At 36.5% G+C, this 115,343-nt stretch carries 108 protein-coding genes (2 of these 108 only partly in view); 52 read left to right on the top strand and 56 right to left on the bottom strand.

Annotation, left to right across the window (positions count from 1 at the left end; genetic code table 11):
• The 4 genes from AC2A07_RS04385 to AC2A07_RS04370 all read right to left on the bottom strand — a co-directional run.
• Nucleotides 1–485, bottom strand: the 5' portion of a protein-coding gene (locus tag AC2A07_RS04385; protein ID WP_484049377.1) for a helix-turn-helix domain-containing protein. Its footprint begins 274 nt before the window's first position; 485 of the gene's 759 nt are visible here — the first part of the coding sequence; it begins with the start codon at nt 483–485; its stop codon lies off the left edge, out of view.
• Between the two features lie 108 nt (nt 486–593).
• Nucleotides 594–1,463 (bottom strand): NmrA family NAD(P)-binding protein, encoded by an 870-nt coding sequence (locus tag AC2A07_RS04380; protein ID WP_484049376.1) that lies wholly within the window; start codon nt 1,461–1,463, stop codon nt 594–596.
• A gap of 68 nt (nt 1,464–1,531) precedes the next feature.
• Nucleotides 1,532–2,092, bottom strand: coding sequence for a Crp/Fnr family transcriptional regulator (locus AC2A07_RS04375; protein ID WP_484049375.1), 561 nt, complete (start codon nt 2,090–2,092; stop codon nt 1,532–1,534).
• 178 nt (nt 2,093–2,270) lie between these two features.
• Nucleotides 2,271–2,723, bottom strand: a complete 453-nt coding sequence (locus AC2A07_RS04370; RefSeq protein ID WP_484049374.1) for a helix-turn-helix transcriptional regulator — start codon at nt 2,721–2,723, stop codon at nt 2,271–2,273.
• A gap of 383 nt (nt 2,724–3,106) precedes the next feature.
• Here AC2A07_RS04370 and AC2A07_RS04365 point away from each other — a divergent pair, with 383 nt between their 5' ends.
• Together AC2A07_RS04365 and AC2A07_RS04360 are read left to right on the top strand one after the other, a co-directional pair.
• Nucleotides 3,107–3,409 (top strand): hypothetical protein, encoded by a 303-nt coding sequence (locus tag AC2A07_RS04365; RefSeq protein ID WP_314499724.1) that lies wholly within the window; start codon nt 3,107–3,109, stop codon nt 3,407–3,409.
• Between the two features lie 25 nt (nt 3,410–3,434).
• Nucleotides 3,435–4,214: a GLPGLI family protein gene (locus AC2A07_RS04360; protein ID WP_484049373.1), complete on the top strand. Its 780-nt coding sequence runs from the start codon at nt 3,435–3,437 to the stop codon at nt 4,212–4,214.
• Between the two features lie 228 nt (nt 4,215–4,442).
• Here AC2A07_RS04360 and AC2A07_RS04355 read toward each other — a convergent pair whose 3' ends face one another.
• The 11 genes from AC2A07_RS04355 to AC2A07_RS04305 form a co-directional block, all read right to left on the bottom strand.
• A complete protein-coding gene (locus AC2A07_RS04355) occupies nt 4,443–6,473 on the bottom strand; it encodes an LVIVD repeat-containing protein (RefSeq protein WP_484049372.1) in 2,031 nt (676 codons plus the stop codon).
• Between the two features lie 59 nt (nt 6,474–6,532).
• Nucleotides 6,533–7,840 (bottom strand): glycosyltransferase family 2 protein, encoded by a 1,308-nt coding sequence (locus AC2A07_RS04350; protein ID WP_484049371.1) that lies wholly within the window; start codon nt 7,838–7,840, stop codon nt 6,533–6,535.
• Complete coding sequence (locus tag AC2A07_RS04345; protein WP_484049370.1) at nt 7,833–8,810, bottom strand: TackOD1 domain-containing metal-binding protein; 978 nt, start codon at nt 8,808–8,810, stop codon at nt 7,833–7,835. The genes AC2A07_RS04350 and AC2A07_RS04345 overlap by 8 nt, the downstream gene beginning before the upstream one ends.
• A 2-nt stretch (nt 8,811–8,812) precedes the next feature.
• A complete protein-coding gene (locus AC2A07_RS04340) occupies nt 8,813–9,856 on the bottom strand; it encodes an HlyD family secretion protein (RefSeq protein ID WP_484049369.1) in 1,044 nt (347 codons plus the stop codon).
• Nucleotides 9,856–11,886 (bottom strand): TolC family protein, encoded by a 2,031-nt coding sequence (locus tag AC2A07_RS04335; RefSeq protein WP_484049368.1) that lies wholly within the window; start codon nt 11,884–11,886, stop codon nt 9,856–9,858. The genes AC2A07_RS04340 and AC2A07_RS04335 overlap by 1 nt, the downstream gene beginning before the upstream one ends.
• Before the next feature lie 831 nt (nt 11,887–12,717).
• Nucleotides 12,718–13,455 (bottom strand): SDR family oxidoreductase, encoded by a 738-nt coding sequence (locus AC2A07_RS04330; protein WP_484049367.1) that lies wholly within the window; start codon nt 13,453–13,455, stop codon nt 12,718–12,720.
• A gap of 79 nt (nt 13,456–13,534) precedes the next feature.
• Nucleotides 13,535–14,104, bottom strand: coding sequence for a Crp/Fnr family transcriptional regulator (locus AC2A07_RS04325; RefSeq protein ID WP_484049366.1), 570 nt, complete (start codon nt 14,102–14,104; stop codon nt 13,535–13,537).
• A gap of 111 nt (nt 14,105–14,215) precedes the next feature.
• The gene (locus AC2A07_RS04320; RefSeq protein ID WP_484049365.1) at nt 14,216–14,953 is read right to left on the bottom strand and encodes an SDR family oxidoreductase; all 738 of its coding nucleotides are present in this window, start codon (nt 14,951–14,953) and stop codon (nt 14,216–14,218) included.
• A 174-nt stretch (nt 14,954–15,127) separates the two neighbouring features.
• Nucleotides 15,128–15,700 (bottom strand): Crp/Fnr family transcriptional regulator, encoded by a 573-nt coding sequence (locus AC2A07_RS04315; RefSeq protein WP_484049364.1) that lies wholly within the window; start codon nt 15,698–15,700, stop codon nt 15,128–15,130.
• A gap of 143 nt (nt 15,701–15,843) precedes the next feature.
• Nucleotides 15,844–16,656 (bottom strand): DUF2314 domain-containing protein, encoded by an 813-nt coding sequence (locus tag AC2A07_RS04310; protein ID WP_484049363.1) that lies wholly within the window; start codon nt 16,654–16,656, stop codon nt 15,844–15,846.
• A gap of 294 nt (nt 16,657–16,950) precedes the next feature.
• Nucleotides 16,951–17,379, bottom strand: coding sequence for a DUF4268 domain-containing protein (locus AC2A07_RS04305; RefSeq protein ID WP_484049362.1), 429 nt, complete (start codon nt 17,377–17,379; stop codon nt 16,951–16,953).
• Between the two features lie 140 nt (nt 17,380–17,519).
• Between AC2A07_RS04305 and AC2A07_RS04300 the strand changes: the two genes are divergently transcribed.
• The 3 genes from AC2A07_RS04300 (at nt 17,520) to AC2A07_RS04290 (ending at nt 19,364) form a co-directional block, all read left to right on the top strand.
• The gene (locus AC2A07_RS04300) at nt 17,520–17,927 is read left to right on the top strand and encodes an Rrf2 family transcriptional regulator (RefSeq protein WP_314496509.1); all 408 of its coding nucleotides are present in this window, start codon (nt 17,520–17,522) and stop codon (nt 17,925–17,927) included.
• A gap of 177 nt (nt 17,928–18,104) precedes the next feature.
• Nucleotides 18,105–18,989 carry a sulfite exporter TauE/SafE family protein gene (locus tag AC2A07_RS04295; protein WP_484049361.1) on the top strand — a complete coding sequence of 295 codons (885 nt, stop codon included), beginning with the start codon at nt 18,105–18,107 and terminating at the stop codon, nt 18,987–18,989.
• A gap of 84 nt (nt 18,990–19,073) precedes the next feature.
• On the top strand, nt 19,074–19,364 hold the full coding sequence (locus AC2A07_RS04290) for a putative quinol monooxygenase (protein WP_484049360.1): 291 nt from the start codon (nt 19,074–19,076) through the stop codon (nt 19,362–19,364).
• Between the two features lie 147 nt (nt 19,365–19,511).
• Here the strand turns inward: AC2A07_RS04290 and AC2A07_RS04285 are convergent, their stop codons facing one another.
• A complete protein-coding gene (locus AC2A07_RS04285) occupies nt 19,512–20,813 on the bottom strand; it encodes a T9SS type A sorting domain-containing protein (RefSeq protein ID WP_484049359.1) in 1,302 nt (433 codons plus the stop codon).
• A gap of 201 nt (nt 20,814–21,014) precedes the next feature.
• Complete coding sequence (locus AC2A07_RS04280) at nt 21,015–21,806, bottom strand: T9SS-dependent choice-of-anchor J family protein (protein ID WP_314496498.1); 792 nt, start codon at nt 21,804–21,806, stop codon at nt 21,015–21,017.
• 263 nt (nt 21,807–22,069) lie between these two features.
• Here AC2A07_RS04280 and AC2A07_RS04275 point away from each other — a divergent pair, with 263 nt between their 5' ends.
• The 9 genes from AC2A07_RS04275 (at nt 22,070) to AC2A07_RS04235 (ending at nt 31,701) form a co-directional block, all read left to right on the top strand.
• A complete protein-coding gene (locus AC2A07_RS04275; RefSeq protein ID WP_484049358.1) occupies nt 22,070–24,205 on the top strand; it encodes a TonB-dependent receptor plug domain-containing protein in 2,136 nt (711 codons plus the stop codon).
• Between the two features lie 11 nt (nt 24,206–24,216).
• Nucleotides 24,217–25,302 (top strand): HmuY family protein, encoded by a 1,086-nt coding sequence (locus AC2A07_RS04270; RefSeq protein WP_484049357.1) that lies wholly within the window; start codon nt 24,217–24,219, stop codon nt 25,300–25,302.
• 23 nt (nt 25,303–25,325) lie between these two features.
• Nucleotides 25,326–26,204, top strand: coding sequence for a heme/hemin ABC transporter substrate-binding protein (locus tag AC2A07_RS04265; RefSeq protein WP_314496488.1), 879 nt, complete (start codon nt 25,326–25,328; stop codon nt 26,202–26,204).
• Entirely contained in the window at nt 26,188–27,228 is a 1,041-nt protein-coding gene (locus AC2A07_RS04260; protein WP_314496486.1) for an iron chelate uptake ABC transporter family permease subunit, read from the top strand. Before AC2A07_RS04265 ends, AC2A07_RS04260 begins: the two co-directional genes overlap by 17 nt.
• Nucleotides 27,228–28,001: a heme ABC transporter ATP-binding protein gene (locus AC2A07_RS04255; protein WP_314496483.1), complete on the top strand. Its 774-nt coding sequence runs from the start codon at nt 27,228–27,230 to the stop codon at nt 27,999–28,001. Before AC2A07_RS04260 ends, AC2A07_RS04255 begins: the two co-directional genes overlap by 1 nt.
• Entirely contained in the window at nt 28,002–28,652 is a 651-nt protein-coding gene (locus AC2A07_RS04250; RefSeq protein ID WP_484049356.1) for a class I SAM-dependent methyltransferase, read from the top strand.
• 4 nt (nt 28,653–28,656) lie between these two features.
• Nucleotides 28,657–29,685, top strand: coding sequence for a hemin-degrading factor (locus AC2A07_RS04245; RefSeq protein WP_484049355.1), 1,029 nt, complete (start codon nt 28,657–28,659; stop codon nt 29,683–29,685).
• 240 nt (nt 29,686–29,925) lie between these two features.
• The gene (locus AC2A07_RS04240; RefSeq protein ID WP_484049354.1) at nt 29,926–30,798 is read left to right on the top strand and encodes a ChaN family lipoprotein; all 873 of its coding nucleotides are present in this window, start codon (nt 29,926–29,928) and stop codon (nt 30,796–30,798) included.
• 273 nt (nt 30,799–31,071) lie between these two features.
• Nucleotides 31,072–31,701 (top strand): peptide deformylase, encoded by a 630-nt coding sequence (locus AC2A07_RS04235; RefSeq protein WP_484049353.1) that lies wholly within the window; start codon nt 31,072–31,074, stop codon nt 31,699–31,701.
• 40 nt (nt 31,702–31,741) lie between these two features.
• Here AC2A07_RS04235 and AC2A07_RS04230 read toward each other — a convergent pair whose 3' ends face one another.
• The 15 genes from AC2A07_RS04230 to AC2A07_RS04160 form a co-directional block, all read right to left on the bottom strand.
• On the bottom strand, nt 31,742–33,127 hold the full coding sequence (locus tag AC2A07_RS04230) for a serine hydrolase domain-containing protein (RefSeq protein WP_484049352.1): 1,386 nt from the start codon (nt 33,125–33,127) through the stop codon (nt 31,742–31,744).
• 160 nt (nt 33,128–33,287) lie between these two features.
• Nucleotides 33,288–33,710, bottom strand: coding sequence for an Ohr family peroxiredoxin (locus AC2A07_RS04225; protein WP_314496468.1), 423 nt, complete (start codon nt 33,708–33,710; stop codon nt 33,288–33,290).
• Nucleotides 33,707–34,144 (bottom strand): MarR family winged helix-turn-helix transcriptional regulator, encoded by a 438-nt coding sequence (locus AC2A07_RS04220; RefSeq protein ID WP_484049351.1) that lies wholly within the window; start codon nt 34,142–34,144, stop codon nt 33,707–33,709. Before AC2A07_RS04220 ends, AC2A07_RS04225 begins: the two co-directional genes overlap by 4 nt.
• A 29-nt stretch (nt 34,145–34,173) precedes the next feature.
• Nucleotides 34,174–34,806 (bottom strand): NAD(P)H-dependent oxidoreductase, encoded by a 633-nt coding sequence (locus AC2A07_RS04215; protein ID WP_484049350.1) that lies wholly within the window; start codon nt 34,804–34,806, stop codon nt 34,174–34,176.
• 608 nt (nt 34,807–35,414) lie between these two features.
• Nucleotides 35,415–36,143, bottom strand: coding sequence for a lipoyl(octanoyl) transferase LipB (gene lipB / locus AC2A07_RS04210; RefSeq protein WP_484049349.1), 729 nt, complete (start codon nt 36,141–36,143; stop codon nt 35,415–35,417).
• 31 nt (nt 36,144–36,174) lie between these two features.
• Nucleotides 36,175–36,939, bottom strand: coding sequence for a tryptophan synthase subunit alpha (trpA, locus tag AC2A07_RS04205; protein WP_314496456.1), 765 nt, complete (start codon nt 36,937–36,939; stop codon nt 36,175–36,177).
• A gap of 50 nt (nt 36,940–36,989) precedes the next feature.
• A complete protein-coding gene (gene trpB / locus AC2A07_RS04200) occupies nt 36,990–38,198 on the bottom strand; it encodes a tryptophan synthase subunit beta (protein ID WP_314496454.1) in 1,209 nt (402 codons plus the stop codon).
• Nucleotides 38,191–38,664 carry an OsmC family protein gene (locus AC2A07_RS04195; protein WP_484049348.1) on the bottom strand — a complete coding sequence of 158 codons (474 nt, stop codon included), beginning with the start codon at nt 38,662–38,664 and terminating at the stop codon, nt 38,191–38,193. Before AC2A07_RS04195 ends, trpB begins: the two co-directional genes overlap by 8 nt.
• A gap of 33 nt (nt 38,665–38,697) precedes the next feature.
• Nucleotides 38,698–39,414, bottom strand: coding sequence for a phosphoribosylanthranilate isomerase (locus AC2A07_RS04190; protein WP_484049347.1), 717 nt, complete (start codon nt 39,412–39,414; stop codon nt 38,698–38,700).
• Between the two features lie 175 nt (nt 39,415–39,589).
• Nucleotides 39,590–40,369 carry an indole-3-glycerol phosphate synthase TrpC gene (gene trpC / locus AC2A07_RS04185; RefSeq protein WP_484049346.1) on the bottom strand — a complete coding sequence of 260 codons (780 nt, stop codon included), beginning with the start codon at nt 40,367–40,369 and terminating at the stop codon, nt 39,590–39,592.
• Nucleotides 40,370–40,515: 146 nt separating this feature from the next.
• Entirely contained in the window at nt 40,516–41,505 is a 990-nt protein-coding gene (gene trpD / locus AC2A07_RS04180) for an anthranilate phosphoribosyltransferase (RefSeq protein ID WP_314496442.1), read from the bottom strand.
• A gap of 6 nt (nt 41,506–41,511) precedes the next feature.
• On the bottom strand, nt 41,512–42,150 hold the full coding sequence (locus AC2A07_RS04175) for a hypothetical protein (RefSeq protein WP_314496440.1): 639 nt from the start codon (nt 42,148–42,150) through the stop codon (nt 41,512–41,514).
• A 49-nt stretch (nt 42,151–42,199) separates the two neighbouring features.
• Nucleotides 42,200–42,814 carry a glutamine amidotransferase-related protein gene (locus AC2A07_RS04170; RefSeq protein WP_314496438.1) on the bottom strand — a complete coding sequence of 205 codons (615 nt, stop codon included), beginning with the start codon at nt 42,812–42,814 and terminating at the stop codon, nt 42,200–42,202.
• Nucleotides 42,815–42,864: 50 nt separating this feature from the next.
• Nucleotides 42,865–44,289: a chorismate-binding protein gene (locus tag AC2A07_RS04165; protein ID WP_314496435.1), complete on the bottom strand. Its 1,425-nt coding sequence runs from the start codon at nt 44,287–44,289 to the stop codon at nt 42,865–42,867.
• A 223-nt stretch (nt 44,290–44,512) separates the two neighbouring features.
• Nucleotides 44,513–45,196: a hypothetical protein gene (locus AC2A07_RS04160; RefSeq protein WP_484049345.1), complete on the bottom strand. Its 684-nt coding sequence runs from the start codon at nt 45,194–45,196 to the stop codon at nt 44,513–44,515.
• Between the two features lie 145 nt (nt 45,197–45,341).
• On the opposite strand from AC2A07_RS04160, the gene AC2A07_RS04155 reads away from it, so the two are divergent.
• From AC2A07_RS04155 to AC2A07_RS04135, 5 genes are all read left to right on the top strand, one after another.
• A complete protein-coding gene (locus AC2A07_RS04155; RefSeq protein ID WP_314496430.1) occupies nt 45,342–45,554 on the top strand; it encodes a hypothetical protein in 213 nt (70 codons plus the stop codon).
• Nucleotides 45,554–45,916, top strand: a complete 363-nt coding sequence (locus AC2A07_RS04150) for a c-type cytochrome (RefSeq protein WP_484049344.1) — start codon at nt 45,554–45,556, stop codon at nt 45,914–45,916. The genes AC2A07_RS04155 and AC2A07_RS04150 overlap by 1 nt, the downstream gene beginning before the upstream one ends.
• Before the next feature lie 3 nt (nt 45,917–45,919).
• A complete protein-coding gene (gene rlmF, locus AC2A07_RS04145; protein ID WP_314496427.1) occupies nt 45,920–46,825 on the top strand; it encodes a 23S rRNA (adenine(1618)-N(6))-methyltransferase RlmF in 906 nt (301 codons plus the stop codon).
• A gap of 212 nt (nt 46,826–47,037) precedes the next feature.
• Nucleotides 47,038–48,738: a lysine--tRNA ligase gene (gene lysS / locus AC2A07_RS04140; RefSeq protein ID WP_484049343.1), complete on the top strand. Its 1,701-nt coding sequence runs from the start codon at nt 47,038–47,040 to the stop codon at nt 48,736–48,738.
• Between the two features lie 209 nt (nt 48,739–48,947).
• Nucleotides 48,948–49,727 carry an OmpA family protein gene (locus AC2A07_RS04135; protein WP_484049342.1) on the top strand — a complete coding sequence of 260 codons (780 nt, stop codon included), beginning with the start codon at nt 48,948–48,950 and terminating at the stop codon, nt 49,725–49,727.
• A 94-nt stretch (nt 49,728–49,821) separates the two neighbouring features.
• On the opposite strand, the gene AC2A07_RS04130 is transcribed toward AC2A07_RS04135, so the two are convergent.
• Nucleotides 49,822–50,829, bottom strand: coding sequence for a cytochrome d ubiquinol oxidase subunit II (locus AC2A07_RS04130; protein ID WP_484049341.1), 1,008 nt, complete (start codon nt 50,827–50,829; stop codon nt 49,822–49,824).
• On the bottom strand, nt 50,826–52,175 hold the full coding sequence (locus AC2A07_RS04125) for a cytochrome ubiquinol oxidase subunit I (protein ID WP_484049340.1): 1,350 nt from the start codon (nt 52,173–52,175) through the stop codon (nt 50,826–50,828). The genes AC2A07_RS04130 and AC2A07_RS04125 overlap by 4 nt, the downstream gene beginning before the upstream one ends.
• 231 nt (nt 52,176–52,406) lie before the next feature.
• On the opposite strand from AC2A07_RS04125, the gene gyrB reads away from it, so the two are divergent.
• The 5 genes from gyrB (at nt 52,407) to AC2A07_RS04100 (ending at nt 60,116) form a co-directional block, all read left to right on the top strand.
• Nucleotides 52,407–54,341, top strand: coding sequence for a DNA topoisomerase (ATP-hydrolyzing) subunit B (gyrB, locus tag AC2A07_RS04120; RefSeq protein ID WP_314496413.1), 1,935 nt, complete (start codon nt 52,407–52,409; stop codon nt 54,339–54,341).
• 140 nt (nt 54,342–54,481) lie between these two features.
• Complete coding sequence (locus tag AC2A07_RS04115; protein ID WP_484049339.1) at nt 54,482–56,377, top strand: DUF3857 domain-containing protein; 1,896 nt, start codon at nt 54,482–54,484, stop codon at nt 56,375–56,377.
• Nucleotide 56,378: 1 nt separating this feature from the next.
• Nucleotides 56,379–58,316 (top strand): transglutaminase domain-containing protein, encoded by a 1,938-nt coding sequence (locus AC2A07_RS04110; RefSeq protein WP_484049338.1) that lies wholly within the window; start codon nt 56,379–56,381, stop codon nt 58,314–58,316.
• A 79-nt stretch (nt 58,317–58,395) separates the two neighbouring features.
• The gene (locus tag AC2A07_RS04105; RefSeq protein ID WP_484049337.1) at nt 58,396–59,220 is read left to right on the top strand and encodes a DUF3298 and DUF4163 domain-containing protein; all 825 of its coding nucleotides are present in this window, start codon (nt 58,396–58,398) and stop codon (nt 59,218–59,220) included.
• 5 nt (nt 59,221–59,225) lie between these two features.
• Nucleotides 59,226–60,116: a diacylglycerol/lipid kinase family protein gene (locus tag AC2A07_RS04100; RefSeq protein ID WP_484049336.1), complete on the top strand. Its 891-nt coding sequence runs from the start codon at nt 59,226–59,228 to the stop codon at nt 60,114–60,116.
• Between the two features lie 363 nt (nt 60,117–60,479).
• On the opposite strand, the gene AC2A07_RS04095 is transcribed toward AC2A07_RS04100, so the two are convergent.
• Nucleotides 60,480–61,760, bottom strand: coding sequence for a dicarboxylate/amino acid:cation symporter (locus AC2A07_RS04095; protein WP_484049335.1), 1,281 nt, complete (start codon nt 61,758–61,760; stop codon nt 60,480–60,482).
• Between the two features lie 183 nt (nt 61,761–61,943).
• Entirely contained in the window at nt 61,944–63,629 is a 1,686-nt protein-coding gene (ggt, locus tag AC2A07_RS04090; RefSeq protein ID WP_484049334.1) for a gamma-glutamyltransferase, read from the bottom strand.
• A 98-nt stretch (nt 63,630–63,727) separates the two neighbouring features.
• Between ggt and AC2A07_RS04085 the strand changes: the two genes are divergently transcribed.
• Together AC2A07_RS04085 and AC2A07_RS04080 are read left to right on the top strand one after the other, a co-directional pair.
• Nucleotides 63,728–64,690, top strand: coding sequence for an NAD-dependent epimerase/dehydratase family protein (locus AC2A07_RS04085; protein ID WP_484049333.1), 963 nt, complete (start codon nt 63,728–63,730; stop codon nt 64,688–64,690).
• An 85-nt stretch (nt 64,691–64,775) separates the two neighbouring features.
• Nucleotides 64,776–65,528: a polysaccharide deacetylase family protein gene (locus AC2A07_RS04080; RefSeq protein ID WP_484049332.1), complete on the top strand. Its 753-nt coding sequence runs from the start codon at nt 64,776–64,778 to the stop codon at nt 65,526–65,528.
• Between the two features lie 83 nt (nt 65,529–65,611).
• On the opposite strand, the gene AC2A07_RS04075 is transcribed toward AC2A07_RS04080, so the two are convergent.
• Both AC2A07_RS04075 and AC2A07_RS04070 read right to left on the bottom strand, forming a co-directional pair.
• On the bottom strand, nt 65,612–66,817 hold the full coding sequence (locus AC2A07_RS04075; protein ID WP_484049331.1) for a metallophosphoesterase: 1,206 nt from the start codon (nt 66,815–66,817) through the stop codon (nt 65,612–65,614).
• Between the two features lie 70 nt (nt 66,818–66,887).
• The gene (locus AC2A07_RS04070) at nt 66,888–67,955 is read right to left on the bottom strand and encodes a ketoacyl-ACP synthase III (protein ID WP_314496387.1); all 1,068 of its coding nucleotides are present in this window, start codon (nt 67,953–67,955) and stop codon (nt 66,888–66,890) included.
• 100 nt (nt 67,956–68,055) lie between these two features.
• Here AC2A07_RS04070 and AC2A07_RS04065 point away from each other — a divergent pair, with 100 nt between their 5' ends.
• The 7 genes from AC2A07_RS04065 (at nt 68,056) to AC2A07_RS04035 (ending at nt 73,043) form a co-directional block, all read left to right on the top strand.
• Nucleotides 68,056–68,625, top strand: coding sequence for a hypothetical protein (locus AC2A07_RS04065; RefSeq protein ID WP_484049330.1), 570 nt, complete (start codon nt 68,056–68,058; stop codon nt 68,623–68,625).
• Nucleotides 68,622–69,353 (top strand): bifunctional demethylmenaquinone methyltransferase/2-methoxy-6-polyprenyl-1,4-benzoquinol methylase UbiE, encoded by a 732-nt coding sequence (gene ubiE / locus AC2A07_RS04060; protein WP_484049329.1) that lies wholly within the window; start codon nt 68,622–68,624, stop codon nt 69,351–69,353. Before AC2A07_RS04065 ends, ubiE begins: the two co-directional genes overlap by 4 nt.
• Nucleotides 69,354–69,356: 3 nt before the next feature.
• Nucleotides 69,357–70,139 (top strand): type IX secretion/gliding motility protein PorT/SprT, encoded by a 783-nt coding sequence (gene porT, locus AC2A07_RS04055; RefSeq protein WP_484049328.1) that lies wholly within the window; start codon nt 69,357–69,359, stop codon nt 70,137–70,139.
• 138 nt (nt 70,140–70,277) lie between these two features.
• Entirely contained in the window at nt 70,278–70,580 is a 303-nt protein-coding gene (locus AC2A07_RS04050) for a hypothetical protein (RefSeq protein ID WP_484049327.1), read from the top strand.
• Complete coding sequence (locus AC2A07_RS04045) at nt 70,580–70,867, top strand: cell division protein ZapA (RefSeq protein ID WP_314496373.1); 288 nt, start codon at nt 70,580–70,582, stop codon at nt 70,865–70,867. Before AC2A07_RS04050 ends, AC2A07_RS04045 begins: the two co-directional genes overlap by 1 nt.
• 221 nt (nt 70,868–71,088) lie before the next feature.
• The gene (gene rny, locus AC2A07_RS04040) at nt 71,089–72,657 is read left to right on the top strand and encodes a ribonuclease Y (protein WP_484049326.1); all 1,569 of its coding nucleotides are present in this window, start codon (nt 71,089–71,091) and stop codon (nt 72,655–72,657) included.
• Nucleotides 72,658–72,845: 188 nt separating this feature from the next.
• The gene (locus AC2A07_RS04035; protein ID WP_314496368.1) at nt 72,846–73,043 is read left to right on the top strand and encodes a hypothetical protein; all 198 of its coding nucleotides are present in this window, start codon (nt 72,846–72,848) and stop codon (nt 73,041–73,043) included.
• A gap of 66 nt (nt 73,044–73,109) precedes the next feature.
• Here AC2A07_RS04035 and AC2A07_RS04030 read toward each other — a convergent pair whose 3' ends face one another.
• Both AC2A07_RS04030 and AC2A07_RS04025 read right to left on the bottom strand, forming a co-directional pair.
• A complete protein-coding gene (locus AC2A07_RS04030) occupies nt 73,110–73,985 on the bottom strand; it encodes a sugar phosphate isomerase/epimerase family protein (protein WP_484049325.1) in 876 nt (291 codons plus the stop codon).
• Nucleotides 73,986–73,994: 9 nt separating this feature from the next.
• Nucleotides 73,995–74,462 (bottom strand): acyl-CoA thioesterase, encoded by a 468-nt coding sequence (locus AC2A07_RS04025; protein WP_484049324.1) that lies wholly within the window; start codon nt 74,460–74,462, stop codon nt 73,995–73,997.
• A gap of 140 nt (nt 74,463–74,602) precedes the next feature.
• Between AC2A07_RS04025 and AC2A07_RS04020 the strand changes: the two genes are divergently transcribed.
• Nucleotides 74,603–74,959: an arsenate reductase family protein gene (locus AC2A07_RS04020; protein WP_129534108.1), complete on the top strand. Its 357-nt coding sequence runs from the start codon at nt 74,603–74,605 to the stop codon at nt 74,957–74,959.
• Between the two features lie 118 nt (nt 74,960–75,077).
• On the opposite strand, the gene gcvT is transcribed toward AC2A07_RS04020, so the two are convergent.
• From gcvT to idi, 3 genes are all read right to left on the bottom strand, one after another.
• The gene (gene gcvT / locus AC2A07_RS04015) at nt 75,078–76,154 is read right to left on the bottom strand and encodes a glycine cleavage system aminomethyltransferase GcvT (RefSeq protein WP_484049323.1); all 1,077 of its coding nucleotides are present in this window, start codon (nt 76,152–76,154) and stop codon (nt 75,078–75,080) included.
• A 70-nt stretch (nt 76,155–76,224) separates the two neighbouring features.
• Complete coding sequence (locus tag AC2A07_RS04010; protein ID WP_314496355.1) at nt 76,225–76,701, bottom strand: hypothetical protein; 477 nt, start codon at nt 76,699–76,701, stop codon at nt 76,225–76,227.
• 8 nt (nt 76,702–76,709) lie between these two features.
• Nucleotides 76,710–77,219, bottom strand: coding sequence for an isopentenyl-diphosphate Delta-isomerase (gene idi, locus AC2A07_RS04005; RefSeq protein WP_484049322.1), 510 nt, complete (start codon nt 77,217–77,219; stop codon nt 76,710–76,712).
• A 239-nt stretch (nt 77,220–77,458) separates the two neighbouring features.
• On the opposite strand from idi, the gene AC2A07_RS04000 reads away from it, so the two are divergent.
• Nucleotides 77,459–77,860 (top strand): LNS2 domain-containing protein, encoded by a 402-nt coding sequence (locus AC2A07_RS04000; protein ID WP_484049321.1) that lies wholly within the window; start codon nt 77,459–77,461, stop codon nt 77,858–77,860.
• A gap of 144 nt (nt 77,861–78,004) precedes the next feature.
• Nucleotides 78,005–78,964, top strand: a complete 960-nt coding sequence (locus AC2A07_RS03995; protein WP_484049320.1) for an NAD(P)-dependent oxidoreductase — start codon at nt 78,005–78,007, stop codon at nt 78,962–78,964.
• Nucleotides 78,965–79,020: 56 nt separating this feature from the next.
• Here AC2A07_RS03995 and mscL read toward each other — a convergent pair whose 3' ends face one another.
• Complete coding sequence (mscL, locus tag AC2A07_RS03990) at nt 79,021–79,413, bottom strand: large conductance mechanosensitive channel protein MscL (protein ID WP_484049319.1); 393 nt, start codon at nt 79,411–79,413, stop codon at nt 79,021–79,023.
• A gap of 133 nt (nt 79,414–79,546) precedes the next feature.
• On the opposite strand from mscL, the gene AC2A07_RS03985 reads away from it, so the two are divergent.
• Nucleotides 79,547–81,064, top strand: coding sequence for an NAD(P)H-hydrate dehydratase (locus AC2A07_RS03985; RefSeq protein ID WP_484049318.1), 1,518 nt, complete (start codon nt 79,547–79,549; stop codon nt 81,062–81,064).
• Nucleotides 81,065–81,092: 28 nt separating this feature from the next.
• Here AC2A07_RS03985 and lgt read toward each other — a convergent pair whose 3' ends face one another.
• Entirely contained in the window at nt 81,093–81,938 is an 846-nt protein-coding gene (gene lgt / locus AC2A07_RS03980) for a prolipoprotein diacylglyceryl transferase (RefSeq protein WP_484049401.1), read from the bottom strand.
• Nucleotides 81,939–82,382: 444 nt separating this feature from the next.
• On the bottom strand, nt 82,383–82,637 hold the full coding sequence (gene yidD, locus AC2A07_RS03975) for a membrane protein insertion efficiency factor YidD (protein ID WP_484049317.1): 255 nt from the start codon (nt 82,635–82,637) through the stop codon (nt 82,383–82,385).
• A gap of 190 nt (nt 82,638–82,827) precedes the next feature.
• Here yidD and AC2A07_RS03970 point away from each other — a divergent pair, with 190 nt between their 5' ends.
• Complete coding sequence (locus AC2A07_RS03970) at nt 82,828–84,105, top strand: replication-associated recombination protein A (RefSeq protein ID WP_484049316.1); 1,278 nt, start codon at nt 82,828–82,830, stop codon at nt 84,103–84,105.
• Between the two features lie 50 nt (nt 84,106–84,155).
• Here AC2A07_RS03970 and AC2A07_RS03965 read toward each other — a convergent pair whose 3' ends face one another.
• From AC2A07_RS03965 to AC2A07_RS03955, 3 genes are all read right to left on the bottom strand, one after another.
• A complete protein-coding gene (locus AC2A07_RS03965) occupies nt 84,156–84,593 on the bottom strand; it encodes a hypothetical protein (protein ID WP_484049315.1) in 438 nt (145 codons plus the stop codon).
• A 178-nt stretch (nt 84,594–84,771) separates the two neighbouring features.
• The gene (locus tag AC2A07_RS03960; protein WP_484049314.1) at nt 84,772–86,979 is read right to left on the bottom strand and encodes a DUF2339 domain-containing protein; all 2,208 of its coding nucleotides are present in this window, start codon (nt 86,977–86,979) and stop codon (nt 84,772–84,774) included.
• 70 nt (nt 86,980–87,049) lie between these two features.
• The gene (locus tag AC2A07_RS03955) at nt 87,050–87,481 is read right to left on the bottom strand and encodes an acyl-CoA thioesterase (RefSeq protein WP_484049400.1); all 432 of its coding nucleotides are present in this window, start codon (nt 87,479–87,481) and stop codon (nt 87,050–87,052) included.
• A gap of 134 nt (nt 87,482–87,615) precedes the next feature.
• On the opposite strand from AC2A07_RS03955, the gene dnaA reads away from it, so the two are divergent.
• The 4 genes from dnaA (at nt 87,616) to AC2A07_RS03935 (ending at nt 90,990) form a co-directional block, all read left to right on the top strand.
• The gene (gene dnaA / locus AC2A07_RS03950) at nt 87,616–89,070 is read left to right on the top strand and encodes a chromosomal replication initiator protein DnaA (protein ID WP_484049313.1); all 1,455 of its coding nucleotides are present in this window, start codon (nt 87,616–87,618) and stop codon (nt 89,068–89,070) included.
• 115 nt (nt 89,071–89,185) lie between these two features.
• Complete coding sequence (locus AC2A07_RS03945) at nt 89,186–89,656, top strand: low molecular weight protein-tyrosine-phosphatase (protein WP_484049312.1); 471 nt, start codon at nt 89,186–89,188, stop codon at nt 89,654–89,656.
• Between the two features lie 47 nt (nt 89,657–89,703).
• Entirely contained in the window at nt 89,704–90,402 is a 699-nt protein-coding gene (locus AC2A07_RS03940; protein ID WP_484049311.1) for an SAM-dependent methyltransferase, read from the top strand.
• Between the two features lie 210 nt (nt 90,403–90,612).
• On the top strand, nt 90,613–90,990 hold the full coding sequence (locus AC2A07_RS03935; protein WP_484049310.1) for a hypothetical protein: 378 nt from the start codon (nt 90,613–90,615) through the stop codon (nt 90,988–90,990).
• A gap of 67 nt (nt 90,991–91,057) precedes the next feature.
• Here the strand turns inward: AC2A07_RS03935 and AC2A07_RS03930 are convergent, their stop codons facing one another.
• Nucleotides 91,058–91,954, bottom strand: a complete 897-nt coding sequence (locus AC2A07_RS03930; RefSeq protein WP_484049309.1) for a DUF4349 domain-containing protein — start codon at nt 91,952–91,954, stop codon at nt 91,058–91,060.
• Nucleotides 91,955–92,089: 135 nt separating this feature from the next.
• On the opposite strand from AC2A07_RS03930, the gene AC2A07_RS03925 reads away from it, so the two are divergent.
• Nucleotides 92,090–93,157: a DUF2891 domain-containing protein gene (locus tag AC2A07_RS03925; RefSeq protein ID WP_484049308.1), complete on the top strand. Its 1,068-nt coding sequence runs from the start codon at nt 92,090–92,092 to the stop codon at nt 93,155–93,157.
• A gap of 595 nt (nt 93,158–93,752) precedes the next feature.
• Here the strand turns inward: AC2A07_RS03925 and AC2A07_RS03920 are convergent.
• Nucleotides 93,753–94,226: an Mpo1 family 2-hydroxy fatty acid dioxygenase gene (locus AC2A07_RS03920; RefSeq protein ID WP_484049307.1), complete on the bottom strand. Its 474-nt coding sequence runs from the start codon at nt 94,224–94,226 to the stop codon at nt 93,753–93,755.
• Nucleotides 94,227–94,296: 70 nt separating this feature from the next.
• On the opposite strand from AC2A07_RS03920, the gene AC2A07_RS03915 reads away from it, so the two are divergent.
• From AC2A07_RS03915 to AC2A07_RS03900, 4 genes are all read left to right on the top strand, one after another.
• Complete coding sequence (locus AC2A07_RS03915) at nt 94,297–95,142, top strand: helix-turn-helix domain-containing protein (protein WP_484049306.1); 846 nt, start codon at nt 94,297–94,299, stop codon at nt 95,140–95,142.
• Between the two features lie 87 nt (nt 95,143–95,229).
• Complete coding sequence (locus AC2A07_RS03910; protein WP_484049305.1) at nt 95,230–96,540, top strand: TolC family protein; 1,311 nt, start codon at nt 95,230–95,232, stop codon at nt 96,538–96,540.
• 536 nt (nt 96,541–97,076) lie between these two features.
• Complete coding sequence (locus AC2A07_RS03905) at nt 97,077–98,204, top strand: HlyD family secretion protein (RefSeq protein ID WP_484049304.1); 1,128 nt, start codon at nt 97,077–97,079, stop codon at nt 98,202–98,204.
• Between the two features lie 247 nt (nt 98,205–98,451).
• On the top strand, nt 98,452–100,044 hold the full coding sequence (locus AC2A07_RS03900) for an MFS transporter (protein ID WP_484049303.1): 1,593 nt from the start codon (nt 98,452–98,454) through the stop codon (nt 100,042–100,044).
• A gap of 206 nt (nt 100,045–100,250) precedes the next feature.
• Here the strand turns inward: AC2A07_RS03900 and AC2A07_RS03895 are convergent, their stop codons facing one another.
• The 3 genes from AC2A07_RS03895 to AC2A07_RS03885 form a co-directional block, all read right to left on the bottom strand.
• Complete coding sequence (locus AC2A07_RS03895; RefSeq protein WP_484049302.1) at nt 100,251–101,705, bottom strand: sigma 54-interacting transcriptional regulator; 1,455 nt, start codon at nt 101,703–101,705, stop codon at nt 100,251–100,253.
• A 400-nt stretch (nt 101,706–102,105) separates the two neighbouring features.
• Nucleotides 102,106–103,248 carry a vWA domain-containing protein gene (locus AC2A07_RS03890; RefSeq protein ID WP_484049301.1) on the bottom strand — a complete coding sequence of 381 codons (1,143 nt, stop codon included), beginning with the start codon at nt 103,246–103,248 and terminating at the stop codon, nt 102,106–102,108.
• A gap of 127 nt (nt 103,249–103,375) precedes the next feature.
• Complete coding sequence (locus AC2A07_RS03885; protein ID WP_484049300.1) at nt 103,376–104,449, bottom strand: hypothetical protein; 1,074 nt, start codon at nt 104,447–104,449, stop codon at nt 103,376–103,378.
• Nucleotides 104,450–104,536: 87 nt separating this feature from the next.
• Between AC2A07_RS03885 and AC2A07_RS03880 the strand changes: the two genes are divergently transcribed.
• Entirely contained in the window at nt 104,537–105,241 is a 705-nt protein-coding gene (locus AC2A07_RS03880) for a class I SAM-dependent methyltransferase (protein WP_484049399.1), read from the top strand.
• A 155-nt stretch (nt 105,242–105,396) separates the two neighbouring features.
• Here AC2A07_RS03880 and AC2A07_RS03875 read toward each other — a convergent pair whose 3' ends face one another.
• Nucleotides 105,397–106,053: a hypothetical protein gene (locus AC2A07_RS03875; protein ID WP_484049299.1), complete on the bottom strand. Its 657-nt coding sequence runs from the start codon at nt 106,051–106,053 to the stop codon at nt 105,397–105,399.
• Nucleotides 106,054–106,110: 57 nt separating this feature from the next.
• Nucleotides 106,111–108,144 carry a methionine--tRNA ligase gene (gene metG, locus AC2A07_RS03870; protein WP_484049298.1) on the bottom strand — a complete coding sequence of 678 codons (2,034 nt, stop codon included), beginning with the start codon at nt 108,142–108,144 and terminating at the stop codon, nt 106,111–106,113.
• Between the two features lie 329 nt (nt 108,145–108,473).
• Here metG and AC2A07_RS03865 point away from each other — a divergent pair, with 329 nt between their 5' ends.
• The 4 genes from AC2A07_RS03865 to AC2A07_RS03850 all read left to right on the top strand — a co-directional run.
• Nucleotides 108,474–111,209, top strand: coding sequence for a SusC/RagA family TonB-linked outer membrane protein (locus AC2A07_RS03865; RefSeq protein ID WP_484049297.1), 2,736 nt, complete (start codon nt 108,474–108,476; stop codon nt 111,207–111,209).
• A gap of 14 nt (nt 111,210–111,223) precedes the next feature.
• The gene (locus AC2A07_RS03860; RefSeq protein WP_484049296.1) at nt 111,224–112,855 is read left to right on the top strand and encodes a RagB/SusD family nutrient uptake outer membrane protein; all 1,632 of its coding nucleotides are present in this window, start codon (nt 111,224–111,226) and stop codon (nt 112,853–112,855) included.
• A gap of 18 nt (nt 112,856–112,873) precedes the next feature.
• Nucleotides 112,874–113,908 carry a SusE domain-containing protein gene (locus AC2A07_RS03855; protein WP_484049295.1) on the top strand — a complete coding sequence of 345 codons (1,035 nt, stop codon included), beginning with the start codon at nt 112,874–112,876 and terminating at the stop codon, nt 113,906–113,908.
• Between the two features lie 71 nt (nt 113,909–113,979).
• A protein-coding gene (locus tag AC2A07_RS03850) for a glycoside hydrolase family 97 protein (protein ID WP_484049294.1) crosses the window boundary here: on the top strand, nt 113,980–115,343 show its 5' portion. The gene runs 796 nt beyond the window's last position; 1,364 of the gene's 2,160 nt are visible here — the first part of the coding sequence; it begins with the start codon at nt 113,980–113,982; its stop codon lies beyond the right edge, outside the window.

Genomic DNA, 115,343 nt, shown 5'->3' with positions numbered 1-115,343 from the left:
TTGATGGTTACAGAGCCGTGCATAGCGTAAATCAGGTCAAATAATTTCTTTTTGCGCGGATCAATCTCTTTGATACACAGAGATTTTATTTTTTGGGTTGCCTTATCACAGAAGCTTTCAAAATCATTGAGATCGTCAGGATTAAAATCCCAGAAATCATCCGGTAACACTTTTCCTTTATCAACAAGATCCGAAATACGGTCATGACAGATATATTCTACTGCAAGAGGTTTGAAGCTCACTGCAAATCTCAGGCTTTTTGCCGGTATGATACCTTCCTGATGATAGTGGGTACCCAAACCCAGAAGCACGATTCTGAAAGATTCAGTATCTGACCGTATGAGAAATAAATCGATGCGTCCGTCCGGCAGCCCGATGGTCTGCTTATCATTTTCCGATTGATTATGGAGCATCCAGAAGCTTTCCACAAAATCTGAAATAGATTCATCAGGTTTTGCTTTTCGGTAGTGAAGGTCATCGGTCATCTTTTTTAAAATCAATATTCAGACCTGAAATATAATTTTTATTTCTGAATAATCAACAGATGAAATAGTATTGCGGGTTATTAAAAAGCGAAAATTTCTTTTCGGTAATCAGTCTGTTTCAGTAAATGTTTCGGTAAGATAGGCTTTTAAAGAAGTCGGTTTCCTTCCTAATAATTTTTCTAAATCTGAAACCTCAATATTGTACTCATCATTTTTGATGATTGCTGCAAGCAGAGTTGAAAATCCAATATCTCCCTCGGCCACTCCATATTCTCTGAGCCTGATCTCATATTTTTTTGGATTTATGTCGTAGTATGTCACTTCCTTTCCTGAAATTTCTGTCAGAATATCCGCAATCTCAGTAAACGAAAAAGAAGGAACTGCACCCAGAATGTAGGTTAAATTGCCGTGATTTTCTGAGGCTAAAACCCGGGCAATAGCCTCACCCATTTCCTCTCTTGATCCAAACAGGACTTTGCCTTTTCCTGCAGGGAAGCAGATTCCGGTTTTTACAGCTTCGTACCCAATAAAATAAGGGATCGTTTCCGTATAAAGTGCATTCCGGAAAATAGTGTACGTCAACCCGCTTTGGATAATGTAATTTTCCGTAGTGATGTAGGAATCTGTGAGAGGACCCAATTGTGTTTTTTTTACATTTTTATTGAGTGCACCACTGGTATAATAAATATGTTTTATCCCTGCTTTTCTGGCCGCATCAATAACGTTGATATGTTCCTGAAGAGCATTTGGCCCGTTGCTGGTGATCAGCAGTAATTTGTGAATGTTCTGTAATGCCTGATCCAGTGAATCTTTGTCTGCGTAATCTCCGATGCAGGTCTGTACTCCTTTAAAATTCAGTGCTTTTACTGATTTTTCGTTTCTGACGAATGCGGTAATTTCGTTGGATGGTAAAATTTTTAAAAGATGGGTGATGACTGCAGTTCCTAAATTTCCTGCTGCTCCTGTAATTAGTATCATAATTCTGTATTATGATGCAAAGAAAAAGGTAATCTTCCTGTCTTTTTTTGACAAAAGTCAAAACTATTTTACTTTTTTCGTATCCTGCTGAGGGTCTCCTGAGTGATTCCCAGGTAAGAGGCAATATGTCCCAAAGTGACTCTCATGACCGCATCGGGCTGATTTTCAATTAATGTATGATAGCGTTTTTCTGCAGTTTCAGTCTGCAGTGATTTTATGCGGTCTTCTAAGATTTTACAGTATTCTTCAGCCATCTTTCTTCCAATAGTATTCATTTCGTTGTACTTTCGATACAGATAATTGAGATCATGAGCTGAAATATAGTAATAAACTGACGGTTCAAGAAACTGAATATTTTCTGATGACGGCTGATCATAAAAAAGAGGCAGTATAGCTCCCAGAATAATATTCTCAAATCCAAACCAGGAATTGACTTCACGGTCATCAATATAATAGTAGGAACCTACAAGCCCTTTTTCAATAATAAATAAACTCGAGACAATCTGTCCCTGCTTCAGAAAATAATCTCCTTTTGAACTGGTCTTGCTTTTGATCAGTCTGTTGAGTTCATATTCAATTTCGGAAGTAATATTCCCATACTCCTTTAGTTTTTGGATAAGCGGATTCATGGTGTTATAGAAATTTCTACCGAAAATAAAACATCAATTTCAAAAATTTGTTCAAAGATATAAAGACAGGTGAAAAGAGAAACCCGAAAGTTTCTCTTAATTTTATGATCCACTGTTCTGAATTTTGGATTGATAGATAACTTAATAATTGCCGAATCTTCCAGTGCTGATAAAATTTCTATTTATCCTTAATAATATTATCCAGCCTGTCAATCATGTCTTTCTGCTGTGCAATGATACGCTCATACAACTCAACAACTTTATCAATAGGGTTAAATGAACATTTTATATTTTCAGCAGTATTTCCTACTATTGATTCATCTCCAACTATTGAATCATAATCGTCTGCAATTACTGAATCATCTCCAATGATCGAATCTTCGTTGAAGGTATTTGAAATAATATTCATGGCATGTTCTTCATTAAAATTCTGAATAGCTTCCACAGGGATTTTCAGGACTTCAGAGATTTTCTGAAGCAGGGAATCGTTAATGATTTCTTTATGTTCGAGCAGGGATACTTTCTTTTGGTTCCAGTCATCACCCAGGTCAAACGCTAAAGCTTCCTGTTTGATCCCCAGCATTTCCCTGAATCTCTTGATATTGCGCCCCTGATGTACTTTTTGTTCCATGTGTTTTATTTTTCTGAGTGGTAAAGATACAGTCTAATTGCTGTACGAAGGGTAAAGTTAAAAATTATCAGGTAAAAATCCTAATGCAGCCGGAATTTGATAAAAATTATCATTACCAACGCTAAACGTACATTTTTGCAGAGCAGGGTCTAAAGAAAAAGGCACAGGTTTTTCATCTTAAATAAAGATTTAAATGGTGTTTAGATCAATTTCTTTTTTAATAATATATCACGTTTAGAGGCACAAAAAAAAATATTTATTTACCTTACGAAAACCAGTAATCTCACATCTTTTTTTTGGAGTAACTATGTAAAAGCAAGATGTTAAAAGACTGATCAACTTATAATATCTTTTTATAACTACAAACTTAAATATTTTAAAAAATGAAAAAATTATTGGTTTTAGCGGCATTTACTGTAACAGTTTTGGCAAGTGCGAAAAACGCTGAAGAAAAAAAAGAGACAGTACCTGCAGAAAAAGATGCGGCAGCGAAAGGGCATTGCCAGGCAGTAGGCATGTATGTGTGGTGTACTGACGAAATGGTTTCTGATACTATGTGTTGGGGATCAGGAACAGGAACAGATTCTTACGAACAGGCGGTCGCGGATCAAATCCGTAATGCTCAGCTGTTAACTGAGTTTACCTGTGGCGCAGGAGTTGGAACAGGTCGTGGAGCTGGTAATTAAATAAATCAAAAAAATGAGGGTTTACATGATGTTTTTTATATCTGTAAGTAATTTTCTGTTTTCTCAATCAGGCATTTTCAATTCTGAATATGAAGTTATTTATTCAATTAGAATGTTATCAGATACTTTACAACCGGAAAATGTAATGCAGGAAAATAGCTCTCTGTTGATCAGCAACAACAGATCTTTATTTAAAAGCACTAAAAAAGCAATAAGTGATTCGGTTGCTATGGCAATAGGGAAAAAAAGTTTTGGAAGTCCGGTTGATGGAAAAGTTATATTAGACATGAGAAATGTTCCTGCTGTGAATTTCAAATCAGAAGTTTTTTTAGATGGCGGAAAACAGACTGTTTATAAAGAATTATTAAAAAACAGGTTTGCTTATCCCCTGGAAGATACTGTCATGTGGAAAATAGAAGTAGAGACAAAAACGGTTGCAGCTTATTTATGCAGAAAAGCAACCGGAAGGTATAAAAACAGAAATTATACAGCCTGGTTCGCCGAAAAGATTGCAATTCCTGACGGACCTTATGTTTTTAAAGGTTTGCCGGGGTTAGTTCTGGAAGTTTATGATACAAATAATTATATGACTTTTTCTATGGTCAGTTTTAAAAAAGTAAGTAAACCGATAATTTTGATTAAAGATTCAATTAAAACAGATTTTTTAACTTTTACTAAGGCCAGAAGAAATTATTTGGATAATCCTTCCGGAACTTTCACCAATCAGACAGGTATTTCCCTTAATCCAGCCGTTGCCTCAAGGGTTAATGCAAATTCAAATCGTTTTAATAATTATATTGATTAATACCAAATTCAAAAATTTGATGTACCAATAATCAGGTGCATCTCTTTTGCAGATATATTTTAGAGGCTTTAACCTGAAATTAATAATCCGTCTCAAAGTTGAATATCAGGATATAAATTTTTATTTTGAAATTTTTAAAATCTCTGCATAAAAAAAGGCTGTCCTTTTTCGGACAGCCTTTCTTCATATATTAATCATTCACAGGATGTCCCTGCAATCTGAATAAGATTAGTTGATTTTAATAATATTAAGACCTGCTTTGCCTGTAGCAACATAGGCTAAATTATTGTTTATATAAATGTAATTGGCAGACCCGTTAAGCTTAAAGTATCCTACTACATTGAATGTGTTTTTATTAAGAACAATCACACCGTCAGTACCGTTGGCAAGGTACAGGTAACAGTTGTTGATTGCCACGGCATTCGTAAGACCGGTCTGGCTGAATACATTCTGGCTGCTGATCTGGAATGATCTCGGTACAAAAGTACTGGTCAGCTGACCGTTGCTCAGTTTAATTTTTGCAACCCCTTTGTCACTTAATGCAAGGTATGCATATTCATCATCTAAAGTAATCGCATTTTTACCGTCTGTAACCGTCTGTGTAAGGGTAGGGTAGTTATACGTCTGTGCACTCAGGCCATCCGCATTGGCTATTCTCAGAGAAGCACCGGTACTTCCTGTCGTAAAGTATACCTGGTAACTGGCATTATGCGCCACGAATTTAGATTTTTCTCCGGTAGCGGATAAAGTGCTGCTCACCGTAAAATTAGTACTTGGGTCAAGTTTGAAAAGTCCCCCGCCTGTAGCACCTGTTACGGCATACAGAGCATTATTGTAAAAATAAGAATTCTTCGCTGTAGAACTTGGAAGTTTATACGTCATGAACTGTGACAGGTCCTGGGTATTAAATACGTTGTTGATAAGAGGGCTCACCACTAATTTGGCACCGTTCTTATCACCTCCTGTAGCATAAAGCTTATTATTGGCAACATCTACATGATTAAACTCAATATTATTAAATAAAGCCTGGCTGACCATTGAAGGAGTATTGTAGTCGGCTACATTAATAATTCTCAGAGCACCCTGGGTGATTGCAGAAGAAGTTGCATCGTTGCTGTGGTAAGACACATAGGCAAAACCATTGTTTACACTTACTCCTGTAGCACTGAGCGTACTGTTATTAAGAACAGGGCTTACGACATTGGCTACCAGAGAAAACTGCAGCTGGCTGTCTGTACATGGAGAGGTTCCTTTCTGTGGTGTACATTCCCCTGCAGCAATATATGTATTACCGTTTAGAGTTACCTGATTGTTGATTCTGTTATTGCTCTGTAAGATAGAATATGAAGTATTGGTAAAGTTCATATCGATCAGACCTGTTACGGCAGGAGAAGCGTTGATATTGCTGAAAGAAGAGTTTACAAAATCAATTCTTGCAAAGCTGCTCCCTGAGTTACTTATTTTTCCGTCGATTGATACACTTCCGCCGGTAATCTCTGTATATGACTGTGGCTGAAGGTTAAGGATTCCCGAACCGTTAATATGAAATCCTTTTGCAAAAGTAAGGTATGCTGAATTGTTAAGCTGCGAGTTGATGTAGTTGTACTGCTGCTCAAAAACCATTTTACAGTAGTTATTCACCGTAGAACCTCCATTCAGGCTGATGTCTTTTGTGAATTTTATGTTATTGTAGTTATTGATCAGACCGTCTACAGAAGACGTTGTATAATCTACGATACCGTAGTTCTCCAATCTTCCGCCTGAATTAAGATGGAAATTCGCAGAAGAAACTATTTTTCCGTTGTTTCCTACTTCAACACGTCCGCCGTTCGGTACATTGGTCCAGTTTGAACCGCCCAGGGTACCTAAGATGATAATTTTTCCGGCAGAGTTAAAATTAAATCCTCCTGTAAAAGTAGTACCTTCGGGAATGTAATAGGTTTCCCCGTTGTTGATATTGTACCAGTTGCCTCCCGTGGCAGCGATTGCTCCGGATAGATTGGGAGTGTAGACAACCGTCTTCTGGGTAGAAGCAGATGATTTCTGACCTGCCCCTCCGAACTGTACAAACTGGATCGGGTTGTTTTTGAGCTCGATCTCTTTACTCAGGGCAGTTCCGCCGTACTGCAGCGTGATGTCGCTGTTGGAGATCGACTGTAGGTTTTCTGTTTCTTCAGAAGTTAATGGATTTTCAGATGAACATCCTGTAGAAGCAACAAGCAGAATTAATCCTGCGATAGCTGATAATTTTTTAATCATGGAGATTAGTATTGTTGGTATTGTTTATTGTATTGACGTATTGGGAAATGGTGTAGGAATCAAGCATCAAATTCATCTGCTTTCCTGGAGGTCTTTTGAGGATTCCAGGGGTCTTTATAAGAGTCATAAAAAAAGAGTTCGTCAAAATAGGCAATCGTTCGCACGGTCCGCATAAAGTAACCCATGTATAACGGATAGAGTGGCACGTAGATGATTTTTGACATAAACTTTTTCTTGTCTTTAACGATTATTAAACATGTTAAAAACTGCATCAAATAGAGGCACAAATATAGTAAATATTTTACTGGTAACCAAAATATTAGGAACTCAGGATATTCAATTATTATTCGCAGCATATAAAACATCCAGGTGATGTCTAAAACGAGTCCGAAGAATACATTTTCAAAGAATGAAAAAAAATTTGAAAGCCTGAAATTTTTGTTGGGAATCCATATATCACGGTGTTTACGGAGCCGAAACCGCACCAGTGACCGGGACCATCGCAGTCTCTGTTTCGCCAGCTTCCCCCATTCTGTCGGGACATGCGTATTGCAGACTGCACGGGCTTCAAATTTTATTTTGTAGCCGATCTTCCTGATCTTCACCGTCAGATCTCCGTCGAGACCCGGACCGACATCCCATCCGCCGACCCGCTCCAGGATTTTTCTCGGAAATACGCCAAATGCCCCGGATATGATTTTATAAATTCCGATTTCTGACAGGACGATTCTGGAGATACTGATCGACTGCTGATATTCAAGGTACTGCATGGTAGAAGTCAGTGAATCCCGGTCATTTCTTACCATCAGGTTTCCGCCGACACCACCCACATCTTTATACTTATAAAACGGAAGAAGTGCTTTCTCTATCGCATCGGGAGCCAAGGAAGAATCTGCATCAATATGTACAACATATTTTCCTTTTGAATAGCTGAGCCCAAGGTTGGCTGCGGATGCCTTCCCTCCACGGATGTCATTTCTCAGAAACCTTGTGATAAGACCCCGTTTTTCAAAAGAACTGCCAATAATAAAGGTGTGATCTGTAGATCCGTCATCTACAACAACAATTTCAATGTTGCGGTAGGTCTGTTTCTGCATAGAAACCACCATTTTATACAGATGTTTCCCCTCATTATGTCCGGGTACAAGAACCGTGATCAGAGGCTGCTCCTCCCATAATTTTCTTTTGGCTTCCTTCCACTGATCCTGATTGAAATACCGGTTCCTGAAATGCGCAAACAAAACGGCAATTTCAAGAATCAGAAATCGGGGAATGTCTATTAAGAAAATATACCATCCCCAGTTAAGCATTGTTTCCCAATCCGTATGATGCAGAGCGTAATAGAGCCCGTTCCAGAAACTATCCAATGGAATGAGGCATTATGAGGTCATCGATGGCCTTAGAGGTGATTTCATAGTTGTAGATTTTCTCTACTGTTAACTCAGAAGGTGACTGCTCAGTTTTACAGTTGATACACCGTACGCCGATCAGGGGTTTTTGAAATTCGTGCCTGCAATCGTGCTTTCTGCAGTAGAATATTTTGCTTGGTTTGTCATAGTCTACCCCAAGATTTTTTAATTCTGTACTGCATTTTGGGCAGATCATTCTTTCTCCTTTCTGAAAATGATCTTCTGAAGCTACATAAGCGCAGCGAAAGTGATGGATCAGGCTTCTGACCTGGAGATTATGTCCTCCGCATTTCGGGCATTCCTCCCTGTAATTTAAAAATCCCGAACTGCATTTGTGGCAAAGGTGTGAAGTGTCTGCATAATTTCGGGTAAGAAACCCGCTTTTATAAGCATCAGTCAGCATTTCTTTTGCATAAAGATATGATTCTTTACGGCTTGAATACTGAGATTCGATCCTTGGATAGGTATAGCCGTTGAGTGAGTCTGAACTTTCGTGAAAATCAATGTCTTTATTCCTGGAATAATAATACAGTAATGTTTTTTGTAATATCCCGTCAGCGTACATGCCTTCAGGATTGGGTATATTTTTGATGAAATGAAGAATAAATTCTACAGAAGCAACCCGGTTATCGAGACGGAGATGATCAATATATCCGTCACACAGATGTTTGAGGTTGTAGTTTTTCTTTTCCCGGTAGGCTTTTTTTAAGTCTTTCTGTAAAAATACAGGCTTCAGATAAACACGCGGGTCCGGATGTCTGATGATACTCTGCAGAAACTGTTTGACAACCCATGGTTTTTCATGGTTGATAATCCATACGTCAGCAGTACTGTGATCCGGGATTTCATTTTTTGAAACACTATCATGCAGTAAAACAGCGGTTATTCCATTTTCAAGAGCGAGTGTGTTCTGAGATGTATGAATCATTTTTAGCTGAATTTTAGTTTCCTTACTTTTACAGGGATGTTGCTTATTTTCACATTTTCCCAGGTTTTTCCGGTAATAGGTACAATATCCATCACCACTCCGTACTTTTCGTCTTTGAGTGAATTATCGATTGTGGATTTATCCCTGATTTCTGAAATAGAATACATTTTTCTGACTTTTCCTGTAAGGGTTGAATTAAATCCGTAAGGAAGTTTGATAGATACGTGATCCCCTTCATGAAAATCGTCCAGATCCTCAATATTGATATACGCCCTTACAAATTGTCCTTTATGCGTAATCGATGTGATGATATCAGATTTGTAGGCTGCCTGCCCGGCTCCGATCCTGAAACGGTCAAGGTTTCCTGCAATAGGAGAGGTGTAGAAGTTCTGGAAATTAGAAGATTTATTTTGATGATAGACCAATGCGTTTTTTTTCATGTTGTGAGCCAGAAGTGCAGATTTCTGGTATCGCAGGGCTGAAATTTCAGCATTAATGGTCTGGTACTGATATTTCAGATCATCGATTTGCCGGTCGGTCGTCGAAAGTTCGATCGGAGTGATCTGGTTGAGGTAAACCAAACTTTCTTTTCTTTTCCTCTCGGATTTCCAGTGGGTGATTCTGCTCTGGATATCTTTCAGCAGGACGCTTTTTTTGGCAATATCCGCATCAAATGATGAGATGTCATTTTGAAATGTCACATCACTGACGAGGTTTTTCATAGAGTCCTGTTTGAGGTTTTTAAACATGGCAAGATCTGAAAAAAACTCATAACTGAATAAAGTATCCCCTTTTTTGATGGTATTGCCTTCTTTTGGATAGTAGGTCAGGATCCGGATATCATTTGTAAATTTTACATCAAATTGCTGTTGCATCAGAAATCCGTCCGCATAGTTGAAAATCCATGAACTTATCATCCATCTCAATAACGAAAACAGAATCATCAGTAAAATGCCAAGATAAATCCATCGGTCCCATTTTCTTTTTTTTACGGGTTGTTCGTACTGGTTATCATGAATGTTGTCTTTTGTAAAATCAATATTCATTAGGGTTTAAAATTATTCATTTGGGATAGATCGTAGTATCCGATCTGGTTAATATTATTATTCTGAACGGTAGCTTCAGCATCGAGCAGATCAGAGAAATTCTGAAAATCATTAATACGGAATACCCATACTGAAAAATCATTTCCTAATATATTTCTTATAACCGAGGTTTTTGCAATTTTTTTATCAAGCTTCAGTACATCGTAAGCCATAATATAAGTCATGACATTATTTTCTTTTAAAGAGTAGGCAACATTCGTAGGGAGGTGCATCGGGACGCTCACCCCCATGGCCATATTGTTCTGGTCACACCATATTTTTGAAAGGGTAAACAGGTTGATCAGCCTTTGAGAATAAAGCTCTACATTATCTTTATAATCTGCAAAGGTATGAGGTTCAATATCAAGGTGAACGCCTGCAAAACCTGCATTTTTTGCATTGATCAATGCTGTCTGTAAGTTAACGAATCCGTTATCTGTTGCAGCATAAGAGTTTTCTCCGATCAGTCGGTAAACGAGAATATTATTGGCAGCAGCCATGGTTTTAAAATTTTCAACTTTGATCATATCCGTTACACTCCCGATGGATAGAAAAACCCTGTTGATATGCCAGTGATTTAAAAGAGTGATAATGTAATCGTTAGAATAATTGTTAAACAAACTGCTCCATATATAGGTTTCAAGCCCTGCATTATCCGTATTGACGGCTGATGAGAGGGGTTCTTTCTGAGATTCTGTTTCGGACATCATTCTGTACTCGCTGTATTTTTTGTATAGTTCATATTTCTGGTCGCAGAGCTGAATCTGGTTGTTGAAAAATTTCTCAGCGGTCTCAAGATAAGCTGCAGGACTGAAGGTTTTGCTGTTTTCATTTTCAGACTTTACCTTAAGTTCAGATTCAAGATACTTACTCTCACTCTCCAGAATCTGAATGGAAGCATGCAGTTCATAGTACGCTCTGTAGATTGCAGAAAGCTGGTCACGGTACACATTCAGCAGGTTTCCAAGCTCGCTTTCTTTATATTGTAAAGCAGCCTCGTCATACATATCAGATTTGCTTCTGGTGACCGGCAGATTGATACTGGCTCCCACACTTGCAAAATTCCTGTCATTGACAGGCGTTGAATAATAATTATAACGCAGTTTGACGCGGAGGTCAAGCTGTCTGTCTTTCTTCTGGTTAAACTGAAGCATCTCTTTCTGAAGCTGCAGAGCCATTTTCTTATCTTTTACGACATGCGTCAGATCCAGTTTTTCCACAGGAATGAGTTCAGGCAGTGAAGACTGCATGAAGTCACTGTTAAAAATACCTTCACTTGGATTGGTGCCCAAAAGATTTTGAAGTGATTTTTTTTCTATAGAAACGGCAGTGAGCTGATGTCGTTTATAGGCAAGTTCTGCGTCATTTTTTAATGCCAGTTTATTTTGTTTCTCATACAATTGCTGGGTGAGTTTGAGTACCGTTTCGTAGTCAGACAATATTTTTATCTTTTTGAGATCAAAAGCAACTCTCAGATTGTTCAGTGTTTCAGTGTACGAATGTTGTTTCAGATATTGGCTCTTTTCAAGTAAGCTGTATTCAGCGGAGCGTGCTGTTATTGAATTCTGCAGTTTTTGGTTTTTCTCGCTGCCCTGTCCCAAAGCAAGCCAGTCAAGTCCGGAAGATATTCTGGCGCGGTAAAAGATATTATCTTCTTCTGCAAAACCCGGACTGAAATTATAATTAACCTCTGAAGTCCAGTTGATCGTGGGAGCACTTTTAAACGTGGGATTTGTTTTCAGAGATTTTTTTTCTTCAGCATATGAGAAAAGTCGGTCGGCTCGTATAATTCCGTTTTTTTGTTCATTAGCAGATCTTTTATTTTCTGCTAAAAGATTGGAGATGATATCTTTTGTCGTTATATAAATTTTCTTGTAATCGATAACAAGATTTGACAAAGATTGGGTATTGATATGTAAAGGTGTTGCTGTCTGAGCGTCAGAGAAAATAAAAAACAGGGTGACGAATAAAAGAGGTAGTGTTTTTCGCATTATTAATATTTTAGAAATAGTTGGCAAATTTACTATTTTTTCACCTAATAAAGATGAAACGAGTGGCGTCCATTTCATTGTTTTTTTAAATGATAAATATCAGTTTGTCTGAAAGTTAATATTATTTATTGCGATAAACAATTATGATATAAAAATATGCAAAAAGTATTCTGCAAATTTCAGGAAAATTTCGTTGAACCGCTTGTTAAAATGATACTATTTATTGTGTTTTCAGTTCGATGGTTCCCGAGATTAATTCTTTCGTAATTTTATATAAACCGGACGTAATTGTTATAGCAATATTACTTTCAGTCATATTAAAATTACCACAGCATTTGTCATTCTGAAAGAATCTCAACATGGATTTCTATTCGGCACTTCGAGTAGGTTTGAAAAAAACGTATCAATAAGTTTTGTTTTAAAGACAAATTTTGTCTGTTGTTCACAGGTTCTCGATACATTTTTCTCCGCTTTGCTATGAAAAACACTCGAACTGACGGAGCTCAAACTGACGGGCGACTTCGGTTAGTGTGGACAGGGCGTCACTTCAAGTAGGTTTTGTAAAAAACCGTATTGAGAAGTTTTTTTTAAAGACAAATTTTGTCTGTGGTTCACAGGTTCTCGATACATTTTTCTCCGCTTTGCTGTGAAAAACACTCGAACTGACGGAGCTCGAACTGACGGGAGACTTCGGTTCGTGTAGTGCTTTAGCTGTTTAAATGTAACCTTCTTTAACCACCCAGTCTTCTTCCCCTGTAAAAATCCACCGCTCCATAGGAGAGGAATTTTAATCCATTTTATAGGCAAAGTCATTAAAAAAGTCTTTTTACATTACCATGCTATTTCACCGGATTCAGGATTGGTTTCTTCACTGAAGAATTTTCCTGTGGGGCCATTATCACCGATCAATGCGTATTTAATAATTCGTTCAGCAGCAACTTCTACATCTCCACCTTGCTGATAAGTGAAATCTGTTTTAGTGTAACCCGGGCAAACTGCATTGACTTTGAAACGTGAATCTCTGAGTTCATATGCAAGTATAACAGTATACATGTTCATTGCAGCTTTTGAAACAGCATACACAGCATATTTGGCACTGTCGTAAGCCATCCATTCCGGATCACTTTGTGTTGTCAGCGAACCGACACTTGTACTGACATTTACAATTCTGGGCGCTTCTGATTTTCTTAAGAGACTGATGAAACTTTGAGTAATGCGCATCACACCGAAGAGATTGGTCTGAAGAACTTTCTCATATTCTGCGGGATGTGTTTCTAAAGCAGTCTGTGGTAATGTTCCGCTGATCCCCGCGTTATTTATGAGAAGGTCTAATTTTCCGGTCTTCAGCTCAATCTGTTTTTTCGCCTGATCTGCAGAATCCTGAAGGTTGACATCAAGAGGCAGTATCTCAAAATTTGAAAAGCCTTCTGACTTTAACTGCTTTTCAGCGTTTTGACCATTTTCAATATTTCTGCTGCCCAGATAAACGAAATAACCTTTCTGTAGAAGCTTTCTTGCAGTTTCGAAACCAATTCCTTTGTTAGCGCCTGTAATTAATGCTGTTTTCATTTTTTATATATTTAAAATTGATAACAGCAAAATTGAACCTTTGCAGGATCAAACGATTTACCAATTGGTAAAAAGTGCTTTAGCGTATATTCTTTCGTATTCTGCTGAGAGACTGCTGTGTTATTCCCAGATACGAAGCGATGTAGGAAAGAGGAACACGGTTGGCGAGACCGGGATATTCTTCCAAAAATTCAAGATACCGGGTAGTGGCATCCTGAGAAATCAGAGGACTTATTCTTTCCACTTTCCTGATCAGTGCTTTTGAAATGATTTTCTGCATCAGGCGATCCCATATCATTATGGTATCTGAAATTTCTTCCCAGTTCTTTTTGGGGAAAGTAATAAGGGTACAGTCTGTAACCGCCTGAAGATAAGAGGTGGAAGGTATTTCGTTATCGAAGCTGGCTTTACAGATCACCATATTTTTTTCTTCAACAAAATATTTTGTTATCTCTTCCCCGTGATTATTGTAATAATAATTTCTTAAAATACCTTCTGTTACAAAACCAATTTCCTTAACCACTTTTCCTGCTTCGGCAAAGTGATCATCTTTTTTCAGTGCTCTTTCGAAAGCATTTTCTTTGATCAGATCAATCTGATGACCATTAAGATCTCCGAATTTCAGCAGAAAATTAATAAATTCTTTCATGGTGCAATTTAAGTAAAAACGGTATTTTAAGATTTACCATTCGGTAAAAAGAAAAGAGAAACCTTCGGGTTTCTCAATGATCTGATGATTAAAAGCATTTTAATACAAAAACTACCACGGGCTGATTCCAGATTCGTCCTCAATATCGTTGCTGTAAAACTGTCCGGTCGGTGCATTTTCGTCCGTTAGCGTATGTTTAACGATAAAATCTGCAGCACTCTCCACAGATCCGGGACCGCTGTGATGATTGAAGTCTGTCGCTGTATAACCTGGATCAATCACATTTACTTTGAAGGGCAGATCTTTTAGTTCATACGCCAATACGATGGTATACGCATTCAAAGCAGATTTTGAAGGACCGTAAGCAGCATTTTTTACCTGATAGTATTTCCAAACCGGATCACTGTGTAAGGTTAATGAGCCTAATCCCGAAGTGATATTGCTGATTCTCGGGCTGTCAGATTTTTTTAAAAGATCAAGAAATACCTGAGTGACTCGAATGACTCCAAAAAAATTGGTCTCAAACACCTCCTTAATATCTTCCACAGAAGTTTCTGAAGCTGTTTGAGGATTTACCCCCAAAATGCCGGCGTTGTTGATCAGAATATCGAGTTTCCCTTTATCTTTTTCTATAGTTTCTTTTGCTGCTGAAATTGATTCTGAATTGGTGACGTCGATTTCCACAGGTTTAATGTTATCAAATCCCTGTGCAGAAAGTTCTTTTACAATAGTTTCACCTTTTGCGATATCTCGGCTTCCCAGGTAAACGAATAATCCTTTCTGTGAAAATTGTTTTGCGGTTTCAAGACCGATGCTTCTGTTGGCTCCTGTTATGAGTACGGTTTTCATTTTCTTATTTTTTTATGTTGTACAGTGCAAAGTTGATCTATTTTAAGATGATCTGATTTGTCATTTGGCAAAAAACATTTGTTGGATAAAAAAAATATGGAAACTTGGTAGATGAGTATTAAAATCAGCCATCATAAAGTTTGCGGGCTCAGAAAATTTCAGATTTTCCAATCTTTACAGATGAATGTTCTTCCTGATTCTGCTAAGTGATGACTGAGTAATCCCTAAGTAGGATGCAATATAGGATAAGGGAATTCGGTTGACCAAATTAGGATAGATTTCCAGAAATTTCAGATAGCGTGTTTTTGCATCTTCAGAGACCAGAGGGCTTCTTCTTTCCACTTTCTGCATCAATGCTCTCGAGATTATTTTGTGAACAATGGCATCCCAACCTACGATGGTCTGTAAAAGTTCGAGCCAGTCTTTTCTCTGAAAAATGATCAGTTTACAATCAGTAACCGCCTGTACATAGGCGACTGAAGGGAGCTCATTATCAAAACTTTCAAGATCTACCACGAGATTGTTTTCTTCGATAAAGTATTTCGTGATCTCTTCTCCTTTATTACTGTAATAACAGACCCTGAGAATTCCTTCATGTATAAAACCCACCTGACTGGCAACTTTTCCTGCTTCTGAAAAATAAGCATCTTTCAGAATGGTGATTTCAGTTGCTTTACTTTTGATAAAATCGATTTGCTGGGGGTTGAGGTTCCCGAATCTCAAAATAAAATCAAACAGTTCTTTCATAGGTGCAATTTAGACAAAGAAATTTTTGCAGGATTCGTCATTAGGTAAATATTAATTAAAAATAAAAAGAGAAACTCTGAAAGTCTCTCCTGTTATTTTTGGGCTTGAATTTTACAGTTTTTATTTTCTCGCATTTCTCAAACTCAATTTTTCTCCAACACCGGGATCAGGTGTTTCCAGTTCAGCTGCCTGGCGTAATCCAAAGCCGTTTTACCATGATTGGTTTTTATATTCTGATCAGCTCCCGACGCAAGAATCACTTCTACCGAACTTAAATTTCCGGCAATCGTTTCTCTGTGTAGAAGGGTCATCCCGTTTTCGTCTGCATTTGTGAGTTCGGCAGGATATTCATTCAGGAATTTTACAAAATCTTCTTTCATATTTATGCTCATCGGATGTTCGGTAAGATTTTCAGGTTTTTCTTTCTGCTCATGAACTACTTCTACCATATTAAAATCTCCGAAATCAAGCTGCCAGGCATTGTCGTGGTCTTTTCTTTCAGATTCGGACATATCTGCGCGCATTTTCTGAATAGTAAATCCACCGTAAGCTTTGGGAAGAGAAGGAGAAGAGAAAAGTTGGGAGAATTTTGATTTTTTCTCTGTCGGGGTGATAGCAAAAAGCCAGTCGCTGATCTCACCCAACGGAATGTTAACATAATCTCCTGCCTGGATATTGGTCAGTTCATTAGGCTCGTTGATCAGGTATCCCTTTACGTTATCGCCGTCAAAGTCAATTTCATTGATCCACATATGTTCGACGATCGGTTGTTCAGAATCAGGGTCTTCCTGAGAAAAAGCTACTTTCACACATGAAACGGTAAGTCCCGGAATAATTCTTCTGTATTCCCAGGATTGTTCTCTCCAGAAATATTTGAAAGTTTCCTGAGCGTTTTTATACGCGGCAATCATTTTTGAATCGGCACCGTCTGCAAAAAATAGGGTACTGTTTTCCATGGTTTAAATAATGTGATTTGATTGGTTTGTGTAACTTTCAGCTTCAACAATTTGAATTCACCGAAGACTGATAAGGAATGTTAAACTAAAATACTGAAAATTAAACAAAAGGTTGACTTTTGCAATGACAATTAAAATAGATTGTCTGAAATAAATCTGAGGAACTGATCGGTTTTTCTGAAGACAAACCGAGAGATTTCACCAATGAACTGCTCAAAAATGACTTCGAAGATCATCCGAAGTAATGGAGTTATCAGTTCTGATAAAAATTCAAATAAGATCATTACAATTATATTAAACGTCTTTTATAAAATCTTCATACTCGTAATAAAATCTTTCAAAAGCATCCATTTTTTCCACAAAAAATTCAAAAATTTCCTGCCAGGTATTTTTGTTGAATACGGATACATTATGTTTTTCGATCCAGATTTTCGCAATTACTTTTCCGTTTTCCAACGTGAAATATTCTTCCTTCTGAAATTCCCCGATGAAATCTTTTAAAATATCTTCCAGTGACCAGATCTTTTCATAATAAGCATTTCGATAAACCTCATCCCTCATTTCGATCTCTAAAGAAACTTCTGCTTTTTTGTTGTCTGCATTGAATTTAAAAGAAAAATCTTTGACTTTGGTATCATACAAAATCCACTTTCTCGGAAATGATTTTCCAAAAGCCGTCCAAAATTCTTTCTTTAACTGCTGAGCCTCCTGTTTACTGAACATAGAACAAAATTAGTGAATTTTAACCGGAAAATGAAAACTGCAATCCGATGTTTTATATACTCAAATCAATTATTGACGGCATCCAACGGCTTATCAACGAATGAATACATATATCAAACTATTTTCTTATTTTTGCTGTGATGCTGTCAAAAAAATCTCAATATGCTTTTAAGGCACTTTCATATCTTGTAGAAAAAAGGAATGAGGGGCCTGTTCTTATATCAGAAATTGCCGAGTATAAGAAAATTCCGTTAAAGTTTCTTGAAAATATTTTATTAGAACTGAAAAAGTCTGAAATTCTCGACAGTAAGAAAGGGAAGGGCGGCGGATATTTCCTGCGACAGAATCCTGAAAAAGTAAATCTGGCGAAGATCATTCGTCTGATCAATGGACCCATAGCCATGCTTCCCTGTGTAAGTCTCAATTTCTATGAAAAATGTGAAAACTGCAACGAAGATCACTGCAGCCTTCATGATGTCCTGATCGAAGTCCGGGATGCTTCATTAAAAATACTGGAAGAAAAAACACTGCTGGATCTGATCGACTGATCAGAAATATTTTTTCGAATATGTAGTCTACCCGTTTGGTAGGATAGCGAATTTATCAGATATTTGCAATACTCCAAATGAATAAAGTATGATTCCAAAAGAAAATATTTCTGTCTCCGGGCAGAATTTTATGTTACATATTAAAGATCATCAGCGTAAAGTAAAGATCTTTTAATCATGGATATCTCCAGAAAAATTCAGATCAGGATCAATGTGCTTCTTATCACCCTTGCTGTTTTGGTTACTGCATTTATCTTATTTTATAATCTGGGTTATTGGGATGAACTTCAGGTCATTCTCGCAAAAGACAATTACATTTTTTACTGGATGCTCCTGGTAGGCGTTTTTGCTGAAATTGTCGCAGGCTCAATGGGTATGGGATATGGAGTGATCTGTACAACCACACTGTTATTTCTAAACATTCCACCGCATATTGTCAGTGCAAGTATCCATTCTGCAGAAAGTTTTACAACTGCCGCTGGAAGCATCAGCCATATCAAACTGAAAAATGTAAGTAAAGGTCTTGTTAAAAGACTGGCAGTTCCTGCCGTGATCGGAGCCGTGATCGGGGCTCTGAGCCTAACTTATCTGGGAGAATATTATTCTAAAATTACCAAAACCGTTATTGCTTTTTATACACTGTACCTTGGGATCAGGATTTTATCGAATGCTTTTAAACCTAAGCAGGATAAAGCCTTGAAAAAGAAAACAAACCTCACGAGATTAGGAATCATTGGCGGATTTATCGATTCTTTTGCCGGGGGAGGATGGGGACCCCTTGTTACCGGAACTTTAATCAAGAATGCTTTTACACCGAGATTTGCCGTTGGAAGTTCAACGGTCGCAAAATTTATTTTAACGATTACTGCAGCAATCACATTTTTCCTGACCTTAGGAATCCAGCACTGGAACATTATTCTCGGTCTTCTTATCGGCGGGATCATTACGGCGCCTTTTTCTGCCATGCTTACCGCAAAACTTCCTGTTAAAAAAATGTTTGTTGTGATCGGGATTCTGGTCATCATCATGAGTTCGATTACGATCTGCAAATCAATTTTCTGAAGCATTCAGTTTTATAGAATATTTAAGATAAGGAATATTTGCAGACAGTGAAAATATTTTATTTTTACAGTCTAAAAATAAAGTATGAATTTACATATTGTTGCACTATTTAAGTTTAACGAAAGTTACCTGATGGAAGCAGTAGATCTTTTTCAGAAACTGGTGAGAGAAACCAGAAAGGAAGAGGGATGTCTTCAGTACGAATTGATTGAAGACAATGAGAAGAAAGGAACTTTTTTCCTGATTGAGCTGTGGGAAAGTGTGGAACATCACAACCGTCACAACGGAACCGATCATCTTTTTGAATTCAGACAGAATACTTCCCGAATTTTAACGGAAACAGCACAGGTGTACAAAGGTTTTAAAATTTATTGAATTAAAATTTGCCAACCTAAAATGCAAAGGCAGTTTCAAAGAATGATGAAACTGCCTTTATAGAAAAAATAGAAAGTATTATTTAATATTGAATTGTACAGTCAACTGTAATTTTAAACTGAGCTGATTTATACCGTTCAACGTTGATTATTTCACGATTAATTTTTTGGTTTCAGTTTGCCCGCCAAAAGTTATTTTCACCAGATAATTACCTGATGGAAGGTGAGATAAATTCAATTCCTGCTGGTAGAATCCTGCCTGGTTTGACAATTCAGCCTGGTGAACTTTTTTTCCGGAAAGATCATACACTTCCGCAGCACCTTTGTTATTGGCTTTTTCTTTTACATCATATAAAACCGTGACTCTTTTGTCTGCAGTCGCAGGATTAGGATAGATTCCGAAAGAAGCTTTTTTACCGATTTCTGTAACTCCCAGAACTGATGTTATGTTTTTATATTTGAAATACATATTTCCTGTCGATGAACCGTCATTTGAAACGAAATACATCCTGTAATAATCACTACCCTGTTTTATGTAAAAAACGACATTAGAATAAGGAATACCCATTGTTGGTTTCCAGTAATGTCCTATCGTCGTAATGTTGCTGGAGAATGATGCTGCTGCCGGTAAAGTAGCGGTTGAAGTTGCCTGAATTTCCGGCTGTACCCTGGCTACGGTAATATTCGTATTCTGGATTACACCGGACAACCTGTATTTCATTGTTTGTGGGTTTCCCTGCTGATCAACGTACGGATAGTCATTCCAGTATCTTGTAAACATAAGATCCCAGTTGGCTTTTGGCGGTTCAAGATTAGAAACTTTCTCTCCGGTTGTGAAAGAGAAATAGTTGAAGAAAGCATCATCAGTGCCGTTGGCTAAAGTTTTGGTCTGAGTGGAATCCCACGATGAAGTACCAGCATTCCATTTAGCATACTTAAAAGTATAACCCCCGAAATAATCTTCTATCATAAATTTATAGAATACATCGGAAGGATATTTTAGTATAAAAATGACGCTTCCTACTACATGGTGATTCCCGGGATTATATTCACCCCATCCATAAGTGGCAGAACCCTGTTCAAAAGCACCTTGCTGAATAGCGGTTGTATTGTCTAAATTATATAACGGTGCTCCGTAAGTTGAGATATTATTTGTCGTAATACTGTTCCAGTTAGCTGCATTATTGGAAGCCTGATAAACTTCAACATTCTGAGCATCATTGATTCTTGTTCCGAAATTCATTGAAGAGTTTCTGTAAAAAGCAATATCCCATGTATTGGCAGGCTGGGATACAATGGTATTTGCGCTGAAATCATAGAAGACCCTGTTTTGATAAGAAGCTCCCATACTAAGATTTACCGTCGTGTATCCGTTGGCATCCGTTTGAGCCAGAGTGGTTTGCTGAACTGTCAGGGCAAATAAAGAAGCCAGAAGTAATTTTGTTTTCATAGTTAAATCTCTTATTTAGAATTATTCTACAAAACTAAGTAATTATTTTTAATAAGTCTAAATAAAAACATGATATTTATCCTGTTATTAATAATTTGAAGACATTTTTTTTTGATTATTCGGTTGATTATCAGTTTTATGTATACAAAAGAGGCTGACTATGGATCATAATCAGCCTCTGGATATTTAAATAGAATTAAATTATTTCTTGATAAATTTAGATTTTACTGCCTTACCCTCTGTAGTTTCAATAAGAATATAGTAAACACCTGCCTGAAGAGCTGTAATATCAAAACTGCTGTTATTTACCTTACCTGCTTCTACTTTCTGACCTGCAGCAGAATAGATTTCCACATTTTTAGGCTGCACTTTTCCAACGAACTGAAGAGCTGTATTTTCTGTATTTACTGCAAATTTAATGTCATTACTTGTCTTAAAATTATCAGAAACGGATAAGCTTCCTGTTGTATTGTAAACGACATCATCAATTAATATCGCTGAGTGATTCACTTCACCGACAAATTTAAAAGCAATATACTGAGAGGTTGAGGCCGGAACTGATATAGTTACAGTCTGCTCTGTTGCAGAAGTTACATTATACACAGGGCTGATTGATGTAAAAGTTGGTGCCCCTGCAGTTGTATTATCAGAAACTAATCCTACTTGCAAAGTACCGTTACCACCTGATCCTGCTGTAAGTGCGTAAGTGAATTTGAGTGATTTGGTTCCGTTTGGCGCAATAATTTGAGGTGTAACTAAGTAAGCGGCAACTCCTGGGAAGAAAAACCCATATAATTGTACATATTTGTCAGTGGTACCATCTGCATATACTCTCGGAGTGGAATTACCGGCGATTTTAGACCAGCCATTCTGTGGCCACACAGCTGCCGTTCCGGTAGTAAAAGATTCGAACGTCTCATTTATAGATGCTACCTGCGCATTTGCGGTGAAAGCTGAAAAAACTAATCCTGTAAATAGTAATTTTAATTTCATTTTTTCTATTATTTTAAATTATGAAGCAAAAATAACAATTAGTTTTTAATTATTCTAAATAAAACAATGATTTTTATCCTGTTTTTATGTTATTAATAAAATATTGTTTAAAAAATAACATCCATATAAATAATCATCCATACATCAGTTATCATTTTCAATATTTAGTTATCAATACTGAATCTGTAAAATTATTTTGTAAAATCTCAATTGTTTTTAATTATTCTAAATAAAGCACTATATTTGTCGAAAATTTTGAATTTATGAAGAAGAAGGCCCTTTCAATCGTGTCGTTATCAGCTGTATTGTGGATAAATGCACAGGAAAAAGATTCTCTAAATCAGAAAAAAATAGAAGAGGTCGTCATCACAGGTCAGTATATGCAGCAGTCAATCAATAAATCTATTTATAAAGTTGAGGTGATTGATGCACAGCAGATTAAAAATATGGCGGTAACAACTGCAGCAGAAGTACTTAATCAAAATCTTAATATATTAATAGAACCTAATAGCGGAAGCGGTGATTCCAACGCAAGGATAATGGGTTTGGGAGGTTCTTACACAAAAGTATTAATTGATAATATTCCTGTAGTGGGTGATCAGGGAATGGGTAACCAGATTGATCTGAGTAAGATCAATGTCAATAATATTGAGCGTATTGAGATCGTAAAAGGGGCGATGGGAGTTGAGTATGGTAATAATGCAGTAGCGGGTGTAATCAATATAATCACTAAAAAAAATTATACTAAGAAAGTGACCGCACTTCTTTCCTTACAGGAGGAGACCGTAGGGAAAGATTATGACTGGTATAAAAAAGGCAACGGACGCCATATCCAGTCTTTAAACCTTGGTTTTAAACTTTCAGATAACTGGTCATTGACTGCAGATGTAAATCATAACGATTTTCAGGGTTACAAGGGTGATTTGAACGGGTATAAATATTTCAACTTAAGTAACGACAAAAAGAGAGGATACGAATGGCTTCCTAAAGATCAGATGACAGGAAATGCGGCACTTCGATATGCTAAAAACAATACTTCATTTTTCTATAAAGTTAATTTCCTTTCAGAAAATATCAATTTCAGAGACCCGAGAATTACTGATTATCCTTTAGGTGGAGGAGAAAGAACGTTTGTATCAGAAGACAGGGACTACTTCACGAAAAGATGGATTCATCAATTTAATATTCAGACAAGATTAGGCTCAAGAATTAATTATCATGGAGATTTTTCTTATCAGACCCAGGAAAGAAAATCTCAGGATTATTTATATGATGTTCCTAATAGAGAAGTTATTTCAAAGGATGAAAAAAGTACATATTACGATACAAAAGTATTTTATTCCAGAGGGATGTTCAGTAATTTTTTAGACAGTGAAAAAATTAATTTCCAGTTAGGATACGAGCTTGATAATACCAGTGGTTTTGCAGGTTCATCGACTTTTGAATTTAATAATAATGGAATCAATATAAAAAGATCAATCTTTAATTATGCTAATTTCCTTTCGGCAGAATGGAAATTAGATGACAGGTTTTCATTACGTCCGGGTGTAAGATTAGCCTTAAGTGATAAATTTGATTCACAATATAATTATTCACTGACAGCAAGATATAATACTACTGAAAGGTCAGATATCAGAGCTGTTTTCGGTTCGTCAAACAGATTTCCTACGTACGAAGAGCTTTACACCTATGTGGTAGATAATAACCATGATATCCGCGGTAATGAAAACCTTAAGCCGGAAACAGGATACTCTTTCGGATTGTTTTATGACTACAGTTTACCATCTTCCAATTCATGGAAACTTGATGTAAGCTTGTCAGGAATGTTTTTGGATGTAAAAGACAGAATAGAAAGCGTGGTGGTAAGCAACGAGCCGCTGAAATATACATATCTGAATATCAATAATTATAAATCCCTTCTGTTTGGAGGAGGAGTGTCACTGCGTAAAAACCATTTAATGCTGAGTGCAGGAGTTTCGGTTATGGGAATTTCTCAGGAACTGATTTCAGGGACTGTAGTGTCACCGGATGACTATAATTTTTACACGGAAGCCAATTTTGCAGCAAATTATACATTGGATCAAACGAAAACTTTATTTGCATTATTCTATAAATATACAGGAGTCAGAAAACAGTTTACTCAGAAGTTTAACCAGAATCCCGGAGCAACTCCTGAATATATCTTAGGGGAAGTAGGTGATTTTAATATGTTGAACTTTACCCTTACACAGCCGTTTTTCAATAATCATTTAGAGCTGAGTTTAGGAATCAAAAACATTTTTGATGTATCAAGTGTAAGAAATACGGTAATTTCCGGAGGTTCCCACAATGCCGGTCCGGATCAGCAGAACCTGTTCTACGGCAGAAGCTACTTTGCCCGTCTAAACTATAATTTTTAATAAGAATTAAAATGAAAAAAATACTTTTTTGCCTATTAGTTGGGGCTTCATTCATATCTCAATCCTGTATCAACGATAACGAAGATCCTGTAGGGGTGCCGCCTGTAGAAGGTTCAATAATTGATGCAGTAGTAGGTGGTCCTACACAGCCGAATCAGGTGTGGTATGATCTGAGTAAACAGGAAGAAGTACTGACAAAGAGAACAGACTGGGACCTTGGTCTGTATTCCGGAAATGAGTTTAAAATAGTGCTGAATTCATCAGTTATGATGGCAGCAGGAAAGATTGAGAATGCAACTAATATAGATCTGGTGACAGATGCCGGTGTTACAGCACTTAAAAATCAGGTTCAGGTTGCTAATTTTAATCCTGCGAATGTAACTTATATAGATGATGTAAACGGTAACTTTCCGTCAGGATATACGGCAATTGAAGATGTAAAAGTGATTGAAGCCGATAATGCAGTTTATCTGGTTAATATGGGAAAAGAAATATACAGCGGGTCTGTGCCGGTTGGCTCCGTTGTTACCGGAGGTGATAACAGAGGCTGGATGAAAGTGCAGGTCGCAAGAGCCGGAGCAGGTTACAAAATCAAATATGCAAATCTGAATGAATCTCAACACAGAGAGCTTATCATAAGTAAAAATACTGCTTATAATTACAGTTTTGTCAGCCTTGTTAATAATAAAGAGGTTTTTATTCAGCCTGAAAAGAAAAACTGGGATTTATGCTTTACCGTATTTACCAACACAATTACAGGGGCAGGAAGTTACATTTATGCAGACTTTGTCACACATAACAATGTGGGAGGAGTAGGTGCTTATGAAGTGGTAATACCTGCGCCGGCTTCGGGAATAGAAGCGTATAATAATTTTAAACTTTCAGATATCCAACAGTCCAAATTTGTTTACAATGATCAGCGTATTATTGGTTCAAACTGGAGAAATCCTGTAGGAGCAAACGGTCTGGAGGTTTTCGGTGACCGATTCTATGTCGTCAAAGATGCTGAAGGTTTTTATTTTAAATTGAGATTTACAAGAATTACCAGTACAGCGGGAGAACGTGGCTTCCCTCAATTTGAATATAAACCTCTATAGAAACAATCAAATATCCAATAAAAATGAAAAAATTCATTCTTGCAGCTTCTGTGCTGATGGCGGTATACTCATGCAAAAAAGAAGCAGGGAAGCCAACAGAGAACAAAACTGAAGTTTCATCCGAAACTCCAAAGACCAACAATAAAATAGTTTCTCTGAACGGAGGAATTACAGAAATTGTAAGTGCCTTAGGTCACGGAAGCGAAATTGTAGCTACCGACGTTACCAGTACCTATCCTGAAACGTTAAAAGCGACTGCTAAAGATCTGGGTCACGTAAGATCAATGACCATAGAACCGATCATGGCAGTAAGCCCGACCTTGATTTTAGCTTCGGATAAAGATATCAATCCTGATTTATTAGACAAGATCAAAGCTTCAGGAATCAAAACTGAATTGTTTAAACAGGAATTTACCGTTGACGGAACAAAAAAACTGATCGCTGAGGTTGCAAAAGCAGTAGGGAGCACAGAGTTTCAGAAATTAAATGATAAAATAGATGCAGATCTTAAACTGGTACAGCCTATTGCCAAAAAACCAAAAGTATTATTCATTTATGCAAGAGGGAATATGATGATGGTTTCAGGAAAAAATACGCCTATGGCGGCTTTGATTAATCTTGCCGGAGGTGAAAATGCCATTAATGATTTTGAAGATTTCAAACCTTTAACCCCGGAAGCGGTTGTTAAAGCAAATCCCGATGTCCTGTTTTTCTTCTCCAGCGGTCTTGAAGGTTCTGGAGGGAATGAAGGAGCATTGAAAATGCCGGGCGTTTCTCAGACCAATGCAGGTAAGAATAAAAAGATCATTGCGATGGACGGAGGTCTTGTTTCAGGTTTCGGACCAAGATTAGGTGAGGCTGCAGTTGCACTAAACAAACTTTTAGTTGAAAGCACAAAGTAAATTATATTTCTATGTAATCATAAGTGCCCTTCTGCTGGTTTTGCTGGCAATAGGGGCACTTTATATCGGTGTTTATGATTTTAACGGGGTTTCGCCATTTACAGTTTTACAACAGTTTATTACAGATGATCCCAATTTAGCATTAAGTGACCGGTATGTGATCTGGGATGTCAGGGCTGCGCGTATTATCATGGCAATTTTAATAGGCAGTATGCTTGCGGTTTCGGGAACGAGCCTGCAGGGTCTTTTTAAGAATCCTTTGGCAACGGGTGAGGCAATAGGTTTAACTTCGGGAGCAACTTTACTGGCAGCGATAGCAATTGTTTTGGGAGGGCATTTCAAACAGTATCTTCCTGAGATGGTGCAGTTTTCACTGACCGGTATTTCAGCTTTTATAGGAGCCTTACTGGCCATGATGCTGGTTTACAGGATTTCTACAAGCGCCGGAAAGACAAATGTGGTCATGATGTTGTTGAGTGGTGTTGCGATTACCTCTATCGGTTTCTCCATCACAGGGTTTCTTATTTATATTTCAAAAGACGAGCAGTTGAGAGACCTGACGTTCTGGAATATGGGAAGCCTGGCTGCTGCAACCTGGACAAAAAACAGTGTTCTGACCATTGTAATCATTATTTCTTACATTGTTTTACTGCCGAAAGGGAAAGCTTTGAATGCCATGATGCTTGGTGAAAGAGATGCCCAGCATTTAGGGATTAATGTGGAAAGTTTAAAAAAACAGATTGTTGTGATCACCTCATTAATGGTGGGAACCTGCGTGGCTTTTTCAGGGACGATTGGTTTCGTTGGACTCATCGTTCCGTATATTTTAAGACTTCTGTTCAAATCAAATTATACTTTCATTTTGCCATTGTCGGCAGTTTTGGGAAGTATTCTGCTTTTGGTTGCAGACACCATCAGCAGAAGTATAGTAGCACCTTCCGAATTACCGATCGGTATCCTGACCTCCCTTATCGGAGGACCTGTTTTTATCGCAATTTTGATTAAATTTAAAAAATCACTTTGATGTTAAAGGCGAAACAGATCAATTATAAGCATAAAGAATTTTTTATTCTGGATGATGTTGATATCACTTTAGGATATGGTGAGTTTTTAGTCATTGTAGGGCCCAACGGAGCCGGAAAATCAAGTTTACTGAGTATCCTGGCAAATGAAGTCAGACAGGGAAAACAGGAAATCATATTTAAGGATCAGCCGATTTCCGATTGGGAAGTCCGTGAGTTATCGATGCATAAAGCTAAATTTTCACAGCATAATTCAAACGAAATTCCTTTGCAGGTAAAGGATGTCGTAATGATGGGGCGTTATCCTTATTTCGATTCACAGCCCCGGAAAGAAGATTTTGAAGCAATGAATAAGCACATGTACGAAACTGATGTGTATCATTTGAAAGAAAGGGATTACAATACCTTGTCAGGAGGTGAAAAGCAGCGTGTCCATCTTTCAAGGGTGATGGCTCAGGTTGAAAATAAAATTGAGCATAAACTGATTTTTCTTGACGAACCATTGAACAACCTGGATGTTAAACATCAGTACAAAGCTTTGGAGATCATTAAGAAGTTTACGAAGAAAGCCAATTCAGCCATTGTAGTTTTACACGATCTGAATCTGGCAGCGCAGTTTGCAGATAAGATTTTATTAATGAAATCCGGGAAAGTTTCCGCTTACGGAACACCAGGAGAAGTTTTTACTTCAGAAAATATTTCACAGGCATACAATTTTCCATGTACGATCTGCCCACATCCTGTCAATGCAAACCCAATGATTATTTTTGGATAAATGGAACAGAAAGATTTAAAAATATTAGCAGAAAATTTGGCCAATCCGCAAGGGGAGAAAGGCATTGAGATCGGTAGGATGATGCATGCCACCAACATTGGAATGACGTTGGAAAGTATTCATGCTTTACTTGTTGAAGACAGCGAGCATATTCTGGAGATCGGTCATGGAAATGCCGGACACCTTAAGAGTTTTTTAAAAATTGCTAAAAATGTGAAGTATACAGGAATAGACATTTCTGAAACGATGCACAATGAAGCAAAAAAATTAAATTCAGATCATAAAGATCAGGCTGATTTTGTACTGTATGACGGAGTAAAACTTCCGTTTGAAAATGAAATTTTCGATAAAATATTTACCGTCAATACCATTTATTTCTGGAAAAACCCGATGGAATTTTTAAATGAAATTTACAGGGTCTTAAAAGATAACGGAACATTTGTACTTAGTTTCGGACAGAGGGATTTTATGGAAAAATTACCCTTTACCGAATATCATTTTAAACTTTATGATAACGCAGAAATGGAGGAGTTGATTTCTCAAAGCCACTTCAAAAGAATGAAAATCTCCGAAAAAGAAGAAGAAATAAAAAGCAAAACCGGAGACGGACTCATCAAAAGAATTTATACAGTTTTAACCATAAAAAAATAAGACAATGAGCATATTAGTTAACGAACTGAAAGAAAAATGGGAAGCTCTTAAAGCAGAAAACCCACATTTGAGAATAAGAAATGCAGCTGAACAGTTAGGCGTAAGCGAAGCAGAACTTTTATTGACAAATGTTGGAGAAGAAGTAACGGTTCTGACGGCTGAATTTACCAATATCCTGACCGAAGTTGAAAAGTTGGGTAAAGTAATGGCACTGACAAGAAACGATGAGTGTGTACACGAAAGAAAAGGGACTTATCTTAATGCTGATTTCAGCAGACCTCATGCACAGCTTTTTGTAGGTGAAGATATTGATCTCAGAATCTTTATGAATCATTGGAAGTTCGCATTTGCAGTCGTTGAGGGAGATAGAAAAAGCCTTCAGTTCTTTGGAAAAGACGGTCTTGCTCTTCACAAAATATACCTGACCAAAGACAGCAATGCAGAAGCATTTGATGTGATTGTTGATCAGTTCAGAGCCGAAAATCAAAGTGAAACTTTTGAATTTGAAGCAGTAGCTGCAAAAGCTCCTGAAAAAGAAGATTCAGACATCGATGCTGACGGATTTAAAAAAGCATGGACCGAATTAAAAGATACCCATGACTTCTTTATGATGACCAGGAAATTCGGGGTTTCAAGAACTCAGGCATTACGATTGGCTCCTGAAGGATATGCGAAGAAAATAGAAACTTCAAAGGTGGTGAATGTATTGGAGGATGCCTCCGAAAAGAATCTGCCGATCATGATTTTTGTTGGTAACAGAGGGATTATACAGATTCATACAGGGGAAGTAAACAAAACCATGTGGCACCAACAGTGGTTTAATGTAATTGATCCGGATTTCAACCTTCATTTAGATGTTACGAAAATTGCAGAGGTGTGGATCGTGAAAAAGCCAACCGAAGATGGGGAAGTGACTGCTATTGAAGTTTTCAATAAAGAAGGTGATTTCATCGTTCAGTTTTTCGGTAAGAGAAAACCGGGAATCCCGGAATTACAGGAATGGAAAGATCTTGTAGCAGATTTAGAAAAGTAATTGATAATTGATTGATGAAGACCGTTTTGTTTTTTTTGAAACTCAAAGCGGTCTTTTTTATTTTCAGTATAGACTGCCGGATATTTTTGGGAATAAACGCAAAATCAAAATTCGGTTCTTAAATGTATAAAAAATGCAAACAGTTGAAAAATACCATGGATTACAATTCAATTTAGTGTAATTTGTGATATTTGTGAAAATCATCTGTGATCTTAATGTTTAAAAAATAATATCTAAAAAATGAAAAATATTTTCATCATCCTGTTACTGGCGTGTTTCTGTATGGTAAGTGCTCAGGAAATAAAAGCTTTTCAGTTTTATAATCAAAAAGGTAAGAAGGTTTCCACCGAAAAACTGGTAAAGGAACTGGAAGAATATGACATTGTTTTCTTTGGTGAAAATCACAACAGTTCGATCAATCACTGGCTTCAGCTTAAAATCACGGAAGCTTTATTTCATAAGAAAAACGGACAGCTTATCCTCGGAGCCGAAATGTTTGAAAGGGATAATCAGTCACAGCTCAATCAATATCTGAACGGAAAATTTGATGCTAAGACTTTTAAAGACTCTGCCCGTTTATGGAATAATTATGCGACTGATTATAAGCCGCTGGTTGATTTTGCCAGAGATAAAAAGCTGAAGTTTGTGGCAACCAATATCCCTAGAAAATATGCTTCCCAAACAGCAAAAGAAGGTTTGGAATCATTAAGTAAACTGAGTGACAAAGAAAAAAACTACATCGCTCAGCTGCCAATCAGTGTAACATTAGAAACACCGGGCTATCCTGAAATGAAAACTATGATGGGGGAGCATGCAGAAGGAACCAAAGTCATGAATTTTATTTCTGCACAGGCAGTAAAAGATGCTACCATGGCTGAATCGATCCTGAAAAATGTTGAGCCTGGTAAAATATTTATTCATTACAACGGAAATTTTCACACCAAAGAATTTGGAGGAATTTACTGGTATATCAAACAGAAAAACCCGAATGTGAAAATGGCGGTCATCTCTGTTTTTGAGTCTGAAGATCCTGAATTGAAAATACCTGAAAAGGAATATATACCGACTGATTTTAATCTTTTTATTCCTGCGGATATGACGAAAACTTACTAGAAGAAGCAAGTAAAATACTATGGGAAAGTTTGAAAGTAATACCAAAAAATCGTAGAATTTTAAAACTAATGTGCTCTTGTATTCAGAGTATAAAATAAAATCTAAAGTGACTAATGTGTTAAAATATTCGGTTACAAGTCTCCACAGATTTACACAGATGATTATGCAGAAAACATCTGCTCCGTCAGCAAATCTGCGAAAGAAATTTATCAATCCAATATCCAGAATGTGTTTAAAAAAAACATCTATATTTGTTTAAGATTTCAACAAAAAATGAAAAAAGTCTCTTTACTTCTCCTATTCTTCGTCAGTTTTATCAACGCTCAAAAACTAACTTCGACCGAGATCGCCCTCATCAATCAAGGTAATGTCAAAACTGCTTTATCTATCTTTCAGACAACAGATGCCCATCAGCACTCTACTTTACTGGATCAGTCAAAAGAAATCGATCCTACAGATCCCAATACTGCAGTATTAGTGGCAAGAATGAAAGAATCTCTTCTCTCGACAGATGGTGGAGTAGGCATCGCTGCGCCACAGGTTGGAATCAACAGAAAAGTGATTTGGGTTCAGCGCTTTGACAAAGAAGGAGAGCCTTTGGAATACTTTATCAATCCTGTGATCACCTGGAAATCTGAGCTGCAGAACCTCGGCCCGGAAGGTGATTTGTCGATTCCTGAATTCAGAGGCCAGTTTTACAGAAGCAAAGTCATTCAATTGGAATATGCTGATCTGAAAGGGCAGAAATATTCAGAAATTGTAGAAGGTTTTACAGCCGTTATTTTTCAGCATGAAACCGATCATCTTTTCGGAATTTTAATTTCAGACAAAAAAGAAAAAGAACTGAATAACGAGTATATAAAAGTAGATGCTTATAAAAAAAGTGATTCTGTGACCAGATAAAATTGATTTTAAAATAATTTTTAAAATAGGCTTAGTGATATTACTTTTTGCTTATTTCACGCATCAATTCAAAGCATAACCCGTCAATGTTCCCGGTTTCCGGGTGAAATGCAGAAACATTTGATAAGATGATAACTCCTGTTTTTGTATCCGTATTAAATGTTACTGAAGAGGAATATCCGGCTGTCCCACCGTTGTGCCAATACAAATCCTGTCCGTTTTCAGATTTTAAAATATGCCATCCCAGGCCGATTCTCATTTTTTCATCAATGGTAAAAGTAGGTTTTCTTGTCAGCGCAAGTTCTTTGTTTTCGGGATCAAACTGGGCTTTTACAAACAATGTCAGATCTTCGGTTGTTGATAATATTCCACCACCGCCAAACAGAACATCAAAATCCCAGTTGGATATTGTTTTTCCATCTGTATTTAGACCCTTCACCAATCCGGTGCCTAAACCCTGAGAACGGGTAAACGAATTTTTCATTTTGTATTTGTTGAAAATAATCTTCTGTAATAATTCCTGAAAATTTGTGTTTTGGGATAATCCTAAAGTATATCCTAACAGTCCTGCTCCAAGATTGGAGTAAGAATAAGATTTTGATGCTTTGTTTACAGGCTTAAGAATGTTTTTCAGGTAATCTTCAATCTGTTTTGTGCCATAGTTTTTGTAAGGATTGGAATCATTGGACAAATCTAAATTTTCCGGCAAACGGGGCAATCTGGAAGTATGATTGGCCAGGCTTTCAAAACTGATTGTTGTCTTATTGTTAAAAGGAAAAGGATAATAGGAATTGATGTTATCGGTAAAACTTATCTTCCTGTTTTCCAGCAGAGATGCCAGAACAGTGGAAGTAAATACTTTTGTGACAGAGCCGATTTCAAAGATCTTGTTTTGATTTTCAATTGGTTTTATAGAATCGTTTTCTTTTATAATTCCGTAATAATCTGTTTTTCCATTTTGAATGACAGCAATAGAAAATTGAGTATTATCCGGGAAGTTTTTAGATTTTAAATAAATAATCGTGGCAATTGGATCAGGATATTTATATAATGCATTTACGGTATTACCTGTTGATATTGATGCTTCATGATAAGGTTTTACAAAAAAACCGTTGATTTTATCATCGTCATCAAGCGAAATGTTAACTGATAAAACAGCTTTTTCAAACTTAGTTTTATATGTTGCGTAAGTTTCCTGTTCATATTTGATAAACTCTGTATGTTCAATTTTACCGGCTGTAGCTTTTAAGCTGTTGAAAAACTCTTTTGTATTTTTAAGTGGTAATGCCTGTTTCATTTCCGGTGAAAAACTGTTGAAAATTTCATCATACTGATCAGTATTGTATCTTTTTTCAAAACTTTCAATCGCAGTTTTATAATCTTCAGTTTGGGCAAAAGACAGATTGATCATGAGAATTGTGAACAAGAACAGGAATATTTTTTTCACAGGTGATTGTATAAATGATTCGGAATCTAAAAGATTTTTATTTCTGTTAAAAATAGGTGTTTTCCTTCAGAAAATTGTGATAATGCACAAAAAAAATCTGCCTCTGTAGAAGCAGATTTATGTATGATGAAAATCAATTTCAGTTGTTGGTTACCGAAAGCTTCACCTCAATATTATTTCTTGTCGCATTAGAATACGGACAGATCTGGTGTGCTTTTTCTGTAAGTTCCTGAGCTTCTTCAAGGGAAACTCCCGGAATGTTAACATCAAGTTCTGCAGCAAGGCCAAAACCTCCGTCTTCATTTTGTCCGATGCTTACTTTCGCAGCAACTGAAGTTTCTCCGGTTTCAATTTTAGATTTACCGATAATCAAATTCAATGCGCTGTCAAAACAAGCGGCATATCCTGCTGCGAAAAGCATTTCAGGATTAGCGAAATCGTCATTCGCTCCGCCCAATCCTTTTGGCATTCTTACTTCAAGATCCAGTACTCCGTTTTCGCTTTTCACCTGTCCGTTTCTTCCGCCTTTAGCGGTAACGTTGGTTGTATATAATGTTTTCATTTTTTTTGAATTTTATTTAAAATTTTTTGAGCCGTTTCTTTGAGTTCAAGAAGGTCTTCTGTGCTCAGATTCAGTTTTTCTTTCATTTTCGCCGGAATTCCGGAAGCTTTTTTCTGTAAATCCCTGCCTGACTGATCAAGAAAAACTTCAACAACTCTTTCGTCTTCTTTTTTTCTTTTTCTGCTAATAAGACCTTTCCCTTCAAGTCTTTTCAGAAGAGGGGTCAGGGTTCCGCTGTCCAGATATAATTTTTCGCCGATCTGATTGACGGTCAATCCATCCTTTTCCCAAAGCACCATCATCACAAGATATTGTGAATAGGTGATGTCAATTTCATCAAGAAAGGGTCGGTATAAACCTGTGATTTCTTTTGCGATGACATACAGCGGAAAACAGATTTGATTTCCTAATTGGTTTGCATTATGATTTTCCATAAAGTTTGATGACGAAAAATTGAAATAAATTATTTTCTGATGATAAATTCCTCCATCGGAATTCTTACTTTCTTCATGTGAGAAAGATAGTCATTTTCAATATCCCTGTAACCAAGATAGAGTAGACTTACACTTTTAAGGCCTAATTCTTTCAAACCGAGAATTTCATCGACCACTTCGTTGCTGAATCCTTCTGCAGGAGTAGAATCGACTTTTAATTCAGCAGCCTGAGCCATTGCAAGGCCTAATGCAATATAGGTCTGTCTTGCAGTGTGGGCAAAATGTTCTGCGGAAGTCTGGGAACCGTACAGTTCTTTAATCTTATCCGTATAACTGCTGAAACGACCTCTTGGCAAATCTCTTACATCGGTATGATGATCATACACTTTATCAATTTTCTCATCAGAATAGCTGTCCCAGGCTGCAAAAACCAAAACGTGAGATGAATCTCTCATCACTTCAGGGTTTAATGCACCTTTTACCATTTTCTCTTTTAATTCCTGATTCTCAACTACGATCAGTCGGAAAGGTTGAAGGCCTGATGAAGTAGGAGCCAGTCTTGCAGCTTCTAAAATTTTATTTAAATCTTCTTCTGATACCTTTTTCGTGGAGTCGTATGCTTTTACCGCATGTCTCCAGTTTAAATCTGCGATTAATGACATTGTCTATTATTTATAAGTTAAAATTACGTCGATATATTATTTGAATCAAATAACACCACAAAGGTACGAAACAATTAAATTGTGTGCAATTTAATTTTGTGAAATTTATTAGAATTAATTTGTGATTTTTTTTAACGAATGATACGATAATTTACAGGAGATCAAAAAATGTTGTTTTTTCAAAAATTTACCTGTACATTATTTATATAATGATCTCTGAAGCCGATCATAATGGTATAATGAAATTTTATTTTTGGAGCGTGAATGTCTGGAATAATTAAATGGAATTAAAAACTCTTTCCTGAAGGTATGTGAAATTAATCTGAACTTAGGATTGATGTAATTCGAGTAACATATCCCTACACAGTTCTGCGTTATTCTTAAGTGAATAACGAATGCTATAAGTTTTTACCGATCGTCAGACCGTTTTGAAATTAATCATAAAAGGGAAGATATTTTTAAGAAAATAAGCAGTACTGTTGTTTTTAATTTTTCTCGATGGTAATTCATAAATATAAATCACCAGTCTATCATTCTTTACTTTTTTACAGTATTGGGTGAAAATTTGATATCGGATTAAATAAACATGAGAGTCATTTAAACATCTACTATCTGCTTATCAGTTCCGCTTCAAAAACATCTCCAAAATGCTTTTTGATTTTCAGCTTAATTCCTTCCATCTCTTCTGCTGTAAGTTCTCTTTCCAGCTCTCTCTTTAAAGAAGTAACCTGCTTGTCCCTGATGCCGCATGGAACGATATACTCAAAATAACGCATATCTGTATTGACATTGAATGCAAATCCATGCAGGGTTACCCATCGGGATGCCTTCACTCCCATTGCACAGATTTTTCTTGCATAAGGCTTTCCAACATCCAGCCATACACCGGTTTCGCCGGGAGAGCGTTCCCCTTTTAAACCAAATTCTGCCATTGTCCTGATGATGACTTCTTCAAGATTCCGCATGTACAAATGAATATCAGTAAAAAAATTTTCAAGATCCAGGATCGGATAGCCTACAATCTGACCGAAACCGTGATACGTAATATCTCCTCCACGATTCACCTTGACAAAAGTTGCGTCTATTTCTTTTAATTTATCGATACCTGCAAGCATGTTTTCTTCATGCCCGCTTTTACCCAAAGTATAAACGTGAGGATGCTCTACCAAAAGGAAATGGTTGGAGGTGGTTATACGGTCCTCGGTGGGCAGATCACGGTTTTTGATCTTGGTTTCGATGACATCTTTCATCAGTTTTTCCTGATAATCCCACGAAGACTGATAATCTTTTATGCCTAAATCTTCAAACTCAACGATTTTATTCTGATGTGTGTTCATGCCTTTTATTAACAGACAAATTTAGTGTTTTTTAATTTTTTAATGAATGAATAAAATCTATGGCATTTATCTTCCAATCTTTATCATCCAGCAAAATATTGACGAAAGCAGTTCCGATAATTCCACCGTCTGCTTTTTCGGTCACATTGTCAAAATCGCTTTTTGATTTAATCCCAAAACCGATCATCACAGGATTTTTAAGCGGAAGTGAAGCTATTCTTGAAAGGTATTCTTCATTTTTCAGTACCGTGTTTTCGTTACCGGTAGTAGAGGATGAGCTGACTGCATATAAAAAGCCTGAACTCAAAGAATCAAGATACAGAATTCTTTCATCTGATGTTTCAGGAGTGATCAGAAAGGTAAAATTCAGACCGTATTTATTTAAAATTTCCTGATAATTTTTTTCGAATTCAATTGACGGAAGATCGGGAATAATCAGGCCGGAAACTCCGCTTTCAGCGCATTCCCTGCAGAAATTCTCAAAACCGAAGCTTAAAACGGGATTAATGTATCCCATTAAGATTACAGGGATTTTAATTTCGTTTTTGATTGATTTAAGTTGAGAAAGTAATGCGGAGATCGTCATTCCGTTTTTCAGAGCCAGCTCATGAGCTTTCTGAATCACAGGACCATCTGCGACAGGATCCGAGTAAGGCATGCCTATTTCCATCATGTCTGCTCCTGATTCCTGAATAAGTTTTACAATTTCAGCAGTATCTTCCAGTTTTGGAATTCCGGCCGTGAAGTAGATATTAAGTTTTTTTTGAAGCGGGAGATTGAAGTTATCTGAATTCATAATTTTGATAGGTTTGAGTTGAAATTTTTTTATTTTTAAACGGATTAAAACTACATCTTCTGATTTACGTCTTCCTGTACCTTCAGATAGGTCTCCATATCCTTATCGCCACGCCCGCTCAGGCAGATTACAACAATATCCTGTTCATTAAATTTCTTTTTATCTAAAACAGCCAAGGCATGGGCACTTTCTAGGGCAGGAATGATCCCTTCTGATTTGGTCAGGTCAAAAGCGGACTGTAAAGCTTCCTCATCGGTAATGCTGAAAAACTCTGCACGCTCCTCCTTAAACAGATGAGCATGGAAAGGTCCTATTCCCGGATAATCCAGACCTGCAGAAATAGAATGCGGCTCAATAACCTGTCCGTCTGCAGTCTGCATAACCAGACTTTTGCTTCCGTGCAGAACCCCTAAGGTCCCTAAAAAGGTAGTGGCTGCAGATTTTCCTGAATTTACGCCTAAGCCTCCGGCCTCAGCGGCAATGATTTTTACATTTTCTTCATCTACAAAGTGATAGAATGTTCCTGCTGCATTACTGCCTCCGCCCACGCATGCAATAACGTAATCAGGATTGGAACGTCCAACCTGCTCAAAAAGCTGTTCTTTGATTTCTTTCGAAATAATACTTTGAAACCTCGCTACCAAATCAGGAAACGGATGCGGTCCTACCACACTTCCAATGACATAATGAGTTGTCGTGGAATGGTTGATCCAGTCCCTTAATGCTTCATTGACAGCATCTTTAAGTGTTTTGGAACCTGATGTTGCAGGAATGACCGTTGCGCCGAGCATTTTCATACGCCCTACATTCGGAGCCTGCCTTGCGATATCAACTTCGCCCATGTAAACAATACATTCAAGGCCTAACAGGGCACAGGCTGTTGCTGTTGCCACTCCATGCTGTCCGGCTCCCGTTTCTGCAATAATTCGGTGCTTTCCCAAACGCTTTGCCAGTAAAACCTGTCCTAACGCATTGTTGATTTTATGCGCTCCCGTATGGTTGAGATCTTCTCTTTTCAGGTAGATCCTGGTGTTGTATTTATCGCTTAAGTTTTTCGCAAAGTAAAGTGGAGTAGCCCGGCCTACATAGTTTTTCAAAAGATCCTGGTATTCATTTTGAAATTCTTCAGACTCAATGATTTCAAGATAGTTTTTCTGCAGTTCTTCTACATTTGGATACAGCATTTCCGGAACAAATGCTCCGCCGAATTCTCCGTAATATCCGTTTTGATCAGGGTTTTTATAGTTTGATTTAATCATTTTTATAAGTAATTTCAGGTTGATGTTGTACTTCGAAGTTCAGTGAATTGGCAATAAAGCAGTACCGGTTGGCTTGTTGGTGTAGCTCGACCGCTTTTTCAATCATCTTTTCTTCTGCAACTAAAATTTTAGGTTTAAGGGTTATTCCTGTAAACTTTCCACTTCCGTTTTCACTTTCTGCCATTGTTCCTTCTGCAAAATCCACGTATTCCAGCACCAGAATTTTATGGACAGCGCAAAAACGTAGATACCACAGCAAATGACATGAAGAAACAGAAGCCAATAATAAATCTTCAGGATTATGAAGTTCGGGATTTCCTAAAAATGCGGGATCAGAAGAGCCTTTGATTTCTGCTTTTCCATCAACCGAAACGGTGTAACTTCTTTCATAGGAACGGTAATTTTTTGTGGATTCACCGGTGTTCCCTGTCCATTCTGTTTTCGATCTGTAATGGTGTTCTTTCATGAGATACTATTTTTCTTTATGGGTTTGAAAGCGTTATACTGTTCCCGTCTGGCTTTTGAAGTGGCTGATAAACTTTTTTATTTTTTCTACATCTTTATTTCCGGGTTCCGTCTCAAATTTCGAATTGATGTCGAAAGCAAAAGGTGGCTTTCTATCAGTCAAATTTTCATTTCCTGTCATTTCTTCAATAAAGCTGTTTAATTCATTCATGTTTTCAAGAGAAATTCCGCCGCTTAAAAAATAGGGGAATGGAATTTCAACGTCCTTCAGAATCTTCCAGTCAAAGGTTTTTCCTGTTCCCCCAAAAGCTTTTGAATCTGTATCAAAAAGCAGATAGCTGATAACTGACGGCTGTACGCTGATGATTGTCTGTAATTCTTCAGAAGATGGATTTCCAATCCGGATCACTTTAATAATCCCGATGTTTTCTTTCAACCTGTTTTTCAGCTCAATAATAAAATCTTTAGTCTCATCTCCGTGAAGCTGAATGAAGTTTAAATGTGCTTTTTCTGAGATTTCGACGATATTTTCAATACTTTCATTAACAAAAACACCCACTTTTCCGGGATGAACAATTTTAGATATTTCGTCCAGACTCAAATGGTTGAGGACAAATCTCGGTGATGCTCTGTAAAAAATGAAACCCAGGAAATCAATTTCTAATCCTGTCAATTCCCGAATTTGATCAGGCCTGGTCAGTCCACATACTTTAAACTGCTGCCGGCTGTTGGTTTCTGGTTTCTCGCTCATCATGCTACATTATTAACTTGTTATTTTAAAACTGTGATTTCGTCCCTGACCGCTCATCACTCCCATTGGTAAACTGCTACATTAAAGAATTGCTACATCGCTACACTACAGAATTGCTACATTAAAAAAATTGCTACATTGTTACATTTTACACAATTGCTACATTAAAAAACTGCTACATTTTCAAATCATCAACAAATTCCCCAAATTTCACCCCCGGATTTTCATTTTTCATAAAATATTCTCCCATCAGAAATCCGTCAAATCCTTTTTCTTTTAAATATTTAAAATCATCGATATGATATATGCCGCTTTCTGCTACAGATAAAACCTCTTTTGAAAGTTGGTCTTTTAAAAGAACGGAATGCTGAAGATCAACTTTAAAATCTTTTAAATTTCTGTTATTAATTCCTACCAGATCGATTGAAGTAGCAAAATGCTTCAGTTCTTCTTCTGTATGAATTTCAAGCAAAACCTCCAGATCCAAATCATGCGCCAATTCTGTGAATTCCTTAACCTGAGCCGGGGAGAGGCAGGCTGCAATCAGTAAAACAGCATCGGCACCTAAACTTTTAGCTTCATAAAACTGGTATTCATCGACCATAAAATCCTTTCTGAGAATGGGAATATTGATGTGCTTTCTTACATTCAGAATATCATCAGAACTTCCTCCAAAAAAATTACGGTCGGTAAGGATTGAAATCCCCGATGCTCCAAAATTTTCGTAGGCAGAAGCTACTTCCAAAGGCCGAACCCTATCATTGATAATCCCTTTTGAGGGAGATTGCCTTTTAAACTCAGCAATAATTCCGCTTTTATTCTTCAGAGATTCTGTCAGAGAAAAACTTTTTCTTGCGTAAAATTCTGAATCCTTTAACTTATGAAGAGGAGTGTTCAATTTTGAATCGTTTACTTCCTGTTTTTTTCTTTCGATAATTTGATCTAAAATATTCATCTCTTGATCCTGTTTTTGCAACTCATTCCTTCAAGACTTTAAGGAACGAAAATTTATATTGATATTGAAGTGCCTGTGTTCTGCGTAGCGATCACTGTTGTTTTTATTTTCTTTATGGTAGCCAGAAAGGAAAAGTGCGTACCAAATCAGTTTCTGATAAGATTATTTAAACTGATTAAGGCTTTTCCACTCTCAAGGCTTTCCTGTGCAAGCAGTAAACATTCCTGATAAGTTCCCCATTTTTTGGTATGATGAAGGGCAACTGCAGCATTGGCCAATACCACTGCATTCTGATCTGTCGAGCCGTTACCTTCTAAAATGTTTCTGAAAATCTCTGCTGATTCCTGGATTGTTGATCCCCCGGTAATATGTTCAGCATTCACAGGACTGAAACCTAAATCTTTTGATGAATAGATGGATTCTCCTTCTTTTGTAATAATTTTGCTGTCACCGGTTAAACTGATTTCATCATATCCATCCAGGCCATGCACCAAAACGAAATCCCTGCTGTCTTTCTGAAGAAGATACTGATAAATTCTGGCAATTTCCAAATTATATACTCCAATCACAGAAAACTGTGGTTTTGCCGGATTAACCAGCGGCCCCAGCAGATTGAAAAATGTACGTAAACCTAAAGACTTCCTCAAGGCTCCCACCGACTGCAATGCAGGATGAAAATAAGGAGCATGAAGAAAACAGATATTGGACTTTTCCAGATCATTATTCAGTTCATCAGAAGTTTTTTTAAACTGGTATCCCAGAGCTTCCAGCACATTTGATGAGCCGGTAATTGCTGACGCCCCATAGTTGCCGTGCTTGGTCACTTTTTGTCCTGCGCCTGCAACGATAAAACTTGACAGCGTTGAAATGTTGATCGTGTTTTTTCCGTCACCTCCCGTTCCAACGATGTCTATGGTGTTTCCGGCTTCTATATTTACCTCAACTGCCATCATCAGTAACGCCTGTCTGAAACCTTCAAGTTCTTCCAGGGTGATATTCCGCATCAGAAAAATGCTGATGAAAGCGGTAACTTCAGCAGTATTGAATTTATCCTGTGCAATCTCAATCATAATCGCTTTTGCTTCAGATTTTGATAAAGTATGGTGATTGAAAAGGTATTCTAGTATTTCTTTCATGTTTTTTTAATTTTTTTTTGAAACCTCACAAACTACAGGGTGATGATCAGACAGATGTCTTTGGATTTCAATTATTTTTGATGTGTATATTTTATCAGCTAAAAAATCCCTGTTAAAAATGGTGTGGATTACGCTGTTACCGTTGTTTTCTGTAACTATTTCTAAATTTTGAGTATCAAAGAAATCTTTGGTCTCATCGATCACTTTTAGACTTGGATATTTCCATCCTGAAAATGAGATATTAAAATCTCCTGAAAAACAGATATCTCCTTTTAACCTCTGAATATCTTTTTTCTGCTGCTCAAGGTCGCTGTTAAAATGAATACCTCTTCCACCGAAACTCCCAATGATGCTTCCGTAAACAGTCAATGCGCCCATAGGCGTTTCAATCTGTCCGCACACGCTTGTCAGCGAATCGTAAGTTGCAATGGCTTTCCTGAATGGATATTTAGAATAAATGCTGATTCTGTTTTCCCCTTCATAATAATGTTGACCGTCATGAAATGAGGGCAGAGCTTCCGAATGTAGAATAAAATATTCATTCCCAAAATTTATACACAGGTTGCTCTCGGCAGCAAAAATAAGATCCGGATCTTCAGACTGCACTAAATCCTGAATCTGATTTATTTTTTTAATCTGATTCATTTTTGGGCGTTCAAAATTCCAGCTTAAAATTTTCATTAACTTTTTGAAATTAATTCAACAGGAAATTTCTGATAATCGTTTCTCCGTCAGGAGTTAAAATGCTTTCCGGATGAAACTGCACGCCATGCACATCATAACTTCTGTGCTGTAAAGCCATGATCATTCCATCTTTGTCTTCTGCCGTGATTTCCAATTCTTCAGGGAAGTTTTCCGTATTTACTGCCCAGCTGTGATATCTTCCCACTTCAATTTCTTCCGGCAGTTCTTTGAATAATTTAACATTTTCCCGGATGGTTTTGGAAGTAGTGGCAACACCATGGAAAATCTCGGTCAGATTAATCAGGTTGCCCCCGAATGCTTCAGCAATGGCCTGCTGACCAAGGCATACGCCCAGAATACTTTTGGTAGGTGCATACATTTTAATTAAATCCAAAAGGATCCCGGCTTCTTCAGGAATCCCAGGTCCCGGAGAAAGAATGATTTTATCATACCGTTCAATTTCTTCCAGAGAGATCTCGTCATTACGGTAAACATCTACTTTCTGATTCAGGATCTGCTCGATCATCTGAACAAGATTATACGTAAAGCTGTCGTAATTATCAAATACCAGAACCTTGTTTGTCGGTTGCTGGCTGTTGGCTGTGAGTTCTGATATATTTGTCATTTTATTTATTATAATTGAATGTGATTCTGAATATATTACTACTGTAACGACTACCTGATAACCAATTTTTCAGCTTTTTCAACTGCTCTTTTCAAAGCATTCAGCTTGTTGTTGACCTCTTCCAGTTCATTTTCAGCGACTGATTTAGCTACCAGGCCTGCTCCTGCCTGATAAAACAGGGTGTTGTTTTTACTTAAAAATGTTCTGATCATGATCGCCTGATTGCAATCTCCATTAAGACCGATCATACCGATACAGCCTCCATAATATCCACGCGAGTCTTTTTCGTATTCATCGATAAGCTGAAGTGCCTTATATTTTGGGGCTCCGCTTAAAGTTCCCTGAGGAAAAGTAGCGGAAACGATATCAAAAGGGTTTGTGTTTTCCTGAAGCTCAGCGGTCACTTCACTGACCATGTGGATCACATGAGAGAAAAGCTGGATTTCCTTTAGTTTGGTTACAGTTACATTTTTTCCCATTTTACCAAGATCATTTCTTGCAAGATCTACCAGCATCGTATGTTCTGCGTTCTCTTTAGGGTCTTTTTTCAAGGCTTCAGCAGACTGAAGGTCGGTCTCGAAATCACCACTTCTTTTAAATGTTCCTGCAATAGGATGAATGATTGCTTTGTTATTTTTGATAATCAACTGGCTTTCAGGGCTTGATCCGAATAATTTATAGTTTCCGTAATCAAAAAAGAAAAGGTAAGGGGAGGGATTGATGTTTCTCAAAGCGCGGTACACATTGAATTCGTCTCCCTTAAATTTCTGTTCAAACCTTCTGCTCAGTACCAATTGAAACACATCGCCTCTCATACAGTGTTTTTGAGCTGTTTTTACCAGATCAAGATATTCTTCATCAGTGAGGTTTGAAGTTTCAGAACCTTCTTTTTCAAAAGGATATACAAGCGTGTTTTTATTTTTAATTAAATCCTCCAGTAAACGCATTTCAGATTTCACTCCTTCAATCTGATTTTCGATCAGATGCATTTCATCATTAAAATGATTGATGGCAATGACGTACTGATACAACCGGTAACGCAGAATTGGGATTTCCACTTCCTGGCTCTGAGGTTTGAAATGAATATTTTCAAATAACGGAACTGCATCAAAACTGGTGTATCCAAAAAGGCTCTGTGCAGTTTCTTCAATCGCATCATGGGTTTTTTCACAGACAAAAACTTTGGAAAAATGATGTAGGAGATTGGTTACCTTAATATTATCCAGTGTTTTTTTCTCCGGATTTTCATTAGGGAATTTAACTTCAAATTCATGATGATTTTTAATTTCTATCCCTGCAATTGCATTGACCGCAATAAAAGAAAAGTTATTATCGATATTCTTTGCATCTGAGCTTTCCAGAAGAATGGTATCACGGAATTTATCTCTTATCTGAAGATAAATATTCATCGGGGTCTGCAGATCTCCTAATGATTTTCTTGAACTGGTTTTTATGTTGATGGTAGTGCTAAACATTTTATAATTTTTAAATAATGAACAAAAAAAAGACTTCAACGCGATCGTCAAAGTCTTATATGTTTTCTATAGGATTCAAGTTGTTAATTAACAACATGACAATAGCATCAGACCCGACGAAGAGTTTGAGTGCCACCACCAAAATTTGTTGCTTGTAATAATCATGGGACAAATGTAAAACTTTTTTAAATATCAGAAACAAAAAAAGAGAAAAAAATAAAATTTATTTTTTCAAACCGGAAAGTTCCTTTTTAAGATCATAGGCTTTTAAGCTGTATTCCTCATTGGCATATACTTTCAGATAATCTTCCAGGGCCTTGATGTATTCTTCAATAAATTTTTTGTTGGTGCGGTCAGCCTCATACTTGATTCTTGCTGAATTGACAGGAATCTGCAATTCATATTTCTGTATCCTTATGCCTTCTTCAAACTTTCCGTAAAGAATAACGATATTTTTTTCACACCCCGGAATGAATTTTACAGGAAATTCTGAGCCCACACGGAGAATCCTGATTGTATTTTCAATAGGGTAAATTGCTGCAGACATCGTTGAAAAAAAAGTTTCAACGTAATGACCATCCAATTTCTTTACTATTGCTTCATAATCATGAATGTATTGTTCGTTAAGCATAGAGTTAGTCTCAATGTCAGAGGTGATAATTGCGGTACTTTCAACACCGAATTTATTCAGAAACCTGGCATTGAGAAACTGCCCGGCAATACTATTGGCAATTGATAGTAGAAGGATGAAGATCAGCCACCATCCCTTTTTGGTAATAATGGTTAAAATGCCAAAAAACATAATGAATATCAGGATAGAGAGAAAGCCATGATGACTGAAGAAAAATAAAATTCCGGAAATGATTGATATATCAGATGTTTTAAAACCATAGTTAAATATAATCATTATTAATTATCTCTAATCTTCCGAAATGTGATTTAAAAAACGTGCTGTTGTCTTGTTTGAAAGTTTATTTTTATATTTTTGTCATCAAATTAAAAAATGAGATCACCTTTTGGTTTCATAATATAGAAAAAATAAAATTTCACCTATGAAAAAAGTATTAGCAATCGCATTCATCGGAAGTGTATTCGCAGTAAGCTGCTCAAAAAAAACTGACAAATCATTACAGGACAGCAATATTATGCTGGAAGAGCCTGCTGCTCCTGTTGTAACAGATTCTACGGCTAAAACAGAAACAGCTCCTGCAACTGCAGTTCCGGCTCCTTCACCGTCTACAGACTCTACAGCAGCAGCCAAATAATGAAAAAACTGTTTTTAACAGGGATGGTAAGTTTGTTTACTGTATCCTGTTCTAAAAAAGAAAATTCAGAAATACAGCCGTCATCAGATGCTTCTATACCAATTTCAGCCAATGTTTCAGGGCAGAGTTTGATGGAAGCATCTGACTGTATGGCATGTCATCATGCTGATGAACGTCTGATTGGTCCTTCTTATAAAGAAATAGCCGGAAAGTATTCTGAAAAAGATATTGAAATCCTTGCTTCAAAAATTATAGAAGGTGGAAGCGGGGTATGGGGGAGTGTTCCGATGCAGCCGCATCCGCAGATTTCAAAGGCTGATGCAAAAAAAATGGTGGAATATATTCTCAGTCAAAAGAAATAATTCATGACCGCTGAAAAATCAGGGCTGCACCCAAGAAATCTACATCGTAATTCTTACGATTTTGAAAAACTGATTTCCTGTGTGCCGGAACTGAAACATTATGTTTTTACCAATTCTTACGGAAATTTAACCATCAATTTCAGTATTCCGAAAGCAGTTAAATTGCTTAATAAAGCATTGTTACAGCATTTTTACAATGTTATTGATTGGGATATTCCTGAGGAAAATCTCTGTCCGCCAATACCGGGAAGAGCAGATTATATACACTATATTGCCGATTTACTGGCTGAGAATTCTAAAGAAATTCCAAAAGGTTCATCAATAAAAGGTTTGGATATCGGAACCGGAGCCAATCTGATATACCCGTTAATTGCCCGTCAGTCTTACGGTTGGGAAATGACCGGGACAGAGATCAATCAGAAATCTCTGGAGAATGCCCGGAAAATAAGAGATAAAAATCCTGATTTTTCTTCTGGTATTCACCTTAAACTTCAGCCAGGCTCAGATTGTGTTTTTAAAAACATCATTAAAGCTGATGAAAAATTCACGTTTTCAATGTGCAATCCTCCTTTCCATGATTCCGAAGAATCTGCGCTGAAAGGCAATCTGAGGAAAACAAAAAATCTGAAAAAATCTAAAGTTCATAAAACTAATCTCAATTTCAGCGGACAGCAGTCTGAACTGTGGTGTGAAGGCGGTGAACTTGCTTTTATCTCAAAAATGATTGAAGAAAGTACTCTTTATTCTTCACAGATTCTGTGGTTTACCTGTCTGGTTTCAAAAAAAGAGAATCTTTTTAAACTGACTTCTCTTTTAAAAAAAGGAAAAGCGGCCAAAATAAAAACGATTGACATGGCCCAGGGTCAGAAAGTGAGCAGGATTCTGGTCTGGTCATTTAATTCTAAATAAATGGGATATGATTTACTGATCACTTCAACCTTTCAGTATTTTTCATTTCAAACGCTAAATTTCGCCTTAAAAAATAAGAGATTTTGATTAGCCAACTTTTAAAAAAATAATTTCAGCCCTGATAAAAAAAATGACTTTGCAATTTAAATAAATTCAAGTTTCATAAACCCTTAAAATTCACTATTTTTGCAATTCGAAAAAATTGAATTATAATGCAATTATCAGAACAGGAAATCATTAGAAGAGAAAAGCTGACTAAGCTTGTTGAAATGGGAATCAACGCATTCCCGGCAGAAGAATATACGGTTACAGATACTACAGAATCTATAAAACAGAATTTTTCTGAAAGTAAACAGGTAAAGATTGCGGGCAGATTGATGTCCCGCCGTATCCAGGGGAAGGCTTCTTTTGCTGAATTGCAGGATTCGACAGGCAGAATTCAGGTGTATTTCAACCGTGACGAAATATGTACGGGAGAAGACAAAACTTTATACAACGATGTTTACAAACACCTTTTAGATATCGGAGATATCATCGGGATCGAAGGAGAATTGTTCACGACTCAGGTTGGTGAAAAGACTGTTTTGGTAAAAAAATTCACGCTTTTAACGAAAACTTTAAGACCGCTTCCACAGGCAAAAACTGATGAGAATGGGGTGGTGTATGATGCTTTTAATGATGCTGAATTAAGATACAGACAGCGTTATGTAGATTTAATTGTGAATCCTCATGTGAAGGAAACTTTTGTGAAGAGAACAAAAATGTACACCGCAATGCGTCAGTTTTTCAATGATGCCGGTTATATTGAAGTTGAAACTCCGGTTTTACAGGCGATTCCAGGTGGAGCTGCGGCAAGGCCGTTTATTACACACCACAATGCTTTAGATATTCCTTTATACATGAGAATTGCTAATGAATTGTACCTGAAAAGACTGATCGTTGGCGGTTTTGACGGCGTGTATGAATTCTCTAAAAACTTCAGAAATGAAGGGATGGACAGAACGCACAATCCGGAATTTACAGTAATGGAGATCTATGTTGCCTATAAAGACTATTATTGGATGATGGATTTCACGGAAAAAATGATAGAACACTGTGCAGTCGCTGTGAATGGAACTACTAAAGCTAAGTTTGGTGATCAGGAAATTGATTTCAAAGCACCTTATGCAAGAGTTTCAATGACGGAAGCAATTCAAAAATATACAGGTTTTGACATTACCGGAAAATCAGAGCAGGAACTGTTTGATTTTGCTAAATCGATCGGAATCGATGTGAATGAAACCATGGGGAAAGGAAAATTAATCGATGAAATTTTTGGTGAAAAATGTGAAGGAAACTTTATTCAGCCGACTTTCATTACAGATTACCCGGTAGAAATGTCACCTTTAACCAAAAAACACAGAAGTCAGGAAGGTCTTACCGAGCGTTTTGAATTGATGGTTTGCGGTAAAGAAATTGCAAATGCATATTCAGAATTAAATGACCCGATTGATCAGAGAGAACGTTTTGAAGATCAGCTGAAATTAGCCGAGAAAGGCGATGATGAGGCAGGACAGTTTATTGATGAGGACTTCCTGAGAGCTTTGGAATACGGAATGCCGCCAACTTCAGGTATGGGGATTGGGATGGACAGATTAATTATGTTCTTGACTGACAATGCATCTATTCAGGAAGTATTGTTCTTCCCACAAATGAAGCCGGAAAAAACGGTTCCTCAGGTAGAATTGGGAGAAGATGAAAAAGTGATTCTGGAGATTTTAAATTCTCGTGAAGAGGTGTTTTCTCTGGCTGAAGTGAAAGAGAGAAGTCAGTTGTCAGGTAAAAAATGGGATAAAGCATCTAAAACTTTAACTAAGAACAACCTGGTGAAGGTTGAAAAAATTGATGACAGTGTTTTAATGAAGCTGGTTTAGAATCAGTTTAAAAAACATACAAATAATCTAAGCAGACTAAAAAGTCTGCTTTTTTTTATTTTAGTGCGAGAAGATTATGATGTAATTTACAAAGTAAGATTTTTTTATTTGCGGGTGTAAACAATAAAACGGTAAATTTCCGTTTTTAATAAAACCAATTGGAGATGAAATATTTTGTGCCTTTTTTTATTCTTCTGTTTTGTTTTAAAATGGAAGCACAAACACTTACATCTATTTATTTCAAAAACAATTCTTTCGATTTAAACAGAGAGTCACAGAAGAAACTCGACAGTTTAGCTCAATTAAAATCTCATCTCACTTTCAGAATTTTCGGCAATGCCAACCCACTTGGAAATGCAGAGGCAAACAAAATACTTTCTGACCGGCGAGCTAAAACAGTCACTGAATATTTACAAAAACGGATCGGAAAAAATGGTAAACTTTCCAGCTCGGTGGGTTTAGGGATTTCGAAACAGGTCAACGACAACAGTACAGAAATTTTGCAGGCAAGAAACCGTCGTGTAGATATTTTTATTGAGAAACCGTTGGCTGTTGGCGAAAAGATTTCCAGAAAACAATATCCCAGTTTTTTTGATACAAAAATAGAGACTATGAAAGTGAAAGACACATTTTCACTTCCCGATATCAATTTTATTGGCGGCCGTCACGTCTGGCTTCCCAAAGCAAAACCGAAAATAGATCAGCTTTTAAAAATTTTAAAAGACAATCCAACATTAGAGGTTGAACTCCAAGGTCATATTTGTTGTGATTATGAGAATTTTGACGGTGAAGACCAGGATTTGGGAACATTCAATCTTTCTTTTACCAGAGCTGATTCTATAAAAGAGTTTTTGGTTAAAATGGGAATTGATTCACAACGCATCAGAGCAGAGGGAAGAGGTCATCTCAATCCGGTCATTTTTCCGGAGGTTACAGAAGAAGACCGCACTAAAAACAGACGTGTAGAATTGGTTTTAATTAAAAAATAATTACAACTTAAAATTGTTATTTCGATCAAATTGTCTTTTTTGCATTTTTAATTCCGTCCTTAAATCAATTTTGCTTGTTAATGAAATATTCGGATCATTTCTTTGATGCCTTTGAAAATGAAAACATCAGATAAAATAAAAAAGGTAAAATAAATAATGATCCTAAAATCAATGCCCAGCCCAATGCTGAAATCGTTTTGGGAGCTGCAATATGCTTCAGTAAAGAGAGATGCTGTCCGTTACCCAACAAAATAATATCCGGATTATGCTGATAGGTTGCAGCAACCAAAATCATAATGATCTGAAATCCTGCCAGTGCTCTTACCGGAAGTAATTTTCTGTTATGCAGTGCTCTTAAAATCAGACCTAAAGAAACGGTTGCAAAAGTTATAGACATCACGCCCAATGGTTTTGAAAATACCCATTTTACCAAAGGAATTCCAGAAAAATAAGCGGTTATGAATACCAGTAATCCCGCAATCACTACAAAAACCATTGTTTGCTGTGTCTTTTTGATCATTAACGTGAGTTCTAAACGGTCACTGATTTCCCGCAAGGAAAAAACAGATGCCAGATAGGCACACAGTGATACCGTAAACAGTCCTACAGCAATGCCAAACCAGTTAAGCCAGCTGAAAACATACAGATCCAAAAAATTATTTGAATCAGGATTGATCGACTGGGAAACGGTTGCAGCTGCAATTAAACCTAAGAAAAATGGAGTTAAAAGGCTGGCATAATAGAAAATCTGGGTATAAATGATCTGCCATCTGTCTTCTACAGCATCATAATGCCTGAAAGTAAAAGCGGTTCCCCTCGCGATAATTCCAACAAGCATCATGACCAACGGGATATGTAAATAAGTAGACATAGTCGTGTAAATTTCCGGGAATCCGACAAACAGGATTACGATAGCAATAATCAGCCACATATGATTGGCCTCCCATACAGGAGCAATCGATTCATACATTATTTTTTCGGTGTACTTTCTGTTTTTCTTTTTGGTCATTAATTCTACTATTCCCGCTCCGAAATCTGCGCCACCCAGAATGACATAGAGACAGACTGAAAGCCATAGAAAACCAATTACTACGTAAATCATGATTTTTTGTTTTTAGAATTACTATTAAACTGCACATCTGTTGGGTCATAAAGTTTCGGTACCATCTGAATCTGTCTCCTCAGCAAAAAGACAATAATTAATGATAATGAAATAAAGATGGCGGTGAAAAAGTAAAATGAGTACTGTATTCCAGGCATCGGTGTTACGGCATCAACGGTTTTCATGATTCCGTAAATGATCCAGGGCTGTCTTCCGACCTCGGTAACCGTCCATCCTGCTTCCAGTGCGATGTAGCCAAAAGGTGTTGCAAAAAGAAATGTTTTTAACAACCAATTTTTATTCAACCAGTCTTTTTTGAAGAAGAAAGCATATAGATAAAAACTTCCAATGGAAATCATGATCACTCCAAAGAATATCATAATCTGAAAAGCGTAATGTACAACTGCAACGGGCGGCCATTCATCTTTTGGAAAATCATTAAGACCTTTTATTTCTGCATTAAAATCATTGGTTGCCAGAAAACTTAACACTTTCGGAATTTTCAAAGCATATTTAATTTCTCCTTTTTCTTCATCAGGAATTCCACCAATAACGAATGCTGCACCCTTTTCAGTTTCAAAATGGGCTTCCATAGCTGCTAATTTGATCGGCTGTCTCTCAGCAACAGATTTTGCAGCAACATCACCGCTTAAAGGTGCTCCAAATGCACCGATCATGGCAAAAGCAGCAGCAATTCTGAATGCTTTTGTGTGAAAATCGACATTTTTTCCTTTCATAATTAAGAATGCATGTACACCGGCAACAGCAAAACCCGTGGCACAAAAAGCAGCCACTGTCATGTGTAATGCCTGTGGAAACCATGCTTCGTTAAACATTGCTTTGATAGGGTCTATATTGACATATTCTCCATTAATATAATCGAAACCGGCTGGAGAATTCATCCATGCATTGGCTGCAACAACCAGAATTCCAGATGCTAATCCGCTTAATCCTACCAGGAAACCGCAGAACCAGTGAAACCATTTATTAAATTTATCCCAGCCGTAAAGAAAAAATCCTATAGCAATCGCTTCAATAAAAAATGCAGTTCCTTCTAATGAGAACGGCATCCCGAAAATAGGTCCGGCATGTTTCATAAATCCCGGCCAGAGTAATCCCAGTTCGAATGAAAGCATCGTTCCGGATACAGCTCCAGTAGCAAAAAGTATAGCCACACCTTTGCTCCATGCTTTTGTAAGGCCTTTATAGATTTCATTACCAGTCTTCAGGTACTTCCAATGAGCAAATGCCATCAAAAATGGCATAACCATTCCTACGCAGGCGAAAATAATGTGAAAACCGAGAGAAAGCGCCATTTGAGCACGTGCAGCGATGAAATCATCCATAATATCAATTTTTCCAGCTGAAAGTTACGTATAAAATTAGGGTAACATTATATGATTTAAAACATTGTAATTATTTGATCTACGCTTCGTAACTTTATTGTTTTTATAAAATTAAATTTCCTGTTTTTATTGATAGATTCTCCTGTTTTTTAGAAGGAATTAACTTTCATAAGTCGAAAAAAATCACGATATTTGTGGGTCTTTGCATTAAGCAAATTTTATTCAATTTATATGAGTCAAAAACAATATACAGCTAGTAGCATCCAGGCATTAGAAGGCATGGAGCACGTTCGTCTAAGACCATCTATGTACATTGGAGATGTAGGAGTAAGAGGTCTTCATCATTTGGTTTATGAGGTAGTGGATAACTCGATTGACGAAGCTCTGGCAGGACACTGTGATACCATATTAGTGACCATTCACAAAGGAGAAAGTATTTCTGTAAAAGATAATGGTAGAGGGATTCCTGTAGATTTTCACGAAAAAGAACAAAAATCAGCTCTAGAGGTTGTAATGACCAAAATCGGAGCGGGTGGAAAATTTGATAAAGATTCCTATAAAGTATCCGGTGGTCTGCACGGCGTAGGGGTTTCCTGTGTGAATGCACTTTCAACCCTGCTGATTGCTACAGTAAGCCGTGACGGTAAATTATACCAGCAGAAATATTCTGAAGGAAAGGCGCTGGCAGATGTTGCTGAAATAGGAACTACTGACGAAAGAGGAACTGAGGTTTTCTTTCAGCCGGACGGAACTATTTTTCAGGAATTGGTTTATAATTATGATACGCTTGCTGCAAGACTCCGTGAACTTGCTTTCCTGAACAGGGGAATTACCATTACCTTAGTTGACGAAAGAGAGCCTAATGACGACGGTACATTTGCTTTTGAAATTTTTCATTCTGACGGAGGCTTAAAGGAATTTGTAGAATATATCGACGGAAACCGTGAAGCGATTATGGAAAACGTCATTTTCATGGAGGGTGAGAGAGATGATATACCGGTGGAAGTTGCCATGCGCTATAATACCTCATTCAGTGAAAACCTTCACTCTTATGTCAACAATATTAATACACATGAGGGAGGAACTCACTTAGCAGGTTTCAGACGTGCTTTGACAAGAACATTAAAGAAATATGCTGACGATTTAGGAATTCCTGCCAAAGAAAAAGTGGAAATTACCGGAGATGACTTCCGTGAAGGTCTTACGGCGGTGATTTCAGTGAAAGTGATGGAACCTCAGTTCGAAGGACAGACCAAAACTAAATTAGGAAACTCTGAAGTTTCAGGTGCAGTTGATAAAATTGTTGGTGAAATGTTGAGCAACTTCCTGGAAGAAAATCCAAACGAAGCCAAAATCATCGTACAGAAAGTTGTTTTAGCTGCCAAAGCGAGACAGGCTGCGAAAAAGGCCCGTGAAATGGTGCAGAGAAAATCTCCTATGGGAGGTTCCGGGTTACCGGGAAAATTATCTGACTGTTCTTCAAAGGATCCTGCAGAGTCTGAACTGTTCTTAGTCGAGGGAGATTCGGCAGGTGGAACCGCAAAGCAGGGAAGAGACAGACATTTCCAGGCAATTCTTCCATTAAGAGGTAAGATTCTGAATGTTGAGAAATCAATGCTTCATAAAGTATACGATAATGAAGAGATCAAGAATATCTATACCGCTCTTGGAGTTTCCGTAGGAACTGAAGAAGACAGCAAGGCTCTTAATATGGCGAAGTTAAGATATCATAAAGTAGTGATTATGACCGATGCCGATATCGATGGTTCGCACATTTCAACTTTGATTCTTACATTTTTCTTCAGATTTATGAAAGAACTGATCGAGAACGGATATATCTATATTGCTCAGCCGCCTTTATATTTATTAAAGAAGGGGAACAAAAAAGTATATGCCTACAACGAAAAAGAGCGTGAAGAATTTACTTTGGAAATGGCTCCGGATGGAAAAGGGGTGGAAGTTCAGCGGTATAAAGGTCTTGGTGAAATGAACCCTGAACAGCTTTGGGAAACAACATTGAATCCTGACCACAGAATTCTGAAGCAGGTAACGATTGATAATGCCGTTGAAGCAGACAGTGTCTTCTCAATGTTGATGGGAGATGAGGTTCCGCCACGAAGAGAATTTATTGAAAAGAACGCGAAATATGCGAAAATTGATGTTTAATACCTTGTTGTAAATAATATTTTAGAGACTCCATTCTGATGGAGTCTTTTTTTTGATTGAAAACTCTTAAATCCTATGTTCATAATATTGTTTTAACATTTTGTTAGGATTTTTTTTATATTTTTGGGCAAAATTAAAATATGATGAAAATTTTATGTGTAGGTGCTTTTTCCCTTGTATCTATATATTACGCACAAAGCTATCCCGTTTCTGATATCAGTGAAAATTTAAAGAAAAATGCCAGCGTAGTTATCCGAAATGAAAATACTGTAGTAGAAATCAATAAGATTGACGAGATTGTCTACAGAAATTTTTCCGCAGTTACTATTTTAAATAAGGATGCAGTCAGCTATTCGATTCCTAAAATATTTTATGAAAAAGGAGATGTGATCTCAAATATAAAGGTTACGGTCTTTGATGAGAAAGGAGCAAAGCTGAAAAGTTACTCTAAAAGTGATTTTAATGATATGGCGGCTAACTCTCAGGGAACATTTTACTCAAACAGCAGGGTAATGGTCCTGCCATATACCCCTTCCTCATTTCCGTATACTGTAGAATTCAGCTATGATCAGAAAGATCAGAATACCATTTTTATTCCTGATTTCACACCTTTTAATGCGTACAATATATCTTTAGAAAAAAGCAGTTTTAAGATTATTAACAGATCCGGGATAAATTTACGGTCAAAAATTTATGAATCCCCCTATAAATATGCTGCTGCCGAAATTACCGATAATGGAACCGATAAGATATACATATATCAAAATGTTCCGGCAATTGACAATATTGAACTCGTTCCCAATCCGCAGAAAATACTGCCAAAAGTAAGTTTTTCACTGGATCAGTTTAATCTTGTAGGAAAAAAGGGAAATATTACTTCCTGGAAAGATTTCGGACTTTGGTACTACAACAATCTCCTGACACCCGTATCCGTATCTACTCCGCAAATTAAATCAGAGATTGCTGCGCTTAATCTGTCAGGGAGTACCGAAGAGAAAGTGAAAAAAATCTATCAGTACATGCAGAGCAAAACCAGATATATTTTTGTGGCTTTGGGAATCGGAGGATGGCAGCCTATGATGCCGGATGAAGTTCAGAAAAAGGGATATGGCGATTGCAAAGGGCTTACTAATTATATGAAAACGCTTTTGGATGAAGCAGGAATTCCGTCTTACTATGCAATCATTAATTCCAATTCTTCACCGGTAAGTTTTGATGTTGATTTTCCAAAAATGGGAGGTAATCATGCGATCCTGGTCATTCCGACAGAAAAAGGAAATATCTGGCTGGAAAATACGTCACAGGATATTGCTTATAACCATTTGAATTATAGCACCACGGACAGAAATGTTTTGGCTGTAAAATCCACAGGAATCGATATCATGGAAACTCCTTCCTATACTTCCCAGCAAAGTAAAGAAAAACAGATTTTAAAAATTAAAATCAATCCGGACAAAACTATTTCTGGAGAAGGAACGTTTTCTTATACCGGAAATCAGTATGATTTTAATTTATCTTATGTTTCACTTTCTCAAAAAGATAAAAATGAAGCATTAAAATCTAAGTTTTCAAGCCTTAACTTTGAAAATATTGAGATGAACAATTTTGTTAACAACAAAGATTTGGCATCAATAAATTTTGATTTAAACTTCAAAGCTTCGAATTACTCAAAAGTAATGGGTGACAGTTTTATTTTCAGAGCCGTTCCTATAAGTTCAACAGGTTACTACCATACTGATGAAAATCGTCAGCTTCCTTTTGAAAACAGATTCTCTTATGAAGATGATTACGAGATTATATATCAGATTCCTTTGAATTATATTGTTGAAGAGATGCCTCAGAATGGACTGCTCACATCAGATTTCGGAACTTATCTCCTTTCTTTTGAGAAAAAAGAGGATAAAATCATTGTAAAAAGACATGTTAATATTAAGAAAGGAATTTATTCAAAGGAAAAATATAACGATTACGTGAGTTTCAGAAAAAAAATGATGAGTGCTGATAATTCAAAAATTTTAATATCTAAAAAATCATAAGATGAAAAAACTTATTTTTATTGTTTGTGTATGCGCTGCAAATATAACGCTTCTAGCACAAAAACATGAGTTTCTGAAAATGCCAAAACTGACTGTTGAAGATTTAAAAAAATCAAAATCAGGAATTGACGAAAAGGCTCCGACAGAAATTCTTTACCGTTCTGTACATTACCGTGTAGATCCTTACACCGCACAGCTAGTTAAAAAGTATGCGTACCGGGTGAAAATTTATGATAAAGATAAATCTGAAGACTGGTTAAATCTTGAAATTCCGTTAGAGGAAAGTAGTTCAGGAAGCAAAGAAAGCTTGAATTCTATAAAAGCATATGTTTATAATCTTGAAAATGATAAGATTGAAGAAACTAAAATTGATAAAAGCTCAAAATTTAAATCGAAAGAAAATAAATACGTAACCATAAATAAATTTGCATTTCCTAATATTAAAAATGGATCTGTGATTGAATATCAATACGAAGTTTTTTCACCTTTTATCTATGAGATACCTTTGATATATATTGAATTAAATACTCCTTCTCTATACACAGAATATGTCCTGGATTCACCTTCAAATATGTCTTATCATGTAGATTTTACGGGTAATCTGATTCCAAAATACAGAAATGTAGGAAATGAATTTTTGTACGGCTCAGATTCTAAGACATATAGATTTGCTTATGAAAACGTAAAAGGATTTAAAACTGAAAAATTTGTAAAAAATAATGATAACTACAGAACGAAATTAAGAGCAGAACTTCACTCTATATTTGTTAATAATACATTAAAGAATTTCACATCTACATGGGAAGATATTAGGAAAACACTTTGGGATCATGAGAATTTTGGAATGCAATATAAGAAAAATAAACTGCCCAAAGATCTGCTTCCAAAAACGATTTCTCAAGAAAATGATCAATTAAAAAAAGCAAATGCTATTTTTGATTTTGTTAAAAATACATTTACATGGAACCAGATGAATGGGTTTTATACAGAAAATGGTATTAAAGAGCTCGCCAAGACAAAAACAGGAAATACGGGTGATCTTAATCTTATGCTGATTAATGCAATGAGGAGCGAAGGACTGAAAGCATATCCTATTTTGATCTCAACAGTGAGAAACGGTTTGGTAAATCTTTCATTTCCTAATATAGGAAATTTCAATTATGTAATTGCCGCTGTACAAATTGATAAAAACACTTATCTCTATGATGCAACATCCAAACAGTCAAAAGAAGGGATACTTCCTGGCAGAGTCTGGAATAGTAACGGACTTATTTTAAAAGATGAAAAGGCTGAAGTTATTTCCCTGAATAATATAAGAATGAGTCATGTTTATAAAACTATGAAGGCCAAAATTGATGATGACGGTATGGTAACAGGAATATATGAGGATAGAGATCATGGACTGTTGGCTCTGAATGCAAAGGAAAGTTATGACGAAAATCCCGATAACTATAAAAAGCAATACAAAGAAAATTTTTCAGTTGATTTCTCAGAGGTCCAGCCAAAAGTTTTAGAAGATGGTAATTTTGAGTCGACAATGAAATTTACGTCTAACAATATGATTGATAATATTGGAAAGAAAAAAATCATCAATCCATTATTATTTTTACATCAGAATTCCAGTGATTTTGATCAGCAGGAAGAGAGAAAGTATATGATTGATTTTATTTCTCCGATCAGTACAACAAAAACGGTAGAAATTGAAATTCCGGAAGGTTATGATGTGGTTGATCTTCCCAAAAGTAAAAAGATCGTCACAGACGATAAAGAAATTAGTTATTCTTACGTTGTAGAAAAGAAAGGTAATAAAATTGTCACCGTTTCATCATATAAGATTGCAAGCGCAGATTATCCTAAAGAATATTATCCTGCATTCAAGCAGATTTGGAAAGTAATTTCGGATTCAGAAAATCAGGTCATGAGTCTGATTAAAAAATAAATTCCGAATATTAATTGAAATATTTAAAAACCATTCATCTTTTGAATGGTTTTTGCATTGATCACCCAAATAATAAAATATGAAAAAGACGACCTTTTACCTAATGCTGTCTATTTTTTTCGCCGTTTCATCATGTAATAAAAAAGATTCTAAGAATATGGTCGGTCAGACAGAAAAAGTGGAACCTGCCCAATTTACCATCGATTCTGTGAAACTAAGCGACTCATCAAAAGTTAATAATTTGCTTACCATGAAATATGAATCTAAAATGCTGGTCTTTCAATCAATAAAAGATAAGGCACTGCTGGACAGTATCTATTTTGACAGGAAAGGGATTACAGATTATTCAAAACAAGGGCTTCAGGATTATATTGAAAGAGATAAAAATGAATATTTTGCTTCTGTGAAAAATAAAGATAACGACTGGATTGCAGATATAGAACGTCAGCAGACCTGGGATTCGGGTTCGTTTATGAAACTGAAATCTCATTACAACGATTTTCTTCAGATAGAATATTTATATTCATCTTATGAGGGGGGAGCTCATGGGAACTATGGTTTTGCGGAGCGTGTTTTTGATTTAAAAACGAACAGAAAACTGGAACTGAAAGATATCACAACCATGCCTAAGGGGAGATTAGAAGCTCTTCTGCTCAAAAACATAGATACGATGCCAAGCGGAACTACTGATTCTCAGGGAGCGGTGAAAAATTCAGATATGCTGTTACTGGAAACAATACCTGCTAACGAAAATTTTTATTTTGATGAAAAAAATCTTTATTTCCATTACAGTCCTTACGAAATCGCAGCGTATGCAGCAGGAGATATTGTTATTCCTGTTCCGTGGGAGGAACTGAAAGGAACCCTTACACCCCAGTTTAAAGATAGAATGAAAATTAATTAATATTAATGCTTCCGGATAAGGAAGCATTTTTTACTTTTGTGTCAATGGAAAAAGTAGCTTTTATCATCAATCCTTTTTCAGCGAAAAAGAATTATCACCCATTTCTCAATGAGCTGAAAAGGAAAATTGAAAACCCTCTGTATTATATTTCAGAATCAATTCCCGGTACTGAAGAATTTATGCATGAGCATTTCTCAGATACAGATATTTTTGTTGCCATAGGAGGTGACGGTACTATTTCGACGGTGGCTAAAAACCTTATTAACACAGATAAAATTTTAGCTATTTTTCCTGCAGGATCTGGAAACGGTTTTTCTAATGAAACCCAGTTCAGTAAAAATTTAGATGAGCTATTAGAAAAACTGAAACAAAAAAAATCCAGGAAAATTGATACTTTCACGGTCAATGATAGGCTTTCTATTAATGTTTCAGGAACCGGATTTGACGGTAAAGTGGTCAAGGAATTTGAAAAGACAGACCGGGGCTTCAAAAATTATATCAAAGTTTCGCTCAAAACATTTTTTAATTATAAACCGATCAAGCTGAAATTTAGAGACGAAAAGTATCAATCATACAATGGCAAATATCTGATGGTCAACATAGCAAACACCCGTCAGTTTGGTAATAATGCCTATATCGCTCCGATGGCAAGTAAAAGTGACGGATTGGTTGATATGGTTCTGGTTAAAAAATTTCCGTTGACCTACTCTCCACTTTTTGCCTTCAGAATGTTTACTAAGAAACTTAAGGAGGATGACTATATTACGTATCTTCCTGTCTCGGAAATTGAATTTAAAGTCAATACCAAAAACTGGCATTTAGACGGTGAATTCAATAAAATAAAATCACCTGTCCATATAAAAGTTCAGCCTTCCAGTCTTACTATTTTGATTTAGCAGATCATTAATCAGTTCAACTCCTTTCAGAAGAATTTTGCAATTCATTTTCTTGTTTGTCTCAGGTACTGCGTAAGCATGTTTGAGATCTTAAATAGGCAGATCTATTTGAGAACCTAAGTTTTTGACGTGCTTTTAGTTCTGAGTATTTACTGGAAAAATGAAATCTTCAGCGGGCACAAAAAAGCCTTCAATTAAGAAGGCTTAAAAACACAAATGATGAAAAAAAAATTACCATTATTCAATGATAATGTTCTACAAATCTATGAAAACAAAATGTAAAAACCTTATGTTTTCAATCATACGTTTGGAAAAACTCTTTTTTTAATAAAAATTAACTTTTTTTATGATTTACAGCTAGATTCAGACCTCTATTTTTTCCTCTATTTTATTAGGATGATCGAGGCAATACTGTAGTTGTTTCCTGTCAAGTTGCTTTTCCCAGTTGGCAACCACTACTGTGGCTACGGAGTTTCCTACCACATTCGTCAGTGCGCGGCATTCACTCATAAATTTATCAATACCTAAAATTAAAGTCATTCCTGCAATCGGAATTTCAGGAACGACTGCTAAAGTAGCTGCCAGGGTAACAAATCCTGCACCTGTAACTCCAGCTGCACCCTTTGAACTTAGCATGGCCACTAAAAGAAGCATTAGCTGTTTTTCCAGAGAAAGGTCGATATTCAAGGCCTGGGCAATAAATAAAGATGCCAGGGTCATATAAATGTTTGTACCGTCAAGATTGAAGGAATATCCTGTAGGAACAACAAGACCTACAATTGCTTTTGAACAGCCAGCTTTTTCTAGTTTGTCCATAATTCCAGGAAGTGCAGATTCTGAAGAGCTTGTTCCCAGTACCAACAGCAGTTCTTCTTTCAGGTAATACATAAGTTTAAATATATTAAAGCCATTATACCATGCTACTGAACCCAATACCAGCACAACGAATAAGATCGAAGTAATATAAAAGGTTCCAACTAAAAAAATTAAATTTAAAACAGATGCCAAACCGTATTTTCCTATCGTAAATGCCATCGCTCCGAATGCCCCTATGGGAGCAAGCTTCATCAGCATGTGGACGATCTTGAAAATGGGAGTGGCCATATCCTGTAAGAAGTCAGTAATTCTCTGACTTTTTTCTTTTGTAAGAACCAAGGCAACACCCATCAGGATTGCGACTAAAAGTACCTGAAGGATATTATCACCTACCAGTGGACTGAATAATGTTTCAGGGATGATATTCATCATGAATCCTGTTAACGTTGTATCATGTGCCTTTTGCTGATATTGTGATACATCTCCCGAAAGGCTTGCAGGATCAATATTCAGTCCGGAGCCCGGATGAAGTAAATTTCCGACAATTAATCCGATGATTAATGCCAGAGTGGAAAATGTAAAAAAGTAGATCATTGCTTTTACGGCAATTCTGCCAACCTTTTTGAGATCAGTCATGTGAGCAATTCCTAATGTCAGTGTAATGAAAATAACAGGAGCAATGATCATTTTCACGAGTTTAATAAAGCCGTCACCTAATGGTTTCATTTTTTCACCCAGCTCAGGATAAAAGTTTCCTAAAGCAATTCCGGCAATGATGGCAATAATAACCTGGAAGTAAAGTTGCTGATAAATTTTTTTCATATTCATGTTCAAATTAAAATATATTTAATAATGCAGAAAAATAAGAAAATATGCTTTAATAGGTCAGTTTTGTTAAAAAAAATTAGGCGAAGCCTGTGCCTTCGCCTAAACTGATTGATTATGTGCTGTTTCCGTAGCTGATAAAGAAGAATATTACCTCAAGGTAAGAGCATTTTTTACACCCCAAAGTTATTCCACTGCCACAGAATCATCCCCGCGCCCGTCTGCTACAGCATGAATATTTCCTGAATCATCGATTAAGATCATTTCTGTCTTACCCAAACGTTTGTCTCTTTCTGCCTTATAACCTAATTTTTCCAAATCTCTGATCGTAGATTCCGGAAAGTTTTTTTCAAAAGTGATAATTTCAGGAAGCCACTGATGATGAAATTTCGGAGCATTGACAGAAATATTGGCGTTCAGTTTGAAATCAACCACATTGACGATAGACTGATAAACAGAAGTTGGGATAGTTGTGCCACCGGGAGTTCCCACAACCATATAAGGTTTTCCGTTTTTCATGACAATGGTAGGAGTCATAGAAGAAAGCATTCTTTTATTGGGCTGAATAGAATTGGCTTCTCCGCCCACTGCTCCAAACATATTCGGAACTCCGGGTTTTACTGAGAAATCATCCATTTCATTATTCAGGAAAAAGCCTGCGCCGGAAACGAGTACTTTACTTCCGTAGTAGCCGTTAAGCGTTGTCGTTACCGAAGCTGCATTGCCTTCCTTGTCAATTACTGAAATGTGTGTGGTTTCTGTTGATTCTTTAGGTTGGTTAATGATTTTTCCGACATCAGCACTTGGTGTTGCCTTGCTGAAACTGAAATTTTTCCATCTGTTTTTTAAGTATTCCTCTGAAATCAGATAAGTGGTTTTATCATGAATAAAATCAGGATCTCCCATATATTCTGCACGGTCTGCGAATGCTCTTCTTTCAGCCTCTGCCATAATCTGAACGGCTTCGGTAGAGTTTTGCTGATATTTTCCTAAATTTTCAAAAGAGGCCATTTTCAGCATTTGAGCCAACAGGATTCCGCCGCTTGATGGTAATGGCATCGATACCACCTGATTTCCTCTGTAATCAAATTCCAGGGCTTTTCTTGCTGCAACCTTATAGTTTTTCAGGTCTTCAGATGTGATGATTCCGTTGCCTTTTTTCATTTCGGCAATCATAAGTTGTGCGGTTTTCCCTTCATAGAAACCTTTTAAACCGGATTTTTGAATCAATTTTAAGGTTTCAGCCAGTTCTTTCTGAACAAGAAGGTCGCCTGCTTTCCAGGGATGACTCTTTACAAAAACGATCGGTAACGGATTGTGTTTCTTAAAATTCTCCTGATTGGAATTTAATAAAGCTGCTTCCTGTTCTGTAATTGCAAACCCTTTTTCAGCCAGTTCGATAGCCGGCTGAATCAGTTTTTCCATCGGCAGCTTACCATGTTTTAACGTAGCAAAAAATCCGGCAACACTTCCGGGGATTCCCACTGCTAATCTTCCGTTTTGAGAAAGATCCGTGTTTGCTTTTCCTTTTTTATCCAGATACATATCTCTGGAAGCATTTTTAGGGGCGGTTTCTCGGTAGTCCAACGTGAATTTTTCGCCGTTATTTTTGACTCCGACTAAAAATCCGCCTCCTCCGATATTTCCTGCCTGCGGATACACTACGGCCAAGGCGTATTGAGTGGCTATAATTGCGTCATACGCATTCCCACCCATTCTCATCATTTTTGCTCCGGCTTCACTTGCCAATGGATGTGCAGAAACGACTACGCCTCTGTTCTTAACAGTAACTTCTTTTACGATGTTGATCTCTGTAAACTGCGCTGGCAGTGTACCGGATGAGATCAATAAGATGAATAAAACTTTCTTCATGATAAAAATTATATCCTAATTTACAATTTTGTTTTCTTATAGAGGGCAAAATCTTTATTTTTGCTTTTACTCATCTAATAAAAATAATACATAAAAAAATGGAGTCTTTCACGGAAAAAATATTGATTACGGGAGCTTTAGGTCAAATCGGAACCGAGCTTACCAACAGACTGGTAGAAATGCACGGAGCGGAAAATGTAGTTGCTTCAGGGCTGGACAGATATCAAAAAGGGATTACTTCTGCCGGCCATTATGAAAGAATGGACGTAACCAATACACAGTTGGTGAAGCAGGTGATTAAAGATTACGAAATTACGACGGTTTATCATCTCGCATCACTTTTATCAGGAACATCTGAAAAACAGCCTGTATTCGCATGGAAACTGAATCTTGAGCCACTTCTTCATTTTTGCGAAATGGCGAAAGAAGGTTTATTGCAGAAGATTTTTTGGCCAAGTTCTATTGCTGTCTTTGGTAAGGGAATTCCAAAAAATGATGTTGCGCAGGATGTTGTTTTAAATCCGACTACCGTATATGGAATTTCAAAAATGGCAGGTGAAAAATGGTGTGAATATTATTTTGACAAGTATGGAGTTGATGTAAGAAGTATCCGGTATCCAGGATTGATTTCATGGAAAACTCCAGCCGGAGGAGGAACTACTGATTACGCCGTTGAGATTTTTTATGAGGCAGTGGAAGAGGGGAAATACACAAGTTTCATATCTGAAGATACAGCCATGCCAATGTTATATATGGATGATGCTATCAATGCAACATTGAAATTGATGGCGGCTCCAAAAGAAAGTTTAACCGTTCGTTCGTCCTATAATCTTGGAGGAATGTCTTTCACTCCAAAAGAATTGGCAGCAGAAATCAAAAATGAAATTCCTGAATTCGTGATTGATTATCAGCCGGATTTCAGACAGGCTATTGCAGACTCATGGCCATCGTCAATTGATGATTCTGTAGCAAAAAAAGACTGGGGACTTTCTTACGATTTCGGAATTTCTGAGATGTCAACCGATATGATTAAAAATCTGAAGACAAAATTGAATAAATAATTTATAATAAAGTTTTACTTTAATTAAATATTATATTAACATCTGATTTTTAGTGTTTTAAAGTATTTAAATAAAATTTGGTTTAATGATATTACTGACCTTTAATTTAGTTTTAATCGAATCTGAAACCAAGAAAGGGATTCAGATTTCCCACGAAGAGAGGTTGGTAATCACAGAATCTAATACCAGAGCTGTTCTGAGAATATTAGAAATTCACGATATCAAAGCAAGTTTTTTTGTTGAGATTTCTCTTGTTGAAAAACTTAAAAATTTACTGAAAGCAATTTCTGCCCAAGGGCATGAAATTGCTTTTTACAATCAAAGCACTTCGGTAGAAAAACTGGAAGAAGTAAAAAAAACTACAGAAGACTTTCTGGAAAAACAGGTAAAGGGAATTCGTCAGAAAGAAGTCCGATTCTCCGGATCTGAGCTGAAGCTGATGGGATTCACTTATATTTCAAATATTGACCATTCGGATATTCTTTTCCCTTTTAAACGTCTTAAGAGAGATTGTGAAATCATTGAAGAAGATGGGATCAGCATTGTTCCCGAAAGTATTTCTCCCTACAGCCAACTGCCATATAATGATTTTATATTTCAGGTTTTACCTATGAAGTACTATAAGAATATGGTTTTTGAAACCCTGAAAAATGACGATTTTGTATTAGTTTATCTTGATGTATGGCAGTTCACTGATGTGGAAAAACATCAGTTTAAAGTTCCGTTTTACCGGAGATACAATACAGGTAAAAAAATGGAAGATAAGTTGGAGGCATTTCTGATGTGGGTTAATGAAAAAGAGATGGCGACTTCCAGAATGAAGGACTATGTATTCTAATAATTAAACTTATAAAGCAAAATTCGGGATTGATCGTGTTTTCACACGGTCAATCCCGAATTTTAAGTATAGATTCGTTATAATTAAGACAATTCGAAAAGTGTAATTTCAGGCAGTACACCCACTCTTCCCGGATATCCCAAAACTCCGAAACCTCTGTTCACGTAAAGCATTTTTCCTTCACTTTCATATAAATCTGCCCATTTCGGATATTTGTATTGTACAGGTGACCATTTGATGTTTTTCAGATCCAGTCCGAACTGCATTCCATGGGTGTGACCGGAAAGCGTCAAATGAATGTCTGCAGGATGTTTTTTAACCACATAATCGAAATGGGTAGGGTCGTGGCTCATTAAGATCTTTGCGGCGTTTTGTGGAATGTTTTCAAGCGCCATGTCGATTTTGCCGAATTGTGGGAAAGGTTTAAGTCCCCAGTTTTCAACACCCAGTATGTAGAGCTTTTCACCATTCCTGTCAATAAAACGGTTTTCATTTCTTAACATTTCAAACCCTGCCTGTCTTTCATATTCAATCAGATTGTCAAGGTTGACTTTTTTTGCTTCAGGCGAATCCCAGGTAACATAATCACCGTAATCGTGATTTCCCAGAACTGCAAACTTGCCGTCTCTGGCTTTGATTTTAGAGAAAAGAGGAATAAATGGTTTGAATTCTTCAGAAACATTGTTCACCATGTCTCCTGTAAATAATACAAGGTCAGGATTTTGCTCATTAATCAAATCAATTGCATGTTCCAGTTTGCCGGGATCAGAAAAGCTTCCGCTGTGAACGTCTGAAATCTGTATGATTTTGTATCCCTTAAAACTTTGAGGCAGATTTTTAATCGTTACTCTGACTCTTCTTACTTTATGCCGGTATTTACCAAAAGTAATCCCGTCAATAAACAGGGCTGATAGCACTCCTCCTAAACCAAGTCCCATAATGCTTAAGAATTTTCTTCTTTCCGGGAAGAAATTTTCGGAAGATCTTGTAAGACCAAATAAATACCCTCCTGTTCTGAAAATATCGTCGATCAGCAAAAACAGAACGATGAAAATTTTGGGTAAGATCAGAACCAGAAATAAAGAAATCATGATCTGTGCCCTCACTGTACTTCTGTCTGATCTTTGAAAGTGAGATACTTCATATGCAAAAAAACAGTATACAGCAATAGACAGGATGCAGTAGCCTGCCTTGATCCATGAATTGTCAGTAAGCGTTCTGATTGCCTGGTAGATATACACTTCCAAAAACAGGAAGATGGCTGCTATAATTAAGAAATTTCTCTGCATAACTGATTTTTAAAAAAGCACAAAAGAATTCCTTTTGTGCTTTTTATATTTTTTTAAATTAATGTAAGTTTTAAGGAAATTTATAAACGATCGCATTGATATTCATTCCGGCACCTACCGAGGTCATCACAATGTTCCCTTTTTCTTTAAACGATTGACCCTCCATTTTTCCTTTAATAATTAAATCAAACATTGTAGGAATCGTTGCAACGGAAGAGTTTCCAAACTGCTGAATGGTCATTGGAGAAATTGCATGATCATACTCTTTGACGTTATACAGTTTATGAAGTCTGTCGATCATGGCATAATCCATTTTTGCATTCGCCTGATGGATCAGGATTTTGTCGATGTTTTCTATAGATAATCCTGCGTCGTCAATAGTTTCTTTGATCGCTACTGGAACGTTTTTAAGTGCATATTCGTAGATTTTTCTTCCCATCATCCTGATGTAGATCTTCTGATCGTCAAAATCTTTGTTGATAGATATTCCGTTTCTTAAATATTCAAGTTCAGGGCCGTTGTCACAGATGGTGTTATGAGAAATAATTCCTACATTTTCCTCATCTGTTGCTTTTACAACAACTGCACCAGCACCGTCAGCGAAAATCATTTTATTTCTGTCATAAGGATCGGTAACGCGGCTTAGTGTTTCTGATCCTACGACAAGAATAGTTTTTGCTACCCCCGCTTTAATAAGATTGTCTGCCAGGATCATAGCTTCAACCCAGCCCGGACAGCCGAAAATCATATCATAAGTGATACATTTTCTGTTTTTAATGCCAAGATGATTTTTTACTCTGCCCGCCATATTAGGCATAAAGTTCGCAGCACCATTGGTTCCCACTTCGCCAAAATTACTTGCATAAATAATGTAATCAAGGTTTTCGCCATCTACTTTTGCATCCTCAAGAGCAATTTTAGAAGCTTCATAACCGATTTTTGAGTTGGAAGTGTTGTCATCGATATATCTTCTGTTTTCAATTTCTGTAATTTCTACAAATTTTGAGATGATTTCATCTGTCGGCTTGTCAATTTTTTCGCCTTCATCGGTATAGAATTCAGAATTTAGAAAATAATCTCTACCAATAACTCTGTCAGGAATATAAGATCCGGAACCAATAATGATCGTATTCGGCATTCGTTTAAATGATTTTATAAAGATGCAAAGTTAATAATTAATATTAATAAGAAAGAATTAAAAATATTATTAAATTTGCAAAAATTGTGTTTAACAATCTATGAAAAACAATCCGTCTTTAAAAGGATTACTTATCGCCTCAGCAGTATTTATAATTGCTTTCGGAGTGTATTTCTTTTTCTTAGCCAAAAAAAATTATTATCTGGTTGATAATCCTACTCCTGATACTTATTATTATAAGATTAATAATGGTTCCGAAGGAGTAATCTCAGGAGGTCAGTTTGTCAAAGTTGATCTCAATAAGGGAAGAAACTCCATAAAAGTTTTTAATCAAAATAAGAAATTACTTTATGATTCTGCATTTGAGGTAAATAAAGTAAGAGGATTGATCAACATTGCTCATAAGGATTATTATGTTAATGATCAATATTATGGGTACAATCTTAAAAAAGATTCATTACTTTTGGCGTTGGATAAAACCATCATTGATGGAAAACCGTATTTTGGAGGGGCCAGACACTTTAATAAGCTGTATACAGAAGATTTTTATTACAATGTAAATGAAGAATACGATCAGCTGATAAAGAATATTGACAAAGTAGAATCACGCTCCAAGATCTTCAGAAAACAGGATTACCTTAATTATTATAAAGAATATTACAAGTTTTGACAAACGATATCAACAAAGTAACGCCCTATAACTCTGAGGCTGCAAAAAAAAGCCAGGTAGAGGATATGTTCGACAATATAGCACCGAAGTACGATTTGCTCAATCATGTGCTTTCCATGAAAATTGATGTTTTGTGGAGAAATAAACTGGTTCGCATGATGAAGGAAGATGCTCCTCAGGAAGTTTTGGATGTAGCAACAGGAACCGGAGATCTTGCCATTGCAGTAGAAAAGGGAACCGATGCAAAAGTGGTAGGGCTGGATTTATCGCAGCAAATGTTAAATGTTGGAATTATTAAAATAAAAAAACTTAAATTAGACGGCAAAATTTCTATGCAGAAAGGGGATGCAGAAAATTTACCTTTCGAGGACAATAGATATGATGCTGTTTCCGTTGCATTTGGAGTGAGGAATTTTGAAAACCTAATCAAAGGGTTGTCAGAACTGAGAAGGGTGTTGAAGGAAAATAAAAGTTTATATATTCTTGAGTTTTCAAAAGTGGAAGGTTTTCTAGGCCCGTTTTATATGTTTTATTTCAAAAATATATTACCGGCAATTGGAAGACTCGTTTCTAAGGATAACAGGGCTTACACATATCTGCCGGATTCTGTTAATGCTTTTCCTTACGGAGAAAAAATGAGACAAATACTTTTAGACACAGGATTTAAAAAAGTAGAATATAAAAAATTAAGTTTAGGTATCGCCACAATTTATAAAGCAACAAAATAACCTATGAATAAATTTCTATTAAAAGCTCTGGTTTTAGCCTCAGTTAGTATTGCAACTTTTGCAGACGCTCAATTTAGAACTCGTAACAGGATGGATAAGCTGGAAGATTTTGACCAGCAAAAATTCAGTTGGGGTTTTTATCTGAATGGCAATATTCTGGACTACCGGATCGTCCTTAATCCAAGATACGGTATGAATGCAAATCAGAACCTTGTCAGTTCAAAATCAAGCACCAGTTTCGGAGCAGGTCTGATTGCAAAATTCAGACTGAATGATTATCTGGATGTAAGGGTAGAGCCAGGTTTACAGTTTGCTCAGAGACAGTTAATATTCAATACTCAGGGAAATGATATTTATCAGAATGGAACTTTAACAAATCCTCCGTTCACTCCTATTTTTTTGACAGAAAAAGACAGGGTAAGAGAAATAAAATCAACTTTGGTAGATGTTCCTGTATTGCTTGAGCTTCATGGGGAAAGATGGTACAACTCAAGACCCTACATTGCTGCCGGGGTAAACTATATCGTAAATTTACAGTCTAACTCTGATTCAGAGGATGATAATCAACAGCAGGTTTTCAGATCGACAACACACAACTTTGCGTGGTCGGCAGAAATGGGAATTCAGTTTTACTTCAATAAATTTAAACTGACTCCTGCTGTGAGAGGAACGTTTTTCATGAATAACGAAATGGTTGCGGATAATGCAACAACGCCGCCCTACTGGTCAGCAGCAGTATCTACTTTACAGACAAGAGCCATCATGTTTGTTCTGAAATTTGAGTAGTATTACATAAAATTGAAACATAAAGGAGATGCCATGGCATCTCCTTTATGTTTTTAGTCAAAATATAGAGACTTTTATTTTTGTGAGTGTTTTTATTTTCATATTTTTGCTTTTAGTTAGAATAATTAGAAACCTGAAATGCTTCAAGAATTAGAAAACAATTTTTCAGAACTGGAAAAAAAGATTTTGAATCTTCATAAGAGCCACCAAAATCTTTCTGAAAAATTATCGGAACTGAATCGTGAGCACGAAGACCTGAAGAAGAAATATGATGAAGAGAGGAAGAAAAATCAGGTATTAGCAGAAGAACAGAAAAATATAAAATTGTATTCAGCAATATCAGGGAATCCTGAACACAACAGACTCATGAAAAACCATATCAACAGATTGGTGAAAGAAGTGGACTTTTGTATTGCGCAGCTTCAAAACAGTGGACTATAATGGAGGTAAGGAGAATAACCATCAACATTGCAGGAAGAGTATATCCGCTGAATGTACCCGCAGCAGAGGAAGAAACTCTGCGGAAAGTGGGAAAGCAGATTGAAAACATGATTAAGGATTTTGAACAGAATTTTGATGTAAGAGATAAACAGGATGCTTTGGCAATGTGTGCCCTTAAACTTGGAACCAATGCAGAAGTGGTATCTCTTAACTACGAAAAAAATATACATTCAACCAACGAAAGATTAGTGAAAATTAATCAGACGCTGAATGAAACCGGAAAATAAATTTTTCCGCAAAAACCTGCCTACAGTAATTCTAACACATTAAGGTAAACTCAACACTAAACAATTAATGTTCGAAAGTCTTTTCAATGGCGTGCTGCATTACGCAGATTACAGAGAGAAGAAATCAGATCAAATCGTGGAGATCAGGAGTTTACTCTAAATCACTGGATTATTGTAGGCTTTTTTATTTTAAATTTAGACAATTAAAACTCAATATATATATGACAACAGCCATAATAGTCGGCATTATTTGTTTAGTAGCAGGTGCTGTTTTAGGAATGTTATTTTCTAAAAGCTCCCTGAATGCCAAAGGCAAATTTATTATAGACGATGCAACCAAAAATGCCGAAAACCTTATAGAGAAAGCTAATGTACAGGCCGAATCGATAAAAAAAGAAAAAAATCTACAGGCTAAAGAAAAATTTCTTGAACTGAAATCCCAGCATGATGCAGATATTCAGACCCGTGAAAGGAAAATGCAGGAAGGAGAGAAAAGGGTTAAAGACAAAGAAAACAAACTGAACGACGAACTCAGCAAAGCAGGTAAGCTTGAAAAAGACTTAGACAGACAGATTGCTGATTATGCAAAGAAAACTGAAGTCCTGGAAAAGAAACAGCAGGAACTTGACTCTGCTGTATCCAGAAAAGTAGAAATGCTCGAGAAAATTTCAAATTATACCGCTGAAGAGGCTAAATCAGAATTGGTGGAGACGATGAGAGCAGAAGCCAAAACAAGAGCGCAGGCACATGTTCAGAGCATCATGGAAGAAGCTCAGCTGAATGCTAAAAGTGAAGCCCGAAAAATCGTTATTCAGACAATTCAGAGAATCGGAACGGAGCAGGCTATTGAAAATTCAGTGTCCGTTTTCAATATTGAATCTGATGAGGTTAAAGGAAGAATCATCGGTAGAGAAGGAAGGAATATCCGTGCCCTGGAAGCAATGACAGGAGTGGAAATTATCGTTGATGATACTCCGGAAGCAATCCTTCTTTCATGTTTCGATCCTGTAAGAAGAGAAATTGCAAGACTGTCCCTTCACAGGCTGGTAACAGACGGTAGAATTCACCCTGCAAGAATTGAAGAGGTCGTTGAGAAAACAAGGAAAATGATAGAAGAAGAGATCATAGAGGTTGGTAAAAGAACCATTATTGATCTTGGAATCCACGGTTTACATCCTGAATTGGTGAAAATCGTAGGTAGAATGAAATACCGTTCTTCTTACGGGCAGAACCTTTTACAGCATTCAAGAGAAGTGGCAAACATTGCCGCAACCATGGCTGCAGAATTAGGTCTGAATGTGAAAATGGCTAAAAGAGCCGGTCTTTTACATGATATCGGTAAAGTTCCTGAACAGGAGTCTGAACTTCCGCACGCTTTATTAGGAATGCAGTGGGCAGAGAAATATGGTGAAAATCCTGAAGTGATCAATGCGATTGGAGCTCACCATGACGAAGTGGAAATGACCTCTCTGTTATCTCCGATTATTCAGGTTGCAGATGCAATTTCAGGGGCAAGACCCGGAGCAAGACGCCAGGTGCTGGAATCTTATATCCAGAGACTGAAAGATCTTGAAGCAGCCGCATTGAGCTTTGAAGGAGTATCGAGTGCCTATGCAATCCAGGCGGGTAGAGAATTGAGAGTAATGGTTGAAAGCGGAAAAGTGAATGACGAAATAGCTTCACAGCTTTCTTATGATATTTCAGAGAAAATTCAGAATGAGTTAACTTATCCCGGACAGGTAAGAGTTACCGTAATCAGAGAAACAAGAGCCGTAAATATCGCCAGGTAATACGCTTTAAAATTGATATTACAGAAGAACCTTTCAAATTTATTTGAAAGGTTCTTTTTTATATATCCATATACTGAGTAAACATAGTCCAATACGGTAATGAATAATTATCATAATAAGTTGAATTATTATTTGGAACTTTCATTTTTATTGTTAAATTTGATAACTAAAATTAAAACCAAATTATTATGTTAAATGAAATTTTAAAAAATGCTAAGAAACTGAAAAGTTCAGAACTGAAAGACATCGTAGGAGGTTCCGGAAACGGAGGAACTCCTGATTTATCTTTATGCGGTTGCAATTGTGACGGAACATTAAGCGGACCAAAATACTGCGGGCAGTATATTGGATGCCTTCAGGTTATCAGATGCAACGATCAGTACTAAAATATCAAAAAAGAAAGGCTTCTGTATATATTATAGAAGCCTTTTTTATTGTACAGTTTTATATCTTTATTTATTAAAGAAAAATGGGTGACCTGTGATATATTTTTTGCTCAGCAGAATGCTTTCAAAAATGTCCTTATCACTTGAATCCTGTTCTAAAAACCAATATTCTAAGCCAGCTTTCTCAGCTGCTGCAAATATTCTTTTAAAATCAATCATTCCAAATCCTACTTCAGTAAATGTTCCGGTTTCTTTTTGCATATCCTTCACATGCCATAAAGCAAATCTTCCGGGATATTTTTGAAAATAATACAGGGGGTCAAAACCTGCCTTTACAATCCAATAAAGATCCAGTTCCATTGTGACCAGGTCGTTTGATGTGTTTTCTAAAATAAAATCATAAATAACCGTTTTATCATTCAGTTTTTCAAATTCAAATTCATGATTATGATAGGCAAACTGAAGACCTGACTGTTTCGTAATTTCAGCTGATCTGTTAAGCAGATCAGGAAGTTTTCTGTAATTTTCATAAGTCCTTTCTTCTGGAACCAGATAAGAACAGACCAGATATTCAGATCCGATAAATTGTAGATCATCAATACTTTGTTCCCAGTTATTGAGAAGTGTCCCTGCTTCATTTCTTATCACTCCTGTCTGATGATGGGAACTGATTACCTTTAAACCGGTATTGTTGAGGATCGATTGAAACTCGTTTCTGTTTTTACCAAAGAAGGTTCCGTCGTATCCGTAAATTTCCAGATCTGTAAAGCCTAATGCGGCTATTTTTTCCAAAGCGATCTCCGGATTTTTAGAAATGGCTTCTCTGATCGTGTACAGCTGGATAGCTAACCGGTGGTTTTTTTTCATTGAATTTGAAATTCCACAAGAATATAATCCCAGAAAACCTGCAGATGAAAGTTTCAAAAAATCTGCTCTATTCATTATTTTAGTTTAAAGAAAAGGTTTCATCTCATCTTCGATCTGCGTTCTCAATTCCATCAGTCGTTTCGCATACATTTCCTGTTGCTTATCTTCATTGGTCTCAGGAATCCATTTCGGAACAGGAAGTTTTTTCCCGTTTTCATCAACAGCCACAAAAACGATAATGCAGTGTGTTTTCTTGTCAAAAACAGGTTGTTTGAGATTTCGTGAGAATACATTGATAGAAATATGCATACTGGATGAACCGGTATAGATTACCTGTGCTTCGACTTTCACAATTTCACCGATTTTGATGGGCTCGTAGAAACGGATGCCTCCTACATATACCGTAACCGAATAATTTCCGCTCCAGGTGGTGGCGCAGGCATATCCAGCCTGATCAATCCATTTCATAACACTTCCACCATGCACATTTCCACCGTAATTTACGTCCGAAGGTTCTGAAATAAACTGAAAAGTAACTGGTTTGTTATCCATATTTTTTAAAATTTTAATAAAGATATTCATTAAATATCATAAAGTGAAATTAAATAGTCCTTTTCCCATATTAAAGTGGTATCTTGTAATAATATACAATTCGGAACGTAAAATTTAAAAAATAATTAATATATATATAGATGAAGAAAGTATTTTATCTTAATAGTTGTGACACATGCAGAAAAATTTTAGCAAAATTTGATCTGAGAGACTGGGAGATGCGCGAAATAAAAAAGGAGCCTATCACACAGGAAGAAGTGGAAGCAATGCATAAAATCACGAATTCTTACGAGGATTTATTCAGTAAAAAATCGACTCAGATAAAATTGAGAGAGCTTGATTTGAAAACAATGGGAGAAGATGATTTCAAAGAACTGTTATTAGATCATTACACCTTTTTGAAGCGCCCGGTTTTCCTCACTGATACGGAGATTTTCATCGGAAACGATAAGAAAAACATTGAAAATCTAAGAGCACATTTCAACGGAAATAATTAAAACTCTTATTTGTCAAAAAAAGTAAAAACCACAGAACAGTCTGTGGTTTTTTATGTCTTTAAATCAGAAACGGCATAGCATAAGCTTATAATTCCGGTTTGATTTTTACAGTCTGATTTTACACAAAAGGCATCTTAACGACTTTTGCAGGAATATCTTTATTTCTTACCCTGATAAAGATTTCAGAATCCAATTTAAAATGAGGCTTATTCACATAAGCGATTCCCAAACCTATTTTTTTCATTGGCGACTGCGTTCCTGAAGTTACTTTTCCAATTATATTTCCTTCCGCATCAACCACATCGTAATCATGTCTCGGAACCCCTTTATCCTGTAATTCGAACCCAACGAGTTTTTTGTTGATTCCTTCTTCTTTCTGTTTTGCAAAAATTTCTTTAGATACAAAGTCCTTATCAAATTTTGTGATCCAGCCTAATCCGGCTTCAATCGGAGATGTTGTATCATCGATGTCCATACCATAAAGACAAAATCCTTTTTCCAATCTCAAAGTATCTCTGGCGGCTAATCCACATGGGATAATTCCTTCATTTTCTCCTGCTTTTATGATCTCATCCCAAAGCTGTTCAGCATTTTCATTTTTAAAATAAATTTCAAAACCACCGCTTCCCGTATAACCGGTATTTGAAATGATCACATCCTCTACTCCTGCCACACTTCCTACTGTAAAATTGTAATAAGGAATTTCTGAAAGATCCGTTTCTGTCAGTTTCTGAAGGATTTCAGCTGCTTTCGGTCCCTGAACTGCCAAAAGAGACATTTCATCTGATGCATTCGTCATCTTTGCTCCGAAAGTATTGTATTTTGAAATATGATTCCAGTCTTTTTCAATATTGGAAGCGTTGACTACCACAAAATATTTGTCATCTTCCATTTTGTAAACAATAAGGTCATCTACGATTCCTCCATTTTCATTCGGAAGACATGAATACTGGGCCTTTCCGTTCACCAGTGCATCAAGGTTATTGGTTGTAACGTACTGAAGAAGTTCTTTTGAACCTGCTCCTTCGATAAAAAACTGTCCCATGTGAGATACATCAAACAATCCTGCTTTTTCTCTTACTGCAAAATGTTCTTCAGTTACTCCGGAATATTGTACAGGCATATCAAATCCTGCAAAAGGGACTATTTTCGCTCCCAAAGAAACGTGTTTGTCATACAAGGCTGTTTTTTTCATAGGTAGATTTATAATTTTTATTGTTCATATCCATTCGCATCACAGTATCGAATGAGGCGGTTCTGATATTTTATTTTTTGATTTTAAAACTGTCAAAAGTTTCATTAAAAACTTTCATGTAATTTCCATTCCAGTATTTTTTCTGACAGTTGATGCTTACAATATACAATTCTTTATTTTTCTGAAATACTTTGGTAATCCAGAACAGATTTTCATTATCATCAAAATATTCGTAAAAATATTCTGTGTAACCCTTTTTGCTGCTTCCGCTTTTCACGTTTTTCTCATCATCTGTAGAATTGTGCAGGGCAAGAATGAATTTTTTTGTTTCTGATTTGGGAAGTTCCAGGTCATGATATTCTGAAATGGTTACTGCACCGATCTGGTTAGTCGGAAAAATATTGACAATCCCTTCGTCATTGGTTGCTTTCCATGTGTCAGGCATCGTAATAGAGTAGTTTTCACTTTCAAAAAATTTCTTATCTGACTTTTGGGAAAATAAGAGCAGAGAGAAAAAAAGAGTCGAAATAAATATTATTTTTTTCATGATATCATCTAAAAATTGTGTTTGTATTCTTCCAAAATGATTTTAAACCATTCCGTAAACCGTTCCGGATATTTTGATATTTCATAATCCAGATCTTTTAATGAAATATAGCGAACTTCTTTTACTTCATTTTGATTTAAATTAAAATCGCTATTATAAGTTCCGGTAAAAACATGGTCAAGCTCATGTTCCCAAAGTCCACCGCCCACGTCTGCTTTATAAATGAAATTAAATTTTTCTGAAAGTTCGGTTTCAATTCCTAATTCTTCTTTTATTCTTCTCTGAGCTCCTTCAAGATAGGTTTCTTCTTTACGGGGATGCGAACAGACCGCATTTGTCCATTGGTCAGGGGAATGGTATTTCTGTGAAGCACGCTTCTGTAAGAGCATTTCTCCCTGATCATTAAATAAGAAAACAGAAAATGCACGGTGAAGCAAACCATTGATATGAGCCTGCTGTTTTTCCATCAAGCCTAAAACTGCGTCATCGGGATTTACTAAAACTACATATTCTTCCATTCCTACAAATTTAAGTTTAAATGATGATTTTGTAAAATATTTGTTTGAATTTTTTAATATTTATGAAATATTGGCTTTTTTTTAAGTAAAAATAAGCTGTCAATTTTATGAAAAATGCAATATAATAATTGTTTTTAAGTGTTTGAAGGTGCTTTTATGGTTAAAGTTTTAACATAAATCAAGTTTAACGGAAGTCTTTACTCAGAAATGTTTAACTTTGCGCTTTAAAAATTTAAACGATGGAGCTAGATTATATTAAGCATATCAGTCCTATTCTAAAGGATGGAATTAAAAATTATTTAATCGATATCGACGGAACAATTACGGATGATGTTCCCAATGAAGAGCCGGAAAGAATGGTAACCTGCTTACCCTACCCGGATGCCCTGGAAACAGTAAACAAATGGTATGATGAAGGTCACCAGATCTGCTTCTTTACTTCAAGAACAGAAAATCTGAAACAGGTTACAATAGATTGGCTGGATAAGCACGGATTTAAATATCACAGCGTTCTCTGCGGAAAACCGAGAGGTGGAAATTACCACTGGATTGACAATCACCTGGTACGCGCAACAAGATATAAAGGTAAGTTTACGGATTTGGTTGAAAAACAGGTAACCATTGAAGTTTTTAAAGATTAAAATCTGACTGAAGATTTAAAAATTGAATAAATAAAGTTAAACAGGCTTCCATTTTTTGATTTTTAAATCTTTTGTTTTTAAATATAGACAGTGCTGTTGAGGTCACATAAGTAAACAGCACATTAAAATTAATACAATCTACATATGAAAGTTTTAGCAAACGATGGTTTGGATCAATCCGGGATTGATGCATTGACAGTGAAAGGATTTGAGGTGATTACTGAAAAAGTTCCTCAGGAGTTTTTGATCGATTACATTAATGAGCATAAGATCCGTACAATTTTGGTGAGAAGTGCAACACAGGTAAGAAAGGAACTGATCGACCAATGTCCGTCTATTGAGATTATCGGAAGAGGTGGAGTAGGAATGGATAATATTGATGTAGATTACGCAAGAGGAAAAGGAATCCATGTAATCAACACCCCTTCAGCTTCATCAGAATCAGTTGCTGAACTGGTTTTTGCCCACTTGTTTTCCGGAGCAAGATTTTTACAGGATTCCAACAGGAAAATGCCGATGGTTGGTGATACAGAATTTGGGGGCCTTAAGAAAGCGTATGCGGCAGGGATTGAGCTGAAAGGAAAGACCATCGGAATTATCGGGATGGGGAGAATCGGTCAGGAAGTTGCAAAAATAGCGCTGGGCCTTGGAATGAGAGTCATTGCCGCAGATAATATGATTGGTAAAGCAAGCATCAAAGTGACCTTTTACAACAGTCAGTACATCAATGTTGATATAGAAACTGAACCTTTACAGGAAGTTCTGAAACATTCTGATTTTATTACCCTTCACGTTCCTGCTCAGAAAGACGGATTCATGATAGGTAAAGATGAATTTGAAATCATGAAAGAAGGTGTGGCAATCGTAAACTGCTCAAGAGGTGGTGTGATTGACGAAACGGCGTTGATTGAAGCTCTGGATTCCGGAAAAGTAAAATTTGCAGGTCTGGATGTTTTCATCAATGAACCGACCCCTTCAAAAGAAATTCTGAATCATGCTAAGATTTCAATGACCCCTCATACAGGAGCATCAACCCTGGAAGCTCAGGATAGGATAGGCCTTTCCCTGGCAGAGCAGATCTCCAGTATATTCCAGATTCATTAAGATTTCATACAGATAAAAATCCTCCGTAAAAATATTTGCGGAGGATTTTTTATTTTTTATAGATTGTTTTTGCTTTTCAGTAAATCCCTGATTTCTGTCAGCAGTTTTTGATCTTCTGTAGGTCCCGCAGGCGTTACAACTTCAACTTTTTCTGGTTTTTTATTCAGGCTGTTGATCCCTTTTATCATCAGAAACAGGACGAAGGCTACGATCAGGAAACTGATAACCGATGATAAAAAGTTACCATACTTGACCCCACTCCATGAAAGTTCTGCTATATTTTTTACATTTGCTTTTTCCAGAGCCGGATTCAGCAGCAAAGGCGTTATAATATCATCTACGAATGATTTTACAATGGCACTGAAAGCAGCACCGATGATAACACCGACTGCAAGATCAACCACATTCCCTTTAAATGCAAATTCTTTAAATTCTTTAATGATTCCCATATTTATATTTTTAAATGTTTATAACAAAAATATCACTTAAAAATAATAATTCCTGAATTTTTAAGATTTTTTTATCATAAAAACAGCATATTTTCCAGATCAGAATGATTAAATTTATTCAAAATCGGTTTGAATGAAAATTTTTAAAGCAGCAGATATAAGATCAGCAGACGAATTTACCATACAGAATGAACCTGTCTCTTCTATTTTACTGATGGAAAGAGCAGCATCATCCTGTGCAGGCTGGATTGTAAGGAATTGTCAGAATCATACTAAGTTTGCTGTGGTTTGTGGAGACGGAAACAACGGAGGAGATGGCTTTGCTGTTGCCAGACTGTTACAGCTCAAAGGTTTTGATGTAAATGTCTTTTGTAATCAGAACCATCACCAATTTTCCGAAAATACAGATACTAATTATAACAGACTGAAAGATTTATCAGGAATCTCAATATTTGATTTTACTGAAATCAATGCCTTCGGGTTTGATCAGCAAACAATCATCATCGATGCACTTTTTGGAACCGGACTGTCAAGAAAGCTTGAAGGAATATATGCAGAAATCATCAATACGCTGAATGCTTTGAATCTTGTAAGGATTTCTATAGATATTCCTTCCGGATTATCTGCCGATACTTTTTCAGAAGATGATCAGATTGTTTTTAAAGCAGACTATACTCTGAGTTTTCAGTTCTGGAAACGGAGTTTTCTTCATCCGGAAACGGGAAAATATGCCGGGAAAATAATTGTTCTGGATATTGGGTTAAGCAGAGAGTTTATCGAAAATAATCCTACAGATTATTATGTAACGGATGATCATGAAGCTGAAAAAATTTTCAAGCCAAGAGAAGATTTTGCCCATAAGGGAACGTATGGCAAATCACTGATTGTGGCGGGAAGTTACGGTAAAATAGGTGCAGCATCATTAGCTACTAAATCGGCATTAAAAACAGGATCAGGGCTTGCATTTATCCTTGCCCCGGAATGCGGATATGAAATACTGCAGACAAACTGCCCGGAAGCCATGTATATTTCCGGTGGAAAGAAGTTTATTGAAAACATCGAAGTGCAGAAGGATACTTTTTATGGAATAGGTCCCGGTCTGGGAACACATCCTTTGACGGTAAAGGCACTTTTGGAATTTTTAAGACAGGCTTCAACTCCTTTACTGTTGGATGCTGATGCTTTAAATATTATCGCTGAAAACAGGGATGCAATGGATTTAATTCCAAAATATTCCGTAATTACGCCACACCCTAAAGAGTTTGAGAGGCTTTACGGATCCACTGAAAATTCTTTTCAAAGAGTGGAACTGGCAAAAACTAAGGCCATCGAATTGCAGATTTTTATTGTTTTGAAAGATCACCATACCCAGATCGTCACTCCTGAGGGTAAGGTGCATTACAATATCACAGGAAATTCAGGTCTGGCAAAAGGGGGAAGCGGAGATATCCTGACAGGAATCATCACCTCGCTGTCAGCACAAAAATACTCTACGGAAGATGCATGCATCCTGGGAGTCTGGCTCCATGGAAAAGCGGCAGATCTTGCTGCCACCAAATATTCGAAAGAGTCAATGCTTCCCACTGATGTGATCAGCGAACTTGGAAATGTCTTTTTAGCACTCAATAAAAAAGCCACAACGTTGTTGTGACTTTATATTTTTATTATATTTTTTTGTATTAAATAGTTTTGTCTGTTTCAGGAGCAATTTTATTGTATTTAGAATAAACCATAATGATCAATCCTGCCAACATAAAAGGAATGGATAGAATCTGTCCGGTGTTTAATCCTGCAAAAGAAATCACTTCATCCCCCTGAGGCATTTTCAGGAATTCCACTGAGAATCTGATCGCCCAGAGAAGGAAAAAGAACAGACCAAACAACCATCCCTGCTGATACTTTTTGTCTGTTTTCCTGTAAAGAACCCAAAGGATCACAAATAAAGTCACATATCCCGCAGCTTCGAATAATTGCGTTGGATAACGGGTTACTGTAAGACCGTATTCACTGCTTTGCTGCGGAAAAAACAAAGCAAACGGTGAGTTTTGATCAACTGGTTTGCCAATGATTTCAGAATTAAAAAAGTTACCCATTCTAACAAAGGCTCCACCGATAGATACTACAATTCCCAATCTGTCAAATACCCAAAGCGGATTTTTTCTCACAATTTTATAAGAATAATAAAGGGTAGTGACAATTACGGCAAGAGTAGCTCCATGACTTGCCAGTCCTGCAAATCCTGTAAATTTCAGCCCGTTTTTTGTACTGATGGGTAAGAAAACGCTCCAGAAATCTTCTTTGAACAATTCCGGCTGATAAAAAATAACATGTCCCAACCTCGCTCCCAGGATGGTTCCGATTAGTGTCCATGTAAAAAACGGTTCTACGTATTTTGTGTCAACTCCATCGATAGAATACATTTTCGTCATCAGGAAATACCCGATCCCGAATGCGAAAATAAACATCAGGCTGTAAAAGTGCAGGGTAACCGGTCCCAAATGAATTCCTGTTGAAGGATCCCAGATTTTAAATGAAGTTTCGAGTTCTACTTTGTCAGAAGGTTTGATTTTCTCTGAAGATTTAACAGCATATTTCACTGTTTCAATATTTCCTTCCGTTATCTGAATATTTTCAGCCAGCTTAAAATCTTTATCAAAAAACTGGTAGCCTGAAGCTTTAAATTTTCCAAGAATGAAAGAACTGTTAACGAAATGAGAAACTTCTACATTTGCTTTATTAAAAATGACAAGAACATTCTGATTTGTCGTAACGTTAGCAAATGAATCAAGCTCAATAAGTTCTGTAGTAGCAAAGATTTTCACCGGAACTTTTGTCGAATTTACTTTTAGATTTCCTTCGGAAAGCCCGGCGGAATTATTTTGCGCAAAAAAACTTTGGGCAAACAGTGCAAAGACAAAAATGTAAATTCTGAAAAAAAAAGTACTCATTTTATTATATTTATAAGTCGTTTAGTCTGAAATATTGTTTTTTGGCGGTACCGGATCATAACCGTTGCCTCCCCAGGGATGACATTTGGCAATTCTTTTTACGCCCAGCCACAATCCTTTAAAAATACCGTGCACCTGAAGTGATTCAACCATATAATGCGAGCAGGTAGGCTCGTACCGACAGTTTTTAGGAAGCAGTGGCGAAATGAACCATTGGTAAAATCTGACTAAAATTACCAGTGGCGATGTAATGATTTTATTAAATGTAATTTTCAAAACAATGCAAAAATAGGCTAAAAAATTGAAAATTAGTTTAAATTTGTTATAAGTTTCAGAATGGTCGGAAGGTGTTCATCAGAAGATTAACGCATTTTCAGGATTAGATTTTACAGGTTGTGATCTAAATTCTGATTTTTAAAAATCCTGTAACTTTACATAAAATTTCATTAAAATCAAATCATCAATTTTGAGTCAGAATACTCCATTAGCGGAAAGAATGAGACCTAAAACCCTCGATGAGGTTTTGGGACAGGAGCATCTTACCGGCGACAAAGGAACCCTTCGGAAAATGCTTAGGAACGATACATTAAATTCTCTGATCCTCTGGGGACCTCCCGGTACAGGAAAAACAACCCTGGCAGAAATCATTTCAGAAAAATCGGGACGTAAGTTTTTTAAGCTTTCTGCCGTTTCTTCCGGAGTGAAAGATGTACGGGATGTCATCGAAGAAGCTAAAAAGCAGAACCTTTTTTCAGGAAAGTCTCCGATTCTCTTTATTGACGAAATTCACCGTTTCAATAAATCACAACAGGATTCTCTGCTACATGCAGTAGAAAAAGGCTGGGTGGTGCTGATTGGTGCCACAACAGAAAACCCAAGCTTTGAAGTGGTATCTGCACTGCTTTCAAGAAGCCAGGTCTATATTTTAAAGGCACTGAGCCATGAAAAACTCGAGGAGCTGATCGATATTGCTTTGGAAAGATTCAATAAAGATGAAAAGACAGACTTTACCATCAGGGAAAAGCAGGCTTTCATTCAATATTCAGGAGGTGACGGAAGAAAACTGATCAATTCTGTAGAGTTGGTCCTCAGTCAGTTTATCAATTCTGATACAAAGGACATTTCCAATGATGATGTAATGGAAGTTCTTCAGGAAACCATGGCACTGTATGATAAAAATGGAGAGCAACACTATGACATCATTTCAGCTTTTATTAAATCTATGCGTGGAGGAGATCCCAATGGGGCAGTGTATTGGCTGGCAAGGATGATTGCCGGTGGGGAAGATATTAAATTCATTGCCAGACGGATGCTTATTCTTGCCTCAGAAGATATTGGTCTTGCCAATCCGAATGCTCTTGTGATTGCCAATAACTGTTTTCAGGCCATCAATGTCATCGGAAACCCGGAATCCCGTATCTTATTGAGTGAAACGGCAATTTACCTTGCGGTATCGCCAAAAAGTAATTCTGCCTACACTGCAATCAATGATGCTTTGGCTTTTGTGAAAAAAACAGGAAATCTGCCTGTTCCTTTACATCTGAGGAATGCCCCGACAAAACTGATGAAAGATCTTGATTACGGTAAAGAATATAAGTACGCCCATTCTTACGAGGGCAATTTTGTGAATCAGGATTTTTTACCGGAAGAAATAAGGGATGTCAAGTTTTATGAACCGGGAAGTAATGCTACTGAAAAGAAAATTTCTGAGGAACTTAAGAAAAAGTGGACGGATAAATATTAAAAAAACGGATATTCAATTTGAATATCCGTTTTTTAGTTTAATTCTTTTTATTATTTCGTAACAGTATTTACCACCAGAGCTTTTTTACCGTTTATAGTTTCTATGCTATAGTTGGCAATCATATCAGCAAAAATATGAACATCTGTATCTTTAAACTCATATCCTTCAATAAAAACAGGAGTATCTTTTGGAAGGCCATTCTGAGCATTAAAATCAGACAGCGGCATACGGTCAAGAGTACCGAAATCTTTTTTGAATTTCACTTCAGCCAAACCATTGTCTGCCAGATAATCAAATTTTTTCAGGTTTTGAGGAAGATTTGATTTGGATTTAAAAACATTTACGCTTTGAACTGCATCTTTTCTTGCATCAAACATAGCAACGGTGCCCACCGCATCATTACAGACTGCAAATTTTACCATAGGATTTTTTTGAGCAAATATGGTTGCCGAAACAAATAGTAACACGGAGTAAAGAGCTTTTTTCATAAAATAAATATTTGTTGTTCAATTAAAATATGCTGAAGTCATTAAGGATATTCAGTACTTAACTGTTTTTTTAATTATTGTTGTTAAAATCGTGATAAATATACTTATTTTTTACAAATTGTTAATCAGAAATTAAGATAATTTGTAAAATACAGGATAATGTTGACCTTAATTATTTTTATAGACTTTCGTCCGCATTTTTACTTTTCTTTTCTACAAGATTTCTGACAATTATTTTCAGACGCTGAAACATAAATGAACTCAGCAATAAGATAATTCCCAATAGAATAAAAGCAATAATTCTCGACACATTATCCATCTGCCAGACGTCGTAAGCATATAATTTTAAAATCATCACTCCGAGTAAGCTGAAACCGATTTTGTTGAATTCGGGAATTTCTTTTTTCAAACCAAAATAAATAGACAGGCATGCCAGAACGGCCCATATGATCGGAAGATACAATACGCTGAAATGATTCTCAAGGGAATAGATATCATCGGTACTTTGAGCATTCATTAATATATAAGTACGCAACAGTTCAAAACTGAAAGCAGCAATAACGACTGCCGCAATCAGCCAATAAGATAAATGCTTTCTGATAAAATCTGATTTTGGAAGAATCTTAATAATCATATAGATTAATGGGAATATGTACAGCAGATAAACAGTAAAAAAAGAAGAATCAGTTTTTTTGCTGACGATTTCTGATACAACCTTTGAAGATGAAACATACACCAAAATCAATAACAGGAAAAAATAGATCAGGCCTGTCTTAAATTTTTCACTGATAAGGAGTTTCTCACTCAAAATAAGCAATATGAAAATATAAAGCAGGGTGAAAAGAAAACCTACCGTCAGGATGAAAGTAAAACTTTCGGCTGAGATGTGGTAGATGACTTCAAACAGAACTGAAAAATAAATAACTGCAAAACACAGGATTTTAAAAATGTTTTCATAAAAATCTGAGTCAGGACTTGTTTCCTGACCATCATTTTTCAGTAAAAATAAATTCAAAAGACAACTTGCGATTACCACGAGGCTGGTAATGAAAACCGGATTAAAAATAACAGTCAGTGAATCTGAATCAAAATATCCTGCCCAGGTAATGATCTGTGATAAAATAACCAATGGAAATAAGATGTAATAGAAACTTTTAAAAATCTTATGACGGGTTTTTCTCCAGATGAAAAGCAGCAGGGTGGCCTCGATCGCCCAAACAGTGGTGATAAGGTGCGTTTTCAGTTCAATCGCCAGAGCAAGTGTAATCAGACTAATGGTGATGCTGGTAAAAACCGAATAATTGGTGCTGAATTTCTTATTTTCATATTCCCTGTACCATCCGATACTGTTGAGGACTGCAAAAGCAAAAGGGAAAACCGAAGCAGGAAAATAGTGAAGTTCATTAAAAATGTAGACAAGACCTGCGACACAGGAAGAATTGATCAGTACAAGCATTAATATATCAAGTTGCTGCAAACGTTTTTTCCATATATAATTCTGAAGTGCAAATGCATAAAATAATAGGTAAGCAGCAATGTAAAAAGGAATAGCTGCCCCTGACGGATTTTCTACAGTCCAGAAGAAAAAATAGATTGATGTAAAGATGAAAGAAATCCATCCGATGCTTTTCCAATGTTTGAGATACGCTACGATGAGCATTCCGGTGTTCAACACAGAAAGGTAGGTGAAAAGGAAAATATAATTACTCTGCCCTGAACTGATCATCAGCGGTGCCATAAAACCACCAAAAAGCGAGAAAACCAGTAAAATTTCGCTTTTGTAATAGTAAGACAGTGCTGTTGAAAGGATTGTTACCAGGCAGGTGACAATAAATGCAGTATTCTGTGAAAAAAGATGATATTCCCGGAATGCAATGGTTGTAGTAAAATAGAGTACTGCCACACCGCCACCAGTAATTATTGATGCAAAAACAGCATAATTCTTTCTTAAAAAATGCCCGCTTCCGATGATCAGCAAACCTATTGTAAAACCGATTCCTGCCCGTGAGTTTTCCCCGATCCAGTTTTTATCAACAGCATATTTAACAAAATAACCGATTCCTAAAACCAAAGTAAAAATACCGACAATGGTCAGTGCATTATGTTTTATAAAATCAAAGACCGGAGCCAGCCAGTCCTTTTGTACATCAGATTCTTCAGGATAAACTGAAATAACATCGCGATTCTGAAGGTCAGCTGTATAACCAGCCATCTGTACAGATAATTCATTTTTAGATTCGTCCTTCACGTCTGAAAGAGGGGGTGTTTTTCTTTCAGATAGTTCAGAGATCTTTTTTTCTAAAATACGGATCCGCTTATCAAACCTGTAATATATCAGTATGAAAAGCAAGATTAAAAAAACAATCAGAAAAGAAAGAGAACTCATGAATAAGAATTTGACATCAAATATAAGAATTTGAAAAATAGAGGTTCCCGGTCAGACGGTCGATTTTTTTCTACAGCTGATTTTTAAGTGTATTTTCTTTCCAGTTTTCTTCGATGAGTTTCATTAAAAAGTCAGGACATCTGATAACTTTATTAGTAGCAGCATCTAAAAAGAAAAGAGTGGTGCGTGCTTCTGTGATTTTTATTTTTTCTTCATTATAAATTTCATATTCAAATTCTATCCGCACACCGGGGATTTTTTTAACATAGGTATGAATTTCTAATTTTTGATCGTATAAAGCTGGTTTTAAATACTTAATATTGTAATCAGAAACCGGCAGCCAGATTCCAAGCTTTTCAATCTCATCATATGAAATTCCTATGCTTCTGAAAAGTTCGACTCTCCCCAGTTCAAAATATGCGGCGTAATTGCCGTAGTACACGTATTTCATAGGGTCTGTTTCTGCGTAACGTACTCGTATTGTGTGGGTTGTGTGTATCATTCTTAGTTTTAAATTATACATACAAATATATTTTTTAATAATCAATACTTGCAATATTTTTTTTTAAAGTTAAAATAAGTGACCTTTGTCTTCCCAATAAAAACAAACAATCTAAAATTAATCAGGGCATAAAAATGGATGAAAATTTAATGATCATTTGGCAGAGATGCCTTCAGTTTATGCGAGATAATTTAAACGCAGCTGAAGACAATTCTGATCTCAAAAAACTCGAAAAATCCTTCGATTTACTGTTTGATAAAGTACAGCCAATTTCATTGGTTGACAATAATCTTACATTGATGGTTCCAAGTGATTTTTACAAAGAATATATTGAAGATAACTATTTATCGTTACTTTCTGCTGCCCTGAAGAAAAACATCGGTAAAGGCGTTAAACTTTGGTATTCAGTAATGGAAAATAAGCCCAGCGGCTTAGAAAAACCAGTTACCATGAATATGAAAGGTAAAACCGTTCCTACACCCAAAATGCAGGAAACAATGCCACAGGGTTTTTCATCCAATATCGTAAATCCGTTTGTAGTTCCGGGAATCAAGAAAGTAAATATAGACTCTAACCTGAAAGCTGATTTTTCTTTTGATAATTATGTGGAAGGTGAAAGCAACAAATTTGCTTCTACCGTAGCGAGATCGATTGCTAAAAGACCTGGTGCGACTGCTTTTAACCCTTTATTTTTATATGGAGGTTACGGAGTGGGAAAAACTCACCTCGGACAGGCAGTGGGTCTGGAAGTAAAAAGCCAGTTTCCCGATAAAGTAGTCCTTTATCTTTCTTCAGAAAAATTTATCCAGCAGTTTATTTCTGCTGCGAAAGCACATAAACAGACAGAATTTGCTAATTTTTACCAGATGGTAGATGTTCTGATTATCGATGATATTCAGTTCCTTTCAGGCAAATCGGCAACCCAGGACAGTTTCTTCCATATTTTTGATTATTTACATCAGAATGGAAAGCAGATCATCCTGACTTCAGATAAAGCGCCTGTCGATATTATGGATATTCAGGACAGGATTGTTTCCCGTTTCAAATGGGGGCTTTCTGCAGAGATCAAATCTCCCGATCTGGATACCCGTAAAAGAATTATTGTTGATAAGCTGAGTCGAGACGGAATCGTTCTGACAGAAGATATGTTAGACTTCCTTGCAGCAGAAGCAAAAACCAACGTAAGAGAGCTGATCGGTGTTATTAATTCAGTGATTGCTTATTCTACGATTTATAAATCTGATCTCAGTCTGGAATTATTAAAAGAAACCATCAATAAGATTGCTGCCAATCAGAAAAAGATCATCAATATTCCTTATATCCAGGATATTGTATGCGAATATTTCGGTATCAAAAGAGAACAGCTTTTATCTAAAACAAGAAAAAGGGAAATCGCTTTGCCAAGACAGTTAGCCATGTATTTTGCAAAAGAATTTACCAATGCAACATTTACCAAAATAGGAGAAGAGATGGGCGGTAAAGACCATTCAACGGTAATGTATGCCTGCGATACCATCAAAGATGTTTCCAAGATCGATAAAGAGGTTAAAAAATACGTTAAAGAGCTTACAGAGAAAATCAAGCATTAATCTGTACTCAAAGATAACAGGGAAAGTGGAGGATATTTTTGTTCTCCACTTTTTTATTTAATTTTGTCAGCTGAAAACAGCAGAGACTTAATTTTTACCTTTAAATTTTATTTTCATGAAGATACTGATGGTCTGTTTAGGCAATATCTGCAGGAGCCCGCTGGCAGAAGGAATTTTGAAATCTAAACTTTCAGATGATTTTTTAGTGGATTCGGCAGGAACAATAGCCATGCATGAAGGGGAAGCACCTGACAGAAGAGCCATAAAAACTTCTGCAAATCACGGCATTGATATTTCCCGGCAAAAATCCAGGCCGATCCGGAAATCGGATTTTGAAAAATTTGATCTCATTTACTGTATGGATCAGAAAAATTTTAAAGAGGTCGTTTCAATGGCTGAAAATGATGAACAGCGTAAGAAAGTTCATTTATTTTTAGAACAGGCAGGTCAAGATCAACATTCCGAAGTTCCTGATCCGTATTGGGGGGACCTGAATGATTTTGAAAATGTTTTTGAACTGCTGGACAGGGCGTGTAATCAAATTTCCCATCAGCTTCAACAGCAATTACTCAGTAATAAAATTTAAAGTAACGGCCACCCACATATTATTCATATAATTTATACTCAATCATCATGCTTTTTTTACTTCCTGCCTACCTTTCCGAGAATACACCCATCACTCATTTTTCTCCGGTGATTAAAGAATACATTATGCAGACCGATTATTTTTTTGTTGAGAATGAAAAAACAGCAAGAAAGGTCATCAAATTTTTTGCCCCTGAAAAAAGACAATCAGATCTCAGGCTTTTCCTTTTAGATAAATATACGGAGAATGCTGATATCAGAGAAGCACAGGACAGAATGTTGAATGGTCAGGATTTTGGTCTTTTGTCCGAGGCAGGACTTCCCTGTATTGCTGATCCCGGGAACCTTGTTGTAAAATGGTGCCATGAAAAAAAGATCAGGGTTATTCCTGTTTCAGGTCCGTCATCAATTATCCTCGCATTAATTTCCAGCGGATTTAACGGTCAGGAATTTACATTCAACGGTTATCTTCCCATCGAAAAAGGGGAGAAGAAGAAAAGAATCCAATTATTGGAAAGCGAACTTCAGAAGACCGGCTTTACTCAGATTTTTATGGAAACACCTTATCGAAACAATGCTTTGTTCGATGACCTCTGTAAATTTCTGTCACCCGGTACAAAACTTTGTATGGCTGCAAATATCAATGATCCTGAACACGAATTTATAAAAACATTAAGCATCAAAGACTGGCAAAAGCAAAAACCTGAATTACACAAAATTCCTGCAGTGTTCGTCATGGGAAAATAGCTTACTGATTTTATGCGGCAAAATATAGTTATTGGACAGATTTTTAATTGTTTTACAAATCGTCGGCTTGATCTATGTGAGACCGTTATCAAAACTCCTGTAATCTCATCAATTAATGCGTTTTTTACCAGAATAATAATTTAACAGCTATTAACAACTCTTTAGCATCATTATTGCGAATACATAGACATAACATTAAAAAAATATAATATGTCTGACAAAAAATTAGCGGGTCTTTGGATTGATTCACAAAAAGCAGTAGTTGTAAAAAACCATGATGCTCAAAATGCTTTTAAATTTTTCCTGTGTAGCCCTGTAAAAGCAGTAATTCAGCACGGAAATTCCAGTGAAAATGCAGGAAATAATGCAGAACAAACAAATAAAATTAAATTCTTTAAAGAAGTTGAGCATTTACTGATCAATTCTGAAGAAGTCTTGATTACCGGCCCGGGAACAATTCAGGAAGAATTAAAACATTATCTTCACGATACCGCTCAGTTCAAAGATTTAAAAATCACTTTAGAAACTTCACAGCAAATGTCTGATGAACAGGTTTTAGAAACGGTGAAAACGCATTTTAATGCTTAAATAAATTTTTATTGCAACAGAACATCCGAATATTATTGAAATATTCGGATGTTCTGTTTTTATCAGTTTATTTTTTATTTCGGCTTCCTTTCCATTTTTTCAGGAATATGATGATAACCGGAATCAGGAGTACAAAAGGCCAAAGTGAAATCACGCCTAAAATGAATGATACAAAACTGTTCCAGCCCTCGGTAAGAGAATCTCCGAAACGACTTCCAAACCCGATCTGTGAAGTTGCTGAACTTCTTATTTTTTCTTTATGGAGCGTTAAATTTAAAGTACTGTAATTTACCCGGTCATCAATAAAGCGTAGCCTGCCTTCTGCAACATCAATTTCATCCTCAAGGTCGCGGATATTCTCCTGAATTTCCAACATATCTTTAGTGGTTTTTGCACTACGTAACATATTTCGGTATTTTTCAAGATATATTTTTTTGTTTTCTAATTTGATGGAAACATCACTATATTCCTCCGTAACATCATCAGAAGAAATATTTTTAGATAAAACAGAACCTATTCCGTCAGAGAAGGAATGAATCAATTCGTCAAAATTTTGATGTGGAACCCTGATGGTCAGAGTTAAATTTTCATCCGAATCCGTATTCATCAACTGCTCACTCTGAATATAGGCCTTGTTTTTCCTGATCATGTCATTGACCTGCTGTTGAGCCTTTTTTAATTCACCAACCTGAATGTTCAGTTCTCCGTTTTTAATGATCTTTTTTGAAATAACCCCTGTTTTTTCGGATTTACCTGTAGTTTCGGAATTGCCTGAAATGGCCGAAACAGGTTTTTCACTGCTTTCTTCATTTGGAGGAGGTGGGGGTACTATATCCATAGAAGCTTCAGAAGATTTGTCTTCTTCAATGACCTTCATTAAATCAGCTTTGACCTCATGTTGATTTTCAGATTTATTACAATTAAACAGGATTAAGCAAAATAAAGGCAGGATTATCTTTTTCATAATTGAATTTTTAAAATGTATGAAATGTTTATTAAAATAAACTTTTTTAAGTAGGATAAATATTCAAGAGACTAAAATAAGCAATAAATCAATGAACCATTCTCTCATCTGATTAATAATTAATATTTTTATGGAATGAAAAAAAGTCTTTTAGCCGTTGCATGTTTTCCACTCTTATTTATCGCTCAGCAATCTCCAAAGCTTACAGACGAAATGGCGGTCAGACTGGCCGAAAAACCGCTTCACTGCATCAACCAGGAATATCCTAACAAAACAGCCCATATCATCAACACAGCTGATGAGGTTTCTTTAAGCCCGAAAGATCTGCATCCAAGTTTCTACGGTTGTTTTGACTGGCACAGTTCTGTTCACGGGCACTGGATGCTGGTCCGTCTCCTGAAGACCAAACCTAATTTACAGATTTCGAAGGATATTGAGAATATACTTGATCAGTCTTTCAAAAAAGAAAATCTGCAGACCGAAGCCGATTATTTCACGAAGTATCAGCTGACCACGACTTTTGAGCGCACCTATGGCTGGGCATGGCTGTTGAAACTGGACGAAGAATTAATGACATGGGATCATCCTAAAGCGAAAGCATGGCATGAAAACCTAAAACCGCTGACAGACAAAATTCTTGGTTCATGGAAAGCCTATCTGCCTAAGCAAACCTATCCCAACCGAACCGGAGTACATCCCAATACCGCATTTGCAATGGTATTTGCATTAGATTGGGCACGGGCAGCAAAAGATAAAGATTTTGAAAACCAATTAACTGAGAAAGCTAAATATTTTTATTTAAACAACAAAAAAACCCCTGCCTACCTTGAGCCGGACGGTTCGGACTTTTTTTCTCCGAGCCTCGAAATAGCAGATTTGATGAGAAGGGTACTTCCTCAGAAAGAATTTGTTACCTGGTTTAATCAATTCTATGAAAAAAGGAGTTTAGAGAATATAGAAAAAATCCCTGTGGTCAGTGATTTGAGTGATTATCAGACGGTCCATCTGGTGGGTTTATCTTTTACCAAAGCCTGGTGCATGAAAGGAATTGCCGGATCTCTTCCCAACGGTCATCCTGTAAAAAAGGAATTTCTTAAAACGGCTGATGTATTTCTTGCCAACGGTTTACCATTACTCTTCCAGGGAAATTACGGAGGAGATCATTGGCTTGCGAGTTTTGCTGTTTACGCTTTGGAAGACTGATATTTCCTTTTAAAAAATTAAATCAATTGACTGCACTCGGTTTTTCATCATGTGTTTTTAACCACAAAGGACACTAAGAGATTTCACAAAGAACACAAGGCATAGTGAACCTTGAGAAGAGCCTTTGTGCACTTAGTGGTAAAAAATAACGTGAAGATTTAACCACAAAGGACACTAGGAGATTTCACAAAGAGCACAAGGCATTGTGAACCTTGTGAAGAGCCTTTGTGTCCTTAGTGGTAAAAAATAACATAAAGATTTAACCACAAGGGACACTAAGATATTTCACAAAGAACACAAAGCATAGTGAACCTTGTGTAGAGCCTTCGTGCCCTTAGTGGTGAAAAATAACATGAAGATTTAACCACAAAGGACACTAAGAGATTTCACAAAGAACACAAGGCATAGTGAACCTTGTGAAGAACCTTTGTGCCCTTAGTGGTAAAAAATAACGTAAAGATTTCACCACAACGGACACTAAGAGATTTCACAAAGAACACACAAGGCATAGTGAACGTTGTGAAGAACCTTTGTGCACTTTGCGTTAAAAAAATATAAGATTTATCATATATCAAACTGAAAACAATCATCGAAATCAATACCTAATCCCCAACTTCTTTAAAACAAAACTCAATAACCAAATCGGTCCGACCAGAAGAAACTGCAGATCTTTCAAAAATGATGGTTTCTTACCCTCAATCTTATGTCCGACAAACTGCAAAATCCATGTGATAATGAATACTGCAAGAAAAATCATCCACGATTTATTTCCAAGATGAATATTGACAGCATATGCTAAATGCTCCATTAAAAGCATTGCAAAAATCATAATGAAACCTATCAATAATGAAAGTCTGAGATAAAATAAAGTAACCAAAATCACAGCAATCAAACTAACGAGGCTGATACATCCATAGTAAGGTGCACAAAAATGGGGAGAGGGAGTTAAGGAAATAAATCCTAAAATAGTCCAGAAGATCAGTGGAACACAGATCCAGTGAATCAGTTTATTGGTTGAATTTCTGTGGCTTTCAGCATATTCTGCGAAAAGCAAATCGATCTTTCTCATTGTTTTGAATTTGGGTTTACTAAAATAATAAATTTTTGCAATCGAAATAGAGATTGATTACATTTGTCTTATGTCTGCTTTAGAAAAATTCGGGGTTGAGATTTTTACACAGCACAATATTTTTGAAAGAATCTCTGCCGATAAGCCTTTCCGTCCCGATAACCCTGCTTTTATTTTTATTAAGAGCGGATCTATAAAGCTGCGGCAGCATTTCAGTGATCTGGAACTTTCAGCCAATATGTTCATGGTAACAGATCCTCAGACGGTTTATGAAATGATCTCGGTAAGTGATGATTTCCAGTCAAGAATGGTTTCTTACAAGAGAGAATTTATTTCAACATTATCTTTAAAATTCAATCGCCTGATTACCTATCGTTATTTTCGCCAGCAGATGAATATTGGAGTTCCCTTTCATCAGGACGATATGGATGTGGTCTGGAAGAGTGTCAATTTCCTTAAATATATACTTGATTCTACAACGGAAATGACCTATAAGAAGGAGATGGTTGAGCATTTATTTTCTGTTTTCTGTTACCAGATGGCCGGGATTATTTCAAGTGAGGATAATAATTCAATGAACCAGATGTCAAGACAGGAGGAGATTGTTTTCATTTTTCTCAATGATCTGGCTTCTCATCATCATCATGACAGAACGGTTGAGTTTTATGCGGCACGGCAGTCAATTACAACCAGACATCTTTCATCAGTCGTCAAAACCATAACTGGGAAGTCAGCAAGCCAGATTATTGCTTTGATTGTAATCAATGAAGCAAAAGTATTATTAAACTCTTCTAAAAAGCCTGTTTCGGAGATTTCATCTATTCTTGGATTCAGTGATCCTTACTCATTTTCACACTTTTTCAAAAAGCATCTTGAAGTCAGTCCAAGGGAATACCGTCATCAGTTTGAATTGTAAATCTTACATTTGAACATCTTTTTCCCGAAATCAAACATTTGTTTGATATTGTCTTCTCTGTAACTTTGCTTCGTAAAACAAGGTAAAATGACAAAGAATATAAAAACAGCACTATCTCTGATGATAGCGATCTTTCCTGCGCTGTTTTTCTCACAGGAAATAAAAAAGATGACAGCAAATGAAATTGCTGATCTCGCAGTTCAGAATCATTATCAGTTAAAAGTCTCAGCACAGAATATTAATATTGCCAGACAGCAGACTGATATTACCAGACTTCAGAAACTTCCGTCTGTAACTGCTTCCACAACTCAATTTTATTTAGGAAATGTATCGGCAATTGATAAAGATTTTTCAAACTCAACGACAATACCGATGCCTCACTACGGAAGTACCTACGGGGTACAGGCCACCCAGCTGATTTTCAAAGGCGGACTGGTCAATAAATCCATAGAATTGGCAGGACTTCGTGAGCAGCTTTCTGAATTGGACCTGGAAAAAAATCAACAGGACGTTAAATTTTTAGTGATCTCCAATTATCTTGATGTTTACAAAATAATCAATCAGCAGTCTGTTTTTGATAACAACAAAAAACTTGCTCAGCAAAGATTAAAAAATATCAATGATTTTTACAAACAGGGAATGGTGACGAGAAATGAGGTCATCCGAGGTGAGCTGGCCATTAAAAACCTGGATCAGGGAATTCTGACTTTAGCCAATAACAGAAAGATACTTAACTATAATCTGAATATTGCTTTGGGATTACCTGAGGATACAGAAATAATTCCGGTTGAAAATTTAGAAAATAAAGAGTCGGGAATCGGGATGGACTATTATTTAGACCTGGCGCATACCACTAATCCACAGCTGAAATCTGCACAGACCAACATTGGAGTTGCCGATAAAAATATTGAAATCATTAAGACCGACAGAATGCCGACGCTTTCAGGATTTGGAGGATACAGTTTACAGAGACCCATTCCGAACAGAAATCCTGTACTGGATATGTATGCCAGCGGATGGCAGGGTGGAATTTCGCTAAGCTACAATATTGATAACCTGTATAAAACCAAAGAAAAAATAAAGCTTGGGGAGTTACAGAAGACGCAGGCAAATGATGCGCTGATTCTTACCGGGCAGAATATTGATATGAATGTGAATGCTTCTTATGTAAAATATCAGGAAGCAATTCAGCAGGCGGATATTTTAAATGATGCGAAAAGGTTAGCTGAAGAAAACTATAAAATCACCGAAGCAAAATATCTTAATCAATTGGCTGTTCAGGCAGAAATGATTGATGCGCAGAATCAGAAACTTCAATCTGAACTCGATTTTGCCAATGCAGAAATCAATGTATTATATCAATATTACAACTTATTGAAATCTACAGGGACGCTTTAATTTTAAGTGTAAATTTTAATAGAATTTTTCTTTACCCCAACCCTAAAGGGAGGAAAAACTCTCTTAAAATTGATTAAAATTATTCTCTTCAGAGTCGGGAAATAATTTTGGTAATATCAATATCACAATTTATTGAAATCTACAGGGATCCTTTAATTTTAAGTGTAAATTTTAATAGAATTTTTCTTTACCCCAACCCTAAAGGGAGGAAAAACTCTCTTAAAATTGATTAAAATTAATCCCTTCAGGGTCGGGGAAATAGTTTTGGTCATATCAATATTACAATTTATTGAAATCTACAGGGACCCTGTAATTTCAATTGTGAATTTTAATAGAATTTTTCTTTACCCCAACCCTAAAGGGAGGAAAAACTCTCTTAAAATTGATTAAAATTACTCCCTTTAGGGTCGGGAAATAGTTTTGGTCAATTTTTAAACGAAGTAAAGTAGTATAAAATCTTTGCGTTAAAAAAATAAAAACAGAAGCATTTAATAATAAAAAAACTCAGGAACTTCGTGTTCAAAATAGATAAAAAAATGGAAAACAAGGAACAGAATACTCAGGAAATACAGCCAGCCGCAAAACCTGTGGTTTCAAATGCTGATGTAAAAAAGAAACAGAACAGAAAGAATAAAATCAGGGCAATCATTTCAAATGTGGTGGTATTTGCGCTTATCGGTTTCGGATTATTCTGGCTGATCCGTCAGTATTTCCACATTGGTGACAAAACCTATACTGAATCGGCGCAGGTAGAAGAATTTATTAACCCGATCAATACAAGGGTATCGGCATATATCAAAGAAATCAAATTTATAGAGCATCAGCAGGTAAAGAAAGGGGATACGCTGGCCATTTTGGATGACCGTGAAATCATAACACAGCTGGGACAGGCTGAAGCAGCTTATCAGAATGCAATGGCGCAACGCTCAGCAACAAGCTCATCAGTAAACACGGTTTCAAATAACGTCAGTGTAATGGAATCTAATATTGCCGGAGCGAAGGCCAGACTCTGGAATGCTGAACAGAATTTAGGAAGATATAAAAACCTTCTTGCTGCGGAAGCAGTCACCAGACAGCAGTTTGATCAGGCTAAAACAGAGTACGATGCCCAGAAGGCCGCTTATGAAACTTTAGTCAATCAGAAACAGTCTGCGAATCTTTCCACAACGGAGGTCAAAAGTAAACTGGGAATCAATGACGCGGAAATTAAAAGGACGAAAGCGGCACTGGATATGGCAAAGATCAATCTCTCGTATACAGTGATTACTGCTCCTTATGATGGAGTGATGGGACGTAGAACCATTTCTGAAGGGCAGCTTCTTCAGCCCGGACAGCAGGTAGCGACCATTGTTCTGAATAATCAAAAATGGGTAACTGCCAATTTCCTGGAAAGCCAGATGCCGAATGTCAAAATTGGTGAAAAATTAATGATGACTGCAGATGCGCTGGGCGGAAAACAGTTTGAAGGAGTGGTAACTGCTGTTTCAGCAGCAACCGGTTCAAGATATTCAAGCGTTCCGACTGACAATTCTACAGGTAATTTTATTAAAGTTCAGCAGAGAATTCCGGTCAGAATTGAGTTTACGGCTTCCAACAAAAAAGAAGATGTCGCAAAACTGAGTGCGGGAATGAATATGAATGTTTCTTTGAATGCAGATAGATAGAGGATAGACAATTAGATAATAGACAATTAGATGATAGACAGATAGATGATAGACAAATAGAAGATGGACGGATAGAGAATGGACGATTAGATGATAGGATTACAAATAAAGATTTTTAACAGTCATTATCTACTAATCTACTAATCTATTATCAATTATCAATTATCAATTATCTATCAATCTATTATCTCTCAGTCTATTATCCATTATCTATCAATCTCTCATCTCTTAATCTTTAAAAAAAATTATGTACAACAAAGGTCTTTTCAGCAATTGGGTTCCGAAACCTATACAGCTTCTGATGATGGTTTTGCTCCTTACCGTGGTCATGCCGCTGGGTGGGGTATATACAGGAAACATCAGTTTTATGGTGGGCGGAACAGGTGTCATGTCAGAATATTTTTTATGGGCAAATTATGCTACCACCATTGGAATGGGGGCTTGTATGCCTGTCGTACTCAGAATGAAAATGAGATTTAAAGTCCGTGATAAGCTGGTGATTCTTCTGGTGATGTTAGGCCTGTTGAGTTATGTCAATGCAACCACTTTAGAACCAATGGTCATTGTTATGACCTCTCTGGTGATCGGGTTTTTAAAAATGATGATTACGATAGAGTTATTCCTTCCATTGATGGCAATGTTGGGCGGACGTGGAGTTTTTTATGGGGTGTTCTACACATTTGTATTGGTTTTAAACCAAATTGCAGCCTATTATGCTGTTGAAGTTTCGATACTGTATAATTATCAGCAGTTTTTTGTCCTTGCATCGGTCCTGTGTTTTATGTTGGCGATGCTGTGTTGGGTTTTGATGCACGACCAATATTTTGCCTTGAGAGTGCCGCTTCATTATATTGACTGGCTGAGTATCCTGCTTTTTGTGTCTACGTTTATGTTTTCGGCTTACGTTTTTGCGTTCGGAAAGCAGCAGGACTGGCTTCATTCAAAAAATATCATCAATGCGGGTATTGCAGCGTTTGTGAGTTTTGCGTTATTGGCTATCCGCCAGCTGACTTTAAAAAGACCGTATCTGTCATTTCAGATTTTTACAAGGAGCAATGTATTGAATGGGTTGTTTATGCTGCTTTGGCTGGGAATGTTTTTAGGAACAACATCAATACAGAATATATTTTCAGTAGGAGTTTTGGGCTATGACCAACTGACAAATGCTAAGCTCAACGTAATAATGGTTCCCGGAATTATATTGGCAGGGATCATCGCTGTATTTTGGTTTAAGAAAGAAAGACCTCTTAAAATGTTCATTTTTTCCGGCTTTGCTTCGATGACGGCTTATGCAGTGATTATGTATTTTTCTATGGTGTTGGAATTTAATTATGAAAACTGGTATCTGCCGATGTTTCTGAAGGGCTATGGTATGTGTTCCCTTTTTATTTCGGTTTGGTATTATACGCTTGATAAGCTTGAACTGAATGATATGCTGGCAGCTATCGGATTGGTTTTGGTCTGGAGAACGTTTTTGGCGGTAGGATTTTTTTCGGCTTTGTTTTCCTGGTTTCAGTATCAGTTTCAGATTGTAAGCCTGGGGGATCTGGCAGTCTATATGGATGGGATGACGGTTACCCCGCAGACGGTTGCGGCCAATATGAAAACCATTCAGCTCAATGCGATAATTGCCTCCAACAAAAAGATCTTCGGCTATATCATTGTCGCAGGATTTGGAGTGATGCTGTATGTGATCACTCATCATTTCGGGGAGAAAAGGACTCCTTATTTAAGAATTGTAAGACTTCTTAATGGAAAATCAGTAATAGCAAGACGGAGAGAAAAGGAGAGAAAAAAATTAGAAGAAGATATTAAAGGCGCAGCAGGTCCTGTGATCTAAAGAAACCTTGTTTTTCACTTGTAAAGTCTCGTTTTGTTTTCAGAGCGGGGCTTTACTTTTAAGTATTACCCATTACCAATTACTCATTACCTATTACCCATTACTGATTGCTCATTACTCATTTATATGGTGAGATCATTCCGAAACAAATACAAAAAAATCCCCTGAAAAAATTCAGAGGATTTACTATTTTAATGAATCAGATTCTAATTTCTCAGATACTGTCCGATATCTGCCGAATCAAAAGTGTAGGCATTGGAGTTTTCAGATTTATCTAATTTTTTACTGATCGTCAATGCCCAAAGAACCAATTCTTTACAGAAGTTCTGATCATCCGTGTTTAATTCAGAAGCATTTTCATCAATCACAGCCGTCAGAGGGGTAATACTGTTGAGCTTAGTGTAGAATTCTTCGTCAGTGTCGGTATTGTTCAGTTCAAGATGATTTTTATTAAACCATTTGATCAAATCGGTATACGGTGTTTTGATACCTTCTTTTTCCAGTTTGGAAATGCGGGGGAAGATACTTTCAAACTGTAACATCACTGCTTTGTCGATTAATATTTTGGCAACATAATCTGCTCCTTCCTGTTCACCTTCATAAACCAGTTCGATTTTACCTGTAATCGATGGGATAATCGACATAAAATCCAATAAACGGACTGTGGTTTTGGAGGCATCTGTTTCAATCAAACGAAGTTTTGCTGCTGCCACTAAATTTTCCATTGCACTGATGGTTAAACGTGCACTCACGCCACTTTTAGCATCCACATATTCACTGTCACGGGCAGCGAAAGCCACTTCTTCCAATAGATTTTTTGCCAGGTCAGGAATCTGTATCTGTGCTTTATCCTCTGATGAAATCTGAGCTTCCTGTTCTGTAATCTGCCTTGCCAATGCAACGGTTTTCGGATAATGCGTGAAAATCTGTGACCCGATCCTGTCTTTCAGAGGGGTAACGATGCTTCCACGGTTGGTGTAATCTTCAGGGTTTGCGGTGAAAACAAACTGAATGTCAAGAGGCATTCTCAACTGAAAACCACGGATCTGAATGTCGCCTTCCTGCAGGATATTAAATAATGAAACCTGGATTCTCGCCTGTAAATCGGGTAACTCATTCAGTACAAATATCGAACGGTTGGCTCTCGGAATCATTCCGTAATGCAGAACCCTTTCATCAGAATAGGGGAGTTTTAATGTTGCAGCTTTAATAGGATCAATGTCACCAATCAGATCGGCAACATTCACATCAGGAGTTGCCAGTTTTTCAAAGAAACGGTTCGAGCGGTGAACCCATGAAACCGGAGTTTCATCACCCAGTTCTTCAATCAGATCCCTTGAATATTTCGAAATCGGCTGAAACGGACTGTCATTAATTTCAGAGCCTTTTACAATCGGCATATACTCATCCAGAAGGTTTACCATGCTTCTTGCGATTCTTGTTTTTGCCTGCCCGCGCAATCCCAGCAAATTAATATGATGACCGGCAAGAATAGCCTTTTTTAATTGGGGAACTACCGAATCTTCGTATCCCCAGAGTCCCTCAAATACCGGCTCTTTTGCTTTAATTTTTGCAATCAGATTCTGCTGAATTTCCTGACTGATGGTTTTATCGGTATATCCTGACTGCTTTAATTCTTTAAATGTAATATCGTTTTTCATTTTCTTTTAATGATGTAATTTTAATTGAAAGTTTGAATCTGAGTAAATTTTTAACGCAAATTCCGCAAAGATTTTTGTTACTGCTAACTGTTTTATTTTTCGTTCACAAAGGCGTTTCACTCAGCAAAGTAATTTTTCTCTATGAGTAGAAAGAAATCCTTATGTTAATTTTTGACTGATTCAGAAATGACTTAGGAAGCCGAGGCGTTAAAAAATTTTAAAAAAATCCGTTAAAAAGTTTCCACTGTTTGAGCGTGCAAAAATTTTAAGTCATAAGCCAAATCTTCTATTGCACAAGTTTTGGAGATTTTAGGAAAATATTTAAAATTTTAGCAGGAGTTTCCATTCTTGTCCCGAAGCTTCGGGATCGGTTCTTTTGTTTCATGACAAAAGAACATACCTAGATCCTTTTGATCCTGTTCTTTTCGTAATCCTCGAAAATCATCTGTCCCAAGCCTGAAAGTCCCGTCAGGAAAGCTTTTCCTTTATTCTGAGCCGTAAAAGCGTTGACAAATTGACGGAGATAAGGATCCTGAGCAATCATAAATGTCGTAATTGGAATTTTAAGTTTCCTTGCCTGCGCAGCTTTGTTAAGACATTCGGAAACAATTCTCTGATCCAAGCCTACACTGTTCATGTAATACTCACCATTAGGTAGTTTCAGACAGCTCGGTTTTCCGTCTGTGATCATGAAAATCTGCTTATTGGTATTTCTTTTTCTTCGGAGAATATCCATTGCCAATTCAAGTCCCGCAACCGTGTTTGTATGATACGGACCAACCTGTAAATAGGGAAGGTCTTTGATCTTGATGGGCCACGCCTCGTTTCCAAAAACGATGATATCGATGGAATCTTTCGGATATTTCCGCTTAATCAATTCGACCAAAGCCATGGCTACTTTTTTGGCTGGAGTAATTCTATCTTCACCATACAGAATCATTGAGTGACTGATATCGATCATCAAAACCGTGCTCATCTGAGCTTTATGCTTGGTTTCTTCTACGATGAGGTCGTCTTCAGTCATTCGAAGATCTGCAATTCCGTTGTTGATCTGTGCGTTCTTCAGACTTTCAGTCATATTTACGGCAGAAAGATCGTCACCATACTGAAAGTTTCGGTTTTCACCATCCCGCTCGTCACCAACTCCGGATTTGTTGGTTCTGTGATTGCCGATACCGCTTTTTTTAAGCTTGCCAAAGATCTGGTCCAGTGCATATTCACGCAACGCAGCTTCCAATTTTGCAGTGAGGACATTCTTTCCTTTACCTGTACCGGTATTTCCGTCTTCTGAATCATCTTCCTTCTTGATATACCCACGTTTTCTGAGATCTTCTTCAAAATCTTCAAGAGTATATTCATCGGTAAAAATATCATATTCTTTATCCAGCATATCAAGCCATTCAAAAGCTTCTTCGATATCGCCGGAAGTGTGGGTCAGTAAATCTTTAAACACATCAAAAACCCGGTCAAAATGTGAAATTTCTTCCGGAACGTGTTTGCTGAATGTAAAACCCTGTTGAAAATTAAATTGTTTATCTGTCATGAGATGAATCTCGTTTTTAGAATAGACAAGTTAGGGAATTTTGTGGGAGCGGAGTAGTTTTAAAAATAGAAAATGTGGATGATTGTGATAGGAATTAGATTTGATAATACAAGTGTAGATTTTGATTTCAGTAGATCGTATTGTCTGATAACTGCCAATTTCCATTTAAATCAAAGCTGATTGACCTACGTAAGTTAAATTTCAAATTAAGCCATGACAAATCACTGTTTAGGAACATTTTTTCTATAATATTTTCACACTTTTTAATCTCTCTCTTATCTTTTAAAAAGTCCTTTAAACCAAGAGCATCTTTCCATTTAGGTTTAGCAGAATTAGCTACGAAAACTTTTTGTAAATTTCCTTTTTTTGTAAATTCGAAATAATAAGTTTCAAAACAATTTACTTTTTCTGATTTTAAATTTTTATTTAGAATAAAGTTTTTTAGGTAAGTATCAATCGTGTCTTTTTTTGCTTTTAAAAATTCGCGATAAGGTTTATATTTTTCCCGAAGTTCATTTTGTTTTTTTGTCAATTTATACATCATTCTATATCCATCATATGAGTAATTTTTCCCGAGTGGAAGAGCGCTTTCAAAATTTTTATAAATTGAATCTAGTTTTAGTTGACTTTCAACAAACCTAATGTTTTCGGCAATAATTTTGATGGTTGGTTTTTCTTCGTCTTGGTATAAAGGACAGCTATAAACCTGTTTTTGTGTGTTGTTTAAAGTTTTAAACTGAAAATTAATTTCACTACAATGCAAATAGTTTCTCTTCCAATTTTCAATAAGAGAATCTGTTGGCAAATTAATCTGATTAGATTGCATTAATTTGTCAATTACTACTTTTGTTTTATCTGTTTCAATGGATGTTTTCTGGAAAAATTCAACAGTGTTTTTTAATTCATTTCTTTTCCTCTTTGAATAATTATACTGTGTGGTTTTATTAGTGATAAATCCAAAATATTGATTGTTTTTATTTTTACGTAGTTCAATAATTTGCCGAGGAAATAATATTCTTATATTAATTAAATCATCGGATTCTTCAATGGGACAAATATTAAAAATAATTTTGTTTTTTTCCTCAAAGCTTATCTTTTGATTGAGTTTTTCATTTTTTATGAACTGTAATTCATTACTAAATTCTTGGCTTTGAAAATATAAACTATAAAATGCTAAACAGATTAATAATATTTTGAACATGGTTTTAATTTAGGTTTTTTATTCAAATATAATTAAAAGAATATGCAGAAAAATCAAAACACTTATATTTGCACTACAAAATTCAGCATGAAAGACTTAATGGGACGTGCAGTCTGGGATTATTTTAAAAATGAAAATCCTGAAGATCTGCAGACTGAAACTTCAATTTCCGAACTCGATGAGCTTCCGGTAGACTATCTTTTCAGAGATTTTGAGCAGATGAATAAAATCGAAAGGAAAGCTTTGCAATTATCTCAGGGAAAAGTCCTGGATATCGGCGCAGGAGCTGGTTCACATTCTCTTTATCTTCAGAATGAAAGAAATCTGGAGGTTACCGCTCTTGATATTTCACCAAAAGCGATTGAAGTCTGCCAGTTAAGAGGAATTCAAAAAGCAGTTACTCAGAATATGCTTGAATTTGCGGATGAAACTTTCGATACCATTCTTCTGTTAATGAACGGAACAGGGATTTTTCAAAGCCTGAAGGTAATTGATATTTATCTTCAGAAACTTTATTCCCTGTTAAACAAAAACGGACAGATCCTGATTGACAGTACGGATATTTTATATATGTTTGATGCTGATGAGGATGGTGGAGTTTATATTCCTGCAGAAGGATATTACGGTGAGTTAGACTATATCGTGCATTATAAAGGTGAGTCTGAAGATCCGATCAAGTGGCTGTATCTTGATTACAACACGCTACAAAATGCTGCAGAAAATAATGGTTTTAGAATTGAAATGGTTTTGCAGGAGGAAGATTCTTATCTGGCAAAACTGACTAAAAAATAAGATCCTTGTTATTGTGATTATAACACGATGATTTATTAAATCTGATGTTCTCAACTATGTTAATGGTGAGATTTTTTTTAACTATTGATAGTATCAGGTACTTAAGAAAGGTTGAGTTTAACTTTATTTCAAATAGTTTACATCACAACTTTATTTTATTCAGAAAATCTCATTAAAAAATAGCCTGAAAACAACCTATAGTAATTGTTGAAAATCAGGAATAAGATAACAATTCCAAAAATAACTGGGAACCAATAGGATTGAGATCTGTACACAATTCTCCTGGGCATTGCAGTTATCCAGATCAGTAAAATCAGCGGGCCTGCAATGATCAGAAGATTTTTTAAGCTATACCTTGATGGAGTAACCAAATCATTTTCAACTAAAAAATTGTAGATGTAATATTGGAGGACGACGTAGATGATTCCTGATATAAATGTGAAAATTGCAGGAATGAATTTTTTTAATTTTAAGAAATTTAAACTTAGCAAAACGGCTCCGAAAAATGTTCCCAAAAAAAAGCTTGAAACCAGAATCAGTGTTCTTGAATAGAGCCTGAAAGCGGATTGATCATTTGTGATGTGATCTTTCCAGTCTTCAATTTCTTCCTGCTTTTTTATTGCATCAGCTTCTTTTTTGTTTTGAATATTATTTTGGATGTTGTTTTTTTCTGCTTCGGTGAAAATCTGTCCTCTTGCTTCAAGGATTTCAAATGCCATCTGAACAGCTTCGGGAACAAAACGGTTTTCAGGGTTTAAATAATTTTTCAGTTCTTTATCGGAGAGTTTATTTAAAACATTTCTTTTAACCATTATTCAGAAAAAATGGGCATCGGAAAATGCCCATTTGTATATTTTAAGATTTAAAAATTATCCTATCTCAATACCATTTTCCACGGTTTCATCAGGTGTCACAAATGACAGTTTTCCGTCAGGTTTTGTCGTCAGCAACAACATTCCCTGAGACTCGATTCCCCTGATTTTTCTCGGAGCAAGATTCAGTAAAATCATTACCTGTTTTCCAATCACTTCCTCTGCTGTAAAGCTTTCTGCGATTCCTGAAACTACAGTCCTTACATCAACGCCTGTATCTACGGTCAGTTTCAGTAATTTATCAGCTTTTTCCACTTTTTCAGCTTCTGTAATCGTTGCTGTTCTCAGGTCGATCTTGGTAAAATCGTCAAACTGTATCTCGTCTTTCATAGGATTGGCATTAGGGTTTGTTTTTTTATTGCTCTGTTTCGTATTTTCTAATTTCTGAATCTGAAAATCAATGACATCATCTTCAATTTTTGAGAAAAGGAGAGAGGATTCGTTGATCTGATGTCCTGTTTCAATTAAAACATTTTTAGTCTCAACATCACTCCAGTTCAGTTTCTGAACATTAAACATATTCAGTAATTTTTCCGAACTGAAAGGCATAAACGGTTCACATAACTGCGCCAGCGCAACCGCAATCTGAGCTCCGACAAACAGAGATTCAGCTGCTTTTTCCGGATTATCCTTAATGGTTTTCCAGGGTTCTTCAGCCTGCAGATACTGATTACCGAAACGGGCTAAATTCATAAGTGCCGTAAGCGCATTTCTGAATTCATAGTTTTCTAAAAATCCTGAAATTTCTTTTGCAGCTTTGTTGATTTCCTGAAGCTCTGCAGCATTTACATCACCTTTCGGAACAATTCCGTCATAATATTTATGGACAAGAACGGCCACTCTGTTGATAAAGTTTCCGAAAATCCCAACCAGCTCAGAATTGTTTTTCGTCTGAAAGTCTTTCCACGTAAAATTGTTATCCTTGGTTTCCGGCGCGGAAGAAAGTAGCGCATAACGCAGCACATCCTGCTGTCCCGGGAATTCCTCAACATATTCGTGAGCCCAGACTGCCCAGTTTCTGGAAGTTGATATCTTGTCGTTTTCTAAATTTAAAAATTCAAAAGCCGGAACATTGGCAGGCATAATATAATCGCCATGGGCCTTCATCATTGCCGGGAAGATAATACAGTGAAAAACAATATTGTCTTTTCCGATGAAGTGAACAAGGTCACTATCTTCACTCTGCCAGTAATCTTTCCAGTCTTTTCCGTTTTTCTCCGCCCATTCCTTGGTGAAAGAAATATAACCGATCGGTGCATCAAACCACACATACAATACTTTCCCTTCAGCATTCGGAAGAGGGACAGGAACTCCCCAGTTAAGATCCCGGGTCATGGCGCGCGGCTTTAATCCATCCGTCAGCCAGGATTTCACCTGTCCGTATACATTAGGTTTCCAGTCGTCTTTATGACCTTCGATGATCCATTCATTCAGGAAATTTTCATAATCATTTAGTGGTAGGTACCAGTTTTTAGTGTCTTTTAAAATGGGTACATTTCCGCTCAGCATTGATTTTGGATTGATCAGTTCTGAAGGTGAAAGGGTAGAACCGCATTTCTCACACTGATCTCCGTAAGCATTTTCGTTTCCGCAATTCGGACAAGTACCTACAATGTACCGGTCTGCTAAAAATTCATTAGCCTGTTCATCAAAATACTGTTCGGAAACTTCTTCAGTGAATTTTCCTTTTTCGTAAAGTGTTTTGAAAAAATCCTGGCTCGTATCGTGATGTCTTTTTGAAGTCGTCCTGGAATATTCGTCGAATGAAATTCCCAAATCAAAAAATGATTTTTTGATAATTTCGTGGTACTTATCCACAATATCCTGAGGAGTGACTCCTTCTTTTTTTGCTCTTATGGTGATGGGAATTCCGTGCTCATCTGATCCGCAGATAAAAGCCACATCTTTTCCTGATCTTCTCTGAAATCTTGCATAAACATCCGCAGGAATATAGACACCTGCCAAATGCCCTATATGAACCGGTCCGTTTGCGTATGGCAAAGCTGCCGTAATCATCTTTCTGTTTGACATTTATAGTATAGTTTTAAGTCTGCAAAGATAAAGATAATTTGGCAATCGCTATTTTGAAAATTAATTTTGATTTAATTATCGCTATCATCCCAAAATGATCAAATAATAGTTAAACAATTGTTTAATTTATAACGTGTGTTAGTGTTGTGTTATGCATTGAATAATTATCTTTATGATATTGATTATTAATGAGATAATATAATTATGTGGTATAATTTACAAAATATTAACGAAATTTAATGTAAAATTAACATAATTGTATTTTTTTTTTAAATTGCAAGACTGCTCATGCAGTTTTAAACAAAAGAAAACTATATAAAATAATATTTGTGAAAAATTTTACAACGGTATTAAAAATTGCTCCTGCATTTTTATTGGCTGGTTCCATGATGCAAGCGCAAACGCAAGACTCCACAACTAAGGAGAAAGCGATTGAAGAAGTAGTGATGATTGGTTACGGAAAGCAAAAGAAAACTGATTTAACAGGATCTGTTACCGCTTTATCAACTGCTGATTTTAACAGGGGTGCCGTACCCACTGCAGAAGGGCTTATCAATGGCCGTGCTGCCGGGGTGGTAATTACCCAATCAGGAACGCCGGGAAGCGAACCTATAATCAGAGTACGAGGAGGTTCTTCTCTGAATGCTAGTAACGAGCCTTTGTTAGTTGTAGACGGCTTGCCGTTAGATGGAGTTTCCTTATCGACCATTAACCCCAATGATATAGAATCTTTTTCTATCTTGAAAGATGCGGCTTCGACTGCAATTTACGGATCGAGAGGATCTAATGGCGTTTTGTTAATTACAACCAAAAAAGGAGGTAAAAGATTAAGAGTATCATTAAATGCTTTTACTACGGTTAATACTTTAGCTAAAAAAATTAAAGTGTATAGTGGTGATGAATTCAGAACTTTAATCAATCAATTCGTTCCGGATAAAACTTCCCAACTGGGTACTTCAAATACTGATTGGCAGGACGAAATTTTCAGAACTTCTGTAACCAATGATATCAACGCTTCTGTTTCAGGAAGTTTGTTTGGAAAAGTACCGACTCGTTTCTCTGTAGATCATTTGGAAAATACGGGATTGCTTATTACTTCCGGCTTTCAAAGAACTACTGGAAACATTGCGATTAGCCCAAGTTTTTTTGATGATCATTTGAAGTTTAATATTACGGGTACTTATTCTTACACTTTTAAAAATAATGCCGATGAAGGTGCTATTGGTAATGCACTTTCTATGAATCCTACCCAATCTGTGTATGATGATAATTCTATCTACGGAGACGGTTATTATGAAAACAGAGGTGGTAATTTCAATTCTGTAACAGGTACGTACAATCCCAATGGAGTTTCAAATCCTGTAGCACAATTAAGAAATAAACATGATATTCAAAATTTCAAAAGATTTTTTGGAAATGTAAACATGGAATATAAATTCCATTTTTTACCTGAATTGAGGTTAATTGCGAATGCAGGTCTTGATAGTAAAGAATTAGACGGTCATGTAACAACAACTAAAAATTCCAGAAACGGGTATTATTCTGTTAAAAATACTTTTGCTTATTATGGTTCAGAATCTTTCTCCGGAGAAAGCCTGTTAAATAAAAATGCGAATGTACAGCTGAATTACGGTAAAACTTTCGGTCAGTTCAATTTTGATGTAATGGGTGGCTATGAATATCAAAATTATCATAAAACCAGTTTTTCAAGCGGAAATACGTTCTTGTATACTTTAGATCCTGACAATAATTTCTATAATCCAGATTCTAAACCGGATGTTAACCTACAGGCGTTTTTTGGAAGGTTAAATTTAGGATTTGCCAATAAATACTTACTGACTGTGAATTACAGAAGAGATGGCTCGTCTCGTTTTAGTAAAGATAACAGATGGGGTGACTTTGGTGGAGTAGCCGCTGCGTGGAAAATTTCTGAAGAAAGTTTCTTGAAAGGAAATTCTACATTATCCGATCTTAAACTGAGAGCCAGTGTTGGTAAAACCGGACAGCAAGATATCGGAGATTACAGATATGATTACTTTAAAACATATAATGTCTCATCAACCTTATTTTATCAATTCGGAAATACATTTTATCAGATCGCAAAAGCTAACGGATATAATGAGAATCTAAAATGGGAGGAAAGTCTAAAATATAATCTGGGATTAGATTTTGGATTTGCTAAAAACAGAGTAACTGGAACATTAGATTTTTATTTAGCAGATACTAAAGATTTACTTTCTGTTGTGCCAGAAGGTCCCTTAGAAAATTTAAGAATTATAGGTCCTAAAAATATTGGTAGATTACAGTCTAAAGGTATCGAATTAGGTTTGGATGTAAAAGCCGTAAAGAAAGAAAATTTCACCCTAAATTTCAATTATAACGCAACCTACAATAATATTAATATCAAAGAATTGGAATTAGATAATATTGATAAAGGAGGGGTTGGCTTAGGCGGATTTGTTCAGACATTTAAAACAGGATATTCTCCCTATGCATTCAATGTGTTCCAACAAGTCTATGACAGCAATGGTAAACCAATAGAAGGAGCTTATGTAGACAGAAATAATGACGGCGTTATCACATCAGCAGATAAATACATCTACAAAAAACCACAGGCAGATGTCACAATGGGTTTCATGACTAATGCAACTTTTGGAAAACATATTGATTTTTCTATGGCTTGGAGAGCAAGTATAGGAAATTATGTATATGATCAAATTTCTGCAGATAGAGCTCAGTTAGGTAATATTTATAATACAGTGGATGGGACTATTAATAATGCTCCTGTAGATTTTAGTAACACAAATTTTACATTTACGAATAAGGAATCTGACTATTATGTTAAAAACGGAAGTTTTGTGAAATTAGATAATGTAACCCTTGGATATACTTTTAATAACCTATTAAAAAATAATGGTTCTATAAGATTTTATACAGGGGTAAATAATGTGCTTATTATTACAAAATATAAAAACCTGGATCCGGAGGTATTCAATGATGGTAGAGATGCTTCAATATATCCAAGAGCAAGAATGTTTACTTTAGGGATTAATGCAAACTTTTAAACTTTACAAAAAAAATGAAATTAAATATAGTAAAATTAAGAAATCTGGCTATTGCTAGCGTATTTCTTTTTTCGGCAACTTCTTGTCTTAATGATCTGGATGTTACCGTCAATGACGATGAATTATATACATCAGAACAATTTTATGCAAATCCACAGTCTTACAAACAATTTTTAGCAAAAATTTATGCCGGTTTAGCGGTGACGGGACAAACCTCTCCAAACGGAAATTCAGATTTAGGACTTGAATCGGATGGGGGACCTAACGAAGGTTTCTCACAATATATCAGAGGATATTGGCAGTTACAGGAACTAACGACGGATGAAGCTATTATTGCATGGGGAGAATCTGACAATCCTGGTATTAGAGATTTAAATTTTAACACGTGGAATGCAGATAATAAGTTTAATGAGGCTTTTTTTGCAAGAATATTTTTTCAAATTGGCTTGGTCAATGAGTTTTTAAGAGAAACGACCGATGAAAAATTGTCATCAAGAGGAGTTTCATCAGATTTAAAAGCCCAAATAAAGACTTTCCGTGCAGAAGTAAGATTTTTAAGAGCTTTATCCTATTTTCATGCAATTGATCTGTATGGCAGGATTCCATTTGCAACAGAGGGTGATGTTATTGGTACTGGTGTAAAGCCACAGGTGCAATCCAGAGAATACGTTTTCAACTATCTGATAGGAGAACTGAATGAAATTGATGGAGATTTGGCTGCCGCAAAAACCAATGAGTATGGGAGAGCAGATAAAGCTGCTGCCTGGATGCTGAAAGCTAAATTGTACCAAAATTCAAAAGTTTATACTGGTGTAGACAGAAGTACAGAAGCTTTAACAGAAATTACAAAAGTAATTGCTTCACCATATAAAGTGGCAACAATACCTTACGCTAATTTATTCAAAGCAGACAACAATACCAATGGAGCACAGGATGAAGCTATATTTCCTATTACTTTTGACGGTATCAAGACAAAAACGTACGGAGGAACTACTTTTCTAATTCATGCAAGTTGTACTAACGCTGTGGGAGCTTTATTGGGTGTAGATGCAGGTTGGGCTGGTTTTAGAACCCGTCAGGAATTTACTCAGTCTACAGGAAATGATGCCCGAGTGATGAAAGTAGCAGGAAGTACAGATCCTGCATCAATTTCAGATTATGCAAAATTTGAAGAAGGGACTAAATTAATTAAGTTTTCCAATAAAACAGCAGGTGGTGCAAATGGTAGTGATGGTACTTTTACAGATGCTGATTTTGCTTTATTCCGAATGGCAGATGCTTATCTGATGTATGCAGAATTAGCAATTGTTAACGGAAAAGGAAGCACAGCTACAGCTTTAGGTTATATCAATACTCTAAGAACTAGAGGAGGTGTAACAAATATTGTACTGTCTGACATTAATGCTCTTACTACAGCAGATGCCAAAGAAGTATTTATTTTGAATGAAAGAGCTAAAGAATTGTACTGGGAAGGAACAAGAAGACAGGATTTAATCAGGCTAAATCATTATGCATCTGGCTACACCTGGCAATGGAAAGGAGGTGTCCAAAATGGATCTTCCATCGCTCCCACCAGAGCTTTATTCCCTATTCCAAATAAATATCTGAATATTAATCCCAATTTATCTCAAAATCCAGGCTATTAATTTTTAAAATTTAAATTAATGAAAAATATTATAAAGTTTCTTTTCGCAATGATAGCTGTCATGATGGTTTGGTCTTGCGAAAAAGATGAGGATCAGGCTGTTTTATCTTTAAAATCTGAACCAACACTTAAAGCAAGTGTAACTACTTTGGCTTTAACAAGTGCCAATGCAAACAACAATGCAATTACTTTTACCATTACTCCTGCAGATTATACTCCTGAAGTAGAAATCACGAATGTATTACAGTTTTCGGTGACAGGAAATAGTTTTGCAAAAGTAAAAGAGGCAGGATTAGGCAATGGAATATTATCTAAATCGTATACAGTATTAGAATTTAATGCTTTAATGTTAAGTTTAGGATTGTCTACTGGTGTTGCTTCTGACGTTGATATTAGATTAAAAACTACTGTAGGAAAAGGTGCGCCTGTTTACTCCGCAGTGCAGAAAATTTCGGTAAATCCATATGCATTAATTTCTTATATGTATGCTCCCGGTAAATATCAGGGATGGGATCCCGGTACAGCAAATACTCTAGTATCTCCCAATTCTAATGGAATTTATGTTGGTTATATTAAATTTCTGGCAACTGCAGATAATGGACTTGCATTCAAGATTAACCCACAGAAAAACTGGGATAATTCTTATGGAACAAATAGCCAGTTTTCAGCAGCGACAAATACAATTCCCATTTTATATAATGCTGGTGGCGATATCGTAGGTCCCGGTCTTGGTTATTATCAGGCTACAGTAGATACGAATGCCAATACTCTCAAAATGATTCCATACCAGATGAGTATAATAGGATCTGCAACTCCTGGTGGTAACTGGAATACAGATATAGATATGGTCTGGGACAATTCTCAGTTAAAATGGACCGCAACAGCAACTTTTTTAGCTGGAGAATTTAAATTCAGACTCAATCATGACTGGAGTCAGCCGAATTGGGGAGGTGCCGGAGGAATCGCTTCAACTTCTGGAGCTAATTTAACGATTTCAGCAGGTCAGCACACGATAACTTTCGATCCGTATGCACTTACCTACACTATAAATTAGTAACGATTAATTCTTTAAAACTGTTGCTTTACGGCAGCAGTTTTATTTTTAAAGTATATATAATAATCAATATGAAGAAAATGACAATCGGAGCATTTTTGCTCTCCATGATGTTTGGTGGTGCCAATGCACAATCTTTAAAATCTCCTGACGGAAAATTTGAAATGGATTTTCAGTTAAAAGGAGGTGTTCCTTATTATAATCTGAAATTTAACGGGAAAACAGTCGTTGAAGATTCGAAATTAGGATTGAGAATTTTTAAGGACTCTTCAATAAAATTTGCGTCGGAAATCGCAAAACCTGAAGATGCAAAGTTTGATCTGAACAGCGGTTTTACAAAAACAGCAGAAAAAACAGATTCGAAAAATGAAACATGGCAGCCCGTTCTCGGCGAAAAGAAAAATTACATCAACCATTATAATGAACTCGCAGTAACGCTCAATCAGGCGAGTACTGACCGAAACATTATTGTTAAATTCCGACTGTTTAATGACGGTTTGGGATTCAGATATGAATTTCCCCAGCAGAAAAACCTGAACTACTTTGTGATCCGCGAAGAAGATTCTGAAATCGATTTCCCTTCTGATATGAAAGCCTGGTGGATGGTTGCAGACTACGACTCACAGGAATATCAGTACCAGGAAACAAAAGTGTCCGAGATTCCCGGAAGATGGGCCAAAGCAGCGGATGCCAATGCTTCTCAGACTTTAATTAAAAATGCAGTACAGTCACCGCTGATGCTGAAAAGAGAAGGTAAAGAGCCATTATATATCAATGTTGCAGAAGCAGCAGTTTTAGACTATCCCGCTTCACATCTTGAAGTGGATGCAGAGAATTTTAAATTCAAAACCCACCTTACAGCAGACAGACAAGGTGCGAAAGGCTATATGCAGACGCCACAGGTGACCCCATGGAGAACAATCATTGTGGCTCCGAAAGCAGAAGATGTGATGGATTCCAAAATGATTTTTAACCTGAATGAACCCACAAAATATACTGATACTTCATACATCAAGCCTACAAAATATATGGGCGTATGGTGGGAAATGATCATTGGTAAATCTCAATGGGCTTATGGTCAGCCTGAATCAAATGTACGTCTTGGCCAGACAGATTTTTCAAAACTGACCCCAAACGGAAAACATGGTGCCAACAATACCAAAGTGAAAGAATATATAGATTTTGCTGCTGAAAACGGTTTCCAGGGGCTCCTGATAGAAGGCTGGAATATTGGCTGGGAAGACTGGTTCGGACGTTCAAAGGAATATGTATTTGATTTTATTACCCCTTACCCGGATTTTGATATCAAAATGCTTAATGAGTATGCGCACTCAAAAGGTCTGGATCTGATCATGCACCACGAAACGTCAGGATCAGCTACAAACTACGAAAGATGGTCTGACAAAGCTTTTCAGTTGATGAATAAATACGGATA

Source organism: Chryseobacterium sp. HNCC26DJ238, assembly GCF_057180465.1.
Note: the sequence above shows the minus strand (reverse complement) of the source record. Positions and strands in the feature narration are given on the sequence as shown.

Bases quoted from the DNA above. Each gene is read 5' to 3' on its own strand.
- AC2A07_RS03935 (WP_484049310.1), top strand. From the start codon at position 90,613: ATGTCTGACAAAAAATTAGCGGGTCTTTGGATTGATTCACAAAAAGCA.
- mscL (WP_484049319.1), bottom strand. From the start codon at position 79,413: ATGGGAATCATTAAAGAATTTAAAGAATTTGCATTTAAAGGGAATGTG.
- AC2A07_RS04085 (WP_484049333.1), top strand. From the start codon at position 63,728: ATGGAGTCTTTCACGGAAAAAATATTGATTACGGGAGCTTTAGGTCAA.
- AC2A07_RS03855 (WP_484049295.1), top strand. From the start codon at position 112,874: ATGAAAAATATTATAAAGTTTCTTTTCGCAATGATAGCTGTCATGATG.
- AC2A07_RS03905 (WP_484049304.1), top strand. From the start codon at position 97,077: ATGGAAAACAAGGAACAGAATACTCAGGAAATACAGCCAGCCGCAAAA.
- AC2A07_RS03925 (WP_484049308.1), top strand. From the start codon at position 92,090: ATGAAAAAAAGTCTTTTAGCCGTTGCATGTTTTCCACTCTTATTTATC.
- idi (WP_484049322.1), bottom strand. From the start codon at position 77,219: ATGGAAGAATATGTAGTTTTAGTAAATCCCGATGACGCAGTTTTAGGC.
- AC2A07_RS04370 (WP_484049374.1), bottom strand. From the start codon at position 2,723: ATGGAACAAAAAGTACATCAGGGGCGCAATATCAAGAGATTCAGGGAA.
- AC2A07_RS03965 (WP_484049315.1), bottom strand. From the start codon at position 84,593: ATGAAAAAAGCTCTTTACTCCGTGTTACTATTTGTTTCGGCAACCATA.
- AC2A07_RS03890 (WP_484049301.1), bottom strand. From the start codon at position 103,248: ATGACAGATAAACAATTTAATTTTCAACAGGGTTTTACATTCAGCAAA.
- AC2A07_RS04380 (WP_484049376.1), bottom strand. From the start codon at position 1,463: ATGATACTAATTACAGGAGCAGCAGGAAATTTAGGAACTGCAGTCATC.
- porT (WP_484049328.1), top strand. From the start codon at position 69,357: ATGAATAAATTTCTATTAAAAGCTCTGGTTTTAGCCTCAGTTAGTATT.
- AC2A07_RS04170 (WP_314496438.1), bottom strand. From the start codon at position 42,814: ATGACAAATATATCAGAACTCACAGCCAACAGCCAGCAACCGACAAAC.
- AC2A07_RS04020 (WP_129534108.1), top strand. From the start codon at position 74,603: ATGAAGAAAGTATTTTATCTTAATAGTTGTGACACATGCAGAAAAATT.
- AC2A07_RS04305 (WP_484049362.1), bottom strand. From the start codon at position 17,379: ATGTTCAGTAAACAGGAGGCTCAGCAGTTAAAGAAAGAATTTTGGACG.
- AC2A07_RS04105 (WP_484049337.1), top strand. From the start codon at position 58,396: ATGAAAAAGACGACCTTTTACCTAATGCTGTCTATTTTTTTCGCCGTT.
- lysS (WP_484049343.1), top strand. From the start codon at position 47,038: ATGCAATTATCAGAACAGGAAATCATTAGAAGAGAAAAGCTGACTAAG.
- AC2A07_RS03895 (WP_484049302.1), bottom strand. From the start codon at position 101,705: ATGAAAAACGATATTACATTTAAAGAATTAAAGCAGTCAGGATATACC.
- AC2A07_RS04310 (WP_484049363.1), bottom strand. From the start codon at position 16,656: ATGGAAAACAGTACCCTATTTTTTGCAGACGGTGCCGATTCAAAAATG.
- AC2A07_RS04265 (WP_314496488.1), top strand. From the start codon at position 25,326: ATGAAAAAATTCATTCTTGCAGCTTCTGTGCTGATGGCGGTATACTCA.
- AC2A07_RS04080 (WP_484049332.1), top strand. From the start codon at position 64,776: ATGATATTACTGACCTTTAATTTAGTTTTAATCGAATCTGAAACCAAG.
- AC2A07_RS04075 (WP_484049331.1), bottom strand. From the start codon at position 66,817: ATGCAGAGAAATTTCTTAATTATAGCAGCCATCTTCCTGTTTTTGGAA.
- AC2A07_RS04190 (WP_484049347.1), bottom strand. From the start codon at position 39,414: ATGAGCGAGAAACCAGAAACCAACAGCCGGCAGCAGTTTAAAGTATGT.
- AC2A07_RS04245 (WP_484049355.1), top strand. From the start codon at position 28,657: ATGAGCATATTAGTTAACGAACTGAAAGAAAAATGGGAAGCTCTTAAA.
- AC2A07_RS03880 (WP_484049399.1), top strand. From the start codon at position 104,537: ATGAAAGACTTAATGGGACGTGCAGTCTGGGATTATTTTAAAAATGAA.
- AC2A07_RS04235 (WP_484049353.1), top strand. From the start codon at position 31,072: ATGAAAAAAGTCTCTTTACTTCTCCTATTCTTCGTCAGTTTTATCAAC.
- AC2A07_RS03920 (WP_484049307.1), bottom strand. From the start codon at position 94,226: ATGAGAAAGATCGATTTGCTTTTCGCAGAATATGCTGAAAGCCACAGA.
- AC2A07_RS04355 (WP_484049372.1), bottom strand. From the start codon at position 6,473: ATGATTAAAAAATTATCAGCTATCGCAGGATTAATTCTGCTTGTTGCT.
- AC2A07_RS04050 (WP_484049327.1), top strand. From the start codon at position 70,278: ATGCTTCAAGAATTAGAAAACAATTTTTCAGAACTGGAAAAAAAGATT.
- AC2A07_RS03960 (WP_484049314.1), bottom strand. From the start codon at position 86,979: ATGAGTTCTCTTTCTTTTCTGATTGTTTTTTTAATCTTGCTTTTCATA.
- dnaA (WP_484049313.1), top strand. From the start codon at position 87,616: ATGGATGAAAATTTAATGATCATTTGGCAGAGATGCCTTCAGTTTATG.
- AC2A07_RS04360 (WP_484049373.1), top strand. From the start codon at position 3,435: ATGATGTTTTTTATATCTGTAAGTAATTTTCTGTTTTCTCAATCAGGC.
- AC2A07_RS04125 (WP_484049340.1), bottom strand. From the start codon at position 52,175: ATGGATGATTTCATCGCTGCACGTGCTCAAATGGCGCTTTCTCTCGGT.
- AC2A07_RS04285 (WP_484049359.1), bottom strand. From the start codon at position 20,813: ATGAAAACAAAATTACTTCTGGCTTCTTTATTTGCCCTGACAGTTCAG.
- AC2A07_RS03995 (WP_484049320.1), top strand. From the start codon at position 78,005: ATGAAAGTTTTAGCAAACGATGGTTTGGATCAATCCGGGATTGATGCA.
- AC2A07_RS04295 (WP_484049361.1), top strand. From the start codon at position 18,105: ATGGATATCTCCAGAAAAATTCAGATCAGGATCAATGTGCTTCTTATC.
- AC2A07_RS03945 (WP_484049312.1), top strand. From the start codon at position 89,186: ATGAAGATACTGATGGTCTGTTTAGGCAATATCTGCAGGAGCCCGCTG.
- AC2A07_RS04375 (WP_484049375.1), bottom strand. From the start codon at position 2,092: ATGAATCCGCTTATCCAAAAACTAAAGGAGTATGGGAATATTACTTCC.
- AC2A07_RS04070 (WP_314496387.1), bottom strand. From the start codon at position 67,955: ATGCCGAATACGATCATTATTGGTTCCGGATCTTATATTCCTGACAGA.
- AC2A07_RS04280 (WP_314496498.1), bottom strand. From the start codon at position 21,806: ATGAAATTAAAATTACTATTTACAGGATTAGTTTTTTCAGCTTTCACC.
- AC2A07_RS04100 (WP_484049336.1), top strand. From the start codon at position 59,226: ATGCTTCCGGATAAGGAAGCATTTTTTACTTTTGTGTCAATGGAAAAA.
- AC2A07_RS04225 (WP_314496468.1), bottom strand. From the start codon at position 33,710: ATGAAAACATTATATACAACCAACGTTACCGCTAAAGGCGGAAGAAAC.
- AC2A07_RS04195 (WP_484049348.1), bottom strand. From the start codon at position 38,664: ATGAAAGAACACCATTACAGATCGAAAACAGAATGGACAGGGAACACC.
- AC2A07_RS04275 (WP_484049358.1), top strand. From the start codon at position 22,070: ATGAAGAAGAAGGCCCTTTCAATCGTGTCGTTATCAGCTGTATTGTGG.
- AC2A07_RS04335 (WP_484049368.1), bottom strand. From the start codon at position 11,886: ATGCGAAAAACACTACCTCTTTTATTCGTCACCCTGTTTTTTATTTTC.
- AC2A07_RS04320 (WP_484049365.1), bottom strand. From the start codon at position 14,953: ATGAAAACCGTACTCATAACAGGAGCCAACAGAAGCATCGGTCTTGAA.
- AC2A07_RS03930 (WP_484049309.1), bottom strand. From the start codon at position 91,954: ATGAAAAAGATAATCCTGCCTTTATTTTGCTTAATCCTGTTTAATTGT.
- AC2A07_RS04030 (WP_484049325.1), bottom strand. From the start codon at position 73,985: ATGAATAGAGCAGATTTTTTGAAACTTTCATCTGCAGGTTTTCTGGGA.
- AC2A07_RS04315 (WP_484049364.1), bottom strand. From the start codon at position 15,700: ATGAAAGAACTGTTTGATTTTATTTTGAGATTCGGGAACCTCAACCCC.
- AC2A07_RS04065 (WP_484049330.1), top strand. From the start codon at position 68,056: ATGAAAAACAATCCGTCTTTAAAAGGATTACTTATCGCCTCAGCAGTA.
- ggt (WP_484049334.1), bottom strand. From the start codon at position 63,629: ATGAAGAAAGTTTTATTCATCTTATTGATCTCATCCGGTACACTGCCA.
- AC2A07_RS04035 (WP_314496368.1), top strand. From the start codon at position 72,846: ATGTTAAATGAAATTTTAAAAAATGCTAAGAAACTGAAAAGTTCAGAA.
- AC2A07_RS04095 (WP_484049335.1), bottom strand. From the start codon at position 61,760: ATGAATATGAAAAAAATTTATCAGCAACTTTACTTCCAGGTTATTATT.
- AC2A07_RS04160 (WP_484049345.1), bottom strand. From the start codon at position 45,196: ATGATTATATTTAACTATGGTTTTAAAACATCTGATATATCAATCATT.
- lipB (WP_484049349.1), bottom strand. From the start codon at position 36,143: ATGAACACACATCAGAATAAAATCGTTGAGTTTGAAGATTTAGGCATA.
- AC2A07_RS04250 (WP_484049356.1), top strand. From the start codon at position 28,002: ATGGAACAGAAAGATTTAAAAATATTAGCAGAAAATTTGGCCAATCCG.
- gcvT (WP_484049323.1), bottom strand. From the start codon at position 76,154: ATGAAAAAAACAGCCTTGTATGACAAACACGTTTCTTTGGGAGCGAAA.
- AC2A07_RS04000 (WP_484049321.1), top strand. From the start codon at position 77,459: ATGGAGCTAGATTATATTAAGCATATCAGTCCTATTCTAAAGGATGGA.
- metG (WP_484049298.1), bottom strand. From the start codon at position 108,144: ATGTCAAACAGAAAGATGATTACGGCAGCTTTGCCATACGCAAACGGA.
- AC2A07_RS03985 (WP_484049318.1), top strand. From the start codon at position 79,547: ATGAAAATTTTTAAAGCAGCAGATATAAGATCAGCAGACGAATTTACC.
- AC2A07_RS04165 (WP_314496435.1), bottom strand. From the start codon at position 44,289: ATGTTTAGCACTACCATCAACATAAAAACCAGTTCAAGAAAATCATTA.
- AC2A07_RS03875 (WP_484049299.1), bottom strand. From the start codon at position 106,053: ATGGTTAAAAGAAATGTTTTAAATAAACTCTCCGATAAAGAACTGAAA.
- rlmF (WP_314496427.1), top strand. From the start codon at position 45,920: ATGACCGCTGAAAAATCAGGGCTGCACCCAAGAAATCTACATCGTAAT.
- AC2A07_RS04045 (WP_314496373.1), top strand. From the start codon at position 70,580: ATGGAGGTAAGGAGAATAACCATCAACATTGCAGGAAGAGTATATCCG.
- gyrB (WP_314496413.1), top strand. From the start codon at position 52,407: ATGAGTCAAAAACAATATACAGCTAGTAGCATCCAGGCATTAGAAGGC.
- AC2A07_RS04330 (WP_484049367.1), bottom strand. From the start codon at position 13,455: ATGAAAACAGCATTAATTACAGGCGCTAACAAAGGAATTGGTTTCGAA.
- trpA (WP_314496456.1), bottom strand. From the start codon at position 36,939: ATGAATTCAGATAACTTCAATCTCCCGCTTCAAAAAAAACTTAATATC.
- AC2A07_RS03900 (WP_484049303.1), top strand. From the start codon at position 98,452: ATGTACAACAAAGGTCTTTTCAGCAATTGGGTTCCGAAACCTATACAG.
- AC2A07_RS03860 (WP_484049296.1), top strand. From the start codon at position 111,224: ATGAAATTAAATATAGTAAAATTAAGAAATCTGGCTATTGCTAGCGTA.
- AC2A07_RS04340 (WP_484049369.1), bottom strand. From the start codon at position 9,856: ATGAATATTGATTTTACAAAAGACAACATTCATGATAACCAGTACGAA.
- AC2A07_RS04325 (WP_484049366.1), bottom strand. From the start codon at position 14,104: ATGAAAGAATTTATTAATTTTCTGCTGAAATTCGGAGATCTTAATGGT.
- AC2A07_RS03915 (WP_484049306.1), top strand. From the start codon at position 94,297: ATGTCTGCTTTAGAAAAATTCGGGGTTGAGATTTTTACACAGCACAAT.
- AC2A07_RS03940 (WP_484049311.1), top strand. From the start codon at position 89,704: ATGCTTTTTTTACTTCCTGCCTACCTTTCCGAGAATACACCCATCACT.
- AC2A07_RS04025 (WP_484049324.1), bottom strand. From the start codon at position 74,462: ATGGATAACAAACCAGTTACTTTTCAGTTTATTTCAGAACCTTCGGAC.
- AC2A07_RS04240 (WP_484049354.1), top strand. From the start codon at position 29,926: ATGAAAAATATTTTCATCATCCTGTTACTGGCGTGTTTCTGTATGGTA.
- AC2A07_RS04270 (WP_484049357.1), top strand. From the start codon at position 24,217: ATGAAAAAAATACTTTTTTGCCTATTAGTTGGGGCTTCATTCATATCT.
- AC2A07_RS04115 (WP_484049339.1), top strand. From the start codon at position 54,482: ATGATGAAAATTTTATGTGTAGGTGCTTTTTCCCTTGTATCTATATAT.
- AC2A07_RS04175 (WP_314496440.1), bottom strand. From the start codon at position 42,150: ATGAATCAGATTAAAAAAATAAATCAGATTCAGGATTTAGTGCAGTCT.
- AC2A07_RS04130 (WP_484049341.1), bottom strand. From the start codon at position 50,829: ATGATTTACGTAGTAATTGGTTTTCTATGGCTTTCAGTCTGTCTCTAT.
- AC2A07_RS04220 (WP_484049351.1), bottom strand. From the start codon at position 34,144: ATGGAAAATCATAATGCAAACCAATTAGGAAATCAAATCTGTTTTCCG.
- AC2A07_RS03885 (WP_484049300.1), bottom strand. From the start codon at position 104,449: ATGTTCAAAATATTATTAATCTGTTTAGCATTTTATAGTTTATATTTT.
- AC2A07_RS03910 (WP_484049305.1), top strand. From the start codon at position 95,230: ATGACAAAGAATATAAAAACAGCACTATCTCTGATGATAGCGATCTTT.
- trpC (WP_484049346.1), bottom strand. From the start codon at position 40,369: ATGAATATTTTAGATCAAATTATCGAAAGAAAAAAACAGGAAGTAAAC.
- AC2A07_RS04290 (WP_484049360.1), top strand. From the start codon at position 19,074: ATGAATTTACATATTGTTGCACTATTTAAGTTTAACGAAAGTTACCTG.
- AC2A07_RS04300 (WP_314496509.1), top strand. From the start codon at position 17,520: ATGCTGTCAAAAAAATCTCAATATGCTTTTAAGGCACTTTCATATCTT.
- AC2A07_RS04150 (WP_484049344.1), top strand. From the start codon at position 45,554: ATGAAAAAACTGTTTTTAACAGGGATGGTAAGTTTGTTTACTGTATCC.
- AC2A07_RS04155 (WP_314496430.1), top strand. From the start codon at position 45,342: ATGAAAAAAGTATTAGCAATCGCATTCATCGGAAGTGTATTCGCAGTA.
- AC2A07_RS04215 (WP_484049350.1), bottom strand. From the start codon at position 34,806: ATGTCATTAATCGCAGATTTAAACTGGAGACATGCGGTAAAAGCATAC.
- AC2A07_RS04135 (WP_484049342.1), top strand. From the start codon at position 48,948: ATGGAAGCACAAACACTTACATCTATTTATTTCAAAAACAATTCTTTC.
- trpB (WP_314496454.1), bottom strand. From the start codon at position 38,198: ATGATTAAATCAAACTATAAAAACCCTGATCAAAACGGATATTACGGA.
- AC2A07_RS04365 (WP_314499724.1), top strand. From the start codon at position 3,107: ATGAAAAAATTATTGGTTTTAGCGGCATTTACTGTAACAGTTTTGGCA.
- AC2A07_RS04345 (WP_484049370.1), bottom strand. From the start codon at position 8,810: ATGATTCATACATCTCAGAACACACTCGCTCTTGAAAATGGAATAACC.
- AC2A07_RS04010 (WP_314496355.1), bottom strand. From the start codon at position 76,701: ATGAAAAAAATAATATTTATTTCGACTCTTTTTTTCTCTCTGCTCTTA.
- rny (WP_484049326.1), top strand. From the start codon at position 71,089: ATGACAACAGCCATAATAGTCGGCATTATTTGTTTAGTAGCAGGTGCT.
- trpD (WP_314496442.1), bottom strand. From the start codon at position 41,505: ATGAAAGAAATACTAGAATACCTTTTCAATCACCATACTTTATCAAAA.
- AC2A07_RS04110 (WP_484049338.1), top strand. From the start codon at position 56,379: ATGAAAAAACTTATTTTTATTGTTTGTGTATGCGCTGCAAATATAACG.
- AC2A07_RS03955 (WP_484049400.1), bottom strand. From the start codon at position 87,481: ATGATACACACAACCCACACAATACGAGTACGTTACGCAGAAACAGAC.
- AC2A07_RS04255 (WP_314496483.1), top strand. From the start codon at position 27,228: ATGTTAAAGGCGAAACAGATCAATTATAAGCATAAAGAATTTTTTATT.